Here is an 84,620-nt window from a genome sequence, read left to right as displayed (position 1 = left end):
GCGGGCGCGCAGCCCGGCGTCGGCGCCGAGCGCGGCGGTCGGGTCGTCGTCGCGGCGCAGGCGCCGGGCCTCGGCGGTGGCGGCGGCGATGATCGGGGGGACCCGCCGCTCTTCCGGCGTGACCAAGAGGCCGGCCATCCGCGCCCAGCGTCCGAACACCGGCGAGGCCGTCCAGCGCGAGATGGCCGGCGCGAGGATCAGCCCCGCGAGGATCGGCGACAGCCAGATGAGTTGGCCGGGCGACAGCATCGCCACCACGATCAGGATCGCCAGCCCCGAGGCGACGTGGATGCCATGCCGCCTGAGCACCAGCCGCCACGGCGGCATCGAGCCCTTGCGGACCTGGCTTTCCCAGCCCGAGTTGCGGCCCGAGAGGATCTCGGCGATCTGGCGGGTCTGGATCAGCATCTGGACCGGGGCGATCAGCGCCGAGAGCAGGATCTCGAACAGCGCCGAGGCGAGGGTCCGCGACCGCCCGCCCGCGTTGGCGGCCAGCGGGCGGCGCCAGGCGCGGCCGACGGCCACGAACTTGGGCAGCAGCAGCAGCGCCATCGCGGCCGCGAACAGCCACGTCATGCGGACGGAATCGAAGGTCGGCCAGTCGGGGAAGAGCTGGTAGGTGCGCGGGAAATACTCGGGCCGCGACAGGATCACCTTGGCGGTCAGGGCCAGCCCGACGAGGATCATGGCAAGCCAGATCGGGCTCATCAGGAACCCGAGGATGCCGATGGTGAAATGCACCCGGCTGATGGCCGAGAACCCCCGCGCCCCGATCAGCCGCAGGTGCTGCAGGTTGCCCTGCGCCCAGCGCCGCTCGCGCACCGCCATGTCGAGCAGCGTCGGCGGGCTGCCCTCGTAGCTCGCCCGCAGGTCCCAGTCGAGCCGCACCTTCCAGCCCGCGCGCCGCAAGAGCGCGGCCTCGACGAAGTCATGCGAGAGGATGGTGCCGCCGAAGGGCGGCTCGCCCGGCAGTTCGGGCAGGCCGCAGCAGGCGGCGAAGGCGTGGACGCGGATCATCGCGTTGTGGCCCCAGAAATTGCCGTTGTCGCCCGACCAGGCGGCGACGCCGCGGGCGATGGGCGGGCCGTAGACACGGCCGGCGAACTGGATCACCCGGGCGAAGAGCGTCTGCCCGCCGACCAGCATCGGGATGGTCTGGATCAGCGCCAGCGCCGGATCGGCGGCCATCCGGGCGCTCATCTCGGCCACCACCCTGCCCGACACCACGCTGTCGGCGTCGAGCACCACCATCTGGTCGTAGCGCCCGCCCCAGCGGCGCACGAACTCGGCGATGTTGCCGGCCTTGCGCCCGGTGTTGTCGGTGCGGCGGCGGTACCAGACCGGCAGCGGGCAGGTCTCGCGCAGGGTGGCGACGGCGAGCGTCTCGGCGGCGAAGAACGCCGGGTCGCGGCTGTCCGAGAGGATGAAGATCTCGGCCCGCCCGGCGAGGCCCGCGGCGGCCATCTCGTCGGCGAGCGCGCCGAGCAGCCCGAGGCTTTCGGCGGGGTCCTCGTGATAGACCGGCATCACCACGGCGACGCGGGCGGTGCCCGGGTCGGCGGGGGTGGCGGGGGCGCGGGCGACGAGGCCCGCGAGCATCGAGCAGAAGCTGAACCCGACCCAGCCGAAGGTCAGGGTGAAGAACCCGAGCAGCGCCCATTGCAGCGGCTGGATGCGGTCGCCGAAGACGAGCAGCATCTGCCAGAAGCCCAGCGCCACGATCAGCGCCGCGCCGCCGAAGGCGATGACGCGCGCCAGCACCACCTCGGGGGCCGGGGGCAGGCGCGGCGGGCCGGGGGGCGGGGCGGCGCGGAAATCCTGCGCCGGCATCGCCAGCGGTGCTTCGGGCGGGGTGGCGGGCGGGTGCCCGGACGACTGCCCGGACAGGTGCGCGGCCGCATCCGCCGGGGCGTCTGCGGCAAGGGGCTGGGGCACGCCGGCCGCCGGGGCGCCGGTTTCCAGCACCCCGGTCAGCCCCGCGTCCAGCGGTAAAGCCAGGTCTCGCTCATCCGCAGCTGGGCGCTGTCGAGCCGCGCGGAGAGCTCGGCCAGGTCGGCGCCGCCGGGCACGAACTCGAACGAGAGCCGCAGCACCCCCTCGGCCGGCAGGCGGACGACATAGGGGTGGCGGACCTCGCCGGCCGAGGTGGTGACCACCGGCTCGGGGTCGGGCTGGCCCTCGAACGGGGCGAGGTCGAAGTCGATGACGAAGCTGCGCGCGCCCTTGCCGTTGATCGAGGCCCCCGACCGCGACTGGCGCACCTGCGCCGCCGGGTCGTTGTCGCCGGGCGCGAAACCGAGGCTCAGCTCATAGGCGAAGTCGTGGCGCACGCCGGGGGCGAGCGGCTGGCCGGGCTGCCAGAACGCGACGATGTTGTCGTGGAACTCGCTCTCGACCGGGATCTCGACCAGCACCACGCGGCCCTCGCCCCAGCCGCCCTGCGGGGCGACCCAGGCCGAGGGGCGGCGCTCATAGGCGGCCTCAGCATCCTGGAAGGCGGTGAAGTCGCGGGTGCGCTGCATCAGCCCGAAGCCCTGCGGGTCGCGGTCGGCGAAGGCCGAGATCTGCAGCGCGGCCGGGTTGGCCAGCGCCCGCCACAGCCGCTCGCCGTTGCCGGTCACCATCTGCAGCCCGTCGCTGTCATGGACCGCGGGGCGGTAGTCGTCGAAGCTGCCGAGGTCGGCGGGCCCGAACCAGAACATCGAGGTGAGCGGCGCGATCCCCACGTCGGTCAGCTCGCGCCGCGGGAACAGCGCCGCGCGGGTGGCGACGGCGGTATCGGCGCCGGGGGTCAGGACGAACTCATAGGCGCCCGCGACCGACGGGCTGTCGAGCAGCGCGAGCACGGTGACCGAGGCGGCCCCCGGCTCGGGCGTGCGGATCCAGAACTCGCGGAAGGCCGGGAACTCCTCGCCCGCGGCGCTGCCGGTGCCGAGCGCGAGGCCGCGCGCCGAGAGGCCATAGACGTTGCCGCGGCCGATGGCGCGGAAGTAGCTCGCGCCCTGGAACACCGCCATCTCGTCCAGCACGCCGGGCCGGTTCAGCACCGTCCGCAGGCGGAAGCCGGACCAGCCCATGTCGCCGGGCGGGGCCGAGGCCGCGTCGGGCGGGAAGCCCTCGGGCGAGAACTCGAACACCGCCGGGTCGAAGGGCAGGTTCCGCGCCACCCCGTTCTCGATCAGGTTGATCCGCACCGGGTCGGTGAACAGCATCCCCGGCGGCAGCAGGTCCAGCCCGAACCCGCCGAGGTCGCGCCAGGGGTCGGCCTCACGCCGGAATCGGATGCCGCGGTAGGCGTCATAGCCGAGATCGGCGAAGGGCGGGGTTAGCTTGGCTTGGAGGCGGACGTAATCGGCGCGCACGAGGTCGGCGGCGATTCGGGCCACATCCTCGAACCCGAAGGGGGCGGGGGGGGCCGCGACGGCCTCGGCCTCGGGCGGGGCGGCCATCTGCGCCCGCGCGCCGGTCGCTGCGACCGACAGGGCGGCGGTCATCGCCCCCAGAAAAACCCGGCGTTCCACTGACGATGCCCCGCAAATCCGACTAGGGTCGCTGCTTAGTGAAACTCGGGCGGCCCCGCAAGGATCGCCGCTGCGGCGCAGCGGAGCCCCGCGTATGGGGTGGGGTCGGAGGGTGGGGGAAAACTTCCCGGGCTGACCCAAGGATAAATTGACCAACCAGACAAATTGGACGTTTATCCGATGCGTGTTTGTTGTATGTTGGTAGGTGCAGCCGACAGGGTCGCGCCGCGCCTTGCGAGACTCGGGTTTGAAGGTCCGCTGTTAACGATCGCCCTTGCAACGCGACGAGCCATCGTTCGTCTGCCGGATTGTTCTTGAGGCGGAGGCGGCAGCGATGCCCCCGAGGCCTCAGGGACAATCCGTCAGTCGCCCGCCTCTCGGTCCCCTATTATGAGCCCCCCGGGACGCGGCGGCATCCCGGGCAACGCTCAGTAATCCCGCTCGTAGAACACCCCGATCGTGCTTTCCCCGTCGCTCGCCACCGAGCCGCGGGCGGTCACCGCATCGTTCACGTCGAGGTTCAGGTTGATCCGCGAGCGCCCGTCCGCATCCACCGCCACGTCAGTATAGACGTTGCGGGTCAGGTACTTGCCGGCCCGGACCGTCACGTTCCCCTCGTCGTCGGTGGCGAGGTCGAGGTCGTCCAGCCCGACCGAGTCGCGCAGGTTCGACACGATCCCCTCGCTGCCCCGCCCGGCCAGCACCGCGACCGCGTTGGCGAGTTGCGCGGCCTGCAGGGGCGAGATGGTGTCCAGCCCGCGGCCGAAGAGCAGATGCGAGAGCACCTCCTCTTCCGGCAGTTCGGGGACCGATTCGAAGGTGATCTCGGGCTCGCGGATGTCGCCGTCGACGACGATGCGCGTCAGGATCTCGTCCTGCTGGGTCTCGGCGACCAGCCGCAGGACGGGGATCATGCTGCCCTGCAACTCGATCAGCCCCTCGGTCATGTCGAAGCGCTTGCCCAGCAGGTCGATGCGGCCGCGGATCAGCTCGAGCTGGCCGACCGGGATCATGTTCCGCGCGGTGCCGGTCAGCCGCAGGCTGCCGCCGAGTTCGGCGTCGATCCCGCGGCCGCGCACGAACACCTGATTCGGCGCGTTGATGGTCAGGTCTAGCCGCGCCGGGTTGGCGGGTGGCGTGGCGGGCGGCGCGGTCATCCCCGCGATGCGACTGTCGGCGGAGGGGAAGGGAAGGAGGCCCGCCTTGGCCCGCGTGCCGCGCACCGGGGGGCGGTCGCGCAGGTGGACGATCTCGGGGATCGCGCGCGCCCCGCCGAGCCCGGTCGAGGGGATGCGGATCTCGGTCTCGCCCAGGTTCACGGTCCCGGTCACCAGCGGCCCGTCCGCCGGGTTGCCCGAGATGCGCACGGTCCCGTCCACCCGGGTCTCGTAGAGGTTCGGGTCGCGCAGCACCACGCCGTCGAGCTGCGCCGTCAGGTCCAGCGCGGTCCCCCCGCGCAGGTCCACCGGCCCGCTCACCGTCACCCGCCCGCCGGCCGAGACGTTGCCGGTCGCGTTGACCTGGATCAGCCCGCCGTTCAGGTCGGCGGTGCCGCTGAGATTGTCCACCCGCAGCCCCAGCTTCGGGTCCGACAGCCGCGCGTTCGGCAGGCTCACCCGCCCGCTCAGGTTCTCGAGCGCGGGGCGCCCGGCCAGCCGCAGGTCGAAGTCCACCGGCCCCTCGATCGAGCGCACCCGCAGAAGCGGGTTCACCAGCGCCGCATCGCTGACCCCCGACGCCCGGATGTCGGCGGTCGAGAAATCCTGCGCCGCGCTGCCCGCGATGGTGGCGCGGGTGCCGCCCGGCGCGGTGGCGTTCAGGTTGATGTCATAGCGCCCCGCGGTCTGGCGCACCGTCCCGGCGACCGTCGCCGGTCCCGGTAGCCCCGGCACCACCAGCGCGAGGTCCGAAAGCGCCGCATCGACGTTCAGCCCCGCCTGCGGGCTGCCGTCGGCGCTGAGCCGCAGCTGGCCGTTGCGGGCGTTCAGCCGCTCGATGCTCAGCGCGCCGCCCGGCGACTGGGTCGCGGCGAGGTCGAAGGTCGTCTGCCCGCCGAGCAGCGGATCGACCCGTTCGTTGCCGATCCGCAGGCCGCTTGCGGTGCCCTCGGCGGTGACGCGCCGGCCGCGGCCCTGGTCCACCAGCCGGGCGGTGGCGTTCAGCGCCCCGTCGATGCCGCCGCCGAGAAAGGCGAGGCTCGCCGCGCGCACGTCCGCGCTCACGTCGGTGCGTCCGGCGCCGATGGTGCCGCGGGCGGTGGCGTTCAGACGGGCGCTGGCCACCACGGCCTCCTCGAGGGTCAGGACGCCGTCGCGCTCGGCCCCGCGGACCGTCAGGCGGGTCGGCCCGGCCAGCGCCGCGTCGGCCTGGGCCTGGCCCAGCGACAGGTTGTTGCCGGTGCCGTCCACGACCAGCCGGCGCACGCCGCTGCCGTCGTCGGCAAAGCTGCCGGTGGCGGCAAAGCTGCCCCGCCAGCCAAGCCCCAGCGCCGAGAGATCGGCAAGGTTCACACGCCCCTGCACGTTGGTCTGCCCGCCGCCGATGGTGCCAGAGATGTCGGCATTGGTGCGCGGGTTGTCGATCACCGCCTGCTCGATGGTCAGCACGCCGTTCTGTTCGGTCCCGCGCAGGGTCACGCGGGTCTCGCCGCCCAGCACGCCGTCAGCCTGCGCCTGCCCCAGCGACAGGTCGTGGCCGGTGCCGTCGAGCACCAGCCGGCGCAGCCCGCCCGGCTCTTCGTTCACCCGCCCCGTGGCGGCGAAGCTGCCGCGCCAGCCGAGGCCCAGCGCCGACAGATCGGCGAGGTTCACGCGCCCCGACAGGTCCGTCTGCCCGCCGCCCACGGTGCCCTTTACATCCGCCTGCGCGCGGGGGTTGTCGATCACCGCCTGCGTCAGGGTCAGCACCCCGTCGCGCTCGGTCCCGCGCACGGTCAGCCGCGTCTCGCCCGCCAGCACCCCGTCCACGGATTTCTGCCCCAGCGCGAGGTCGGTGCCAGTGCCGTCCACCGCCAGCACCCGCGCGCCGGTCCCGTCATCCTTCAGCGACCCGTCGAGCCGCAGCGCCCCACGCCAGCCCCGGCCGAAGGCTGCGAGCGAGCGGATGTCGGCGGTCGCGGTCAGGTCGGTGCCGGTGTCGGCCAGCACGCCCTCGACATTCGCGGTCATCTGGTCGTTGGTCAGTTGCAGGTCGCGCACCGTGACCGTCTGCCCCGCCTGCTCGGCCGACAGGCGGAACTGGGTCGTCCCCGACAGCGCGCCGTCGACGTCCTGCTGGCCCAGCCGCAGGTCCTGCCCGGTGCCCGTGGCCTCGATGCTGCGCACGCCGTTCGCCTCGCGCGCGGTGGCGGTGGCCTTGAGCGACCCGGCGAAGCCCGGTTGCAGCGCGCCGAGGTCCGGCACGTCCAGATCCAGCGCCGCGTCGAGCGCGCCCTGCGCAAAGCTGCCGCGCCCGTCGGCGGTGAGCTGCGGGTTGGCAAGGCGCAGCGTCTCGACCTCGAAGCGGCCGTCCTTTTCCTGCGCGATGGCGGTGAGGTTGGTGCGGCCCTTGAGCGCCGCGTCCAGTTCGTTGATGCCGAGCTCGAGGTCGGTCGCCTCGCCCGAGACGGTGACGCGCCGCGCGCCGGGGGCGCCGGTGACGGCGGCCTGCGCGGTCAGCGCGCCGGCCATCGCCGGATCGGCGGCAGTCAGGCTCGACAGCCGCAGGTCGGCCTTGAGGTCGGTCGAGCTGCTGGTGATCAGCCCCTGCGCCGCGGCGGTCAGGCGCTGCCCGTCCACCCGCAGGTCGCGGATCTCGATCCCCTGCTCGTCGCGGCGGGCGCTGGCAAAGATCGACGCCTCGCCCGCCATCAACCGGTCGAGCTGCGGCTGGTTCACCGTGATGTCGGTGCCGGTGATCTCGGCCTCGGCGTCGAAGCCGTGGGTCAGCACGGTGTAGAGCCCGCGGATGTTGGCGTTGGCCTGCCCGGTCAGCGGCCGGCCCGCCAGCGTCGAGAGATGCTCGAGCCGCTCATAGGCCGCGTCGAGGTCGCCCGAGACGGTGATCCCCGAGCGCAGGCCGTCGGCGAGGATGGTGCCCGCGATGCCGAAATCCTGCCCGCTGAGGGTAAAGTCCGACAGTTCCAGCGCGTTGCCCGGGGTCAGGTCAAAGCCGGATTCGCCGGTGATCGACGTGCCGAGCGCCTGTTGCAGCCCGGCGTCGGCCAGCGCCAGCCCCTCGACCCCGAAGGCGAGCTTGCCCAGCACCTGCTGCAGGTCGCCGTTCTCGAGCGCCACGGTGCCGTCGCCGTTCAGCGTCAGCGCCCCGATCCGGTTGCCGTTCTGGGTGATGTCGCCGATCCGCCCGACGACGCGCCAGGCATCCGACTGGGTGGCGTCATAGCTGATCTGCAGGCTGCCCGAGCGCACGTCGGTCGGCTCTCCGCCGAAGGGCAGGCGGACGGGCAGGGTGGTGGCGCCGGCATCCTCGCCCAGCGTCATCAGCAGCACGAGCGACTGCGGCGCGCCCTTGTCGTTGGTGGTGACCGAGCCGGTGAGGTTCAGCGCCTCGGTGTCCACCATCAGCACCGGCAGCGCCATGCGCCCGTTCTCGCCCCGCCAGCCCTCGGCCAAGAGGCGCGAGCTGGTGCCGAAGAACGGCCGGTTGTCGGGCGGCAAGAGGCTGGCCACGTCGCCGGTCAGTTCGGCCCGGAAGCCGGTGCCGGGGGTGCCGTCCTCGCCCGCCTGGGCGTGGGCCGAGACGCGCCCGGTGACGCGGTCGGTGCCGTCGGTGGCCAGCCGGATGTCGGCGGCGAATTCCTTGAGCGGCCCCTCACCCTTGATCTCGGCGGTGACCGCGGGCTTGTCGTAGAGACCGACGAGGTTGGCGAACAGCCCCTCGCGGTCCTCGTCCAGCGTCACGTCCAGCCTGAGGTTCGTGGTGGCGTTGGAGTAGGCGGCATCGACGGCAAAGACGCCGCGCTTGCCGTCCACCCGGTTGATCGCCAGCTTGGCCGCGCCCTCGCCGCCCGCCAGGTTCATCGAGCCGTCGAGCGAGACGACCGCGGCCTCGCCAATGACCGGCTCGCCGATCTCGACCCGGCCCGCGGCGATGCGGGCGATGTTGACCGACACCGGCAGGGTCGGAAGGGCGAAGTCGCGGACCTCGGCCTTGCGCCCGCCCTCGCCGCCGCCGGGCAGGCGGGGCAGCAGGATTTCCTGCGCGGAAAGCTCGTTGATCTCGATCCGCCGGCCGAACAGCGCCGAGCGGTCCCACTGGATGGCGCCGTTCCTGAGCGTGATCCAGACGCCCTCGGCGTCGGCGATGGTCATCTCGGTGAAGGTCGCGCGCGACGAGAGCGCGCCCTGGAAGCCGCGGATGACCACCTGCCGGCCGGCGCCCGACAGGTTGCGTTCAAGAAAGCGGGTGATGAAGCCGCGGTCGTCCTCGACCTCGGCGGAGATCTCGGCGGCGCTGGCGGCCATGTCCTGATCGGCGGCGCTCGCAGCGGGGGCGGGCGCCTCGGCCGGCGGGGGGGCGGCGTCCTGCGCGGCCGCGGGCGGCAGCGGCGCGGCCAGCAGCACCAGCGCGGCCAGCGCCGGCGTCAGGCGACGCAGGGGCCGGGTCAGGCGGGCGGGAAGGGTCGAGAGATACCGCATTAGAACGCCTGCCCCAGACCCAGATAGAACTGCACGCCTTCGCCGGTGTCGCCGCCGACGGGCCCGGCCACGTCAAGGCGGATCGGCCCGATCGGCGTCGTGTAGCGGATGCCCACGCCCGCGCCCGCGTGCCAGTCGCTCGCGCCGCCGAAGCTGCTCTCCTCCCACACCTGGCCGGCGTCGGCGAAGGCCGCGAAGCCGATGCGCTCTCGCACCAGCACCCGCATCTCGCCGGTGATGTTCAGCACGCTGAGGCCGCCGGTCTTGACCGGCCCCTCGGGCCCCTGGATGACCTCGACGCCGAGCGACTCGAACGGCTGGCCACGGACCGAGCCGCCGCCGCCCGAGTAGAACAGATAGTCGCGCGGCGTCTCGGCCAGGTCCGAACCGAAGATCGTCCCGGCCCGCGCCCGGCCGGCGAGGGTGAAGCGGTCCTCGGCACCGAAGCTGCGGTAGGCGCGGCCCTCGCCCACCAGCCGCAGGCCCGAGCCGGTGTCCTGCATCCCGTAGAAGGGCGTCGCGGTGGTGGACAGCCAGTAGCCGCGCCTTGCGTCGTTCGGCTCATCCTCGCGGCGGTCGAGCGTCACCGTCGTCGGCAGCGCCAGCACCCGGAAATCGGTCGTGCCGCTGGCGTCGGTGACGCGCGAGCGGCGGTATTCGAGCCGCGTCTCGCCGGTCAGCCGATCCGAAGGCAGCCAGACGAGGCCCATCCCGAGGACGCCGAGGTCGAGGTCGTAGTCCTCTTCCCTGAGCCGCTCGGCCCGGGCCTCGACGAAGGCGGTGATGTCGGGGCGGATCGTCGCCGGGCGGTCGAGGCGCAGCCCCAGCTTGTAGTCGCGCCCCGAGGTGCCCGAGCCGATGTCCTTGATCTCGCCGTCGACGCGCAGCCGCTCGCCCCCGCCCAGCAGGTTGCGGTGCAGCCAGTAGCCGGTGACCTTGGCCCCGTCGATGCTGGAGATTTCGAAGCCGCCGCCGATCCGGCGCAGCTTCTGCTCGATCACCGTCAGCCCCACGTCGAGCGTGTTGCCGGGCCCGAGCGCTTCGGCTTCCTCGAGCGTGATGGCCGAGAAGATGCCCGAGCGGCGCAGGCGCTTGCGCACCTGCTCGAGCTTCTCGGGGTCGAAGCGCTCGCCCTCGGGGAAGCCCGCGATCTTGAGCAGCCGCCGGGTCGAGAGCCGCTCGTTGCCCGAGGGCAGCAGCCGGCCGAAGCGGACCAGCGGACCGGGGGCGAGGACGATGCGGCTGTCCACGGCGTGCAGCTCGTGGTCGGCGACGATGTCGGTCGAGGTCACGTCGGCCTTGGCGTGGCCATAGTCGCGCCAGCCGGTCACCCCGGCGCGGGCGGCGGATTTCATGTCCGAGGTGCGGGCGACCGCGCCGGTGCGGTAGTCGCGCGGCAGGTCGGTGCCGGGCGCGACCGGGGCGATCTCGGCCCGGCTGTAGCGGAAGCGGCTGCCCGGATCGACCGAGACCACCACCTGCCGGACGAACTGCGGCGCGTCGAGCGGCGCGATCCCCGCCGCCTCGACCCCGTCGAGCCGGATGTCGATGACCGCGTCATACAGCCCCTCGTCATAGAGGGTGCCGAGGAACCTTGCGTAATCGGCGCGGGCGGCGGCGAGCACGTCCTGCCCCGAGGTGCGGCCCTCGGCCAGCGCCCCGGTGATGAGCGAGCTTTGCCGCAGCTTGCGTTCCAGCGCCGGGTCGCTGCCCTCGACGCGGACGATGAACTCGACGGGCGAATTGGCGACCCGGTCGCCGCCCCCGAACCAGCGCGCGAAGGGCGAGGAGGCCGACGACGGCGAGGACGAGGCCGAGCCGGTGCCCGCGGGCTTGGTCTCGGCCGGTGCGGGCGATGGCGCTGGGGCGGGGGCCGCGCTTTGGGGCCAGGCCGGGCCCGCGATCAGGCACCCTGCCGCGGCCGCTGCTGCGACCCTTCTCGCCCACGCTGTCGCCATGTCGCTGCCCGCCTCGTTGCGCCGCCGTTGTCCGCGTCGTCGTTATGGTCCCGATCCCGACCATTCTTGACGCACTCGGGTCAGGAAATCCATCCGCCGAGGCCGCAGACGGGCAGATTTGTGCCGGGCGTGTCCTCTCGCGGCCTGCGCGGCAAGCCCTTGAACGCGCAGCATTGCGAACCTGCAGGGGGGGCGGGTGCGAGAAGGGTCACGGGAATGTCAAGCCCGGCGTGAACGCGCCCGATGGAACCCGCAGGCAGCCCCGCCGTTGTCCCGTCGTGCAGCAATTGCTGCGCCGTCGCCTGTCAACCCCTTTTTTGTACCCAAGGTCCAGATGTCCCGTCGTATCGCCACCGCCCGCCCGTCCGTCGCCCGCCTCTCCATCGCTGCGGCGCTGATCGCCGCGTTCTCGGTGACGGCCGCGCAGTCGGCGGTCGAACCCGCCCCGCACGACGCCGGGCCGGTCAAGGGCTGGACCGCGGTTGCGGGCCTGTCGGGGCCGGCGGTGCTGGAACTGGCCCGCACCCTGCCGGTGGCCAGCGAGGCCGACGGCGACCAGCCGTGGTGCGACCGTTCGGCGACGGTCCGCGACGCGCTGCGCACCGAGTTTGAAGAGCAGATGGTCACCCGCCACTCGGACGGCACTCAGCTTTGGGGGTCGGACGTGATGGGGACGTGGACCGTGGTGCTCTCGCGCCCCGATGACACCCAGTGCGTGATCGCCTCGGGGATCGGCTACGCGGCGGGCGAGAACCCCGCGACCTATCTCGCCAAGGTCGGCCTCGGCTGAGGCCGCAGGCCGGATTTCGGCCCTCACGCCCCGTCTCTCGTTGCGTTCCAGCGCCGTCTGTGAGAAGGCCGCGCAGGAACGCCTGTCGATTCCGGCACCGCCATCACACGCAAGCAAGGGGCCTCCATGACCCTCTCCTCCGACAGCCGCCCGGGCGACTATCTCGTCCGTGACCTCGCGCTCGCCGATTACGGCCGCAAGGAACTCGACATCGCCGAGACCGAGATGCCGGGCCTGATGGCGCTGCGCGCCGAATACGGCGAGGCCCAGCCGCTGAAGGGCGCCCGGATAGCCGGCTCGCTGCACATGACCATCCAGACCGCGGTGCTGATCGAGACGCTGGTGGCGCTGGGCGCCGAGGTCCGCTGGGCGTCGTGCAACATCTACTCGACCCAGGACCACGCCGCCGCGGCGATCGCCGCCGCCGGCATCCCGGTCTTCGCCGTCAAGGGCGAGACGCTGCCGGACTACTGGGCCTACACCGACCGGATCTTCCAGTTCCCGGAAGGCACGGCGAACATGATCCTAGACGACGGCGGGGACGCCACGCTCTACATCCTGATGGGCGCGCGGGTCGAGGCGGGCGAAACCGACCTCATCGCCACCCCGCAGTCGGAAGAGGAAGAGGCGCTCTTCGCCCAGATCCGCAAGCGCATCGCCGAGACCCCCGGCTGGTTCGCCCGCCAGCGCGACGCCATCCGCGGCGTCAGCGAAGAGACGACGACCGGCGTCCACCGGCTCTATGACCTGCACAAGCAGGGGCAGTTGCCGTTCCCGGCGATCAACGTGAACGACAGCGTCACCAAGTCGAAGTTCGACAACAAGTACGGCTGCAAGGAATCGCTCGTGGACGGCATCCGCCGCGCCACCGACACGATGATGGCCGGCAAGGTCGCCGTCGTCTGCGGCTACGGCGACGTGGGCAAGGGCTCGGCAGCGTCGCTGCGCGGCGCGGGCGCGCGGGTGAAGGTGACCGAGATCGACCCGATCTGCGCGCTGCAGGCCGCGATGGACGGGTTCGAGGTCGTCACGCTCGAGGATGTGGCGGGCTCCGCCGACATCTTCGTGACCACCACCGGCAACAAGGACGTGATCCGGCTCGAGCACATGCGCGAGATGAAGGACATGGCCATCGTCGGCAACATCGGCCACTTCGACAACGAGATCCAGGTCGCCGCGCTGCGCAACCACAAGTGGACCAACATCAAGGACCAGGTGGACATGATCGAGATGCCGTCGGGCAACCGGATCATCCTGCTGTCCCAGGGCCGCCTGCTGAACCTCGGCAACGCCACCGGGCACCCGTCCTTCGTCATGTCGGCCAGCTTCACCAACCAGGTGCTGGCGCAGATCGAGCTGTGGACCAAGGGCGACGAATATCAGCCCGGCGTCTACATCCTGCCCAAGGCGCTGGATGAGAAGGTCGCGCGGCTGCATCTCGAGAAGATCGGCGTCAGGCTGACCGAGCTGCGCAAGGACCAGGCCGACTACATCGGCGTCCCGGTCGAGGGGCCCTTCAAGTCGGAGCACTACCGCTACTGACATGCGGGAAATGCGGGCATGGTTCTGGTGGGTGGTCGGCTTTGCCGGACTGGGGCTGGCGCTCGTCGGCACCGTCCTGCCGATCATGCCCACCGTGCCGTTCCTGCTGGTCGCGGCCTACGGCTTCAACCGCTCGTCGCCGCGGTTCCACGCGATGATCGTGAACCACAAGGTGTTCGGCCCGCAGATCCGCGAATGGCACGAGCACCGGGCCATCGCGCCGGCGGTCAAGATCTTCGTCGTGGTGTCGATGGCCGTGGGGCTCGCGGTCAGTTTTCACCTGCTGCCGCTGGCGTGGTGGGCCGCGCAGTTCGCGGTGCTCGCGGCGGTGGCGATCTACATCGTCACCCGCGCCAACCCGCCCAAGAAGCACTGAGCCGGCGGTCCCGCCCGCTCGGCGCGCATCGTCCCGTCCAAGTCGCCGTCAGCGCGCCCCGGCGATCAGCCGCTTGATCCCCGCGACATGGGCGACGTCGGCCGCCAGTGCGTCGGCGGCGAGCGCCGCGGCCGTCTCGGCCAGCGCATCTGGTTCCACGATCCGGTCGATCAGCCCCCAGGCCAGCGCCTCGTCGGCGGTGATCTTCTGCCCCGCCATCAGGATCATCGCCGCGCGCGACGGCCCCGCCAGCGCCGCGAGCCGGCGCGGGTCCGACGGCTGCGGCAGGAACCCCAGCTGCATCACCGGATAGAAGATTTTCGCCGCCGGCACCGCGATCCGCAGGTCGCAGGCCAGCACCATCCCCAGCGCGCCCCCCGCCGCGGTCCCGTTCAGCGCCGCGATCGTCAGCGCGGGCGCGGCGGCGATGGCGCCGGACAGCGCCTCCCACAGCGGCGAGACGGCAAGCCCCGCGCGAGCCGCGTCAAGGTCGGCGCCGGCGGAGAAGACCTTGCCCGTGCCGGTCAGAACCAGCGCCCGTGCGCCCGCGGTCGTGGCCGCCTCGACCGCCGCGATCAGCGCCTCGAGCATCCCGGGCGTCAGCGCGTTCGCCTTGTCCGGGCGGTCCAACGAAATCGTGACCAGCCCCTCGGACGAAGTTTCCGACCGAACCATCTTGCCTCCTTGGCCGTTGCGTCGCGGTATGGCACGACACGTCGCGTCTGAACCGAATGTGATCCGTCAGCAGCGGAAAGGTATCGTCAATGTTTCTCAGGACCACAAGCTCGGCCCTCGCCGTCATCGCCCTGACGGCCCCGGCCTTCGCCGAGGTCACGCCCGCGCAGGTGTGGCAGAACTGGGTCGATTACTACAAGGCCAACGGCTACACCGTCACCGAGGGTTCGCGTGAAGAGGCCGGCGAGACCCTGACCCTCAAGAACGTGGTCATGGCGGCGTCGGCGCCCGACAACGAGGGCGGGGTCGAGTTCACCATGCCCGAGGTCACGCTGACCGGCACCGGCGACGGCAAGGTGCGCACGGTCGTGGCCGAGACCTCGCCCCTCAAGCTGACGTTCAAGAACGAGGAGGACGAGCCCGTCACCCTCGACGGGAACGTGACGCTGAAGGACGCCGAGATCGTCTCGAGCGGCGCGCCCGAGGACATGACCCACGAGAGCCGCGCGGCGCAGATGGTGTTCGCGCTGAACACGATCACCACGCCCGACGGCCAGAAGCCGATGCCGATCAGCGTGACGATGGTGAACGCCACCTCGTCGCAGCGGGTCGTGGACGGCCCGGTCCAGACCGTCGACGCCCGGATGGGCGCCGACCGCGCCGACTTCTCCGGCACGGTCGAGGGGATGGACAAGGAAGACCCGACCGCCAAGGCCTCGTTCACCGGCAGCATCGACGCGCTGGCCGGCGAGGGCCGCTTCATGATGCCCAAGGGCGTCGACGTGACCAAGGACCTGAACGCCGCCCTCAAGGCCGGCATGGACATGAGCGCCAGCTTCTCGATCGGCGCCGGCAAGGTCGAGGGGCAGTTCAGCGGCAAGGGCGAAGAGGACAAGGACGTCAGCGGCCAGATGGCCACCGACGTGAAGGGGGTCGAGCTGACCGTCGGGATGTCGACCGCCGGCCTCAAGTACCAGGGCAGCGCCGACGCCTCGAACGTCAGCCTGACCTCGTCGGACCTGCCGTTCCCGATCAACTACGCGGTCGGCGGCTCGACCGTCGACGTGCAGATCCCGGTGATGAAGTCCGACGCCCCGGTGCCGTTCAAGATCGCCTATTCGCTGACCGGCCTCACGGTCGGGGACGAGCTGTGGAACCTGTTCGACCAGGGCAAGGTGCTGCCGCGCGAGCCGGCGAGCCTTGACGTGGACGTGACGGGCCTGGCCAAGATCGCCATGGACCTGTTCGACCCGGCCAACGTCAAGGCGATGGAGGATGCCGCCGAAGGCACCGACGCCGAGGCGCCCGACGCCGCCGGCCCGGACGCCACGGCGACCGAGCCGAGCGCGACCGACGCGCCTGCGACCGACGCGCCCGCCGCCGATGCGCCCGGGACCGATGCGCCCGCCACCGACACCGCGACCGACACCACGAGCTCGGCGGATGCCGGTGCGGCCGACGGCGCGCCCGAGGCCGCCGATGACGCGGCCGACACGCCCGAGCCGTTCGTGCTGACCGAGCTGAACGTCAACAAGCTCGCGCTCGATGCCATCGGCACCAAGGTGGACGTGACTGGGGCGCTGACCGTGCCCGAGGGTGGCTCGATCGACGCGCCGGTGGGCACGACGCACGCCCGGCTCGAGGGGGTGAACGCGCTGATCGACAACCTCGTGAAGCTCGGCATCCTCAGCCAGGACGAGGTCAGCGGCTACCGCATGATGCTGGCCATGTTCGCCAAGCCCGCGCCCGAGGGCGGGGACGCGCTGGTGGGCGAGTACGAGTTCAAGGAAGGCGGGCAGGTCTTTGCCAACGGCCAGCAGGTGAAGTAACACCCGTGCTGACGACACCCGCGGAAAGGGCCGGCCCGTCCGGCCCTTTTTGCATCGCGAGGAACCGCAGCCGATGACCCGAGGCGACCACGCGCCCCCCGATCTGGCCGGGCTGACCGACGCGCTGCTGGCCGCCGCCCGGGCCGCCGGCGCGACAGAGGCGGACGCCGTCGCGGTCTCGGGCGATTCGATCTCGGTCGATGTGCGCGCCGGCGCGCTGGAGCAGGCGACCCGCGCGCAGGGGGTCGAGATCGGCCTCCGCGTGCTGATCGGCGGCCGGCAGGCCTGCGTCTCGGCCAGCGACCTCAACCCCCGCACCATTGCCGAGATGGCCGAGCGCGCCGTGGCGATGGCCCGCGAGGCGCCGGTCGACGACATGATCGGCCTCGCCGATCCGGGCGCGCTGTCTGAGGTGCGTGACGGCGGCGGGCTGGCGCTCGACGACGGCCAACCGCAGCCCGCGCCCGAGGCGCTGCTGGATCTCGCGCTCAGGGCCGAGGCGGCGGCGCTGGCCGTCCCCGGCGTGCGGATGGCCGAGCAGGCCAGCGCCTCGTCGCTGCACCGGCAGTTCTGGCTGGCCGGCACCAACGGCTTTTCCGGCGGCTATGCGCGCTCGAGCCACGGCATCTCGGCGGTGGCGATCACCGGCGAGGGCACGGGGATGGAGCGTGACTGGGCCTCGGAATCCCGCGTCTGGGCCGAGGACCTGCCCGCCCCGGAAGAGATCGGTCGCCGCGCGGGCGAGCGCACCGTGGCCCGCAAGGGTGCCCGCAAGCCCCCCACCGGCGCCTTTCCGATCCTCTATGACGAGCGCGTGGCCGCCACGTTGATCGGACACCTGCTCTCGGCGGTGAACGGCAGCGCCGTCGCCCGCGGCGCGAGCTGGCTCAGGACCGCGCTGGGTGAGGCGGTGCTGCCCCCCGGCTTCGATCTGGTCGAGGACCCGCGCCTGCCCCGCAGCGGCGCCTCGCGCCCCTTCGACGGCGAGGGGCTGCCCACCGCCGCCCGCAACATCGTCGCGGACGGGGTGCTGGGCGGCTGGACGCTGGACCTCGCCACCGGGCGCAAGCTGGGGATGCCGTCCACGGCCAGCGCGGTGCGCGGCACCTCGGCGCCGCCGTCGCCCGGCGTCTCGAACGTGACGCTGACCCCGGGGACGGTGCCGCCCGCGGCGCTGATCCGCGACATGGGGCGGGGGCTCGTCGTGACCTCGATGCTCGGTGCCTCGGTCAACCCAACGACCGGCGACTATTCGCGCGGCGCGGCGGGGTTCTGGGTCGAGGGGGGCGAGATCGCGTTTCCGGTCAACGAATGCACCATCGCCGGCAACCTGCGCGAGATGCTGATGCGGATCACCGCCGCCGACGACCTGCCCGACTGGCGCAGCCACCGGGTGCCGAGCCTCATGGTCGAGGGGATGACCGTTGCCGGCGCCTGAGCCTCTGCGGGACGAGACCCGGCGCGACCCGGCGTCGGCGGCCCCGGACCCGGCGCTGACCGACCTCGCGCTCATCGAGGCGGCGGCGGTCGAGGCCGGGCACATCGCGCTAGATTACTGGCGCGGCAGCTTCCGCTCGTGGGACAAGGACGCAGGCGCCGGGCCGGTCAGCGAGGCCGACCTGGCCGTGAACACCGCGCTCGAGACGCGCCTGCGGGCAGCGCGCCCCGGCTACGGCTGGCTCAGCGAGGAAAGCCCCGACGATCCGGCGCGGCTCGCGGCCGCCCGGACCTTCATCGTCGATCCGATCGACGGCACCCGCGCCTTCATCGACGGGCAGGAGGGGTTCTCGGTCTGCGTCGCCGTGGTCGAGGACGGCCGCCCGGTCGCGGGCGTCGTCCACCTGCCCGCCCGCGGGGCGACCTATGCGGCCGACCTGGACGGCCCCGCCACGCTGAACGGCGCCCCGATCCGCCCCGCCGCGCGAACCTCGGCCGAGGGGGCGACGATGCTGGGCGCGCGGACCGTGCTCGACCCCCAGCACTGGCGCGGGGGGCGGGTGCCGGGGCTCACCCGGAAGTTCCGCAGCTCGCTCGCCTGGCGGCTCTGCCTCGTGGCCGAGGGGCGGTTCGATGCGGCGCTGTCGGTGCGGCCGGTCTGGGACTGGGACATCGCGGCGGCGAGCGTGATCGCCGCGCAGGCCGGCTGCGGTGTCACCGACCGGCAGGGACGGGCCTTCCGCTTCAACGGCGCGGTCCCGCAGTCGGACGGGCTGATCGTGGCCGGGCCGGCGCTGCACGGGCTGCTGGCCGAGGGGCTGGCCACGGGGGCGGACCTGCGCGCGGCGGGGCAGGGGCGATGACCCGGCTGCCGCCCGAGACGCTCGACCGGCTCGCCGACGCGATCAGCTTTCACCCCGAGAGCGAGCCGGGGCGGGTGTTCCGCGATGCCCTCGGCCGGTTCGCCACCGGCGTTACCATCGTGACCGCCGAGGGGCCCGCGGGCCCGGTGGGGATGACGGTCAACAGCTTCACCAGCGTGTCGCTCGACCCGCCGCTGGTGCTGTGGTGCCCGGCCCGCGCGTCGAGCCGCCACGCCATCTTCGCCGCGGCGCCCGCCTGGTCGGTCCATGTGCTCGGCGCCGAGCAGCTCGACGTCTGCCTGCGGTTTGCCCGCGGCGGGGCGGGCTTCGCGGGGCTGCCGCCGAGCGTCTCGGACCTCGGCACCCCGGTGATCCCCGGCGTCGCGGCCCGCTTCGACTGCCGCGCCGAGGCCTGCCATGCGGCGGGCGACCACAGCGTTCTGCTCGGCCGGGTGGCGCAGGTGACGATCGGCGGTCCCGACGATCACCCGCTTGTCTTTGCCGCCGGTCGCTTCGGCCGCTTCCTGCCGGATGACGGCACGGGCGGCACGGGCTAGCTCAGCTCAAGGGCTCGACGCTGATCTCGGGCAGCGGCTCGAGCGGCGGCAGCGGCTCCAAGGGGGTCGAGAAGATCGGGTCGAGCCGCGGAGTCTGCGTCTTGACCGTCCGGCCCGGCCCGCCCAAAACCGCGATCTGCGCCGCAAGCTGCGAGATCGCCGCGTTCTGCGCCGCCGCGATGGCCGAGGGCGAGGCGACCGACTGCCCGCCGCCGCCCAGCAGCCCGCCCAGCCCGCCGCCGCCCGATGCCGCCGCCTGCGGCAGCGGCACGGCGATGTCGAACCCGCGGGCGTGGTTGGTGCCCCCCGAGCTGTCGTTCGAGACGTAATACTGCCCCTTGAGCCGGTAGACGCCGTCCAGCTGCGCCAGCGCCTTTTCCACCCGCACCTCGATCCGGCGCCGCGGCGGCTCGGCCAGCGGCCACGGCTCGGCGATCACGGTCGCCCCCGACATGTCCGAAATCGCCCGCGCCAGCGTCAGGGTGAACGCCCGCTGCGGCTTGTCGGCCCACAGGTTCTTCGGGTTCGACCGCACCGCGCCGTCCGGGGTCTGCCACGAGACCTCGCCCGCCGCCGCGTATTCCGGCAGCGTCACGTCGCGCAGCTCGGCGGTGCCGAGCGCGTTGCCGACCCGCGCCGCGGGCGTCGGCGGGTCGATCAGGTAGCGGCCGGTCTTTTCCGGGTTGGAACAGCCCGCCAGCGCCACGGCGGCGGTCAGGGCAAGAAGTGCAGGGCGCAGCATGATCTATCGTCCCAGGATGAAGGCGCGGGGGTTGCGCTCGATGGTGGCGGCAAGGCTGCCGAAGTTCTCGGCCGCACGGCGAAGCGCGCGCATGGTGTTGATCGACTCGGTGTTGAACCCGCCGCGGTCGCCATAGGCCGCGATCACCGCCTCGGCCCGGCTGGCGAGCTGCTGGAAGCGGGTCGAGAGCTGCGGCAGCGTGTTGGCCGCCTGCGCGACCTCGTCCATCGCCCGGCGGGCCGAGGCGAGGGCGGCATTGAGGCTGCCGGCCGCGTTCCCGTCCCGCAGGTCGGTGAGCAGCCCCGAGGCCGCCTTGAGCGTGTCCGACAGGTTGCGCGGCAGCTGCGCGGCATCCTCGGTCCCGAGCATCGCGCGCAGGTCGTCGACCAGCCCCTTGCCCGAGGCGCTGATCCCCGACCAGTCGAACTCGTCGACCGAGGTGGCGGCGGCGTCGATCTTTTCCACCATCCCGGGGATATCGACCGCCGCCTCGCGGATCGAGGCCGCGGTGGCGCTCGCATCGTCCACGAACTTGCCGATCTTCGGCCCGATCTGGTTGGCCTTGAGGTCGCTGGCGATGGCGCCGATGTCGCCGGCGGCGGTCCCCACGCGGTCCATCGCCGCCGAGAGGTTGCCGGGCAGGGCGCGGGCGGCCTCGGTGCCGACCACGGCGCGGATGTCGGCGACCGCGCCGCGCGCCTCGGTGGCGAGGCCCGCGAAGTCCACGTCACGCACCGAGGCCGCAGCCTTGTCGAGGCTGTCGACGATCCCCGGCACCTTGTCGGCCGCGCCGTTGAGCTTGGTCGCCAGCTCGCTCGCCTGCGTCGCCGCGCCCGAGATGTTGGCGACGACGCCCGCGCCGCGCAGCTCCTCGACGGCGCCGCGCAGCTCGGCGGCGGTCGCCTGGGCCTCGTCGATGGTCTTGCGCAGCCCGGCGGGGATGGCGCGGGTGTCCTGCGACGAGGCGATGGCGGTGACGCTGTTCATCATGTCGGTCGCGGACTTCAGCAGCTCCTCGATCTTGAGGTTGCCGATGCGGGTCATGAATCCCTGCGCGGTGGCCGCGATGTCCGAGCTGTCGGTCGGCGCCGAGGGGACGACCGGGAAGGGCTGGGCGTCCACCGCGATCCGCGCCGGGGGCTGGTCGGGCAGCTCGACCAGCTCGACCATCAGCGAGGTGCCGAGGAACCCGGCCCCGGTCACCCGCGCCCGCAGCCCCTGTTCGACCCGGCCCGAGAGGAAGGCCAGCGCATCCGCCGGCGTCGCGGTGTCGGGCAGGCCGAGCCGCTGGGGCGAGAGCGCGATGGTGATGTCCTGCAGCACCTGCCCCGGCTGGCCGTCCGCCGGCGGGGCGACCCGCACCGAAAGCGCCGTGACCCGGCCCACGGTCAGGCCCTGGAACTGCACGTCGGCCCCTTCCGAGAGGCCGCGCACCGCCTCGGGCAGCAGCACGGTCAGGCGCAGCTCATCCTCGGGCGAGGCGGCGAACAGGCTGTTCTGCGCCGCCTGCTGGTCGGGTTGCAGGATGAAGACGTGCCCCGGCTGGACCGGCTGGCCGCCCGAGCTGAGCGTGGCGAACTCGGCCCCGCCCTGCAGCAGCGACGAGACGGAGCTCACGTTGAGCTGCACCCCCTGCGGGCCCAGCGAGACGTTGAACCCGGAGGTGTCCCAGAACACCGTCGCCGTGGTCAGGCGCTGGTCGTGTGGGGCGGCGACGAACACGTCGGCCATCACCGTCTCGTCGCGCTCGGCCAGCCGCAGGTTCTGCATCCGGCCGACCTGCAGCCCGCGGAAGAAGATCGGCGCCCCCTCGGCCATGCCCTTGGCGCTGGTCGAGGCGAGCGTCACCCACGTCCCGCGCTCGTTCGAGCGGGTGAGCGGGGCCTTGTCGAGCCCCTCGTGGACGTCGAGGTCGGCCGCCCCGGGCTTGTCGTCCCAGTAGCCTTCGATGAAGGCGCCGGTCAGCACCGTGTCGAGGCGCGAGATGCCCTGCGCCGAGACCTGCGGCCGGACGATCCAGAACTCGGCGTCATCGTCGATGAAGCTGGCGATGTCCTTGTCCACGCGGATGTCCACCACCACCCGCTGCAGGTCGCGGGTGAAGCGCACCGCCTCGACCTTGCCGACGGTGATCTCGCGGAACTTGAGCGCGGTCTCGCCCGGGGTAATGCCGGTCGCGTCGCTGAAGGCGACCGAGACCAGCGTGCCGCGGCCGGTATAGGCGTTCCAGGCCAGCGCCATGGTGACCAGAAGGGCGATGATCGGCACCGCCCAGATGACCGAGACGCCGGCCCGCGCCGCCCGCGCGGCGGTGCGGCGCACCGGGCTGGCCGGGCGCATGGCGGACGGCTCGGCGGGGCCGGCGGGGGCCGAAGGGGCCGTCGGGCGCCTGTCGGGCGGGGGAATGTCGGTCATGCGCTGGTCCTGTCCCGGCGGCTTCGCAACGGCAGGCCGCGCCAGATCAGCCGCGGGTCGAAGCTTTGCGCCGAAAGCATGGTGAACGCAACCGACAGCGCAAAGCTGACCGCGGCCGGTCCCGGGTGGATGGTGGCGACGAAGCCGAGTTGCACGAGCGCCGAGAGGATCGCCACCACGAACACGTCGATCATCGACCAGCGGCCGATGAACTCGACCGCCTCGAGGGCGCGCAGGCGGGTGTGGGCGGATTCGGTCGTGGCCGGGCGCCCGGCCACCCGGGCGAGCCAGGCGATCACCGCGAACTTGCCGATCGGCACGATCACCGAGGCCACGAACACGATCCCCGCGACCCCGTAGTTGCCGTAGTGCATGAGCTCGATCACCCCGCCGATGATCGTCGCCTCGCTGTTGCCCGCGAGGCCCGCGAAGGTCTGGGTCTTGAGCATCGGCAGCAGGTTCGCCGGGACGTAGAAGATCAGGCCGGCCAGCCACCAGGCCCAGACGGCGGCGAGGCTCGACCGGTCGGGGCTGTGCAGCGGCGCGCCGCAGCGGCCGCAGACCGCGCTGCCCTCGGGCCAGACCCGGCCGCAGCCTCGGCAGCCGACGAGATGGGCGCGGTGCGCGGTCAGGATCGGCGCGTCCTCGCGCGGAGCGGTAACCGGACCGGGACGCCGCGGCGGGCGGCTGGCGGCGGCGCCGGTGGCGACGGGGGACGCGGGCGGCGCGGCCATCACGCGGCGCCTTCGCTGCCGGCGGGCGGGCCGGGCGGTGCAGCGCTGGGGCCGGGCGCGGGGTCGCCGTGCGGATCGGGCTCGACCTGCACCACGCGCACGGCGGTGCCCTCGACCGCGGCGCGGTCGGCGGCGGTCTCGACCGGGTCGGCCACCACCTCGCGCCCGTCGGTGAAGGCGCCGCGGTCCTCGAGCGTGTCCCAGATCGTCGTCGAGCAGGTGAACACGTCGCTCGCCGCGCCGACGATGATGAGCGCGCAGAAGGCCCAGAAGGCCGGGCCGAGGTTCACCGTCGCCAGCCCTGCCACCTTGACCAGCGCGACCGAGGTGCCGATCACGAAGATCTCGGCCATCGACCACGGCCTGAGCAGTTCCGACAGCCGGAACGCCGCCCCCGCCTGCGGCGCCGGCCGCCCCTCGCCCCGCATCGGCAGCAGCACATAGACGAGCAGCGCCGCCCGCAGCACCGGCAGCCCGACGATGAACCCCAGCACCGCGACGGTCAGCGGCATCAGCCAGCCTTGCGAGAACGCCAGCGCCACCCCGAAGAGCGACGTGGCGTTGCCGATCCCCATGCGCGAGATCTCGAGGAACGGAAAGAACACCGCCGCGAACATCAGCACCATCGAGGTGAAGGACAGCGCGACGATCTGGGTGAAGGCCCCCTCGCGCGGGCGGGCGAGGATCGAGTGGCAGCGGATGCAGCGCGCGGTCTCGCCCGGCGCCAGTTCGGCCTCGACGTGCAGCGCATCGCAGCGCGGGCAGGCGATCAGCCCCGCCCCGGTGGTGATGTCGTACTGGCCTGCCTCGATCATGGGGGGAAGATAAGCCGCCCGCACCGCGGCGCAAGCGCGCCGTGGGGGAAGGGCGGCGATGGCGGCGCGGGCGACGGGCGCCGCAGGGGGCGCTGCCCCCCGCCGCTGGCGCGGCGTCCCCCGGGATATTTGGCCAAGGGAGAGGGAGGGGCGGGTGCGGCGGTGGCCCGTACCGGAGCTCGAAGCCCGGCGCGGCGCCCACTTGCCCCCGCCCGCCCCGGTGCTAACGTCCCCGTCCCGGGGGGAGGGACCCGCATGGATTACGACATCGTCATCGCCGGGGCCGGCAGCGCCGGCTGCGTTCTGGCCGCGCGGCTGTCCGAGGACCCGCGGCTGCGCGTCGCGCTGATCGAGGCCGGCGGGCGCGACGATTATCCCTGGATCCACATCCCGATCGGCTATCTCTACTGCATCGGCAACCCCCGCACCGACTGGATGTACAAGACCGCCCCCGACCCGGGGCTGCACGGGCGCAGCCTGCTCTATCCCCGCGGGCGGGTGCTCGGCGGGTGCAGCTCGATCAACGGGATGCTGTATCTGCGCGGCCAGGCCGAGGACTACGACCAGTGGCGGCAAGCCGGCTGCACCGGCTGGGGCTGGGACGACGTGCTGCCGCTGTTTCGCAAGTCCGAGGACTATTTCGCGGGCCCGTCGGAGCATCACGGCGCCGGCGGCCCGTGGCGGATCGAGCGCCAGCGGCTGCGCTGGGACATCCTCGACGACTGGTCGCGCGCCGCCGAGGCCGAGGGCATCCCCTGCGTCGACGACTTCAACACCGGCGACAATGAGGGGGTGGGCTACTTCAAGGTCAGCCAGAAGAACGGCTGGCGCGTCTCGGCCGCCCGCGCCTTCCTGCGCCCGGCGATGCGGCGCCCGAACCTCACCGTCCTGACCCACCGCCAGGTGCGCCGGGTGATCTTCGAGGGCACGCGTGCCGCGGGCGTCGAGGTGGCGCTCGACGGCGGGGTCGAGGTGATCCGCGGCCGCGAGATCGTGCTCAGCGCGGGCGCCATCAACACCCCGCAGATCCTGCAGCTTTCCGGCATCGGCCCCGGCGCGCTTCTGCAGCAGATGGGGATCGAGGTCCGGCGCGAGGCTGCCGTGGGCGAGAACCTGCAGGACCACCTGCAACTGCGCTGCGCGTGGAAGGTCTCGGGCGGGCGGACGCTCAACCAGCTCGCCCGGCGCTGGTGGGGCAGGGGGATGATCGGGGCCGAATATCTGCTGCGCCGCACCGGCCCGATGAGCATGGCGCCCAGCCAGCTCGGCGCCTTTGCGCGGTCCTCGGGCGAGGTCGAGACGCCGGACCTCGAATGGCACGTCCAGCCGCTGAGCCTCGAGGCGTTCGGCCAGCCGCTGCATGATTTTCCGGCGATCACCGCCAGCGTCTGCCACTTGCGGCCAGAGAGCCGTGGCACGGTGCGGATCGGCTCGCCCGACCCGATGCGGGCGCCGGTGATCGCGCCGAACTACCTCTCGACCCCCGGCGACCGGCTGGTCGCGGCCCGCGCGATCCGGCGGACGCGGGCGATCATGGCCAACCCCGCGATGGCGAAATACCGCCCCGAAGAGTTCAAGCCCGGCCCCGCCTTCCAGACCGACGCCGAGCTGGCCGATGCGGCGGGCATGGTCGGCTCGACCATCTTCCACCCGGTCGGGACGGCGCGGATGGGCGCGGACGCGGGGGCGGTTGTCGATCCGCGCCTGCGGGTGCGCGGGGTCGAGGGCCTGCGCGTGGTCGATGCCTCGGTGATGCCGACGATCACCTCGGGCAACACCAACGCCCCCACGATCATGATCGCCGAGAAGGCCGCCGTGATGATGGCCGAGGATCTGCGCGGCATTTGAGCGGTTAACCGCGCCGTAACCGGGCCTCTGCTAAAGCTGTCCCTCGACGTGGTGACGGGGGCGATCATGGCAGGCAAGTCGGGCAAGGGCGCATCCCCGATCATCATCAAGCGGATCGAGGGCGGGGGTGAGGCCGGCCACCACGGCGGTGCGTGGAAGGTCGCCTACGCCGACTTCGTGACCGCGATGATGGCGTTCTTCCTGCTGATGTGGCTGCTCAATGCGACCACCGAAAAGCAGCGCCAGGGGCTCGCCGACTATTTCGACCCGACGATCGTGCAGTCCGATTCGGGCGGCTCGCAGGGGCTCGAGGGCGGCGACGCCGCCAGCCCGGCCTCGGATCAGGGCGCCGCGCCCGAGCGCAGCAGCGATGCGGAACTCGAGAAGCTCGCGCAGCATCTGCAGGACCAGCTGACCGGCAGCGGCGCCGAATCGATGCAGCGGGTGAACCTGCTGCGGCACGTCGTGACGCGGATGACCGACGAGGGCCTGGTGATCGAGCTTGGCGACATCGTGGACGAGCCGCTGTTCGTCGGCGACAGCGCCGAGCCGTCGCCGGTGATGCGCGAGCTGACGGGGATCCTCGCGACGGTGCTGGGGCGGACCCGCAACCGGCTGGCGATCGCCGGCCATGTGCGGGGCTTCCCCGAGATGATGATCGAGAATCCCGTCTGGCCGCTTTCGGACCAGCGCGCCCACGCCACCCGCAAGCTGCTGGCCGAGGGCGGGCTCGATGAGCGCCGGGTCCAGCGGGTGACCGCCTTTGGCGACAAGAAGCCTCGCAATTCCAATGCGATGGACCCGGCCAACAACCGGATCGAGGTCATTTTACTCAGATAATGTTGGCGCGCGGGCCGGCGTTAGCCGGAAATTAAGGTCTCGCGTGGACAGTGACGGCAACAGCGCAACAACCAGGGTGATCCCATGTCGATTTCCTCGTCCCTCAATGCCGGAGTCGCCGGGCTGGCGGCCAACGCCACGCGGCTGGCCACCATCTCGGACAACATCGCAAACTCGGGGACCTACGGCTACAAGCGGGTGAACACCGAGTTCGAGAGCATGGTGATCAACCAGGCCCGCGGCGCGGGGGTGTACTCTGCCGGCGGGGTCCGCGCGACCACCTCGCGGATCATCGACGAAAAGGGGGCGCTGGTCTCCTCGAAGAACCCGCTCGACCTCGCGATCTCGGGGCGCGGCTTCCTGCCGGTGATCCAGTCGGTGGACCTCGCCAACCGCGGCGGCGGCGACAAGCCGATGACGATGACCTCGACCGGCGCCTTCCGCCCGGACGCCGAGGGGGTGCTGCGCACCGATTCGGGGTTGGTGCTGATGGGCTGGCCGGCGAACCAGGACGGCAACATCCCGGTCATGTCGCGCGATTCGGTGGCCGGTCTGCAGCCGGTGGTGCTGAACGCCAACCAGACCTCGGCCGACCCGACCACCGCCATGACCATCGGCATCAACCTGCCCGCGCTCGAGACCAAGGCCGGCGCCAGCGGCGATCCGTGGACCCGCAGCATCGAGTATTTCGGCAACCTCGGGACCTCCGAATCGCTCAATGTGACCTTCACCCCCACGGTGGCGGCCGGCTCGGGCCTCTCGAACACCTGGACGATGGAGATCCGGGATTCCGCCAGCGACCCCGCCTCGAACCTGATCGGCAGCTACGAGCTGGTCTTCGACGACAGCCAGACGATGGGTGGGACGCTCGCTTCGGTCACTACGCTGTCGGGCGGCGCCTATGATCCGGCGACCGGGCAGCTGGCGCTGAACGTGGCGGGCGGGCCAATGACCGTCTCGATCGGCCGGCTCGGCGACCCGAATGGGCTGACCCAGCTCGACGACGACTTCGCCACCACCAACATCACCAAGGACGGCTCTCCGGTCGGCAACCTGACCGCGGTCGAGGTGGACGAGAACGGGATGATGCGGGCGACCTACGACACCGGTTTCATCCGCACCCTCTACCAGATCCCGCTGGTCGATGTGCCGAACCCGAACGGGTTGATCGCCCTGAACAACCAGACCTATCAGGTGTCGCCGAACTCGGGCTCGTTCTTCCTGTGGGATGCGGGCGACGGGCCCACCGGCGCGGTCGTGGGGTATGCCCGCGAAGGCTCGACCACCGACGTTGCGGCCGAGTTGACCGACCTCATTCAGACCCAGCGCGCCTATTCGTCCAACGCCAAGGTCATCCAGACCGTGGACGAGATGCTGCAGGAAACCACCAACATCAAGCGCTGACGCGCGCGGAGGCCGCGGCCCTGAGGCCGCGGGTTGAGCCATGAGCCTGTCGAACGCCCTCTCGAATGCCGTCTCGGGGATCGTCGCGGCGTCGCGCGGCACCGAGGTGGTGGCCTCGAACCTCGCGAACGCGATGACCCCCGGCTTTGCCCGGCGCGAAGTCCAGCTGTCCGCACGACCGTGGATCGGCGGGGGCGGCGGCGTCCACATCGAGGGGGTCGAGCGTGTCGTGCGCACCGCCATCCTCGGCCAGAGCCGCACCGCCGGGGCCGAGACTACGCGCGCCCAGACGCTCGCCAGCTTTCACAAGGGCATGGCCGAGGCGATCGGCGTCCCCGGCGAGGCGGGTGCGCTGGGCACGCTGCTCGCGAGCTTCGACGCGGCGCTGATCAGCGCCGCCGCGCGGCCGGAGAGTGAGACGGCGCTCAACCGCGTCCTCACCACCGCTCAGGCGCTCGCGGGCGGCTACGGCACGCTCGGCGACCGCATCCAGGATGCGCGGACCGAGGCTGATCGGGCCATCGCCGACGATGTGCGCAAACTCAACGAGGGGCTGGGACGGGTCGTCGCGCTGAACCGCCAGATCGTCCAGCAGACGGCTTCGGGCGGCGACGTCGCTTCGCTTGAGGACGAGCGGCAAAAGGTGATCGACGGTCTCTCGAAGATCATGCCGATTCAGGAACTTCCCCGCGAGAACGGCCGAGTGGCGCTCTTCACCTCCGGGGGGGGCGTGCTCCTCGACGGCTTTACTCCGGTGACGTTCGGCTTCACGCCCGCCGGGGCCTTCCGGCCCGACATGGCGACGGGCGCGCCGCCCGTCAGCGGTCTGACGGTGGATGGGCTGGCCCTCTCGCCGGGGCAGATGCGCAGCTTCTCTGGCGGTCGGCTGGGCGCGAATTTCCAGATCCGCGATGTCGACGCCCCGGCCGCCCAAGCCCGCGTCGATGGCGCGGCGCGCGACCTGATCGAACGCTTCGCCGACCCCGCGATCGACCCGACGGCCCCCCCGGGCGGCGGTCTCTACACCGATGGCGGGGCGCCCTTCACTGCCGCCAACGAGCGGGGGATCGCCCAACGGCTGGCCGTCGCCGACGCCATTATCCCCGCAGCCGGCGGTGGTCTCTGGCGCTTGCGCGACGGTCTCGGGGCCGCCACGCCGGGACCGGTCGGTCAGTCCGCGCTGCTCGACCGGATGCGTGGCGCGCTGACGGCATCCCGGCCGACGGCGTCACCCGCGGTCGCGGCGATGAGTCGCTCGGCCACGACGCTGGCCGCCGAGATCAGCTCGACCGCCGCGGTGGGACGGTTGGATGCCGAGGGCGTTCTGGCCGGCGCGGCCGCCCAGTCGAACAGCTACGAGACAATGCTGCGCCAGGATGGCGTGGACAGCGACCGCGAGATGGAGGCGCTGCTCGCGCTAGAGCGCGCTTACGCCGCCAACGCCAAGGTTCTGCAAACGGTGGATGACATGCTCCAGACCATCCTGAGGCTGACATGACGGGGTTCACATCGGTCGGCGACCTGTCCCGCTTTGTTCTGCTGCGGCAATCGAACGCGCAGCTCAAGACCCGGTTGAGCGTGCTCTCACAAGAGATGACCATCGGCCTCAAGGCCGATGTGCCCGCCGCGACCGGTGGCAATCTGGGTCGGCTGGCTCAGGTGCAAGGCCGCCTTGCCACGCTCGAGAGCTTCAATCGCAACGCCAGCCTGGCGCAGTCCGAGACGAGCGCTCTGCAGGCGGCCCTCGAAGGGATTGCCGGGTTGGCCAACCGCGGCCCCGAGTTGCAGGCGGCCGCAGCGATGGAGGATGAAGCGGCGCTCGACATGCGCGCGGCCCAGGCGACGCAGGATTTCCGCACGGCGGTTCGCCTAATCAACACCGAGGCGGGGGGCCGGTTTGCCCTATCCGGCACCGAGGTCGGGACGGCGCCGTTGGCGCCCGCCGAAGATATTCTCGCGCTGGCCCGGACGCAGGTTGCGGGGATGACGGACCCCGTCGCGATCTCGGGCGCGCTGGATGCGTGGTTCAGTTCGGACGCGGCCGGCGGGTTTCTGGATCAGGCCTTCCGGGGAAATACCGAGGCGACCTCGACAGGTGTCTCGCCCGACACCACAATCCAGCGTGACCTGAACGCCAGCGCCCCGGAGTTCCGCACTTTGCTCAAGGGACTGGCGATGGTCGCCCTCGCCGGAGAGCCCGCCGCGGCCTTGCCCCATGGCGCCAAGTCGATCCTGATCCGCGCCGCAGGCCGCGAACTTTCAGAGGCCAGTCTCGGCATCGTCCGGGCCCGTGCCACCCTCGGGATGCAACAGGAGTTGATCGATCGGGCCCTTGCCCGCAACGCGGCCGAAGGCAGCGCGCTGTCCATCGCGCGCTCGGACATTCTCGCCGCCGACCCGTATCAGACCGCGTCGGAGTTGACCCAGACCGAGGCGAACCTGCAGAATCTCTACGCGCTCACCGCGCGGCTGACGAAGCTGAGCCTGACGGATTACATCCGATGAGGTGGTGGCGGCTCGTTCTCACCCTCGTCCTGCTTCCCGCAATGGCGTGGGCGGCTCCGGTGCGCATCAAGGATCTGGCCACCGTCGACGGGGTCAGGGGCAACGATCTCGTGGGTTACGGGCTCGTGGTGGGGCTGAACGGCACGGGCGACAGCCTGCGCAACGCTCCCTACACCGAAGAGATGCTGGGCGGGCTGCTCGAGCGGCTAGGCGTCAACGTCACCGGCGAGAGCTTCCGGCCCAAGAACGTCGCTGCCGTGCTGGTGACCGCGACCCTGCCGCCCTTTGCGCGGGCGGGCAGCCAGACGGACGTGAGCGTGGCCGCGATCGGCGATGCCAAGAGCCTGCTGGGCGGGACGCTGATCATGACTCCGCTCAACGCGGCGGACGGCGAGGTCTACGCCGTCGCGCAGGGGTCCATCATCGCCGGTGGCGTGTCCGCCGAGGGCGAGGGCGCTTCGGTCGTCCAGGGCGTCCCTACGTCCGGCACCATCCCGTCCGGCGCGAGGGTCGAGCGCGAGGTCGACTTCGACTTCTCGCAGATGAGCAGCTTCCGGCTGGCGTTGCGAACGGCGGATTTCACCACCGCGGCGCGGATCGAGAAAGCGATCAACGACGATCTGGGCGACGGGGTGGCGACGCTGATGGACGCGGCGACGATCTCGATCGACTCAACGCCGATGGGACGGGTGAACCCGGCGCGATTGGTCGGCCGGATCGAGAACATCGCCGTCGAGCCCGAGACCCGCGCCCGCGTCGTGGTCGATCACCGATCCGGCACGATCGTGATGGGGGAGGACGTGCGGATCTCGCGCGTGGCGGTCTCGCAGGGCAACCTGACGTTGCGGGTGCGGGAGACTCCGGTCGTATCGCAGCCGAATCCCTTTGCGCCGGGGCAGACGGTGGTCGTCCCGCGGACGGATGCGCAGATCACGCAAGAGCCGGGGATCGGCTTTGCCGAGGTGAGTGGCGAATCCTCGCTGTCGGACGTCGTCGCCGGGCTGAACGCACTCGGGGTCCGGCCGCGCGAATTGATCGACATCCTCAAGGCAGTCCACGCGGCGGGGGCGCTTCATGCCGAGTTCATCGTGAATTGAGGAGGCCGGGGTTCGCTAATCTCGAAAGTTGATCTGCGCACAAAGCTAGAGGGTGTGGGACACCGGGACGGGCGGAGACGGTGCCGGTCAAATGTTCAGGCCTCCGTGCGAGATAGTCTCTTAATGTGCGCCGCCTGCCGTGCTTGTTCCAAGGTGCGCTACGTGCCGGGCTTGTTGAGGCCAGCGTAGGGTATCATTTGGCATCGCTCAGATCACTGGAAAGTATTTGGGCCGAGATTGCGGGCCCTTACCAAGAAATGCGTCGAGCATACGCGGAGAACGCGGGAGGCCCTCCGCGAGGTGGGCAAGGCCTCGACTTTGCCCGCCCGGCGAGCACCTTCCCGCTCAGCGCAGTCTTGCGAACCGCTTTGACGCACCGCCGTTCAAATCCCGCGGCCCCGGTGCGCATGAGTTGCCGCTCTGGCGACGACCGGCTGGGCCGCCGCGGTCGGCCGTCACCCGAGGGCGGGTGATCCGACCCAGGATCGATGCGTCGCGCTGTTCCTGAACGATGGGGTCTATGGCGGGCTGAACGAGTTGCCGGTGATCGGCAACCTCGAACTGCTCGACACCAACCGCAATCCCTCGGCTCAACCGCAACACTTCGTCCCGGTAGATGAGCTAACCGTTGACCCAAACCAAGCGCCGCCCCAACGAGGCGGATCAACAACATCGGCTCCCCTACCGGGCGCGCAGTCGCGGCGAGGACTCCCGTTTTCGGCAGCCTGGAGCCCCGCGTCACACCCCGATGGCGGACTAGGCGCCGCGCCGCACCGCGCCCGGCTCACCCGAACCGCAACACCTCGTCCGCTGCGACGATCTAGCCGTTCTCCGTCACCTCGAGCCCCGAGGCGGCGCGGCGGACTATGCGCCGCGCCGCACCGGACCTGCTCATCCGAACCGCAACACCTCGTTCGCCCCCACGGGATCGCCGTTCGCCGTCACCTCAAGGCCCGAGCCCGCGCGGCGGACCTCGATGCGGATCGGCTCGCCATTTTCGCGGCGCAGGGTGGCGGAGAGGCTGGACCAGCTGTCGGGCAGGCCCGGGGTCAGCGTCACGCCCTCGGGGTGGCGGGCGATGCCGAGCAGACCCTCGACCGCAGCGCGGTAGACCCAGCCGGCCGAGCCGGTGTACCACGTCCAGCCGCCGCGCCCGATCTTGTCGCGCCCGGCGTAGACGTCGGCGGCGACGACGTAGGGCTCGACCCGGTAGATCTCGGCCGAGCGCGCGTCGAGCGCGTGGTTGATCGGGTTCAGCGCCGTCAGCAGCCAGTGGGCCCGGGTGCGGTCGCCGCTGCGGGCCAGCGCATAGACCATCCACGCCGCGGCGTGGGTGTACTGGCCGCCATTTTCGCGCACGCCCGGCGGGTAGGACTTGATGTAGCCCGGCTCGGCGTCGGTGTTCTGGAACGCGGGCGTGAACAGCCGCAAGAGCTGCCCGTCCCGGTCGAAGAGCTGCCCAAGCGCCGCGTTCACGGCGTCGAGCGCCCGGTCGGCGCGGCCCGCGCCCGAGATCAGCGCCCAGCTTTGGGCGATCGAGTCGATCCGGCACTCGGCGCTCGCCGCCGACCCCAGCGGGGTGCCATCGTCGAAATAGCCGCGCCGATACCACGCGCCGTCCCAGCCCGCATCGTCCAATGCGGCGGCGACGCGGGTGGCGTGCGCCTCCCACGCGGCGGCGCGGGCGGCGTCGCCGCGGGCGCGGGCGAGCGGCGCGAAGCTCGAGATGGTGTCGCAGAGGAACCAGCCGAGCCACACGCTTTCGCCGCGCCCTGCCTCGCCCACGCGGTTCATCCCGTCGTTCCAGTCGCCGCCGAGGATCAAAGGCAGACCGTGCGGGCCGGTCCGCTCGACCGCGAGGTCCAGCGCCCGGGCGCAGTGGTCATAGAGCGGCGCCTCGCCCGCCGGCTGGGGCACGAAGAACCGGTCGTGCTCGCCCGGCTCGAGCGCGGGCCCGGCGACGAACGGCACCGGCTCGTCAAGGATCGCCGCGTCCCCGGTCGCCGCGACGTAGAGCGCGGTGATATGGCCCAGCCACACCACGTCGTCCGAGATCATCGTCCGCACGCCCGCGCCGGTCCGCGGCAGCCACCAGTGCTGGACGTCGCCCTCGGGGAACTGCCGGGCGGCGGCGTTGAGGATCTGGCGGCGGCAGAGCGAGGGGTCCTGCAGCAGCAGGGCGCTCGTATCCTGCAACTGGTCGCGGAAGCCGAAGGCGCCCGAGGCTTGGTAGAAGGCGGTGCGCGCCCGCACCCGGCAGGTGATTGCCTGATAGGGCAGCCAGGTGTTGACCATCAGGTTCAGCTGCTCGTCCGGCGTCTCGATCTGCAGCGTGCCGAGCACCCGGTCCCACTCGTCGCACTGGGCGGAGAGGGCGCGGTCCACGGCGCCCTCGGTGCGGGTCTCGGCCAGCACCTGGGGCAGGGCGTCGGCCGGCGCGTTGGCCAGCACCAGCGTGGCGGTCTCGGACTGGCCCGGCGCCAGCGTGATCCCCCAGCGCAGCGCAAGACACGGGTCGCCCGCCGCCTCGGCCTCGGTCCAGCGCGCCAGCGCCTGCGGGCGGCGCAGCCCGCCGCCGCGGCCGAGGAACGCGGTGCGGTCGCCGCAGAACCCGTCCACCGGCCGGTCGAGCGCCAGCGCGGTCAGCCGCTCGGCGAAGTCGGTCGAGAAGTTGTTGCGCGCCACGTGGGCGCCGGTCTCGGGGTCGAAGCCGGTCTGCACCATCGGCGCGGTCCGGGCGCGGTCGGTCCCGAGCACCAGCTCGGCATAGGCCACCCCGTGCAGGCTCAGCGGGCGGTCGGTGCGGTTCGTCACCGTCAGCCGGGTCAGCCGGGCCGGGTGGCGCGGGTCGAGCGTCATCGTCGCCTCGACCCGGACCCAGCCGTAATCGCCCGAGAAGCGCGAATAGCCCAGCCCGTGCGCCGTCTCGTGCACCGCGTCCCGGTCGTCGGAGAGGCCAAGAAACGGGGTCGCCGTGCGCCCGGTCTCGGGGTCGTGGATCAGGATCGCCTCGCCCGGGCGGTTGGTCACCGGGTCGTTCGACCACGGCGTGATCTGGTAGTCGCGCGAGTTGACCGCCCAGGTGTAGGGCGCCCCTTCGGCCGAGACGTGGAAGCCGAAATCCTCGCGCGCGATGACGTTGATCCAGGGGTGCGGGGTGTGCCGGTCATGGGCCAGCCGCAGCACGTATTCCCGCCCGTCGGGCGAGAAGCCCCCGAAGCCGTTCCAGAACTTGAGCGGCGAGGTTGGGGGATCGTCGGGCCGGGGGCCGGGGCCGCGGATCTCGTCCAGCAGCGCGAGGCGGCGGCGGGTGGGCACCCGCTCGGGTGCGGGCGCGCCCTCGCGCAGCCGGTCGAGCTGCTCGGCCAGCTTGCCGTTGCGGGTGTGCAGCATGATCCGCGCCGCCGAGACCAGCGTGTCGAAGCTCGCCTTGCTGATCTGGTCGCGCCGGACCGCATGGACCCGGCGCGGGGCCGAGGGGCCGGCCGCCTGCCATGCCGCATCCACGAGCTGCTGGATCGCGTGCTGCAGGTCCTGCACATAGCTCGAGGCGCGCTCGTTCAGGATCACCACGTCGTGGGCGACCCCGCGGTGGCGCAGGAACTCGTGCATCCGCAGCGCCTCGCGGATCATCGGCAGGTCGGCCTCGTCGTCGGTCCTGAGCAGCAGGATCGGGTCGTCGCCCGAGATGCCCATCGGCCAGAGGTCGGCCTGCGGCCCCAGCTCGGTCCGCCGCTTGGGCGTCGCCGCCAGCCGCAGGTCGGGCCAGATCAGCAGGCTGGCGTAGCTGCGGAACAGCTTGGCCTCGTCCAGCGTGACGTTGAGGTGGCGCAGCTGGACCTGCGAATAGGTCCAGGCGAGCCGCAGCTCGTGCTCGAACACCGCCGGGCGGGCGTAGTGGGCGGCCATGCGGTCGCGGTCGGCCTCGGTCTCGGCGATCAGCGTCCAGAAGGTCAGCGAGACGGTCTTGCCGGCCGGCACCCGGACCCGGCGGCGGATGGCGAAGATCGGGTCGAGGGTGTGGCCCTGCGAGCCGCCGAGCGACGCGCCCGCGTCGAAGGCCGCGGCGTCGGCCAGCGTCCGGCCGCGGCCGATGAAGGCGCGCCGGTCGGTCTCGGCCTCGGCCGAGGGGGTGATCGCCCCGTCCGGCCCGGCGACGAGATGGGCAAGGTGCACCGCCGCGCCGCGCGGGTCGCGCGGCCGCCGGGTCGCCACGATCAGCGCCCCGCCGTCGCGGATCTCGGTCTTGACGAACATCTTGGAAAACGCCGGGTGCGCCCGGTCCGAGGCGGGGTCGTCCAGCACGATCTCGCCGTACGAGGTGACCTCGATGGTCTTGTCGGACCCCGAGCGGTTGCGCAGCGTCAGGCGGCGGCCGTCGGCGTTGCCCTCGGTCGCGGCGATGACCTCCATCCGGCTTTCGATGGCGTTGGCGGTCTTGAAGAACTCGGCCTTGTGGTCCGAGAACACCACCGAGGACCGCTCGTCGCGCCCCGAGCAGGGGGCGTGGCTGGCCGACCACCACTCGCCCGACTGCACGTCGCGCATGAAGAGGAAGATGCCGCCGTCATCCAGCGTCGGGTCGGGCGACCAGCGGTTCAGCGCCCGCTTGCCCAGCATGGCGCGCCCAGCGCCGGTCGAGCTGATGATGGTCGAGAACTGCCCGTTGGTGATCAGCGCCACCTCGCGCTCGGCCCGGCCGGGCTCGGTCACGGCGGTCTGGGTGTCGCCCGCGGCCAGCATCGAGCCGCGCCCCAGCCCCTCGGCCGAGGGCGCGCGGGTGACCGGGGTGATGTCGCGCGGCGATTTCTCCTGCAGCAGCAGCTCGGAGGCGCGCACGACGGGGTCGGCGTGGAAACGCTCGCGGTGGATGCCGTCCATCACCGTGTTGGCGATGGCCATGATCGACATCCCGTGGTGGTGGGCCATGACGTTGCGCACCACCGCATGGCGCTGCCGGTCGCGCAGCCGGGTCGGGGCAAAGTCCACCGCGTCGTAGAAGCCATAGGGCCCCTCGGCCCCCAGCGCCTGCAGGGCGCGCAGGTTCTTGACCGCCGCCTCGGGCTGGACCTGCGCCGCCATCAGCGAGGCATAGGGCGCCACCACGTAGTCGCCGCCCGACCGCTTCAGCGCCAGCGTCGGCACGCCGAAGGCATAGTACTGGTAGTTCATGTCCCGGTCGCGGGCGTTGAAGGCGCTCTCCGAGATCCCCCAGGGCAGCCCGTGCGAGCGCCCCCACTCCATCTGCACTTCGACCGCCATGCGGCTCGAGTGGTTGAGGATGCCGCCCTGCCGTTCCTTGAGCAGCAGCGGCGGCATCAGGTATTCGAACATGCAGCCCGACCACGACAGCAGCACCCCCTGGTGCCCGACCGTGGCGAAGGGGCGGCCGAGCCGCGCCCAGTGCTCCTTGCGGATGTCGCCCTTGGCGATGGCGAGGAAGCTGGTCAGCCGCGCCTCCGAGGCGAGCAGGTCGTAGGAGCTTTCGTCAAGCTGGTCGTCCTGCGGCCGGTAGCCGATCGAGAGCAGCATCTTGTCGCGCTGCACGAAGAGCCCGAAGTCCATCTGGAACGCCAGCAGCCGCGCCCGCTCGGCCAAGAGCCGGGTGCGCAGCACGAAGCTGTCGATGGACTCGCGCCCTTCCGAGGCGGGCACCATCACGTCGCCCGCGTCGCGCGCCAGTGCCCGCGCCCAGGCCAGCACCTCGGCCCCGGCCTCGTCGGCCATCGCCGCGTCGAGATCGGCGGCGAGCCGGGCGATCTCGGTCGCGCGGGTCGTCAGCTGCGCCGCGGCGAGCGGGTCGGCCAGCGGCCCGCCGGCGGTCTGCGCCAGCACCCCCTCGAACCCCGCGATGGCACCGTCGAGCGCGGCGCGCAGGTCGTGCAGGCTCTTGCGGTCGTCGGGCAGGGCGTCGAGCTCCATCCGCAGGTTGGCGAGCGTGTCGGCGAGCCCGACGGTCCGCCGGCGGCGCACCGAGGGGGCGTTGTCGGCCCAGCCGCGCAGGCCCGCGGCCAGCGCGATCAGCAGCCCCGACAGGTTGCCGCTGTCCACCGCCGAGACATAGGGCGCGGGCAGCACGGCGAGGCTGCGGGTGTCGTACCAGTTGAAGAAATGCCCGCGGAAGCGGGGCATCCGCTCCATCGTGGCCAGCGTCGCGTCGATCCGGGCCAGCGCGTTGTCGAGCCCGATCCAGCCGAAGTCATGCGCCGACATGACCGACATGAGATACAGGCCCATGTTGGTGGGCGAGGTGCGCTCGGCCAGTTTCGGGCTGGGCGTCGCCTGCCAGTTGTCGGGCGGCAGGTGGTTCGTCTCGGCGCTGACGAAGGTCTCAAAGTAGCGCCAGGTGCGGCGGGCGATGCGGCGCAGCTCGGCCTCGTCGCCGGGGGCGAGGGCCAGCCGGTCCTCGGTCCCGAGCGGGCGCGAGGCACGCTCCATGATCCAGGGCGCGGCGATCCAGACCCCGCCGACGAAGAGCGCCACGGGCAGGGCGGTCGGGTTCAGCACCGCGGTGGCCAGGATCGCCGCCGTGCCGATCAAGGGCGAGGCGATCATCCGCCGGTATTCGGCCCGCGGCCCGCCGCCGGCACGGCCCGCGTCGCGGGCGGTCGTCCACTCCAGCAGGTGCTGGCGGCTGACGGTCATCCGCCACAGCGTCCGGGTGATGGCGTCGAGCGAGGCCCAGGCCCGGTGCGCCGCCGTCGCCAGCCGCAGCCCGAGCTGGGTGACATAGGCGGCCGCGTCGCGCAGGACGTGGCGCAGGTGATAGTCCCACGAGACGCCGTACTGCGGGCTGAAGATCCGCAGATCGACCTGCAGGATATGGACGAGCGCCGCCAGCCCGATCAGCGCCGCCTGCCAGCCGAGCGCCCATTCGCCGGGCAGAAGTAGCCATCCCGCGATGGAGGCCCCGACCCAGGCGGGCGTCACCAGCGCGCGGCGCAGGTTGTCGATCATCTTGAACCGCGCCAGCCCCGACAGGCCATTGCCCGGCGCCACGATCATCGGCAGCAGCTGCCAGTCGCCGCGGGTCCAGCGGTGCTGGCGGCTCGCCTCGGTCGCGTAGCGGATCGGGAAATCCTCGACCACCTCGACGTCCGTCACCAGCGCCGCGCGGGCGAGGCTGCCCTCGAGCAGGTCGTGCGACAGGATCGCGTTCTCGGCCAGGCGGTCGTCGATGGCGGCCTCGAAGGCGTCCACGTCGTAGATGCCCTTGCCGGTGAAGCTGCCCTCGCCCAGCAGGTCCTGATAGAGGTCCGAGACGGTGAAGACGTAGGGATCGAGGCCCCGGTTGGCCGAGAAGATGCGCTGGAACACCGACGCCTCGGCGCCCGTGGTCAGCGAGGGCGTGACCCGCGGCTGCATGATCGCGTGGCCGCGGATCACCACCCCGTCGGCGCGCGCCACCGGCCGGTTGACCGGGTGCGCCATCTTGCCCGCCAAACCCGAGACGGTGTCGCGCGGCAGGCGGGTGTCGCTGTCCAGCGTCACCACGTAGCGGATGCCCTCGGGCGGGGTCGGGCCGGTCGGCACGAAGCTGGTGCCGGCGTGGCCGCGCAAGAGCTTGTTCAGCTCGGTCAGCTTGCCGCGCTTGCGCTCCCACCCCATCCAGGCGCCTTCGGAGGGGTTCCACAGCCGCCGCCGATGCAGCAGGAAGAAGCGCCGCACGCCGCCGTGGTCATACTGCTCGGCCAGCGCGTCGATGCGCGCCTGCGCGTGGTCCAGCAGGCGCTGGTCCTCGGGCAGGGTCTCGGTCGGGGCATCCTTCCAGTCGGTGAGCAGCGCGAAGGTCACGTCGCCCAGCGGGTTGGCGAGGTAGTGCGACTCGAGCATCTCGGCCAGCTCGTCGATGGCGTCGATCGAGGTGATCATGCCGGGGATCACGACCAGAGTGCGCGCCTCGGGCGGAACGCCGGCGCGGAAATCGTAGCTCGGCAGGCGCTGCGGGGTCAGCACCTTGGCGGCGAGCCAGCCGATCGCCTGCATCGCCGTGTCCGAGGCCGGCAGCACCGCGAGCGTCAGCAGCAGCGCCAGTTGCCAGCGCGGCAGCCCGGCCGGCAGCGCGCCCGAGAGTGCCGCGACCAGCACCGCGGTCAGCGCCGCGAGGGTCAGGACCAGCGTCCACCAGCCGACCATCCGCCGGGGCAGGGCGATGCGCTCGCGCCAGCCGGGGCGATAGCCGCAGCTCTTGCGGAAGGCCGCCTGCGCCTCGCCCACCAGCAGGTGCCCGACCTCGGTGCGGCCCGGCGCGGGGGCGCGGGCGGGGTCCAGGGCGGGCGACAGCGGCGCCAGCGCGGCCCCCCCGTCGGCGCGGTCCTGCGTGGCATCGGCGCGGCCCTGGTCGATGGCGCGCTGCGCCACCTGCGTCTCGGTCAGGTCGCAGCGGCGCGCGATGCGCTCGATCGCGGCGCGGTAGCTGGCGCGGGTGCCCTGGTCCACGCGGTCGAACTCGGTCGCCTGGGTCAGCAGCGCGTCGACGTGGCTCACCCCCTCGAACCAGTCGAGCCAGTCGATCTCGCCGGTGCGCCGCAGGCTGCGGATGATGTTGCCGACCGTCACGTTGCCCGAGGACTGGCGCGCGTATTCGGTCTGCACCGCCCGCTCGCCCGCTTGCGGCCCGCCGAGCCGCCGCTCGAGCGCCATCAGCGCCGCCTGGCTGTCCGGCCCCCCGTCCCGCAGCCGGTAGAGGAGCTGCGCGGCCACCGTGTCGTCCACGACGAGCGCGGCGTTGCGGTCGATCACCGCGGCGCAGGCGGCCGAGCCCTCGGCATCGGCCAGCGCATCGGCGATCCGGTTCGCCGCGCTGCGCCGCTCGCGCGCCAGCGACACCCGGTCGGACAGGCGGCGCAGGTTTTCGACCAGCACATAGCGCAGGAAAGTCGGCACCGCCCACAGCTCGGCGATGGTCAGGGTCTGCACCGACTGGTAGCCGCGCAGGAAGCTGGTCAGGTCGTCGGCGGTGATTTCCGAGTTGGTCAGCGCGACGAAATACCACGCCAGCAGCAGCGCCCGCGGCGCCGTCCCGCCGCCCGACAGCGCCACCCGCGGCAGCCGGTCCAGGAAGTTCGGACCGAAGGCCTGGCGCAGCTGGCGCAGGTTTTCCTCGACCATGTGGTGGTTGTCGATCAGCCACTCGGCCGCCGGGGTGATCGCCTGCCCGTCATCCTCGGCCGCCACCCCGTCGAGGTAGTTGCGCCGGATCGCGTCCTGGTTCTCGCGCAGCCGCCGCACCGGACGCGCGGGGGCGTCGGGCAGGTCGGGGCGCGGCGTCGCCGCCAGCTCGCGCCCCGCGTCGTAGAGCGAGCGCCCGGTCCAGACGTCGAAGCGGATCGGGTTCGGCGCGTCCTGCCAGTCGCGCGGCAGATCGCTGCGCCCCCGTCCCGCGCGCCGGTGCAGGCGCAGCGCCTCGGCAAGGCTCGAGCGGGCGGACCGGCGGCGGCGGCTGCGCGCGGGGGGGCTGGGCATCGTCATGGCGGATCCTGCTGGCTTGAGCGGCAAACCTGTGCCGGTGCTGCGGAAAGCACAAGCCCGCACCGGGACCGGGCGGGCGTTCCGCTGGGTTCCGGGGCCCGGCGGCGCCGGCCCGTGCCGGGTGGCTGGGCAAACTGTCGCACCCGCGGTCGCCTTCGACCTTGACCCCGCCGCAGGCCCGCGCGGCCGCCCCTGTCGCGCCCCGCCCGACTGCGCTATGGCGACCCCGACATGACCGACAGGAGCTGCCCGCCATGACCGCCCCCTCTGCCCGGACCGTGCCCACCCGTCCCATTGCGGGGCAGAAGCCCGGCACCTCGGGCCTGCGCAAGAAGACCCGCGAGTTCATGCAGCCCGGCTATCTCGAGAACTTCACCCAGTCGCTGTTCGACTCGCTCGGCGGGGTGGCGGGGCTGACGCTGGTCCTCGGCGGCGACGGCCGCTTCGGCAACGCCGCGGCGGTGCAGACCATCCTGCGGATGGCGGCGGCCAACGGCGTCGCGCGGATGATCGTCGGGCAGGGCGGGCTGCTCTCGACCCCCGCGGCCTCGCATCTGATCCGCCTCAACGGCGCGGACGGCGGGATCATTCTGTCGGCGAGCCACAACCCCGGCGGCCCGGACGAGGACTTCGGGATGAAGTTCAACGGTCCGAACGGCGGCCCCGCGCCCGAGTCGGTCACCGACGCGATCTTCGCCCGCACCGCGACCATCGACGCCTACCACACGCTCGACACCCCCGACCTCGATCTGGGCGCGGTGGGCGAGGCGCGGCTGGGCGAGATGGTGGTCGAGATCGTCGACCCCGTCGCCGACTACGCCGCGCTGATGGAGCGGCTGTTCGACTTTCCCGCCATCCGCGCGCTCTTCGCGGGCGGCTTCACCATGCGCTTCGACGCCATGCACGCCGTCACCGGCCCCTATGCGACCGAGATCCTCGAGCGCCGGCTGGGCGCGGCCCCGGGCACCGTCGTCAACGCCGTCCCGCGGCCCGATTTCGGCGGCGGCCACCCGGACCCGAACCCGGTCTGGGCGCGGGACCTGGTCGAGCTGATGCTCGCCGCGGACGCCCCCGACTTCGCCGCCGCCTCGGACGGGGACGGGGACCGCAACATGATCCTCGGCCGCGGGGTCTATGTCACGCCCTCGGACAGCCTCGCCGTGCTGGCCGCCAACGCGACCGCCGCCCCGGCCTGCGCCGGCGGGCTCAAGGGCATCGCCCGGTCGATGCCGACCAGCCGCGCCGCCGACCGGGTGGCCGAGGCGCTGGGGATCGCGCTCTACGAGACGCCGACCGGGTGGAAGTTCTTCGGCAACCTGCTCGACGCCGGCCGGGTGACGATCTGCGGCGAGGAGAGCGCGGGCACCGGCTCGGACCACGTGCGCGAGAAGGACGGTCTTTGGGCCGTGCTGTTGTGGCTGAACATCCTCGCCGCGCGGCAGCAGCCGGTGGCCGCGGTGATGGCTGATCACTGGGCGCGCTACGGTCGCGACTACTACAGCCGCCACGACTACGAGGGCGTGGACGCCGCCCGCGCGAGCGCGCTGATCGAGCGGCTGCGCGGCATGGTGGCCTCGCTGCCGGGGCAGTCCTTCGCCGGCCTGACGGTGACCGAGGCAGACGATTTCGCCTATTCCGACCCGGTGGACGGCTCGACCTCGGCCCGGCAGGGCATCCGGGTGCTGTTCGCGGACGGCAGCCGCGCGGTGTTCCGCCTGTCCGGCACCGGGACCGAGGGCGCCACGCTGCGCGTCTACCTCGAGCGGCACGAGGGCCCGGGCGGCCGCCACGACCTCGACCCCGCCGAGGCGCTCTCCCCCGTGATCGCCGCCGCCGACGCGCTGGCGCTGATCCGCGAACACACCGGCCGCGACGCGCCGGACGTGACGACCTGAGGGGGGCATAGCCCCCCACGCTGGCAACCGGCGCGCCCTTGCCGCGTTGTCGTGAAACCGTCACGCTGTCGCCATAAGTGGGGCGGCAGCGCGCACCCGGCCTGGGGCCGCCCTGCGCACCCGATGAAGAAGGATGACCTCAATGCGGATCGCGGTTCTCGGTGGCGATGGGTTCGTGGGCTGGCCCACCTCGCTGCACCTCTCCAACCTCGGGCACGAGGTCCACATCGTCGACAACCTCAGCCGCCGCTGGATCGACACCGAACTGGGCGTGCAGTCGCTGACCCCGATGGATTCGATCCAGGAGCGCTGCCGGATCTGGAAGCAGGAGAGCGGCAACACCATCCACTTCCACCTGCTGAACCTCGCCACCGAATACGAGCGGCTCAAGGCGTGGCTCGCGGACCACAAGCCTGACGCGCTGATCCATTTCGCCGAACAGCGCGCCGCGCCCTATTCGATGAAGACCGACCGCCACAAGGTCTACACCGTCGACAACAACGTCAACGCGACCCACAACGTGCTGGCGGCGCTGGTGGAAACCGGCATCGACGCGCATCTCGTGCATCTCGGGACGATGGGGGTCTATGGCTATTCCTCGGTCGGGGCGCCGATCCCCGAGGGCTATCTCGACATCGAGATCGATACGCCGACCGGCAAGAAACCCCAGCAGATCCTGTATCCGACGCGCCCCGGCTCGGTCTATCACATGACCAAGTCGCTCGATCAGATCCTGTTCCAGTTCTACGCCCAGAACGACGGGCTCAGGATCACCGACCTGCATCAGGGGATCGTCTGGGGCACCCATACCGACCAGACGCGCCGGCATGAGCAGCTGATCAACCGCTTCGACTATGACGGCGACTACGGCACGGTGCTCAACCGCTTCCTGATCCAGGCGGCGATCGGCTACCCGTTGACGGTGCACGGCACCGGCGGGCAGACCCGCGCCTTCATTCACCTGCAGGACTGCGTGCGCTGCATCGAGCTGGCGCTGTCGGACGCCCCCAAGGCAGGCGAGCGCGTCCGCATCTTCAACCAGATGACCGAGACGCACCGGGTCCGCGACCTCGCGCAGCTGGTGGCGCGGCTGACCGGCGCCGAGGTGAAGTTCCTGCCCAACCCCCGCAAGGAGGCGGACGAGAACGACCTTCTGGTCAAGAACGACCAGTTCCTGTCGCTCGGCCTCAACCCGATCACCCTGCAGGAGGGGCTGCTGGCCGAGGTGGTGGACGTGGCGCGCAAATATGCCCACCGCATCGACCGGACCCGGGTGCCCGCGGTCAGCGCCTGGACGCGCGACATCGCCCAGCGGGTCGACCACGACCCCGAGGGCAAGCGGCTCAAGGCGGTCTGAGTGCTGCCCGAGGGGCTCGACGCGGCGCGCGACCGGGGCGCGCGCAACGCCTATGTGACGCTCGTTACCAACGATGATTTTGCGCGGGGCGCGCGGGCGCTGCTGCGCTCGCTGCGCCTGACCGGAACGGGCGCCGATCTCTGCGTGATGCACACCGGCGGCGTGTCCGAGGCGGCGCTGGCGCCCCTAAGGGCCTTCGATCCGCGGCTGGTCCGGGTCGAGCTGCTGCCGACCTCGGACGCGTTCAACGCCGCCCATGCGCGCGACCGCATTCACGGCCTCGCACCCTTTACCAAGGGCGAGAAGCCCGCCTTCCACACCCCGCTCGACAACTTCGCCAAGCTGCGGCTGTGGCAGCTGGACTACGAGCGAGTGGTGTTTCTCGACGCCGACACGCTGGTGCTGCAACCGATCGACCGGCTGTTCGACTACCCCGAGTTCTGCGCCGCGCCCAACGTCTACGAGGGGTTGGGCGATTTTCACCGGATGAACTCGGGCGTCTTCACCGCCCGGCCCGATCCCGCCACCTTCGCCCGGCTGATGGCACAGCTCGACGTGCCCGGCGCGTTCTGGCGGCGCACCGACCAGACCTTCCTGCAGGCTGCCTTCCCCGCCTGGCACGGGCTGCCGGTGTTCGACAACATGCTGCAATACGTGTGGTTCAACCTGCCGGCGCTGTGGTCGTGGGCGGACATCCGGGTGCTGCATTTCCAGTATGAAAAGCCGTGGCAGGACCACGCCAAGGCCGACCGGCTGGCGCCGCTGATCGACCTCTGGCGCGCCTATGCCGGCGACGGGCCGGTGCCCGACAGCCGCAGCCTGCCCAAGCCCGCCGTGCCCGATCCCGCATGAGGGTCGCGCTGACCGGCGCCAGTGGCCTCGTCGGGCGCTTCCTCGCCCGCGGGCTGGCGGCGGCGGGGCATGAGGTGGACCCGCTGCCCGGCTGGCGGCTCGGCCAGCCGGCCCCGCTCGAGGGCTGCGCGGCGCTGGTCCACGCCGGCTTTGCCCATGTCCCGGGGAAATACCGGGGCGGCGAGGGCGACGACCCCGACCGCTTCGTGGCGCTGAACCGCGACGCCTCGCTGCGGCTCTTTGCCGAGGCGAGGGCGGCGGGGGTGGGGCAGGTGGTGTTCCTGTCATCCCGCGCCGTCCATGACGGCCGACCCGAGGGCACCCCGCTGCCCGACGGCACCCCGCCCCTCCCCGCGAGCCTCTACGGCCGCGTCAAGGCCGAGGCCGAGGCGGGCCTCGCCGCCCTCGACGGCCCCGGCTTCGCCACCGCCAGCCTGCGCGCCACCGGCGTCTATGGCCCCGGCGCGGGGCATAAATGGCAAGGCCTGTTCGCCGACTACCGCGCCGGCCGCCCCGTCGCCCCGCGCCGGGGCACCGAGGTGCACGCCGACGACCTCGCCGCCGCGCTGACGCTGGTGCTCGAGGCGCAGGACAGGGGCGCGTTCCACGTCTCGGACCTGCTCGTCGACCGCCACGACCTGCTCTCCGAGGTGCAGCGCCTCACCGGCTGCCCCCACGCCCCCCCGCCGCGGGCAGAGACGCCCGTCTCGCAGATGGGCTGCGCGCGGCTCACCGCCCTGGGCTGGCGCACGCGCGGCTGGCCCGGCCTCGTCGCAGCCCTGCCGGGGATGCTCGCCCCGCCCCCCTCGGGCTGGACCTAAATATCCCGGGGGTCCGGGGGCAGCGCCCCCGGCCCGCCTGTGCCCGGCTGCGGCCGCTTGACCCCGAACACGACGCAGTAAAGCGCCGGCACGAACAGCAGCGTGATCAGCGTCCCGGCGATGATCCCGCCCATCATCGCAAACGCCATCGGCCCCCAGAACACCTGCCGTGAGATCGGGATCAGCGCGAGGCTCGCCGCCGCCGCAGTCAGCAGGATCGGGCGGGCGCGGCTGTCCGACGCCTCGAACACCGCGTCCCACTTGGACCGCCCGCGCGCCAGCAGCGCCTGGATCTCGTGCACGAGGATGATCGAGTTGCGGATCAGGATGCCGATCAGCGCGAGGATGCCGAGGATCGCCACGAACCCCATCGGCACCCGGAACGGCACCAGCGCCGCGACCACGCCGATCAGCCCCAGCGGGGCGGCGGCAAAGACGATCAGCGACAGGCGGAAGCTCTGCATCTGGATCATCACGAGCGTCGCCATGATCAGCAGCATCACCGGCACCACTGCCGCGATCGGCGCCTGGCTCTGGCCCGAGCTTTCCACCGTCCCGCCGATCACGATCTGGACCGAGGCAGGCAGGGTTGCGGCATAGGCCTCGACCGCCGGCGTGAGGGCCGTGACCAGCGTCGCGGGCTGGTCCTTGGTCGCCACCGCCGCCTTGACGGTCACCGTCGGGCGGCCGTCGCGCTGCATGATCAGCGGCTGCTCGGTCTCATAGCTCAGCCGCGCCAGCGCCGCGAGCGGGATGGGCGTGCCTGTGGTCGTCGCCAGCTCGAGGTTCTGGATCGAATCGAGCGACTGCCGGTCGGTTTCGGCCCCCCGCGCCACCACGTCGATCAGGAAGATCCCGTCGCGCAGCTGCGTCACCCCCTTGCCGGAATAAAGCGCCGCCAGCGCTCCCGCGATGTCGGTCGACGAGAGGCCGAGCTGCCGGGCGCGGTCCTGATCGACCTCGACCCGGACCACGCGGGCCGGCTCGTTCCAGTCGAGCGAGATGTCGCGCAGCCGCGGCTCGGCCGCCATCACCGCGGCAAGGCCGCGGGCCGCGTCGCGCGCCTCGTTCAGGTCGTTCGAGCTGACCCGGTACTGCACCGGCTTGCCGACCGGCGGACCGATCTCGAGGTTCTTCACATAGACGTCGGTGCCGACCATCTCGGTCGCGGCCCAGGCGTTCAGCCGCGCCTTGAGCGCGTCGCGGTCCACGAGGTTCGCGGTCTGGATCACCACTTGCCCCATGAACGGCCCCGGGGTGGGCACATCCATCGCCAGCACGAAGCGTGGCGCCCCGCGGCCGACGTAGCTGGTCCAGAACTTCGCCTCGGGCTGCTCTTTCAGGAAGGCGTCGATCCGGGCGATCGAGGCGTCGGTGCGGGCGATGGAGGCGTTGTGGCGCTCGGTCACGTCGATGATGATCTCGGTGCGGTCCGAGGTCGGGAAGAACTGCTGCTCGACGAAGCGCATCCCCCAGACAGAGCCCACGAAGATCAGCGCCGTGGCGATCACGGTCGCCCAGCGGAACCGCATCGCGGCGCGCAGCATGACGTGGAACGCCCGCCGCAGCGGCCCGGCGCGGCCGGCGTGATGGGCCATCTTCGCCGGCAGCAGCGTCACCCCCAGAAGCGGCGCGAAGAGCACCGCGACGATCCACGACACCGGCAGCGACACGGCGATGACGACGAAGAGCGAAAAGGTGAACTCGCCCGCCGCCGAGCTGTTCAGGCCGATGGGGATGAAGCCCGCGACCGTGACCAGCGTGCCCGACAGCATCGGGAAGGCGATCGAGGTCCAGGCATAGCTCGCCGCCTCGCTGCGGCTTTCGCCCAGCTCGAGGCGCGAGATCATCGTCTCGATGGCGATCATCGCGTCATCGACCAGCAGCCCCAGCGCGATGATCAGCGCGCCGAGCGAGATGCGCTGCAGCGTGATCCCCCAGATGTCGAGGATCACGAAGGTGATCGCCAGCACCAGCGGGATGGTCAGCGTCACGACGAACCCGGCCCGGAACCCGAGGCTCACGAAGCTGACCAGCAGCACGATCCCCACCGCCTCGGCGAGCGCCTTGACGAAATGGCCGACCGCCTCGGTCACCACATGGGGCTGGTCGGCGAACTTGTGCATCTCGATGCCGATGGGCAGGTCGGCGGCGATGGTCTGCATCATCGCGTCCAGCTGGGCGCCGTAGGTCTGGATGTTCTCGCCCTGCCGCATGGCGACCTCGAGGCCGATGGCCTCCTGCCCGTTGTAGCGGAAGAGCGCGGCCGGCGGGTCGGCGGTGCCGCGGGTGACGGTTGCCACGTCGCCCACGTTGAAGAACCGGTCGCCGATCCGCAGGTTCACGGCGGCGATGGACTCGGCTGTGTCGAACTGGCCGCCGACGCGGACCAGCACCCGCTCGGGCCCCGCCTGCACGATCCCCGACTGGGCGATGGCGTTCTGCGCGGCGAGCGTCTGGACCACCTGCTCCTGCCGCAGCCCCAGCGCGGCGAGGCGGGTCGAGGAGAACTCGAGGTAGATCTGTTCCTCGCGCACGCCCAGAAGGCTGGTCTTGCCGGCGGCGGGCAGGCCCTGGACCTGCTTGCGGATCGCCTCGACCCGGTCGCGCAGCTCGCGCTGGGTGAAGCCGTCGGCGGTGAAGGCGTAGATGTTGCCGAACACGTCGCCGAAGTTGTCGTTGAACTGGAAGCCCGCGAACTCGGCCGGGAACTCGGGTCGCAGGTCGCCCATCATGTTGCGCACCCGCTGCCACGTCCGCGCAACGTCGCCGCCGCGCACGGTGTCGAGCAGCTCGACATAGACGACCGCCTGCCCGGGCATGGTGACCGAGCGGGTGAACTTGAGCTCGTCCAGCTCCTCGAGCTTGGTCTCGATCCGGTCGGTGACCTGGTCCAGCGTTTCGCCGATGGTGGCGCCGGGCATGGCGGCAGAGATCACCATGACCTTGATGGTGAAGTTGGGGTCCTCTTCGCGGCCGAGGCTGCGATACGAGATGATCCCCGCGACCATCGACACGATGAGCAGGAACCACACCAGCGAGCGGTGGTGCAGCGCCCAGTCCGACAGGTTGAAACTGCGGCGGCGGATCATGGCGCCACCCTCGGCCCGACGGCCTGTCCTTGGGTGAGCGAGTGGACCCCGCGCACCACCACCTCGGCCCCGGGGGTAAGGCCGCCGGTGACCTCGGTCCGGCCGCCCTCGGTCGCGCCGAGCGTCACCGGCGTCAGCGCCACGGTCCCGCCGTCGCCCTGACGCGTCACGGTCCAGACGCCCGCGCCGCCCTCCGGCCCCACGACCACGGCGGCGGCGGGGACGGTCAGGCGCAGCGCGTCGGCGCCGGCGCGCCGGGCGCGGATCAGGCTGCCGATCCTGAGCCCCGAGGTCTCGCCCACGGCCATCGGCAGGGCGAGGTGGACCCGCCGCAGCCGGGTCTGGGCGTCGGCGACGGGGGCGATGCGGCTGACGATGCCCTCGACCGGCGGGCTGGTCTGGGCGGCCGCGGCCGACGCGGCCTGCGCCGGGTCGGGCACTTCGGCGCCCTCGCCCTCGGCCTCGGCGCGGCCCGCCTCGGTCGCCGGGTCGCGCCAGATGGTGAAGGGGTCGCCGGGCGCGAGGCCGCGCAGCTGCGTCTCGGTCAGGTCGATCCGCGCCTCGAGCCGGTCTTCGGATGAAAGTGTCATGATCGGGTCCCCTGCCGCGACCACCGCCCCCGGCGCCGCCTGCACGTCCGAGATCACCCCAGCGATGGGCGCGGTCATCACCGCGAACCCCTCGGCATTGCGGGCGCTCTCGAGCTGGGCGCGGGTCTGGGCCACCGCGGATTGCGCGGCGGCGAGCCCCTGTTCGGCCTGCTCGAGCTGCGCGGTCGAGGCGACGTTGCGGCTGGCCAGCGCGCGGGCGCGCTCGGCGGTGTTCTCGGCGGTCGTCAGGTTCACCTCGGCGGCGGCGACGGCGGCCTCGGCCGCGCGGACGCCGCCCTCGAGGTCCTCGGGCGCCAGCCGCGCCAGCAGGTCGCCCTGCGCCACCCGGTCGCCCACGTCGACGGGCCGGGCGGTCATCCGCCCGAGGGTCTGAAACGCCATGCGCACCTCGGTCACCGCCGCCACCACCCCGGGAATCGAGCGGTTGAAGGCGGCGGTATCGGCCGCGAACTCGGTCACCACCGGGCGCGGCGGGGCGGGCGGCGGCGCCTCGGCCTCGCCGCGGCCGAAAAACGGCAGCTCGAGCGCGCCCGCCGGCCCCGCGGCGGCTGCAAGCAGCGCCGCGCAGAGAACCCACGCCGCCCTCATGGCCGGGGTGTCCCGCGGCGGACCTGGCGGCCCGGATACATGAGCTGCGAGCCCTCGCCGACGACGACCTCGCCCGAGGTCACGCCGGCGCGGACCACGACCACGCCGGTCTCGTAGCGCTCGACCTCGACCGGGGCGATGGCCACGCGGTCGTCGGCGCCGATCCGCCACACGGCGGGCAAGGTGCCGCTGACGGTCAGCACCGTCCAGGGCAGCTCGATCCCCTCGCCGGCCGGCACCTCGGCGGTGCCCACCACCGCCGCGCCGAGCAGCGCGGGGTCAAGCGGGCCGTCGATCGCAACCCGCACCGCGACCGATCCGGTGGCCGGATCGACCAGCGGCGCGATCTCGCTGACCGTGCCGTTGAGGCGCCGGTCGGGGTGGTCGATGGGGCTGAGACTCACCTGCGCCCCTTTCCACGCGTCCAGCCGGGGCGAATCGGGCAGCCGGAACACCGCCTCGAGCCCGGTCAGCGCGGCGAGCGACAGGATCGGCTGCGCGGCGCCGACGACCTGCCCGGGCTCGGCGGTGCGGGCGGTGACCACGGCCTCCTCGGGCGCCTTGAGCACCGCGTCGTCCAGCGCCCGGCGCGCCTGATCGGCACGGGTGCGGGCGCTTTCAAGCTGGCCCTCGGCCGCCGACAGCGCCTGCTGGGCGGCGTCGCGGGCGGCGCGGGTGCCCACCCCCCGGCGCAGCATCTCGTCGGCGCGCTCGGCGGCCTGCCCGGCCTGCCGCGCGGCGGCCTCGGCGGCGGTGACCCCGGCCTCGGCCTGGTTCAGCGCCTGCTGCTGCTGGACCGCGTCGGTCCGCGCCAGCGGCATCCCGGCGCTGACCCGATTTCCGGCCTCGACGAGGATCTCGGTGATCCGGCCGCCGTTCGGGAAGGACAGGTCGATGCTGTCCTGCGCGCCGATGGTGCCGGTGAGCCGCACCCCGAGGGTCAGCGGCCGGGTCTCGACCGGGACATATTCGACGGCGAGCAGCGGTCCCCCGGCGGGCGCCTGCGGCGCAGCCTCGGCGACCGGCGGGGAGGGGGCGGAGGGGGTCTCGGCCGCAAGCGGCCCCCCGGCCGCGAGCAACAGCGGCAGCAGCAAAAATCCGAATCGCATGAAATGCGCCTTTCAATCTCCGCATTCCTATGCCGCGCCTGCCGCTCAAAGGGAACCCGGCAATTGGGAAGAGGGTGAACCGAGCGTGAACGGCGGGTGCCCGGCGCGGGGGCGCCCCGGTCAGGTGACGGCGGCCCGGCGGTGGTACTCGGGCCGGTCCCAGCTGCCGGTGCGCAGGATGTCGGACAGGGCGGCCACGGCGCGCGCCACATCCTCCATCCCGTTGTAGAGCGGGGCAAATCCGAAGCGCAGCACGTCGGGGGCGCGGAAGTCGCCGATCACGCCGTGGGCGATCAGCGCCTGCATCACCGCATAGGCCTGGGGGTGGCGGAACCCGACCTGGCTGCCCCGCGCCGCGGGGTCGCGCGGAGAGTGCAGGGTGACGCCCGGGCATTCGGCCTCGACCCCCGCGATGAACGCCTCGGTCAGCGCCACCGAGCGGGCGCGCAGGTCGGCCATGTCGACCCCGTCCCAGACCTCGAGCGCCGTCTCGAGCGCGGCGAGCGCGATGACCGGCGGCGTGCCGACCCGCATCCGCTCGATCCCCGGCGCGGGGGTGTAGTCGGGGTCGAAGGCGAAGGGCGCGGCGTGGCCCATCCAGCCCTGCAGGCAGGGCCGCGCGGCCTCGGCGTGGCGCGGGTGGACCCAGATGAACGCCGGCGCGCCCGGCCCGCCGTTGAGGTACTTGTAGGTGCACCCCACGGCGAAATCCGCGTCGGCGCCGCGCAGGTCCACGTCGATGGCCCCGGCCGAGTGCGCGAGGTCCCAGACCGTCAGCGCGCCCGCCGCGTGCGCCTGCGCGGTCAGCGCCGCCATGTCGTGCCGCCGCCCGGTGCGGTAGTCCACCTCGGTCAGCATCAGCACCGCCAGATCGGCGTCGATCGCCCCCGCCACCGCCTCGGGCGCCACGACCCGCAGCTCGGCCCCCACGGCGCGCGCCAGCCCCTCGGCCACGTAGAGGTCCGAGGGGAAGTTGCCGCTGTCCGACAGGATCACCCGCCGGCCGGGGTTCAGCGTCAGCGCCGCGCTGAGCGCCTGGAAGACCTTGATCGACAGCGTGTCGCCCATGACGACCTCGCCCGCGCCGGCCCCGATCAGCCGGGCGATGCGGTCGCCCACCCGGCGCGGCTGCGCGTACCAGCCGGCGCGGTTCCAGCCGGTGATGAGCATCTCGGCCCACTCGTCGCGCATCATCGCCGCGACCCGCTCGGCCGCGCGCACCGGCATCGGCCCCAGCGAGTTGCCGTCGAGGTAGGTGACCCCCTCGGGCAGGTGGAACGCGGCGCGGGTGGCGGCAAAGTCGGTCATGGCGGCTCCTGTCGTGCCCGGGGACGGGGGGCTGTCTGCCCCCCGGTCCCTGCGGGACTCCCCCCGAGGATATTTGAGAACCGCCTGAGGGGAAGCCGGGATCAGCCCTCGATGCGGCCGAAATCGGCGATCCGGCGGCCGATCTCGCGGATCCGGTGCAGCAGGTTCAGGCGGTTGCGGCGCAGCACCGCGTTGTCGGCGTTGACCTGCACCGCCTCGAAGAAGCCGTCGATGGGGGCGCGCAGCGCGGCGATGGCGGCCATGGCGGCGGGGTAGTCCTCGGCCCGGACGGCGGCGGCGATCTGCGGCTCGGCGGCGTCGAGGGCGGAGAAGAGGGCGCGTTCGGCCTCCGTCTCGGCGAACTTCGGGTCGGCGCCGAAGCTGTATTCCACCCCGTCCTGCGCCTCGGCCTGGGCGAGGATGTTGGCGGCGCGCTTGAGCCCCTGCAGGAGGTTCGTCCCGTCCTCGGTCGCCAGCATCGCATTGAGCGCCGTGGCCCGGGCGACGACGAGGGTCAGGTCGTCGTTCCCCGGCATGGCGCGGACCGCGTCGATCACGTCATGGCGGATGCCCTGGTCCCGCAGGTGGACCTTGAGGCGGTCGTGGAGGAAGGACAGCAGGTCGTGGTGACGGTTCGTCAAGGATTGGGCGCTAGGCTCGGCGGCATGAGCCTGATTCTGCGCCTCATCGCCCTGTTGCTGCGCCGCATCGCCGGCGGCGATCCACGCCGTGAGTGGGGCGCGCACCCCGTTCCCCAGCACCAGCCGGATCACCCCCAGCGCCGCGCGGCGCAGCGCAAAGGGGTCCTTGGAGCCGGTGGGCTTCTCGTCGATGGCCCAGAACCCGGTCAGCGTGTCGAGCTTGTCAGCCAGCGCCACCGCCACCGACACCGGCGCCGAGGGCACTGCGTCCGACGGCCCGAGCGGGGCGTAGTGGTCGCGGGCGGCGTCGGCCACGGCCTCGCCCAGCCCCGCGGCCTGCGCGTAATAGCGGCCCATCGTGCCCTGCAACTCGGGGAACTCGCCCACCATCGCCGAGCGCAGGTCGAGCTTGGCGATCTCGGCAGCCCGCGCCGCCTGATCGGGGTCGGCCCCCACCGCGGGCGCGATCTCGCGGGCCAGCGCGGCGATGCGCGCCACCCGGTCGGCCTGGCTGCCGAGCTTCGCGTGGAACGTCACGGCCTTCAGCCCCTCGGCCCAGCCCGCCATCCCGCCCTTCGCCTCGCGCAGGTCGTTGCTCCAGAAGAACGCCGCATCCGACAGCCGCGCGGCCAGCACCCGCTGGTTGCCGGCGAGGATCGTCGCGCCGTGGTCGGGGGTCTCGATGTTGGCGACGGTGACGTAGCCCTCGATCCGCCCGGAGGCGGGGTTGCGGGCCGACAGGAACTTCTGGTGCTCCTTCATCGAGGTCTGCAGCACCTCGGGCGGCAGGTCGAGGAAGCGCGCCTCGATTACCCCCATCAGCGGCACCGGCCATTCGACCAGCCCGGCAAGCTCGGTCATCAGCCCGTCGTCGGGCACGATCTCCCACCCGCGGGCAAAGGCGAGGTTCGCGGCCTCCTGCCGGATCGCGGCCTCGCGTTCGGCGGGGTCGAGCATGACCCGCGCGCGGCGCAGCTTGGCGGCGTAGTCGTCGAAGCCGGTCACCGCAAAGGCGTCAGGCGCCATGAAGCGGTGGCCGCGGGTGGAGTTCCCGGCGGCGATCCCGTCCACCTCAAGCGGCACGACCTGCGCGCCGGCCTCGTCGCTGAGCAGGCAGAGGATCGAGTGCAGCGGCCGCACCCAGCGCAGGTTGCCCGAGCCCCAGCGCATCGACTTGGGCCAGGGAAAGTCGCGGATCGTGCGGGACAGCACCTCGGCCACGATCTCGGCGGCCGGGCGGCCGGGGTGCTCGACCACGGCATAGAACGCCTCGCCCTTCTTCTCGGCGCGGCGCTCGAGCTGGTCGAGCGTCAGGCCCGTCGCGCGCAGGAAGCCCTGGATCGCGGCCTCGGGGGCGTCGGTGCGCGGGCCCTTGCGCTCGTCGCGCACGGGCTTGGATTGCGCGTCCAGGCCCTCGACCGCCAGCGCCAGCCGCCGCGGGGTCGAGAAGGCCCCGGCGCTACGATAGGTGAGCCCGGCCTCGACCAGCTCCTCGGTCACGAGGCGGCGCAGGTCGTCGCGGGCGCGCGGCTGCATCCGGGCCGGGATTTCTTCCGAGAACAGCTCGATCAGCAGGTCCATCAGTCCATCACTCCGCGGGCGGGCGTCTTGTCGTTCAGCTGGTGCCAGGCAAAGGCGCGGCCGTCGGGATAGACGATCAGCACCCGGTCCACGTCGGGGCGGACCTCGGACTGGCCGAGGATGGCGCGGGCGTGGCCGGCCTCGAGGTCGAGGGTCAGGGCCTTGGCCGAATAGCACTGGAACCACCCCGGCCCGTTCAGCGGCGTCGCGGCGGGGTAGGGGGCGGCGTCGGCGACCTCGGCCGGGTCGAGCGTCATGCAGGCGCGGTAGCGGATGGGCGAGCTCGTCGCGTCGATGGCGCGGAAGCCCTCGACCGCCACGGGATGGGTCGTGCCGTCGGGCCGGGTCACCACGATGTCGGCGGCGCCGGTGATCTCGTCCACCTCGTCATAGAAGCCGTAGACCTGCAGATACCAGGCCGCCACGCCGGCGAGCAGCGCGACCAGCACCAGCATCGAGGCCATGATCTTGCCGGAGGTCATGGGGTCGTCCCGCGTGGGGCGGGGTCGGCGTCGCTCGGGCCGGGGGCCGCGGGGGTGTGGTCGGCGGACGGGGCACCGGTGGACGGGGCGCCGGTGGCCGGCTCTTGGGCCGCCACAGCCGCGGGCGTCGCGGCATCCGGCCCGGCATCACCTGCCGACGGCGCCACCGTCGCTGCGCCGTCCGCTCCGGCGGCGCGGGCGTCACCGGCCACGCCGGTCGCCGCCTCGGTCGTCACGAACAGGTCGGCGCAGCGCTTGGCCAGCGCCCGGACCCGGCCGATATAGGCCTGCCGCTCGGTGACCGAGATCACGCCACGGGCGTCGAGCAGGTTGAAGAGGTGGCTCGCCTTGATCGCCTGGTCATAGGCCGGGTGGGCCATCGGGATGCGGCGGCCGGCGGCGTCGGCCTCGGGGGCGGTCAGGATGCGGTCGCACTCGGCCTCGGCGTCCTTGAAGTGCTGGAACAGCATCGCCGTGTCGGCCTGCTCGAAGTTCCAGCGCGAATACTCGCGCTCGGTCTGCCGGAAGATGTCGCCGTAGGTCAGCGGGATCGGCGCGTCGGGGTCGTTGAACGGCATCTCCATGACGTGCTGCACGCCCAGCACATACATCGCCAGCCGCTCGAGCCCGTAGGTCAGCTCACCCGACACCGGGCGGCAGTCGTGGCCGCCGACCTGCTGGAAATAGGTGAACTGCGACACCTCCATCCCGTCGCACCACACCTCCCACCCGAGGCCCCAGGCGCCGAGGGTCGGGCTTTCCCAGTCGTCCTCGACGAAGCGCACGTCATGAACCAGCGGGTCGAGCCCGATGGCGCGCAGGCTGCCGAGGTAGAGGTCCTGCAGGTCCGGCGGCGAGGGTTTGATGATGACCTGGTACTGGTAGTAGTGCTGCAGCCGGTTCGGGTTCTCGCCGTAGCGCCCGTCCGTGGGGCGGCGCGAGGGCTGGACGTAGGCCGCGGCCCAGGGGCGCGACCCGAGGCTGCGCAGCGTGGTCGCCGGGTGGAAGGTGCCGGCGCCGACCTCCATGTCGTAGGGCTGCAGGATCGCGCAGCCGGTTGCCGCCCAATAGCTCTGCAGCCGCAGGATCACGTCCTGAAAGCAGCGCGGCCGGTTCGCTTCGGCGGGCGAGGGGGGACGCGGTTGTGAAGCGGCCGCAGCGGGCTGGGGGCTGGTCATGGCGGCGTCCTTTCGCATAACTGGCGCGAATGCAGGCCGCTCATAGGATGCGGCCGGGGGCGGGTCAATCTGCCCGCACCTGATGGGGACGCCCGATGCGCACGCTTGCCAGACTGATGACCGCCACCCTGCCCGTCGTCGTGGCGCTGTCGGTCGCGGCACCCGCGCTGGCCGAGCCGGTGGTGCTCAGGATCGAGGCCAAGCGCGGCGTCGAGAGCGAGGCGGCGATCGCCGCCTGGGCGGGCCGGTTCCCGAATGTCGTGGCGTTTCAACTGCCTGGCGGCTGGACCGGCATCGGCCTCGGCCCGATGGAGCGTGCCGCCGCCGAGGCCGAGATGGCGCGGCTGAAGGCGGCGGGCGAGATCCCGGGCGACAGTTTCATCGCCCCTGCGCCGGCCGAGGTCGTGGCCGCGGCCGCGCCCGACGCGGGTACGGCGCCGGCCGAGTCCGGGGCGGCCGAGGGGATGGCGGCGGGGAACCCGGCGGCGGGTGCCTCGACCTTCGTGGCGCCGGGTGCGCCTGAGGCGGGCGCGGCGAGCCCGGAGGCCGCCGCCGACAGTCCGGCCCAGCCGCCCGCGAGCGAGGAGGCGGCGACCGAGGCCGCCGCGAGCGAGGCCGCCGCGCCCGACGCGGCGGCGAACGCTCCCGAGGCGACCGATCCGACCACGGACGCGCCGCCCTCGGACAGCGTGGCGGCCACCCCGGCCGACGGCGCGGGAACGGCGGTCACCCCCACCGCTCCGGCCCCCGGCGACTACCTCCGCCTCCAGCGCTTCGACACGCGCGAGGCCGCTGACACCGCCTTGCAGACCTGGCGCAGCGATTTTCCCGAGGCCGGGCTCTACCAGCAGCCGGACGGCGGCTATGCGATCACCCTCGGCCCGCTGGCGCCCGAGGCGGCGGCGGCATGGCTGACGGCGTTCCGCAATGCGGAACGGGTGGGCCGCCCCGGCGCGGTGCTGCCGGCGGCCGAACTGGGCACCGCGATCGACGCCGGGCAGCCCATCTACCTGCCCGGGCCCGGCACGGCCGAGATGCCGGCGCTGATCGAGATCCAGCGCGCGCTGCGCTGGGCGGGGCACTATGAGGGCCGCATCGACGGCAAGGACGGCCCGCAGACCCAGGCCGCCATCGCCGCCGAAGTGCTCGGCCTGCGCGCCGCCCCCGATGCCGCCAGCGCCATGCAGGCGCTGATCGACCGGCGCGTGGCGTGGAACGCGCAGATGGGGCTGACGCGGCTGGACGATCCGCAGACCGGGCTGTCGGTCATGGCGCCGATGGACCGGCTGCAGTTCGACCGCAACGAGCAGGGGATGTCGATCTATGGGCCGAAGGACGGCTCGGGCGCGGCGCTGATCCTCTATGCCGCGCCGGGCGGGCAGCAGGAGATGCTGGACTTCACCGGCCTCGTCACCGCGCTGGGCTGGGTGCCCGCGCCCGAGCGCAAGATCGATCCCGGCCACGCCCGCCTCAAGGGCGAGAACGAGACCCACATCGGCCAGGCCGAGGCGCGGGTCGAAAACGGCCGGGTCGAGGGCGTGGTGCTGATCTGGCCGAAGATGGACGCCGCCGACCAGCCGCGGGTGGCGGGCGAGATGCTCGACAGCCTCGGCGCGACTCCGGTCCCCGAAGCGGCCGAGCCGGCCGCGGCAGAGGCCTCGGGCGCGGCGACGGATGCTGCCGCCGCGGGCGAGGCCCCTGCGGAGGACACCCCGCCGGCCCCGGCGAACTGACTACTGCCGCCAGAACCGCGGCATCAGCACCACGAAGACGGTGATCAGCTCGAGCCGGCCGAGATACATCCCCACGATCATCAGCCACTTGGCGGTCGTGGGGAAATTCGCCACGCTGCCGTTGCCGCTGACCTCGGGGCCCCAGGCCGGGCCGACGTTGGCGATGGCGGTCCAGGCCGCGGTTAGCGCGGTGCGCGGGTGCAGGCCGGTCAGCGCCAGCCCGACGATCAGCACCCCGAAGGTCAGCACGAACAGCGTGAACAGCGCCATGACCGAGTTGACCACCTCGGGGTCGAGCCGCCGCCCCTGTAGGCTCAAGAGCCGCACCCGGTTGGGCGACTGCATCTGCGCGAGTTGCGCCCTGAGCGCCTGGAACAGCACCTGATAGCGGAACACCTTGACCGAGCAGCAGGTGGACCCGGTGCAGCCGCCGATCAGCCCCACGGTGATCAGCAGCACGAAGGGCAGGTGCCCCCACTGGGTCACGTCGACCGAGGCATAGCCGGTCCCGGTCATGATCGTGACCACGTTGAAGGCCACCTCGCGCAGCAGGCCCAGCGACGGCGGCACGTCCAGCCACAGCGACTGGTAGATCACGATCAGCGTGCAGACCACGGCGATGATGGCGAGGAAGGTCCAGATCTGGCTGTCCCGCCACAGCGGGGCGAAGTCGCCGTGCATCGCCTGCACCATCCGCACGAAGGGCAGCGAGGCGAGGATCATGAACACCGTCGCGGCGACCTCGGGCGCGCCGATGAAGGCGCCGAAGCTTGCGTCGAGGTTGCTGAACCCGCCGGTCGAGCAGGTGGTGAGCGCGTGCATCACCGCGTCGAACCCGCTCATCCCCAGCCCGGCGTAGATCATCGCGCAGAGGATGGTGATGCCGAGGTAGAGCTCGGTCATCTCGGCCGCGATCGAGCCCGCGCGCGGCATGACCTTGCCCATCGTGTCGAACCCTTCCGAGCGGAAGAACTGCATCCCCCCGACCCGCATCACCGGCAGGAATACCATCGCCACGACGACGATCCCGAGCCCGCCCGACCATTGCAGCAGCCCGCGCCAGAGATGCACCCCGTCGCTCAGCGCCCCGAGCTCGGGGAAGGCAGTGGCGCCGGTGGTGCTGAGGCCGGACATCGCCTCGAACATGGCGTCGGTGAAGCCGGCGCCGGCGACCGCGGCGCGGATCGGCATCGCCCCGATGACCGGCAGCACCAGCCACAGCCCCGAGGTCAGCAGGAACGCCTGTTCGAGCGTCAGCGTGCGGCCCTCGTGCCGTGTGGCGAGCATCACCATCCAGGCGACGAGCGCCGTGCCCGCGCCGGTCGCGGCGAAGATCCGCCAGCTTGCCGCGCCTGCCGACCAGTCCACCGCCGCGGGCGCGGCCATCATCACGCCCATGACGATGGCGAGCTTGGAAATCGCGTGGATCACGGGGCGGACGTCGATCATGGCGCCCTGACTGCCCGCAGCCATGCGAGCGGTCAAGCGCGCCGACCTCGGTTGCGCGGGTGAGAGCCTGGGCGACGCGCCGCACGCCGCCCGGGTTGCGCCGCAGGCCGGGTTGCGCCGCAGGCGGGGCTGCGCTAGTCCGGGCGGGCGCGGGTGTAGCTCAATGGTAGAGCAGCAGCCTTCCAAGCTGAATACGTGGGTTCGATTCCCATCACCCGCTCCAAGCACACACCGATCGCAGGATTCCCCGGTGTCCGGTCGAGTGCCCGCGGATCCGCATCACGCCAGCGCCATCACCCCCAGCACCCCTGCCAGCGCCAGCATACCCCGCCGCCAGACCCCGAGCCCACGGTTGATGTCGGAGGCGCCGGGATCGGGGGCCTGCGCGTTCACCCACGGTTCGTCATGGATGCCGCCTGCGTAGACGCGCGGGCCTGACAGGCGGATGCCCAGCCCACCGGCCATCGCGGCTTCGGGCCAGCCGGCGTTGGGCGACCGGTGCCGCCGGGCGTCCCGTCGCACCGTCGCCAGCGCGGCGCGGGGGCGGGGCGATGCGAGGGCGAGGGTCAGGGCCGTCACTCGCGCCGGGATCAGGTTCACGGCATCGTCCAGCCGCGCCGCGACCCAGCCGAAGGCCTCGTGCCGCGGGGTGCGGTGGCCAATCATCGAATCGAGCGTGTTGATCGCCTTGTAGGCGGCGATCCCCGGCAGGCCCAGCAACAGGCCCCAGAACAGCGGGGCGACCACCCCGTCCGAGGCGTTCTCGGCCAGGCTCTCGAGCGCTGCGCGCGCCACGCCGGCCTCATCCAGCCGCGCGGGGTCGCGCCCCACGATCCGGGCGACGGCGATCCGGGCGGCGGGAAGGTCGCCCTGCGCCAGCGGCCGGGCGACGGCCGCCACATGCTCGTCGAGCGAGCGCAACGCCAGCAGCGGCCACGCGAGCAGCCCGGTCAGTACCATCCCCACCCAGCCGCCGGGCATCAGCGCCTGCAATGCGAGGGCCGGTAGCGCCGCCGCCCCGACCGTCGCCAGCACGCAGAGCACCCCGGCGGCGCGGCGGCGGGCCGGGCGGTCCTCCTCGCGGTTCCATTGTCGGTCGAGAGCGGCGATGAGCGCCCCGATCCAGGTCACCGGATGGCCGATCCGGGTGAACAGCCGGTCGGGCCAGCCGAGGGCGGCATCCACCGCCATCGCCACCAGCATCGGGCCCGCGAACATCACCGAGCGTTCCGGCAGGTTCGCTTCGGCGCGGCCGAAATGACACGACCGGCAAGGGCGACCGGGGCCGTATGGCCCCCAACTTGGTCCGGACCGCTGCGGCGCGCGACACCACGCCGCGATCCCACAACCCTGCGCGACACACGCGCGCCCGCCAGCATCGACGCGGTCACGGGATCAGAACTCCACCCCGGCCTGCGCCCGGATCCCCGCCCGGAACGGGTGCTTCACCGCCTGCATCTCGGTGACCAGATCGGCGATCTCGAGCAGTTCGGGTTTCGCGTTGCGGCCGGTCAGCACGACATGGGTCATCGGCGGCTTCTCGTCGCGCAGGAAAACCGTCACCTCGGTCACGTCCAGATAGTCGTAGCGCAGCGCGATGTTGATCTCGTCCAGCAGCACCATGCGGTTGGCGGGGTCGCGGATCAGGGCCTTCGTCGTGTCCCACGCTCGTGCCGCCGCCGCTCTGTCGCGGGCCAGATCCTGCGTCTCCCACGTGAAACCCTCACCCATCGTGTGAAACTGGCAGAGGTCGCCGAAGCGTCCGACCAGCAACTCGCGCTCACCGGTGGCCATGGCCCCCTTGATGAACTGCACCACCGCGCAGGGCATCCCGTGGGCGATGCAGCGCAGGATCATGCCGAAGGCCGAGGACGACTTGCCCTTGCCCGGCCCGGTCAGGACGATGACCAGCCCCTTCTCGTCCGTCCGGTGCTGCATCATGCGGTCGCGTGCGGTCTTGATCCGTGCCTTTTTCGCGGCATGAGCGGCGGCATCCTGCGGCGTCACGTCGATGTCCGTCATCTGCCCTCTTCTTGACTTCCCAGGCGCGAGGTGGCTTGGGTCACCGCATCGCTGGTTCCTGCCTTACGGCAGGCGAAGAGGGAATGCGACAGCCTGCCGTCCATCCAAGGGACACGGGTCAAGCGCAGCCGCCCCCGCGACCGTGACCGGAGAGGTCGCCCACCGCCACTGGGAAACCGGGAAGGCAGGGCGCCCGCCGGGGTGCTGCCAGGCCCCCGACATCCGCAAGCCGGGAGACCTGCCAGCGTCGGCCCTCGAAGGGGGCTGTCCGAAGCCGTGGCCGGGGTGAGCCGCAGACCGGAGTTGTTCGCGGCCCATGGCCCGGCACCCCGTTCATTTCCCCGTCCGCCCTGACTCGTATGGCCGGAGGGGCCGATGGGTGATGAGACGAGAGGCTGGGCCGAGCTGGTGGTCTGTACCACCTGCCGCCGACCCGGCGCCGACCCCGATGCGCCGCGCGACGGGAGCCGGCTGTCAGCCGCGCTTGCCGCGCGCGGCATTCCCCACCGGAGGCAGGAATGCCTGTCGGCCTGCGCGGGCGGCTGCGCAGTCGTGTTCCGCGGCCCGGGCAAGTGGACCTATGTGCAGGGCGCGCTCGACCCCGACCGCGACCTTGCCGACCTCATCGCCATGATCGACGCCTACGCGGCCGCGCCGGATGGCGTGGTGCCGTGGCGCCAGCGTCCCGAGGTCATCCGCAAGAACACCATCGCCCGTATCCCACCAGCCGAGGCCCCTGATGCCCCTTGAAAAAACCCCCGTCACCATCATCACCGGCTTCCTCGGGGCCGGAAAGACCACGCTCATCCGACACCTGCTGCAGAACCCCGGCGGGCGGCGGCTGGCGGTGCTCGTCAACGAGTTCGGCGACGTGGGCGTGGACGGCGACCTGATCCGCGCCTGCGCCAACGCCGATTGCCCCGAGGCCAACATCCTCGAACTGACCAACGGCTGCATCTGCTGCACGGTGGCCGACGAGTTCATCCCGGCGATCGAGCGGCTGATGGCGCTGGATCCGCGGCCGGACAACATCGTGATCGAGACTTCCGGGCTGGCGCTGCCCAAGCCCCTGCTCAAGGCGTTCGACTGGCCCGAGCTGCGGTCGCGGATCTCCATCGACGGGGTGGTGGCGGTCGCCGATGCCGAGGCGGTGGCGGCGGGCATCTTTGCCCCCGACCCCGCCCATCCCGGCACCGAGGCCGACCACGAGACGCCGCTGTCGGAAGTGTTCGAGGACCAGATCGCCTGCGCCGACCTCGTGCTGCTGTCCAAGGCCGATCTGGCCGGGCCCGAGGGGCTCGAGGCGGCGCGGAAGATCATCGCCGCCGAGGCCCCGCGTGCCTTGCCGATGCTGCCGCTGTCCGACGGGGTGATCGACGCGCGCGTCGTGCTGGGGATCGGCGCCGCGGTCGAGGACGGGATCGACGCCCGCCCGTCGCATCACGACGGCGAGGCGGATCACGACCACGACGATTTCGACACCGTGGTCATCGATCTGCCCGAGGTTGACGACCCGCAGGCACTCGCCGCGAAGGTGGCGGACCTGGCGGCCGCACAGCGGATACTGAGGGTCAAGGGCCATGTGGCCGTCTCGGGCAAGCCGATGCGGCTGCTGGTGCAGGCCGTGGGCGCACGGGTGCGCCACCAGTTCGACCGGCCCTGGGGCGCGCAGCCCCGGCAGGGGCGGCTGGTGGTGATCGCAGAGAAGGGCGACCTCGACGCCGATGCGGTGAAGGCCGCGCTGATCTGATGCACGTCCTGTTCCGCGAAAGCCACGGGCTGGACGAGGCGGACGCGCCCCGCGATCTCGGGCAGGCGCCCGCGGATCTGGTGGTGCTGTCCTTCTCGGACAGCGACCTCGGCGCTTTCGCGGCTGGCTGGCGGCGTGCCGGCGGGGGGCTGCCGGCGCTGCGGCTCGCCAATCTGGCCGCGCTGACGCATCCGCTGTCGGTCGACACCTACCTCGACCGCACGCTGTCCCATGCGCGCGGGGTGCTGATCCGCCTGATCGGCGGCGCGTCGTGGTGGACCTACGGGGTCGAGCAGGTCGCCCGGCTGGCGCGCGACAAGGGGATCGCGCTGGCGTTTCTGCCTGCGGATGGCCGGCCCGATCCGGCGCTGGACGCCGCCTCGACGCTGCCGATCCCGACCCTGCGCCGCCTGTCGGCGCTGTGCGAGGCGGGGGGCGAGATCGCCGCTCAGGCTGCACTGTCCGAGCTGGCGCGGACCGCCGGGCTGGCCGCGGGGGCCGGACCTCAGGGCGAGAGCCTGCCACCCTTCGGGCTGTGGCATCCCGCAGGTGGGGTCCTGCCGGACGTTCCTGCGGGCGACGCCCCCCTTGTGGCTGTCCCGTTCTACCGGGCGTGGGCCGCTGCCGCCGATACGGCGGGCGTGGCCGGGCTGATCCGCGGGCTCGAGGCGGCGGGGTTCCGCGCCGTCGGGCTGTTCGTGCCGAGCCTCAAGGCGCCGGACGCCGCCGCGTGGCTGCGCGAGATGCTGGTCCGGCTTGCTCCGGCGGCGGTGGTGAACACGACCGCGTTCTCGGCCCGCGCCGCTGACGACTCGCCCCTCGATGCCGCGGGCGTGCCAGTGTTCCAGGCGATCCACGCGACCGCAACGCGCGCCCAATGGGCCGCATCGGATCGCGGCCTCTCGCCCGCGGACCTTGCCATGCACGTCGCGCTGCCCGAGGTGGACGGGCGCATCGGCGCGGGCGTGATCTCGTTCAAGGGCATCGCGGCACCCGATCCCGCGCTGCAGTTCGCCCGCACTGCGCACGCACCCGATGCCGAGCGCATCGCCGCCCTAGTCGCGCGGGTGGCCGCCTGGCACCGCCTCGCCTGCCTGTCCGCGGGTCAGCGAAGGGTGGCGCTGGTACTGTCGACCTATCCCGGCAAGGCGCACCGGATGGCCCATGCGGTGGGCCTCGACGCGCTCGCCTCGGCCGAGGCGATGTTGGCGGATCTCGCCGCCGCGGGCCATGCCGTCGTCCCCGGCCCGGCGCTGGACGAGGCGCTGACCGAGCGCATCCTCTGGCCGCTCGCCGACTATCGCGCGGCGCTGGCGACACTGCCCCCGGTGCTGCGCGAGAGCCTGCTGGCCACCCACGGCCGCCCCGAGGAGGACGCGGCCGTGACCGGGGGCGCCTTTGCCTTCGCCGCCACCCGCCGGGGAAATGCGATCGTCGCGCTGCAACCCGAACGCAGCCCCGGCCCCGGCCGTGAGGATGAATACCACGACATGGGCCGAGTGCCCTGCCACGCCTATGTTGCGCTCTACCTGTGGTTGCAGGCGCAAGCGGACGCGCTGGTTCATGTCGGCGCGCATGGGACGCTCGAATGGCTGCCGGGCAAGTCTGCGGCGCTGTCGGCCGGGTGCTGGCCAGCCGCGCTGACCGGCGCCATGCCGGCGATCTATCCCTTCATCGTCAACGACCCGGGTGAGGCCGCGCAGGCCCGCCGCCGGCTTGGGGCCGTGACCCTCGGGCATCTCACGCCGCCGCTGGCCGAGGCCGGGATGCCGCCGGCCCTTCACCGGCTGGAACGGCTGCTCGACGAATACTCCACCGCCGACGGCCTCGACCCCGGCCGCCGGACCCGCCTGATCGCGGCCATCCGCGCCGAGGCTCAGCACGCGGGGATCGAGGACGACCTGGACCTGCCGGCCGACGCGGGGCCGGCCGAAGCGATCCCCCGCATCGACCGCTTCGTCTGTGACCTGAAGGAGAGCCAGTTTGGCGAGGGCCTGCACGTCTGGGGCCGCGGCACGCCGCGGGCGGATGGGGGATGGGCGGGCGATGCCGCCTCGATCGCCGCCGAACGGCGGGCCCTGATCGACGCACTCTGCGGCAAGCCGGTCGCGCCCGGCCCCTCGGGTTCGCCCTTCCGGGGCCGGGTGGACGTGCTGCCGACCGGTCGTAACCTCTATGGCACCGACCCCCGCGCCGTGCCGTCGCGCGCTGCCCATGCCCAGGGGGTGAAGTTGGCGGAAGAGCTGGTCCGCCGCCATCTGCAGGATCAGGGCGAGTATCCGCGCGGACTGGTGGTCAACCTCTGGGGCAGCGCCACGATGCGCACGGCGGGCGAGGAGTTCGCCATGGCGATGCATCTGGCCGGGGTCAGGCCGGTCTGGGACGAGGGATCGGACCGGGTCACGGGCTACGAGATCCTGCCGCTGGCGCTGATGGACCGGCCGCGGATCGAGGTCACGCTGCGCGTCTCGGGGCTGTTCCGGGACGTCTTCTCCGACCTTGCGCGGCTGTTCGAGGCGGCGACAACGGCGCTCGCGCAGCGCGACGAGGCGGCCGACATGAACCCGTATGTCGCGGCAATCCCCGGCCCCCGTGTGTTCGCCCCTGCGCCGGGGCTCTATGGCCTCGGGCTATCCACCGGGGCGCTGACCGACGAAGCGCGGCGGGCCGCCGGCGAGGCGTGGCTTGCAGCCTCGGCCCACTCTGCGGCCGGCGTACCGGCCCGCGGCACCCTCGAATCCCGCCTGCGCGCGGCCGAAGGCTTCGTCCACGTCCAGGACCTGCCCGAGACCGACCTGCTGCTGGCCGAGGATTATGCCGCGCACGAGGCCGGCTTCGCGGCTGCGATGGCCCGGCTCGGGGCGCCCGCGCCCGCGCTCTATCACCTTGATGCGACCCGGCCCGAGGCGCCGAAGGCCCGGCCGCTGGCCGAGGAGATCGCCCGCGTCACCCGCGCTCGCGCCGCCAATCCGCGCTGGATCGCCGGCATGATGCGCCACGGCTTCCGCGGCGCAGCCGAGATCGCGGCCACGCTGGACCATCTGGCGGCCTTCGCGCATCTGGCCGGCGTGGTTCCGGGGCATCTCTTCGACCTCTATCACGACGCGACGCTCGGGACGGCCGACGTTCACACGTTCCTCGCGGCCGAAAACCCGGGTGCGCTGGCGGCCATGCAGGCCCGCTTCGCCGCACTGGCCGAGGCCGGGGTGTGGCAGACGCGCTCGAACAGTCGCGCGATGGGGGTGTCATGAGCGGCACGGTGAAAGGCTGGTGCCCCGGTGCCCTGCGGCCGATGGCAAGCGGTGACGGACTCGTGGTCCGCATCCGCCCGCACGGGGGGCGTCTGACGGTGGCGCAGGTGCAGGCCATCGCCGATCTGGCCGAGGTCCACGGCAACGGTCTGATCGACCTTGGCAGTCGGGCGCATCTGCAACTGCGCGGGGTGCGGGCGGATACCCTTTCCGCGTTGCAGGGGGCGCTCGCAGGGCTGGGGCTGCTCGATCCGGATCCGGCGGCCGAGGCACGGCGCAATATCCTGACCACGCCGGTCTGGACCGGGGGGGAGACGCCGGCGCTCGTTGCGGAACTCGAGGCAGCGCTGGCCGCGGCGCCCGTCCTGCCGGCCAAGTTCGGCTTCGCCGTCGATACCGGCGCACAGGCGGTGCTGGGGGACGCCTCGGCCGACATCCGGATCGAGCGGGCCGTGGGGGGCGGGCTGATCCTGCGCGCCGACGGCATGGCGATAGGAGAGCCGGTGACACCTCAGGCCGCGCCCGGCCGCGCGGTGGAGCTGGCCCGGTGGTTCGCCGCCTGCCGCGGGTCCGCGACTCGCATGGCGCGCCTGGTTGCAGAGGGTACTCGCCCGCCGCTCGTCGCCACGACACCGCCGGGGCAGGGCAGGGCGGTGAAGCCCGGCCCGACGCCCTTCGGCGCCTGCTGCGCCGTGCCCTTCGGGCAGATGCGGGCCGGTGTTCTGCGCCATCTGTCGGTGGCGCCCCTGCGGCTCACCCCTTGGCGTTCGGTAGTGCTCGAGGGGCTCTCCGACCTGCCCGCGCACCCCGGCCTGATCGCCGATCCCGACGACCCCCGCCTGCGCGTCGCTGCCTGTACCGGCGCGCCCGGCTGCACCTCGGCCGAGGTCGAGACGCGGGGGCTGGCCGCCCGGCTTGCACCCCTCGTGCCGCCGGGGGGCGTGCTGCACGTCTCGGGCTGCGCCAAGGGCTGCGCGCATCCCGGCCCGGCGACCGCCACCCTGACCGGGCGCGACGGGCGCTTCGACCTGATCCTCAACGGTCCCGCAGGCGGCAATCCCGTCGCACGGGGCCTGACCGAAACCGACATCCCCGACCGCTTGCGAGGCCATCTTGCGCCATGACTACGAAACGAACGGCGCCGCGATCTATCGCGCGTCCTTCGCCACCATCCGCGCCGAGGCCGCCCTCGCCCGCTTCTCCCCCGATGAGGAGGTGGTGGCCGTCCGCATGATCCATGCCAGCGGCATGGTCGCCCTGGCGCCCCACATCCGCTTTGCCCCAGGCTTCGCCGTGGCCGCCCGGCGCGCGCTCGAGGGCGGCGCGCCGATCCTCTGTGACGCGCGGATGGTCAGCGAGGGGATCACGCGCGCGCGTCTGCCGGCCGGGAACGAGGTGATCTGCACGCTGCACGACCCGCGGGTGCCGGCGCTGGCCGCCCGAATCGGCAACACCCGCAGCGCCGCGGCGGTCGAATTGTGGCGCCCTCACCTTGCTGGCGCCGTGGTGGCTATCGGCAACGCGCCGACGGCGCTTTTTCACCTGCTGAACCTGATGCATGAAGACCCTGCGTTCCCGCGCCCCGCGGCGATCATCGGCTGCCCGGTCGGCTTCATCGGCGCGGCGGAATCCAAGGCGGCGCTGGCAGCGGACAACCCGGTGCCCTGGTGCGTGGTGGACGGCCGGCTCGGCGGGTCGGCGATCGCCGTCGCTGCCGTCAACGCCCTCGCGGGCGGGCGGGAATGACCGTGCCCGGCAAGGTGATCTGCATCGGCCTCGGCCCCGGCGATCCCGAGCTGATGAGCGTCAAGGCCCATCGGCTGCTGACCAGTGCGAGCGTGGTGGCGTATTTCCGAAAGGCCGGCCGGCCCGGACAGGCGCGGCGGCTCGTCGAGGGGCTGATCCCGGCCGGTGTCGAGGAATGGGCAATGGAGTATCCCGTCACGACCGAGATCCCGCTTGACGATCCCGGCTACAAGGCCGCGCTGGCGCCGTTCTACGACCACTGGACGGCGCGGCTGGCCGCGCGGGCGGGGTCGGGCGACGTGGTGGTGCTGTGCGAGGGTGACCCGTTCTTCTACGGCAGCTTCATGCACCTGCACGCCCGCCTGCCGCGGGACCTGGTCGAGGTGGTGCCGGGCATCCCGGGCATGGCCGGCTGCTGGACCGCAACCGGGGCGCCGATCACCTGGGGCGACGACGTGCTGACGGTCCTGCCCGCAACCCTGCCGCAAGCCGAGCTCGCCCGCCGCGCCGCCGACACCGATGCGTTGGTGGTGATGAAGATCGGCCGCAATCTGGCCAAGCTCAAGACTGCGCTGACCACGGCGGGCCGGATCGGCGATGCATGGCTCGTCGAGCATGGCACCATGCCGGCCGAGCGGGTGCGGCGGCTCGACGAGGTGGGCGGGACCGTTCCCTATTTCTCGATCGTGCTGGTCCACGGCCGGGGGCGGCGGCCATGAGCGCAGGGTGGGTGGTGGTCGCGGGTCTCGGACCGGGGGCCGAGGCCATGGTGACGCCTGAGGTGTCGGCGGCGCTGGCCGAGGCGACCGACGTGGTGGGCTATGTTCCCTATGTCGCCCGCGTCGCGCCGCGCGCGGGGCTGGTGCTGCATCCCTCCGACAACCGGGTCGAACTGGATCGCGGCCGCGCTGCGCTCGAGATGGCAGCAAGCGGGCGGCGGGTGGTGGTGGTGTCCTCTGGCGATCCGGGGGTGTTTGCCATGGCCGCCGCGCTCTTCGAGGCGCTCGAGGCGCGGGCGGACTGGCAGGGGATCGAGCTGCGCGTGCTGCCCGGGATCACCGCGATGCTCGCGGCGGCGGCGGCGGCCGGTGCGCCGCTCGGACATGATTTTTGCGCGATCAACCTGTCGGACAATCTCAAGCCTTTCGACATGGTGCTGAATCGGGTGCGGCTGGCGGTCGAGGGGGATTTCGCCATGGCGTTCTACAACCCTCGCTCGAAGGCGCGGCCGGGGCAGTTCGGCGAGGTGCTAGACCTTCTGCGGCGGCTCTGCGAGCCCGCGCGGCTGGTGATCTTCGCCCGCGCCGTCTCGACCCCCGACCAGCAGATCCACACCGTCCCGCTGGGCGACGCGACGCCTGAGATGGCCGACATGCGGACGGTGGTGCTGGTCGGCTCGTCCCTCACCCGCAAGGTCGGCCGGTTCGTCTACACGCCGAGGTCGGCATGACACCAGTCCAGGGCCTCGGCGACGCTGGCGGTTACCGGCCGGGCTGGGATCGCGGGCCGGTCGATCAGGATCACCGGCAGCGACAGGTCGCGCGCGGCGCTCAGCTTGGCCTCGGCCCCGCTGCCCCCGGCGTTCTTCGCCACGATCAGGGTGATGCCGTGCTGCTGCATCAGCGCCCGGTCGCCGGCTGTGTCGAATGGGCCGCGGGCAATCTCGACCGCGCAATCGGGCAGGGGCAGCGGCCCCTCTGGCGGATCGACGAGCCGCAGCAGGTAATGATGCTGCGGCTGGCCCGCGAAGGCGGCGAGGTGCTGGCGGCCGATCGCCAGAAACACCCGCTGCGGTGGACCCGACAGCAGGGCTGCGGCGGCCGGAAGATCGGGAACCGTGATCCAGCGGTCGCCGGGACGGGGGCGCCAGGCCAGACGCTCGAGCGCCAGCAGCGGGATGCCGGTCGCAGCGCAGGCGATCACCGCGTTGCCGCTGATCCGCGCGGCGAAGGGATGGGTGGCATCGATCACCCGTCGGATCCCGCGTTCGCGCAGAAAGGCCGCCAGGCCTTCGGCCCCGCCGAAGCCGCCGGTGCGGGTCGGCACCGGCTGCGGACGGGGTCGTTCGGTGCGTCCGGCATAGGACAGGATGGCAGGCAGACCGGCCTCGGACAGTGCGGCGGCCAGTTGGCTGGCCTCGGTGGTTCCGCCGAGGATGAGGGTCGTCATGGCTGAGTGGCTTTCGATCGTCGGCATCGGCGAAGATGGCGCGGCGGGCCTGCCAAAGGCAAGCCGCGCCGCGCTGGACGCGGCCGAGGTGGTGTTCGGCGGCCCGCGGCATCTGGCGATGATCGACCACCCGGACGGGCGCGCGTGGCCGGTGCCGTTCTCGGTTGCGCCGGTGCTGGCGCTGCGCGGCCGGCGGGTGGCGGTGCTCGCCTCGGGTGACCCGTTCTGGCACGGCGCGGGCGGGTCGCTGGCCGCGGCTCTGCCGGCGGACGAGTGGCGGGCGTTCCTGGCCCCCTCAGTCTTCTCGCTCGCTGCCGCGCGGCTGGGATGGCGGCTCGAAGAGGTCACCTGCCTCGGGCTTCACGCCGCGCCAGTCCAGCGGCTGCGCCCGCACCTGGCGCCGGGCGCCCGGCTGATCGTGACCCTGCGCGATGGTGCGGCGGTGGCGCGGATGGCCGCGTGGCTGGTGGCCGAGGGGTTCGGCGCTACCCGGCTCACCGTGATGGAGCGGCTCGGCGGTCCCGCCGAACGCCTGCGTGCGGCGCAGGCGGAGGGGTTTGCGCTGGACAAGATCGACCCTCTGGTCGCGGCGTCGCTCGAGGTGGACGGCGCGGGCCGGGTGGTGCCCTGCACTGCAGGTGTCCCGGACGGGTTCTTCGATCACGATGGCCAGATCACCAAGCGTCCGGTCCGCGCGCTGGCGCTGTCGGCGCTGGCACCCCGTCCGGGTGAACTGCTGTGGGACATCGGCGCAGGGTCGGGCTCGATCGGGATCGAATGGCTGCTGGCCCATCCCCGCAACCGGGCGATCGGAATCGAGGCCGATCCCGCCCGGGCTGCACGCGCGCAGGCGAATGCGGCAAGGCTGGGCGTGGACTGGCTTGAGGTCCGTCAGGGCCAGGCGCTCGATCATCTCGACGGCCTGCCCGACCCGCAGGCGGTCTTCGTCGGCGGCGGCTGCAACGTTTCGCTGATTGATGCGCTGTGGGACCGGCTGGCGCCGGGCACGCGGCTGGTTGTCCACGCCGTGACGCTTGAAACCGAAGCGCTGCTGACGAGCCGGCATGGCGAACGGGGCGGCAGCCTGCTGCGCATCGAATTGGCCGAAGCCGCCCCCCTGGGCCGCAAGCGCGGCTGGAAAACCGCCTATCCGATCGTCCAGTGGAGCGTGATGCGATGAGGTCCGTGGCGGTGAAGCCCCTGACGATGAAACTCGCCGGGATTGGGTTTCGGGACAGGGCGGGCCTCGCCTCGGTCCTCGATGCGTTGGACCGGGCCGGGGCGGCTGGAGTCACAAGGCTCGCCCTGCCGGCGCGCAAGGCCGGGCATCCGCTGTCGCTGATGCTGACCCGACAGGGATACGAGCTGGTCTGGATCGCCGACCGCGCGCTGGCAGAGGTCGAGACGCCGACCCAAAGCACCGCGTCGATGGAACGCTTTTCCACCGGCAGCGTCTGCGAGGCGGCGGCGCTGGCTGCTCTCGGACCCGGCGCTCGCCTTGCGGCCGGCCGGTCGGTCTCGGCCGACCGCCTCGCCACCGCTGCCCTTGCGTTCACCGGAGAACCCGCATGACCGTCCATTTCATCGGCGCCGGCCCCGGCGCGCCTGACCTGCTGACCCTGCGCGGGCGTGACCTGATCGCCGCATGCCCGGTCTGCCTTTACGCAGGTTCGCTGATCCCCGAGGCCATTCTGGCCCATTGCCCGGCCGGCGCGCACATCGTGAACACGGCACCGATGGACCTCGACGCGATCATGGCCGAAATCGCCGCGGCCCACATGGCGGGGCAGGACGTGGCGCGGCTGCACTCGGGCGATGTCTCGGTGTGGTCGGCGATGGGCGAGCAGGCGCGGCGGCTGCGCGCCATGGGCATCCCGTATACCGTGACCCCCGGCGTTCCGTCCTTCGCCGCGAGCGCTGCGGCGCTCGGGGCCGAACTGACGCTGCCGGGACTGGCGCAGAGCGTGGTGCTGACCCGCACCGGCGGGCGGGCCTCGCCCGTGCCCGAAGGCGAGGCGCTGGGACGTTTTGCCGCCACCGGGGCGACGCTGGCGATTCACCTGTCGATCCACCGGCTGGACGAGGTGGCCGCCGAACTGGCCCGCCACTACGGCCCCGACGGACCGGTCGCCGTGGTCTGGCGGGCCAGTTGGCCGGACGAGCGGGTGGTGTGCGGCACGCTTTCGACCATAGCCGCGCAGGTCGGAGCAACGATGGAGCGCACGGCGCTGATCCTCGTCGGCCCGGCCTTGGCGCAGGAGGGATTCGAGGACAGCCGCCTCTATGCCGCCGACTATGACCGCCGCTTCAGGGCCGGGCGGGCGGATGCGGTGAAGGGATGAGCCCCCTTGCGCCCACCCCTGGCCTGATCGTGTCCGCCCCGTCATCGGGGGCGGGCAAGACCACGGTGATGCTCGGCCTTCTGCGCTGCCTTGCCGAAGACGGCGTCGCCGTTCAGCCCTACAAATGCGGCCCGGACTATATCGACCCCGCCTTCCACCGGGCCGCCTGCGGGCGCGAGAGCTTCAACCTCGACAGCTGGGCCATGCCGCGCGAACTTCTCGCCGCGCAACTCGCGCAGGGCGGCGAGATGGCGCTGGCGGAGGGGTCGATGGGGCTGTTCGACGGCGTGGCCCGCACGGGCGAGTGCGGGACCGGCGCCAGCGCCGACCTGGCCGCGCTGACGGGCTGGCCCGTGATCGCGGTGCTGGACGCCTCGGGCGCGGCGCAGACGGTGGCGGCCCTCGCCATGGGTCTGGCGCGTTTTCGCCGCGACGTGCGGGTGGCAGGGGTGATCCTGAACCGCGTCGCTTCGCCCCGCCACGAGCGTCTGTGCCGACTGGGGATGGAGGCGGTCGGCCTGCCGGTGCTCGGGGTGCTGCCGAGGCGCGGCGACCTGACCATACCCGAACGCCACCTCGGCCTCGTGCAGGCGGTCGAGCATCCCGGCCTGCAGGCCGCCGTCGCCCGGTATGCCGCGTTTCTGCGGCAGCACGTGGACCTGGCGGCGATCAAGGCGGCCGCTGCGGGCGGGGTTGCCCCGGGCAGACCCGCCCTTTCGCCCCCGCCCGGCCAGCGTATCGCGCTGGCCCGGGACGCGGCGTTTTCCTTTGCCTATCCGCATCTGCTGGACGCGTGGCACCGGCAGGGGGCCGAGGTGCTGCCCTTCTCGCCCCTCGCTGACGAGCCGCCGCCCGCAGCCGACGTGTGCTGGCTGCCGGGCGGCTACCCCGAGCTTCACGCCGGGGCGTTGGCCGCGGCCGGCCGCTTCCTTGCCGGGCTGCGCGCGTTTCCGGGACCGGTGCATGGTGAGTGCGGCGGCTACATGGTGCTGGGCGAGGCGCTGGTGGACGCCGGGGGCACGCGGCACCGGATGGCAGGCCTGCTGGGCCTCGTCACCAGCTATGAGACGAGGCGGATGCATCTCGGCTACCGGCTTGTCGAGTTGGCTGCGCCGATCCCGGGCCATGACGCCGGCACCTGCCTGCGCGGGCACGAGTTCCACTACTCAACGATCCTGTCGCAGCCTGACGCGCCGCTCGCCCGCGTCACCGATGCCGAGGGCGTCGAGGTGGCCGAGACCGGATCGCGGCGTGGCCGCGTGACGGGCACGTTTTTCCACCTGATCGCGCGCGCGTCGGCGCTGGGCCAACAGGTGCGGAGGACCGATCCTCTCGGGGCGGTTCAGGCATGACCCCGGCGCAGCAGATAGATGTCCATGATCCAGCCATGCGCCGCCTGCGCCGCCGCGCGCCCGGCGACGATCCGTGGCCCGGCCTCGGCCAGCGGACCATGGTCGATGATCTGCTGGGTCATGCCGACGTAGGCGCCCCACCAGATGGTCACGTCGCCCGGGTCGAGCGTCTGGAACGCGCAGTCGCCGTCCAGCATCACCACCAGCGTGTCGATGCCGGCGGGCCAGCCCGTGTCGCGCAGCCGGCGGCCCGTGGTCACGAGAAACGGTGCGCCCAGATCGTTCAACGGGATGCCGTGCGCGGCGGCGAGCACCTGCGGCGACATCAGCCCGGGGACGACGGTGACGTCGCAGCCCGGAAGCCGCGCCGCGATCCGCAGCGTGCTGTCGTAGAGCGACGGGTCGCCCCAGACCAGCAGCGCCACGGTGGCCGCGCCCGGATGCTCGGCGATGGCCTCCGCCCACCGGGCGGCGATGGCATCGTGCCAGTCGTTCACGCGCGCAAGATACGAGGGGTTGTCGGGATCCCGCACGGGCATGTCGAATTCGGCGATGGTCGTGGCGGGGTTCGTCACCACCTCGGCCACGATCGCGCGACGCAGTTCGGCAAGATCGGCCTTGTCCGCGCCCTTGCGCGGGACCAGCACAAGGTCGGCCCGGTTCAGCGCCCGGATCGCCTGCAGCGTCAGGTGCTCGGGATTGCCGGTGCCGATGCCGACGAGCAGAAGTTCCATGGCTGACCTCGTGTTGCCCCCGGCGCAGAAGCCACAGCACCCGGCCGAGGGAAACCCCCGAGTGGTGCGGGTGGCAGGGCACATGGGCGAGTTGGTTCAGGGCCGGCTGGGGCCCGCGGGCCCGGTCGTGCTGATCACCCTGCCGTGTCCACCGCTGGCCGTGACGGCGCAGCGCCGGACGGGCGCCTTCGCGCTTGAATGCAGTGGCCTCGTCGCGCTGGACCGCGCGCGGGCCGCGGCGCTGCTGCGGGCGCTGGACCTGCCGGTCACCGGGCGGTTCCTGCTGCGCGGAGAGTTGCCACCGGGCGGCGGGGCCGGCGCCTCGACGGCGGCGCTGGTGGCACTGGCCCGCGCGGCGGGCGCGGATGAGGCGCGCCTTGCCGCCGCCTGCGTGGCGATCGAGGGGGCGAGCGATCCGTTGATGGACGCGGCCCCCGAACGGCTGGTCTGGGCCTCGCGCCGGGGCGTGGCGGTCGGCCGCCTGCCGGCGCTCCCCCCGCTCGAGGTGGTGGCGGGCTTTCTCGGTCCGCCCCAGCGGACGGATCCGGCAGACGTGCGGTTTGCCGATGTTGCGGACCTGCTGGCCCGCTGGCCGCTGGCCTGTACCGATGCGGACAGCATCGCCCGCGTGGCGGCGGAGTCGGCACGTCGGACCCTGGCCCTGCGTGGTCCGCAGGACGATCCAACCGAGGCGCTGGCACGGCGCCTCGGTGCAGCCGGGTTCGCCATTGGCCATACCGGTCCGGCGCGGGCGCTGTTGTTTCGGCCGGGCACACCGCCTGCGGGGGCCGAAGCGGAACTCCGCACCGCGGGTTTTCGCGGCGTGCTGAGCTATCGGATCGGAGGCGGGAATGCGTGACCACGGCGGCGACCTTGATGCGGCGCGGGCGCGATGGGGTGGCGCGGACTGGATCGACCTGTCGACCGGTATCAACCGCGTTCCTTGGCCCGTGCCGGCGCTGCCCGCCCGGGCATGGACCGACCTTCCCACGCGGGCCGACATGAACCGTCTGGCCGAGGCGGCCCGCACCGCATGGGGCGTGTCCGGGGCGATCGTGCCGCTTTCGGGTGCCCAGCAAGCGATCCAGCTGATTCCGCGCCTCGGCCCGCCGGGCCGCGCCCGGGTGCTGTCGCCCACCTACAACGAACACGCCGCCGCACTTGGGGCCGCAGGCTGGCGGGTCGAGGCCGTGACCGATCCCGAGGCGCTGGCCGGCGCCAATCTGGCGGTCGTGGTCAATCCCAACAACCCCGACGGCCGGATCCTGCTGCCCACCGTGCTGCGAGCCCTTCTGCCACAACTCGGCGCGCTGGTCGTGGACGAGAGTTTCGCCGATCCGGTCCCCGAGCTGTCGCTGGCGGGCGAGACGGGGCAGCCGGGCCTGTGGGTGCTGCGGTCGTTCGGCAAGTTCTACGGTCTTGCCGGGCTGCGACTGGGCTTCGCGCTGGGCGCGCCGGAAGCGGCCGGGCGACTGGCCGCGCTGGCGGGGCCATGGCCGGTGTCCGGCGCGGCGGTCGAGATCGGGGCGCAGGCGCTGGGCGACCGCGACTGGCAGCGCGCGACCGCCGAGCGGCTGGCGCAGGACGCGCTGCGGCTGGACCGGCTGTCCCCTTGGCCCCGTGTCGGAGGCACAGCGCTCTTTCGCCTCTATGAGACGCCCGACGCGGCGGCGGCGCAGGCCCGGCTGGCGCGCCATCGCATCCACAGCCGCATCTTTCCGTGGTCGCCGCGGCTGATCCGTCTCGGCCTTCCCGCACCGGACGAGTGGGACCGCGTGGCGAGAGCGCTGGCGTGACGCTGCGGGCGATGCTGGCGGCCCCGGATCACGTCTGGAGCGTGGGCTCTCCGGTCGGCGTGGCGGCGTTCCTGCCGTCCGGGACGGTCGAGGGCACCCCGCCGGTCGCCCGTAACGGCCCGGCCAGCCTGCGGCTGGACGGGGCGCCGCGTCTGCTGGCGTTCGAGACGATCAGCGCCGACCCCTTCGGCTGGAACCATGGCGTGGCGCTGTGCGTGACCGGACGCCAGCCCGAAGGCGGCGGCCGCATTGCACCCGGCGGTCCCGATCGTGGCGCGATCGTGCCGGCCGACCGCGACCGGCTGGCCTGGGATCTGGGGGTCGGGGACGGTGTGACGCGGGTGCTGGTCCGCCCCGACGATCCCACGGCGATGGCCCGGCGCGAGGGGCTGACGTGGGACGAGGCCTCGGATGTCGCCGCGCTGCCGGCCGTCTGGATCGTTGAGACGGCCATCGCCCGGATCGAACAGCGGCACGTCGCCGGAACCTTGCCCGTGCACCGGCTGGGCACGACCCCGCCCGCGACCACGCCGATGCCCTCGGGGTGGAGCGCTGCCGCCCATGTCTTTCCCCCGCATCCCGCCCGGGCGCGCCTCGGCCTTCCGGCGGAGTTCGACCCCGGTCGCCATGCGGCCTTTCAGGCCCTCCTGGCAAAGCACGGCCGACCCGACCTGTGGCGGCTCAAGCAGCGGGTGCAGGCGCTGCTGGCCCGCGGCAGGTTCGAGGCGATGCCTGTCGACCGCCACGGCATGGCGGTGATCCGCGTCGCCCTGCGGCAGGCGATGGCGCAGGACGGGGCGCCGCCGCCCGAGCGCTGGCTTCGGCACTACGACCCGGCGCTGCTGCGCGCCCTCGGGGGTGCAACGAATTGACAGGGTCGCGGGCGGGCCGTATCGCTGACCCTGCCAAGGATTGGAGAAGCCGGTGAAATTCCGGCACGGTCGCGCCACTGTGACCGGGGGAAACCTCCCGGGAGTCAGACCTTTGATCCTGGCCATAACTTCAACGGGACGCGCAATCCCAGGAGGGCTTTCCATGTCTGACATGACGTATTCCTATCCGCAGCCGGTCGCGATACCGGCGCGCGAGATCCTGCCGTGGGCGATTTTCGCCGGGCTGATGCTGATCCTCGGCATCTATTTCGTGACCGCCGAGGAAGGCGCGCTCTCGATCCTTGGCGGCGACGGCATGGTGCACGAGTTCGTGCACGACGCCCGTCACCTCCTCGGCTTCCCCTGCCACTGAGGCTGGCCGACATGGTGGGACAACTCTTGCTGCGCGGCATGATTGCCGGGCTGATCGCGGCGGTGCTGGCATTTGGCGTCGCATATGTCTTCGGCGAACCCGAGGTGAACTACGCCATCGGGTTCGAGGAACGGGCGGCTATCGCGGCGGGCGAGGACCCGGGCGCCGAGCCTGAGCTGGTCAGCCGGGCGGTGCAGTCGACCATCGGTCTTGCCACCGGCATCCTCGCCTATGGCACGGCCGTCGGCGGGCTATTCGCGCTTGTCTTTGCCTTCGTCTACGGGCGGGCGACGGGTCTGGCTGCGCGCGCGACCGCAGCGGTGCTGGCGGTCGTCGCGTGGATCACGATCGTCCTCGTCCCGCAGGTGAAATACGGGCCGAACCCGCCCGCCGTCGGCAGCGCCGAGACCATTGGCGCGCGGACCGCGCTGTTCTTCCTGATGCTCGTGATCTCGATCGCGCTGACGGTGCTGGCAGTCCAGCTGGCTCGCCGGCTCTGGGCCGAGCGTGGAGGCTGGACTGCGGGGCTCGTCGCGGGCTTCGCCTGGCTCGCTGCCGTCGTGGCGGTGCTGCTGGCACTGCCGGCGATCAACGAGGTGCCTGCGGGGTTCGCCGCCGACTCGCTCTGGCGGTTCCGGATGATCTCGCTGGGCATCCACGCGGTACTGTGGGCAGGCATCGGGCTGATCTTCGGCGCGCTGGCCGAGCCGTTGGTCGAAGGTCCGTCCCTGCGCCGTCGCGCCCTGGCGTGAGACACCTCATCGCAGCCGCGCTGGGTGCGAGTCTCCTCTCGCCCGGCGCGGCGCTGGCACACAGGGCCGGGGGGCCGCCGCCCGAGGGAATCGGTATCCCGAGCCTGACCCACGGGCAGATGGCCGTGATCGCTCGGCACCGTGGCGAGATCCTGCGCCTGACGGCCCGGCATTATCCGCCGGACGACACCCTGCGCCGCCTGACCAACTTCGCCGAGATCCAGTCGGCCACCTGCCTGTGGGGGCTGGTCCCGGGTACGGTGACCGACGAGTCGAGCCCCTTCAACCTCTGCGCCCACGCCTATCTGGCCGCCACCCGCGACGCGCTGCTGCGGGTTCGGGCGCTTCGGCCCGAGGATGCGGTGGTGGAGCGCCTGGTCTACGCGATCGAGGGCGAGATGATGGCCGAGGGGGCCGCGCTGAGCCTCTGCGCCTACAGCGGCGCCGCGTTCAGCACCGCCGAGGTCATCCGGCCGGACTGGGTCGCGGTTCTGGGCCACTGGCCGAGCCTTGCGGCGTTCGCGGTTGCAGGCGCTGTGGTGGCGGGCGGGGGATGGGCGATGCGGCGGCCGGCGGGCAGGGTGGCCGGCCGTTCCACCTGATCGCGCCCGAACCAGGAGGGGGTCGTCCCATCCGCGCCGGGTACGCCCGGTACGCCAATTCCCTACAGCGCCCCGCGCGGCATCGGCAGCTCGCCCTGCGCGTAGGGTTTCCAGTCCGCGATGTCGGGATAGAACTGCCGCCGCCAGGCCCGGACCCGCGGGTTCATCCGCCGCCGCCACCACGGTGGGACCATCGCCACGAAGGTCATCGCCGGGTAGCCGTAGGGCAGCTGCGGGGCCTCGTCGGGGGTGTAGGTCTGCAAGAGCGGAAAGCGCCGGTCGGGCTTGTAGTGGTGGTCCGAGTGCCGCTGGAGGTTGATGAGCAGCCAGTTCGACGCCGTGTGCGCCGCATTCCAGCTGTGGCGCGGGCGCACCGGCTCGTAGCGCCCCTCGCCCATGTGGCGGCGGGTGAGGCCGTAGTGCTCGACGTAGTTCGTCAGCTCGAGCTGCCAGACGGCGACGAAGGCCTGCCAGAGGAACAGCGCCAGCCCCTCCCACCCGCCGAGCGCGGCGGCGAGCGCCAGCATCGCGCCCTGCAGGGCGGCGTAGCGCCAGAAGGGGTTGCGCCGGTCCCACCAGGGCCGCCCGGCCCGGGCCAGCAGCCGCCGCTCGGCGCGCCAGGCCGAGCGCGGGCAGTCGCTGAGCACGCGGGCGAAGAAGCGATAGAACCCCTCGTTGTAGCGCGCGGAGACGGCGTCGCGGGGGGTGGCGACCCAGGCGTGATGGACGAGCAGATGCTCGCTGCGGAAATGGGAATACAGCGTCATGGCGAGCAGCAGGTCGCCCAACGCCCGCTCCCACGCGGGTTTCTGGTGCAGAAGCTCGTGGGCGTAGACCATGCCGATTGTGCCGGTCATCACACCGAGGCCGAAGAACAGGCCCAGCTTCTCGCCGGTGCCGAGATGGGCGCCGTGGGTGGCGACCCAGATCGCGGTGAACAGCACCACCGCCTGCACCGGCGGCCAGATCACCGTGATGGCGCGGTGCCAGACCAGCCGCGCGGTCGGGGTCTCGGGGTCCGGGTTCTCGGTGTTCAGCCCCAGAAGCGCGTCGAGCCCGGTGACGAGATACCACGCGTAGGCCGGGATCAGCGCCCACCACCAGCCGCCCCGCGCCATCGCCAGCCCGGCGAGCGGCACCAGCGCCAGCGACATCCAGAACGGCAGGGCGGAGCGGAGCGGGCTCATGCCGAGGGTTCTAGCGCGCCGGGGCCGCCGGCGGAACGGGGGACCGCGGCGGGATGGGTGATTTGGGCCAGAAAGACGCCGGATTGCGGCGGCTGACGGTCGCGCGGCTCGGGTTCAGGGCGCGGCGGCCGGTGCGGCCGCCCGTAGCGTGGGCGCGTGCGCGTCGCAGGCGGACCCCCTTGCAGCATCGCCCGTCCGCGCTTACCCCGATCCGCGTGCGGGCGTGGCGGAATGGTAGACGCATGGGACTTAAACTCCCTGGGCCCAACGGCCGTGCGGGTTCAAGTCCCGCCGCCCGCACCATTTCTCCACAAAACCCATGATTTGGGCCTGTGATGCTCCCTAACACCTTGAAATGGAACGAAGTTTCCAGAGTTCCATACCCGTTGACTCGGCAGTATTTCGGAGGCTCAGCGAAGGCCAGTTTGAGCACCGTTTGTTTCACCGCATAACTGCCATTTTTGTAAATACTCCAAGGACTTGACAGGAACTTAAGTGCGAGTTCCATACATTCCTCCAGCCTCGCCCGTGTAGGCATCGGCTTTGAGGCCTTCTCAGCCAAGACAAACTTCTGCCGCTCCAGCCTGTCGATACGCTCTTCAAGCTTCTTCGCAACGGTTCTGGTGTCGGTATCAACCCACATTTCCCAAGTAAGGCGCTGATTTCGCTGTCCTGACCATTATATTTCCTATATAAAACATGGTGTTGAAGGCTGCGAGGGGCGCGTTTCATGGATCACCCAGAGGGTGCGGGCTTGCAACGGGCAGATCGGGTGGATTTCGACCCTCGCGTGCGGCTGGAATTTCGCGGCACGCAGCTCAGTTCCGACGGCGGCCTTCTGGTGATGCGCGAGCTTGATGACGCGCTCGGGTTGTCCGATTTGGCGTCAGCGGCGCTGCGCGATACTCGCTCTGGCAAGAACACGGTCCATCGGCTCGACGGCCTGTTCCGGCAATCAGTCTTTGGGCGGCTGGCCGGATACGAGGATGTCAACGACGCCAACCGTCTCGCCTGCGATCCGGTCATGCGCCAAGTTGTCGGCGGCAGAGCGGTCGATGCACAAGCGGCCTCGGCATCGCAGATGGGACGGTTCGAGACCGAGACGCTGGCTCTGGCCGGGAACCGTGCCGCGCTGGCCGACCTGAACGGGCAATGGATCGACCGGTTCCATGACCGTAACGGGCTGAAGTACATCGTTCTGGACATGGACAGCTCGGTCAGCCCGACCCATGGCGACCAGGAAGGGTCCGCCTGGAATGGCCATTTCGACTGTAGCTGCTATCACCCCAACTTTCTGTTCAACCAGTTCGGGATGCTGGAACGCTGCGCCCTGCGCCATGGCAACGTCCACAGCGCCGATGGCTGGCGTGATGTTCTCGACCCCGTAATTGCGCGCTACGCGGAGCGCGACCTTGGTGGCAGGTTCTTCCGGGCCGATGCTGCCTACGCGATCCCGGCGATCTATGAGCGATTGGAAGAAGCGCGGTTCTTCTACGCCATCCGGCTGCCCGCAAACGCGGTCCTCAAGGACAAGATCGCGCATCGGCTAACGCGCCCTGTCGGGCGGCCGTCACTGACCAAGGTCAAGCGGTTCTTCGAGGAATTCGAGTATCAGGCGGCGTCCTGGGACAAGGAACGCCGGGTGATCGCCAAGATCGAATGGCATCCGGGCGAACTGTTCCCGCGTGTCGGCTTCATCGTCACCAACCTGCCGATGGAGCCGGACTGGGTGGTGCGGTTCTACAACCAGCGCGGCACCGCCGAGCAGCACATCAAAGAGGGCAAATACGCCTTTCGCTGGACGCGGCTGTCGTGCCGGAAGTTCCGCGACAATGAGGTGCGGCTGCAACTGCACGCCCTGGCGTACAACCTGGCCACCTTCTTGCGCTGCATCGAGCTGCCCGAGGCCATGGCCGACTGGTCGTTGACCAGCCTGCAACTGAAGCTGATCAAGATCGGGGCACGTGTGGTCCGTCACGCCCGCACCATCACCTTCCAGCTGGCCGAGGTCGCTGTCACCGGCACGATGGTACGCGCCATCCTCGCCGCTATCCGCCGATTGCGAGCGCCACCGCTATGCGCATGATCGCGATCCACGCTCAAACTGAACGAAAGCGGCTGGACAGATCTGTCCGCTGCGCTGAAAAACGCCGCCCCTGGGCAAGGAAACAGCGGCTTCGCGGTCTGATCCGTCCAGATCCAGCAGTCTGCGCGACCGCAGGTGCCGCTTGCGGCAGAAAATCCTTGTCTAGCGCTCGGATACAGGCGATCTTCACCTCAAACGACACGCCACTTGGGGAATGCAGGATAAAGACGGTCGAATTCATCATCGAGGCTGGCGAGCGCGTCATTCACGACCTGTCGGATCTTGCGCAAAGGGTGCCGCGCAGGGATGCGGTCCTCAAGATCAGCATAGCTGAACAGCGACCCGCTCGTCTCGTCCGCTCCGCGCATGATCACTCCCACTGTCTTCCTGCCAGCGATGAATCATGTTCTGCAAACTACGTCGAGAGCCGACTATTTCAGCGGCCTGATAAGTGAGGGGACAGTGCGGCGAGCCAAGTACTATATTTTGATATCCGGGGCGATGGTGCCGAAGGTGACTTGGTCCGGACGGCCATCCGTCGGGTGCAGGTTACGTCTTGCGTTCTGTTGCTACCGCAGAAATTTCACTTCATACGTACCTGCTTGGTGCCGCAAACCACCATTTCCTCCTAGCTCCGAGACAAGAATGATCAGACCTTCGCTGCTTCTGTTCTGCTGCGCACTGGCTGGCTGTGCAGCGCGACCGGACACGCGCACGATCTGGCCGGTCGGTGCGGCAGCGCCTCAGGGCGAGACCGAGCGGATATTCGTGGCGACGACCCGAGAGACAGCTCCGGTTCCGGCAGATGGCTTTACGAGCGTCCGCTCGCCGCAGCCCCACTTCGCGGAGTTCGTCGTTTCCATTCCGCCCAACCACGTTCCGGGCGAGATCGAATGGCCGGAGGGCCCGACAGATCCGCAGACGGATTTCGCCGTCGCCTCCCACAAGCGTCTTGACGGAAAGGCCTTCATCCGAGGGGTGAATGCCGCCAGTCCGAATGGCGCGGGCGTTTTCGTCCATGGCTATAACTACAATTTCCCCGAGTCCCTGTTCCGCACGGCGCAGATGGCGGCCGATGCGCAGATCTCCGACGCGCCGGTCCTGTTCTCCTGGCCTTCCGCCGCAACGCCGCTGGGTTACGCCAGCGACCGGGAGTCGGTGACCTATTCACGCGATGCGCTGGCCGAGCTTCTGACGCGGCTTGCCGAGACCTCGGGTGGAAAGCCGGTCACGGTCTTTGGCCACTCCATGGGCGGATGGCTCGTGATGGAGACGTTGCGCCAGATGAGGATTGCCGGTGAGGACGAGGCGCTGTCCCGTCTGGAGGTCCTGCTGGCGGCCCCCGATATCGATGTGGACGTGTTCCGCCAGCAGCTTGCGGTGATCGGGAAGATGGACACCCCGATCGTGATCATGGTTTCGCCGGATGATCGTGCGCTTGGACTTTCCGGTTTTGCGGGTCAGCGCACGCGCGTGGGCGCCCTTGATATCACTGATCCTGCCGTTCAGGCCGCGGCGCAGCAGGGCGACGTGGTCCTGATCGACATATCCGCCGTGGGCGCCAGCAGCGGCCTCAATCATGACCGGTACATCAAGCTGGCAACCGCCTATCCCGCACTGGGCCGCGAGACGCGACAGGGCCGGACATTCACCGAGGCAGGCGCCTTTGTCCTGAGCTCGACCGGTCAACTCCTTTCGGCGCCTCTGCGGATCGTGGACGCGGCTCTGGGGCAGTAGAATGCGGCGCAAGATCGGAGCCGTGCTTTTCGGCGTCGCGCTGATATTTCTCCTGGCCTGGTCTCTCGCGGCCATCACGTTCCAGTTCGAGCGTTTC

General features: G+C 71.9%; 59 protein-coding genes, 2 tRNA genes, 2 pseudogenes and 2 riboswitches. Of the genes and pseudogenes, 39 read left to right on the top strand and 24 right to left on the bottom strand.

The window, feature by feature from the left end; all coding sequences use genetic code 11:
• The 4 genes from mdoH to ACFHYO_RS02295 all read right to left on the bottom strand — a co-directional run.
• Nucleotides 1-1,935: glucans biosynthesis glucosyltransferase MdoH (mdoH, locus tag ACFHYO_RS02310; RefSeq protein ID WP_394318094.1), on the bottom strand; the 1,935-nt coding region annotated here is incomplete at its 3' end.
• 35 nt (nt 1,936-1,970) lie between these two features.
• Entirely contained in the window at nt 1,971-3,521 is a 1,551-nt protein-coding gene (locus ACFHYO_RS02305; RefSeq protein WP_394318092.1) for an OpgD/OpgG family glucan biosynthesis protein, read from the bottom strand.
• A 428-nt stretch (nt 3,522-3,949) separates the two neighbouring features.
• Nucleotides 3,950-9,157, bottom strand: coding sequence for a translocation/assembly module TamB domain-containing protein (locus ACFHYO_RS02300; RefSeq protein ID WP_394318090.1), 5,208 nt, complete (start codon nt 9,155-9,157; stop codon nt 3,950-3,952).
• Nucleotides 9,157-11,115, bottom strand: a complete 1,959-nt coding sequence (locus ACFHYO_RS02295) for an autotransporter assembly complex protein TamA (RefSeq protein ID WP_394318088.1) — start codon at nt 11,113-11,115, stop codon at nt 9,157-9,159. Before ACFHYO_RS02295 ends, ACFHYO_RS02300 begins: the two co-directional genes overlap by 1 nt.
• Nucleotides 11,116-11,449: 334 nt before the next feature.
• On the opposite strand from ACFHYO_RS02295, the gene ACFHYO_RS02290 reads away from it, so the two are divergent.
• From ACFHYO_RS02290 to ACFHYO_RS02280, 3 genes are all read left to right on the top strand, one after another.
• A complete protein-coding gene (locus ACFHYO_RS02290) occupies nt 11,450-11,905 on the top strand; it encodes a hypothetical protein (protein WP_394318086.1) in 456 nt (151 codons plus the stop codon).
• 126 nt (nt 11,906-12,031) lie between these two features.
• Nucleotides 12,032-13,447, top strand: coding sequence for an adenosylhomocysteinase (gene ahcY, locus ACFHYO_RS02285; protein WP_394318084.1), 1,416 nt, complete (start codon nt 12,032-12,034; stop codon nt 13,445-13,447).
• Nucleotides 13,448-13,457: 10 nt separating this feature from the next.
• Nucleotides 13,458-13,823, top strand: a complete 366-nt coding sequence (locus ACFHYO_RS02280) for a YbaN family protein (protein ID WP_211096345.1) — start codon at nt 13,458-13,460, stop codon at nt 13,821-13,823.
• 48 nt (nt 13,824-13,871) lie between these two features.
• Here the strand turns inward: ACFHYO_RS02280 and ACFHYO_RS02275 are convergent, their stop codons facing one another.
• The gene (locus tag ACFHYO_RS02275) at nt 13,872-14,498 is read right to left on the bottom strand and encodes an enoyl-CoA hydratase/isomerase family protein (protein WP_394318082.1); all 627 of its coding nucleotides are present in this window, start codon (nt 14,496-14,498) and stop codon (nt 13,872-13,874) included.
• An 89-nt stretch (nt 14,499-14,587) separates the two neighbouring features.
• Here ACFHYO_RS02275 and ACFHYO_RS02270 point away from each other — a divergent pair, with 89 nt between their 5' ends.
• From ACFHYO_RS02270 to ferA, 4 genes are all read left to right on the top strand, one after another.
• Nucleotides 14,588-16,327, top strand: coding sequence for a DUF2125 domain-containing protein (locus ACFHYO_RS02270; protein ID WP_394318080.1), 1,740 nt, complete (start codon nt 14,588-14,590; stop codon nt 16,325-16,327).
• A gap of 73 nt (nt 16,328-16,400) precedes the next feature.
• Nucleotides 16,401-17,765, top strand: a complete 1,365-nt coding sequence (locus tag ACFHYO_RS02265) for a TldD/PmbA family protein (protein WP_394318078.1) — start codon at nt 16,401-16,403, stop codon at nt 17,763-17,765.
• The gene (locus ACFHYO_RS02260; RefSeq protein ID WP_394318076.1) at nt 17,752-18,627 is read left to right on the top strand and encodes a 3'(2'),5'-bisphosphate nucleotidase CysQ; all 876 of its coding nucleotides are present in this window, start codon (nt 17,752-17,754) and stop codon (nt 18,625-18,627) included. The genes ACFHYO_RS02265 and ACFHYO_RS02260 overlap by 14 nt, the downstream gene beginning before the upstream one ends.
• Nucleotides 18,624-19,184, top strand: a complete 561-nt coding sequence (gene ferA / locus ACFHYO_RS02255) for a flavin reductase FerA (RefSeq protein WP_036734003.1) — start codon at nt 18,624-18,626, stop codon at nt 19,182-19,184. Before ACFHYO_RS02260 ends, ferA begins: the two co-directional genes overlap by 4 nt.
• A 1-nt stretch (nt 19,185) precedes the next feature.
• Here ferA and ACFHYO_RS02250 read toward each other — a convergent pair whose 3' ends face one another.
• The 4 genes from ACFHYO_RS02250 to ACFHYO_RS02235 are packed head-to-tail and all read right to left on the bottom strand — an operon-like array spanning nt 19,186 to nt 23,890.
• On the bottom strand, nt 19,186-19,926 hold the full coding sequence (locus tag ACFHYO_RS02250) for a PqiC family protein (protein WP_394318074.1): 741 nt from the start codon (nt 19,924-19,926) through the stop codon (nt 19,186-19,188).
• A gap of 3 nt (nt 19,927-19,929) precedes the next feature.
• The gene (locus ACFHYO_RS02245; protein WP_394318072.1) at nt 19,930-22,341 is read right to left on the bottom strand and encodes an MlaD family protein; all 2,412 of its coding nucleotides are present in this window, start codon (nt 22,339-22,341) and stop codon (nt 19,930-19,932) included.
• Nucleotides 22,338-23,075, bottom strand: a complete 738-nt coding sequence (locus tag ACFHYO_RS02240) for a paraquat-inducible protein A (RefSeq protein WP_394318070.1) — start codon at nt 23,073-23,075, stop codon at nt 22,338-22,340. Before ACFHYO_RS02240 ends, ACFHYO_RS02245 begins: the two co-directional genes overlap by 4 nt.
• Nucleotides 23,075-23,890, bottom strand: coding sequence for a paraquat-inducible protein A (locus ACFHYO_RS02235; protein WP_394318068.1), 816 nt, complete (start codon nt 23,888-23,890; stop codon nt 23,075-23,077). Before ACFHYO_RS02235 ends, ACFHYO_RS02240 begins: the two co-directional genes overlap by 1 nt.
• A gap of 255 nt (nt 23,891-24,145) precedes the next feature.
• Between ACFHYO_RS02235 and ACFHYO_RS02230 the strand changes: the two genes are divergently transcribed.
• From ACFHYO_RS02230 to ACFHYO_RS02205, 6 genes are all read left to right on the top strand, one after another.
• On the top strand, nt 24,146-25,738 hold the full coding sequence (locus ACFHYO_RS02230; protein ID WP_394318066.1) for a GMC family oxidoreductase: 1,593 nt from the start codon (nt 24,146-24,148) through the stop codon (nt 25,736-25,738).
• Between the two features lie 66 nt (nt 25,739-25,804).
• Nucleotides 25,805-26,578 (top strand): flagellar motor protein MotB, encoded by a 774-nt coding sequence (locus tag ACFHYO_RS02225; protein ID WP_036708957.1) that lies wholly within the window; start codon nt 25,805-25,807, stop codon nt 26,576-26,578.
• Nucleotides 26,579-26,662: 84 nt separating this feature from the next.
• Nucleotides 26,663-27,982 carry a flagellar hook protein FlgE gene (locus ACFHYO_RS02220; RefSeq protein WP_036703467.1) on the top strand — a complete coding sequence of 440 codons (1,320 nt, stop codon included), beginning with the start codon at nt 26,663-26,665 and terminating at the stop codon, nt 27,980-27,982.
• 40 nt (nt 27,983-28,022) lie between these two features.
• Nucleotides 28,023-29,480, top strand: coding sequence for a flagellar hook-associated protein FlgK (gene flgK, locus ACFHYO_RS02215; protein ID WP_394318063.1), 1,458 nt, complete (start codon nt 28,023-28,025; stop codon nt 29,478-29,480).
• A complete protein-coding gene (locus tag ACFHYO_RS02210) occupies nt 29,477-30,487 on the top strand; it encodes a flagellin family protein (protein ID WP_394318061.1) in 1,011 nt (336 codons plus the stop codon). Before flgK ends, ACFHYO_RS02210 begins: the two co-directional genes overlap by 4 nt.
• A complete protein-coding gene (locus ACFHYO_RS02205; RefSeq protein ID WP_394318059.1) occupies nt 30,484-31,584 on the top strand; it encodes a flagellar basal body P-ring protein FlgI in 1,101 nt (366 codons plus the stop codon). The genes ACFHYO_RS02210 and ACFHYO_RS02205 overlap by 4 nt, the downstream gene beginning before the upstream one ends.
• Before the next feature lie 891 nt (nt 31,585-32,475).
• Here ACFHYO_RS02205 and ACFHYO_RS02200 read toward each other — a convergent pair.
• Entirely contained in the window at nt 32,476-41,055 is an 8,580-nt protein-coding gene (locus ACFHYO_RS02200; protein WP_394318057.1) for a glycoside hydrolase family 94 protein, read from the bottom strand.
• A gap of 254 nt (nt 41,056-41,309) precedes the next feature.
• Between ACFHYO_RS02200 and ACFHYO_RS02195 the strand changes: the two genes are divergently transcribed.
• From ACFHYO_RS02195 to ACFHYO_RS02180, 4 genes are all read left to right on the top strand, one after another.
• Entirely contained in the window at nt 41,310-42,950 is a 1,641-nt protein-coding gene (locus ACFHYO_RS02195) for an alpha-D-glucose phosphate-specific phosphoglucomutase (protein WP_394318055.1), read from the top strand.
• A gap of 142 nt (nt 42,951-43,092) precedes the next feature.
• Nucleotides 43,093-44,307: an NAD-dependent epimerase/dehydratase family protein gene (locus ACFHYO_RS02190; protein ID WP_036703662.1), complete on the top strand. Its 1,215-nt coding sequence runs from the start codon at nt 43,093-43,095 to the stop codon at nt 44,305-44,307.
• 3 nt (nt 44,308-44,310) lie between these two features.
• Nucleotides 44,311-45,159, top strand: a complete 849-nt coding sequence (locus ACFHYO_RS02185; RefSeq protein ID WP_394318104.1) for a glycosyltransferase — start codon at nt 44,311-44,313, stop codon at nt 45,157-45,159.
• A complete protein-coding gene (locus ACFHYO_RS02180) occupies nt 45,156-45,980 on the top strand; it encodes an NAD-dependent epimerase/dehydratase family protein (protein WP_394318053.1) in 825 nt (274 codons plus the stop codon). Before ACFHYO_RS02185 ends, ACFHYO_RS02180 begins: the two co-directional genes overlap by 4 nt.
• On the opposite strand, the gene ACFHYO_RS02175 is transcribed toward ACFHYO_RS02180, so the two are convergent.
• From ACFHYO_RS02175 to ACFHYO_RS02145, 7 genes and pseudogenes are all read right to left on the bottom strand, one after another.
• Complete coding sequence (locus ACFHYO_RS02175; protein WP_394318051.1) at nt 45,977-49,072, bottom strand: efflux RND transporter permease subunit; 3,096 nt, start codon at nt 49,070-49,072, stop codon at nt 45,977-45,979. The genes ACFHYO_RS02180 and ACFHYO_RS02175 overlap by 4 nt on opposite strands.
• Nucleotides 49,069-50,271, bottom strand: a complete 1,203-nt coding sequence (locus ACFHYO_RS02170; protein WP_036734957.1) for an efflux RND transporter periplasmic adaptor subunit — start codon at nt 50,269-50,271, stop codon at nt 49,069-49,071. Before ACFHYO_RS02170 ends, ACFHYO_RS02175 begins: the two co-directional genes overlap by 4 nt.
• Entirely contained in the window at nt 50,268-51,380 is a 1,113-nt protein-coding gene (locus tag ACFHYO_RS02165; RefSeq protein WP_394318049.1) for an efflux RND transporter periplasmic adaptor subunit, read from the bottom strand. Before ACFHYO_RS02165 ends, ACFHYO_RS02170 begins: the two co-directional genes overlap by 4 nt.
• Nucleotides 51,381-51,500: 120 nt before the next feature.
• Nucleotides 51,501-52,688, bottom strand: a complete 1,188-nt coding sequence (kynU, locus tag ACFHYO_RS02160; protein ID WP_394318047.1) for a kynureninase — start codon at nt 52,686-52,688, stop codon at nt 51,501-51,503.
• A 101-nt stretch (nt 52,689-52,789) separates the two neighbouring features.
• On the bottom strand, nt 52,790-54,913 hold the full coding sequence (glyS, locus tag ACFHYO_RS02155; RefSeq protein WP_394318102.1) for a glycine--tRNA ligase subunit beta: 2,124 nt from the start codon (nt 54,911-54,913) through the stop codon (nt 52,790-52,792).
• Complete coding sequence (locus tag ACFHYO_RS02150) at nt 54,910-55,392, bottom strand: DUF6446 family protein (protein WP_394318045.1); 483 nt, start codon at nt 55,390-55,392, stop codon at nt 54,910-54,912. The genes glyS and ACFHYO_RS02150 overlap by 4 nt, the downstream gene beginning before the upstream one ends.
• Nucleotides 55,393-55,613: 221 nt before the next feature.
• A pseudogene (locus tag ACFHYO_RS02145) lies at nt 55,614-56,570 on the bottom strand (glycine--tRNA ligase subunit alpha); the annotation flags it as partial.
• Between the two features lie 95 nt (nt 56,571-56,665).
• On the opposite strand from ACFHYO_RS02145, the gene ACFHYO_RS02140 reads away from it, so the two are divergent.
• Nucleotides 56,666-58,303, top strand: a complete 1,638-nt coding sequence (locus ACFHYO_RS02140) for a peptidoglycan-binding domain-containing protein (protein ID WP_394318043.1) — start codon at nt 56,666-56,668, stop codon at nt 58,301-58,303.
• Here the strand turns inward: ACFHYO_RS02140 and ACFHYO_RS02135 are convergent, their stop codons facing one another.
• Complete coding sequence (locus ACFHYO_RS02135; protein WP_036703248.1) at nt 58,304-59,752, bottom strand: TrkH family potassium uptake protein; 1,449 nt, start codon at nt 59,750-59,752, stop codon at nt 58,304-58,306.
• A gap of 149 nt (nt 59,753-59,901) precedes the next feature.
• Here ACFHYO_RS02135 and ACFHYO_RS02130 point away from each other — a divergent pair.
• Nucleotides 59,902-59,975 (top strand) — tRNA-Gly (locus ACFHYO_RS02130).
• Between the two features lie 56 nt (nt 59,976-60,031).
• Here ACFHYO_RS02130 and cbiB read toward each other — a convergent pair.
• Complete coding sequence (cbiB, locus tag ACFHYO_RS02125) at nt 60,032-60,973, bottom strand: adenosylcobinamide-phosphate synthase CbiB (protein WP_156127470.1); 942 nt, start codon at nt 60,971-60,973, stop codon at nt 60,032-60,034.
• A 174-nt stretch (nt 60,974-61,147) separates the two neighbouring features.
• Nucleotides 61,148-61,774 carry a cob(I)yrinic acid a,c-diamide adenosyltransferase gene (gene cobO, locus ACFHYO_RS02120; protein ID WP_036709635.1) on the bottom strand — a complete coding sequence of 209 codons (627 nt, stop codon included), beginning with the start codon at nt 61,772-61,774 and terminating at the stop codon, nt 61,148-61,150.
• Nucleotides 61,775-61,809: 35 nt separating this feature from the next.
• Nucleotides 61,810-62,034, top strand: a riboswitch (cobalamin riboswitch).
• A 115-nt stretch (nt 62,035-62,149) separates the two neighbouring features.
• On the opposite strand from cobO, the gene ACFHYO_RS02115 reads away from it, so the two are divergent.
• Genes ACFHYO_RS02115 through cobJ form a run of 7 tightly spaced genes read left to right on the top strand, consistent with a single transcriptional unit; the run spans nt 62,150 to nt 69,971 of the window.
• A complete protein-coding gene (locus ACFHYO_RS02115) occupies nt 62,150-62,524 on the top strand; it encodes a DUF1636 domain-containing protein (RefSeq protein WP_394318040.1) in 375 nt (124 codons plus the stop codon).
• Nucleotides 62,511-63,524 carry a cobalamin biosynthesis protein CobW gene (cobW, locus tag ACFHYO_RS02110; RefSeq protein WP_394318100.1) on the top strand — a complete coding sequence of 338 codons (1,014 nt, stop codon included), beginning with the start codon at nt 62,511-62,513 and terminating at the stop codon, nt 63,522-63,524. The genes ACFHYO_RS02115 and cobW overlap by 14 nt, the downstream gene beginning before the upstream one ends.
• Entirely contained in the window at nt 63,524-66,775 is a 3,252-nt protein-coding gene (gene cobN / locus ACFHYO_RS02105) for a cobaltochelatase subunit CobN (RefSeq protein ID WP_394318038.1), read from the top strand. Before cobW ends, cobN begins: the two co-directional genes overlap by 1 nt.
• Nucleotides 66,772-67,899, top strand: coding sequence for a ferredoxin-like domain-containing protein (locus ACFHYO_RS02100; RefSeq protein WP_394318037.1), 1,128 nt, complete (start codon nt 66,772-66,774; stop codon nt 67,897-67,899). Before cobN ends, ACFHYO_RS02100 begins: the two co-directional genes overlap by 4 nt.
• Nucleotides 67,889-68,521, top strand: coding sequence for a precorrin-8X methylmutase (locus ACFHYO_RS02095; RefSeq protein WP_394318035.1), 633 nt, complete (start codon nt 67,889-67,891; stop codon nt 68,519-68,521). Before ACFHYO_RS02100 ends, ACFHYO_RS02095 begins: the two co-directional genes overlap by 11 nt.
• The gene (gene cobI, locus ACFHYO_RS02090) at nt 68,518-69,240 is read left to right on the top strand and encodes a precorrin-2 C(20)-methyltransferase (protein WP_394318033.1); all 723 of its coding nucleotides are present in this window, start codon (nt 68,518-68,520) and stop codon (nt 69,238-69,240) included. The genes ACFHYO_RS02095 and cobI overlap by 4 nt, the downstream gene beginning before the upstream one ends.
• Nucleotides 69,237-69,971, top strand: coding sequence for a precorrin-3B C(17)-methyltransferase (cobJ, locus tag ACFHYO_RS02085; RefSeq protein ID WP_394318031.1), 735 nt, complete (start codon nt 69,237-69,239; stop codon nt 69,969-69,971). Before cobI ends, cobJ begins: the two co-directional genes overlap by 4 nt.
• On the opposite strand, the gene ACFHYO_RS02080 is transcribed toward cobJ, so the two are convergent.
• Nucleotides 69,950-70,690 (bottom strand): cobalt-precorrin-6A reductase, encoded by a 741-nt coding sequence (locus tag ACFHYO_RS02080; protein ID WP_394318029.1) that lies wholly within the window; start codon nt 70,688-70,690, stop codon nt 69,950-69,952. The genes cobJ and ACFHYO_RS02080 overlap by 22 nt on opposite strands.
• On the opposite strand from ACFHYO_RS02080, the gene cbiE reads away from it, so the two are divergent.
• From cbiE to ACFHYO_RS02060, 4 genes are read left to right on the top strand one after another with little or no spacing between them, the layout of a single operon-like run.
• Entirely contained in the window at nt 70,689-71,870 is a 1,182-nt protein-coding gene (gene cbiE / locus ACFHYO_RS02075; RefSeq protein ID WP_394318027.1) for a precorrin-6y C5,15-methyltransferase (decarboxylating) subunit CbiE, read from the top strand. The genes ACFHYO_RS02080 and cbiE overlap by 2 nt on opposite strands.
• A gap of 5 nt (nt 71,871-71,875) precedes the next feature.
• Entirely contained in the window at nt 71,876-72,262 is a 387-nt protein-coding gene (locus ACFHYO_RS02070; RefSeq protein WP_394318025.1) for a cobalamin biosynthesis protein, read from the top strand.
• Nucleotides 72,259-73,032: a precorrin-4 C(11)-methyltransferase gene (gene cobM, locus ACFHYO_RS02065; protein WP_394318023.1), complete on the top strand. Its 774-nt coding sequence runs from the start codon at nt 72,259-72,261 to the stop codon at nt 73,030-73,032. The genes ACFHYO_RS02070 and cobM overlap by 4 nt, the downstream gene beginning before the upstream one ends.
• Entirely contained in the window at nt 73,029-74,384 is a 1,356-nt protein-coding gene (locus ACFHYO_RS02060) for a cobyrinic acid a,c-diamide synthase CobB (protein WP_394318021.1), read from the top strand. The genes cobM and ACFHYO_RS02060 overlap by 4 nt, the downstream gene beginning before the upstream one ends.
• On the opposite strand, the gene cobF is transcribed toward ACFHYO_RS02060, so the two are convergent.
• Nucleotides 74,375-75,118, bottom strand: coding sequence for a precorrin-6A synthase (deacetylating) (gene cobF / locus ACFHYO_RS02055; RefSeq protein ID WP_394318019.1), 744 nt, complete (start codon nt 75,116-75,118; stop codon nt 74,375-74,377). The genes ACFHYO_RS02060 and cobF overlap by 10 nt on opposite strands.
• Here cobF and ACFHYO_RS02050 point away from each other — a divergent pair.
• The 6 genes from ACFHYO_RS02050 (at nt 75,117) to ACFHYO_RS02025 (ending at nt 79,513) form a co-directional block, all read left to right on the top strand.
• Nucleotides 75,117-75,977: a propanediol utilization protein gene (locus ACFHYO_RS02050; protein ID WP_394318017.1), complete on the top strand. Its 861-nt coding sequence runs from the start codon at nt 75,117-75,119 to the stop codon at nt 75,975-75,977. The genes cobF and ACFHYO_RS02050 overlap by 2 nt on opposite strands.
• A complete protein-coding gene (cobD, locus tag ACFHYO_RS02045; protein ID WP_394318015.1) occupies nt 75,970-76,914 on the top strand; it encodes a threonine-phosphate decarboxylase CobD in 945 nt (314 codons plus the stop codon). The genes ACFHYO_RS02050 and cobD overlap by 8 nt, the downstream gene beginning before the upstream one ends.
• A complete protein-coding gene (locus ACFHYO_RS02040; RefSeq protein WP_394318013.1) occupies nt 76,911-77,786 on the top strand; it encodes a DUF6925 family protein in 876 nt (291 codons plus the stop codon). The genes cobD and ACFHYO_RS02040 overlap by 4 nt, the downstream gene beginning before the upstream one ends.
• A 19-nt stretch (nt 77,787-77,805) precedes the next feature.
• Nucleotides 77,806-77,946: riboswitch (adenosylcobalamin (AdoCbl) riboswitch) on the top strand.
• 3 nt (nt 77,947-77,949) lie between these two features.
• Nucleotides 77,950-78,159 (top strand): CbtB domain-containing protein, encoded by a 210-nt coding sequence (locus ACFHYO_RS02035; RefSeq protein ID WP_394318011.1) that lies wholly within the window; start codon nt 77,950-77,952, stop codon nt 78,157-78,159.
• 11 nt (nt 78,160-78,170) lie between these two features.
• Nucleotides 78,171-78,911: a CbtA family protein gene (locus tag ACFHYO_RS02030; protein WP_394318009.1), complete on the top strand. Its 741-nt coding sequence runs from the start codon at nt 78,171-78,173 to the stop codon at nt 78,909-78,911.
• Nucleotides 78,912-79,030: 119 nt separating this feature from the next.
• Nucleotides 79,031-79,513, top strand: a complete 483-nt coding sequence (locus tag ACFHYO_RS02025; RefSeq protein ID WP_052512858.1) for a hypothetical protein — start codon at nt 79,031-79,033, stop codon at nt 79,511-79,513.
• A 62-nt stretch (nt 79,514-79,575) separates the two neighbouring features.
• Here ACFHYO_RS02025 and ACFHYO_RS02020 read toward each other — a convergent pair whose 3' ends face one another.
• Nucleotides 79,576-80,700, bottom strand: coding sequence for an alkane 1-monooxygenase (locus ACFHYO_RS02020; RefSeq protein WP_394318007.1), 1,125 nt, complete (start codon nt 80,698-80,700; stop codon nt 79,576-79,578).
• 217 nt (nt 80,701-80,917) lie between these two features.
• Here ACFHYO_RS02020 and ACFHYO_RS02015 point away from each other — a divergent pair.
• A tRNA-Leu gene (locus tag ACFHYO_RS02015) sits at nt 80,918-81,003 on the top strand.
• 427 nt (nt 81,004-81,430) lie between these two features.
• A complete protein-coding gene (locus tag ACFHYO_RS02010) occupies nt 81,431-82,786 on the top strand; it encodes an IS1380-like element IS1247 family transposase (protein WP_006473457.1) in 1,356 nt (451 codons plus the stop codon).
• Nucleotides 82,787-82,998: 212 nt separating this feature from the next.
• On the opposite strand, the pseudogene ACFHYO_RS02005 reads toward ACFHYO_RS02010, so the two are convergent.
• Nucleotides 82,999-83,154 (bottom strand): annotated as a pseudogene (locus ACFHYO_RS02005) (IS5/IS1182 family transposase); the annotation flags it as partial.
• A 277-nt stretch (nt 83,155-83,431) separates the two neighbouring features.
• Between ACFHYO_RS02005 and ACFHYO_RS02000 the strand changes: the two are divergent.
• Nucleotides 83,432-84,523 (top strand): alpha/beta hydrolase, encoded by a 1,092-nt coding sequence (locus tag ACFHYO_RS02000; protein ID WP_394318004.1) that lies wholly within the window; start codon nt 83,432-83,434, stop codon nt 84,521-84,523.
• Nucleotides 84,524-84,620 lie beyond the last annotated feature (97 nt).

It is taken from the genome of Paracoccus panacisoli, assembly GCF_042435015.1.
GTDB classification, from domain to species: Bacteria; Pseudomonadota; Alphaproteobacteria; order Rhodobacterales; family Rhodobacteraceae; genus Paracoccus; species Paracoccus panacisoli.
The sequence above is the reverse complement of the archived record's forward strand: the minus strand, read 5'-3'. Positions and strand labels throughout refer to the sequence as shown.

Bases quoted from the DNA above. Each gene is read 5' to 3' on its own strand.
- cobO (WP_036709635.1), bottom strand. From the start codon at position 61,774: ATGACGGACATCGACGTGACGCCGCAGGATGCCGCCGCTCATGCCGCG.
- ACFHYO_RS02060 (WP_394318021.1), top strand. From the start codon at position 73,029: ATGAGCCCCCTTGCGCCCACCCCTGGCCTGATCGTGTCCGCCCCGTCA.
- ACFHYO_RS02135 (WP_036703248.1), bottom strand. From the start codon at position 59,752: ATGATCGACGTCCGCCCCGTGATCCACGCGATTTCCAAGCTCGCCATC.
- ACFHYO_RS02170 (WP_036734957.1), bottom strand. From the start codon at position 50,271: ATGAGGGCGGCGTGGGTTCTCTGCGCGGCGCTGCTTGCAGCCGCCGCG.
- ACFHYO_RS02230 (WP_394318066.1), top strand. From the start codon at position 24,146: ATGGATTACGACATCGTCATCGCCGGGGCCGGCAGCGCCGGCTGCGTT.
- ACFHYO_RS02265 (WP_394318078.1), top strand. From the start codon at position 16,401: ATGACCCGAGGCGACCACGCGCCCCCCGATCTGGCCGGGCTGACCGAC.
- ACFHYO_RS02225 (WP_036708957.1), top strand. From the start codon at position 25,805: ATGGCAGGCAAGTCGGGCAAGGGCGCATCCCCGATCATCATCAAGCGG.
- ACFHYO_RS02275 (WP_394318082.1), bottom strand. From the start codon at position 14,498: ATGGTTCGGTCGGAAACTTCGTCCGAGGGGCTGGTCACGATTTCGTTG.
- kynU (WP_394318047.1), bottom strand. From the start codon at position 52,688: ATGACCGACTTTGCCGCCACCCGCGCCGCGTTCCACCTGCCCGAGGGG.
- cobJ (WP_394318031.1), top strand. From the start codon at position 69,237: ATGAGCGCAGGGTGGGTGGTGGTCGCGGGTCTCGGACCGGGGGCCGAG.
- ACFHYO_RS02200 (WP_394318057.1), bottom strand. From the start codon at position 41,055: ATGACGATGCCCAGCCCCCCCGCGCGCAGCCGCCGCCGCCGGTCCGCC.
- ACFHYO_RS02140 (WP_394318043.1), top strand. From the start codon at position 56,666: ATGCGCACGCTTGCCAGACTGATGACCGCCACCCTGCCCGTCGTCGTG.
- cbiE (WP_394318027.1), top strand. From the start codon at position 70,689: ATGGCTGAGTGGCTTTCGATCGTCGGCATCGGCGAAGATGGCGCGGCG.
- ACFHYO_RS02195 (WP_394318055.1), top strand. From the start codon at position 41,310: ATGACCGCCCCCTCTGCCCGGACCGTGCCCACCCGTCCCATTGCGGGG.
- ACFHYO_RS02165 (WP_394318049.1), bottom strand. From the start codon at position 51,380: ATGCGATTCGGATTTTTGCTGCTGCCGCTGTTGCTCGCGGCCGGGGGG.
- ACFHYO_RS02295 (WP_394318088.1), bottom strand. From the start codon at position 11,115: ATGGCGACAGCGTGGGCGAGAAGGGTCGCAGCAGCGGCCGCGGCAGGG.
- ACFHYO_RS02180 (WP_394318053.1), top strand. From the start codon at position 45,156: ATGAGGGTCGCGCTGACCGGCGCCAGTGGCCTCGTCGGGCGCTTCCTC.
- ACFHYO_RS02250 (WP_394318074.1), bottom strand. From the start codon at position 19,926: ATGCTGCGCCCTGCACTTCTTGCCCTGACCGCCGCCGTGGCGCTGGCG.
- ACFHYO_RS02080 (WP_394318029.1), bottom strand. From the start codon at position 70,690: ATGACGACCCTCATCCTCGGCGGAACCACCGAGGCCAGCCAACTGGCC.
- cobN (WP_394318038.1), top strand. From the start codon at position 63,524: ATGCACGTCCTGTTCCGCGAAAGCCACGGGCTGGACGAGGCGGACGCG.
- ACFHYO_RS02115 (WP_394318040.1), top strand. From the start codon at position 62,150: ATGGGTGATGAGACGAGAGGCTGGGCCGAGCTGGTGGTCTGTACCACC.
- flgK (WP_394318063.1), top strand. From the start codon at position 28,023: ATGAGCCTGTCGAACGCCCTCTCGAATGCCGTCTCGGGGATCGTCGCG.
- ACFHYO_RS02050 (WP_394318017.1), top strand. From the start codon at position 75,117: ATGGCTGACCTCGTGTTGCCCCCGGCGCAGAAGCCACAGCACCCGGCC.
- ACFHYO_RS02220 (WP_036703467.1), top strand. From the start codon at position 26,663: ATGTCGATTTCCTCGTCCCTCAATGCCGGAGTCGCCGGGCTGGCGGCC.
- ACFHYO_RS02280 (WP_211096345.1), top strand. From the start codon at position 13,458: ATGCGGGCATGGTTCTGGTGGGTGGTCGGCTTTGCCGGACTGGGGCTG.
- ACFHYO_RS02290 (WP_394318086.1), top strand. From the start codon at position 11,450: ATGTCCCGTCGTATCGCCACCGCCCGCCCGTCCGTCGCCCGCCTCTCC.
- ACFHYO_RS02245 (WP_394318072.1), bottom strand. From the start codon at position 22,341: ATGACCGACATTCCCCCGCCCGACAGGCGCCCGACGGCCCCTTCGGCC.
- cobM (WP_394318023.1), top strand. From the start codon at position 72,259: ATGACCGTCCATTTCATCGGCGCCGGCCCCGGCGCGCCTGACCTGCTG.
- ACFHYO_RS02020 (WP_394318007.1), bottom strand. From the start codon at position 80,700: ATGAGCCCGCTCCGCTCCGCCCTGCCGTTCTGGATGTCGCTGGCGCTG.
- ferA (WP_036734003.1), top strand. From the start codon at position 18,624: ATGACCCGGCTGCCGCCCGAGACGCTCGACCGGCTCGCCGACGCGATC.
- ACFHYO_RS02025 (WP_052512858.1), top strand. From the start codon at position 79,031: ATGGCCGTGATCGCTCGGCACCGTGGCGAGATCCTGCGCCTGACGGCC.
- ACFHYO_RS02210 (WP_394318061.1), top strand. From the start codon at position 29,477: ATGACGGGGTTCACATCGGTCGGCGACCTGTCCCGCTTTGTTCTGCTG.
- ACFHYO_RS02035 (WP_394318011.1), top strand. From the start codon at position 77,950: ATGTCTGACATGACGTATTCCTATCCGCAGCCGGTCGCGATACCGGCG.
- ACFHYO_RS02240 (WP_394318070.1), bottom strand. From the start codon at position 23,075: ATGGCCGCGCCGCCCGCGTCCCCCGTCGCCACCGGCGCCGCCGCCAGC.
- ACFHYO_RS02190 (WP_036703662.1), top strand. From the start codon at position 43,093: ATGCGGATCGCGGTTCTCGGTGGCGATGGGTTCGTGGGCTGGCCCACC.
- ACFHYO_RS02235 (WP_394318068.1), bottom strand. From the start codon at position 23,890: ATGATCGAGGCAGGCCAGTACGACATCACCACCGGGGCGGGGCTGATC.
- ahcY (WP_394318084.1), top strand. From the start codon at position 12,032: ATGACCCTCTCCTCCGACAGCCGCCCGGGCGACTATCTCGTCCGTGAC.
- ACFHYO_RS02150 (WP_394318045.1), bottom strand. From the start codon at position 55,392: ATGACCTCCGGCAAGATCATGGCCTCGATGCTGGTGCTGGTCGCGCTG.
- ACFHYO_RS02175 (WP_394318051.1), bottom strand. From the start codon at position 49,072: ATGATCCGCCGCCGCAGTTTCAACCTGTCGGACTGGGCGCTGCACCAC.
- cobF (WP_394318019.1), bottom strand. From the start codon at position 75,118: ATGGAACTTCTGCTCGTCGGCATCGGCACCGGCAATCCCGAGCACCTG.
- cobD (WP_394318015.1), top strand. From the start codon at position 75,970: ATGCGTGACCACGGCGGCGACCTTGATGCGGCGCGGGCGCGATGGGGT.
- ACFHYO_RS02000 (WP_394318004.1), top strand. From the start codon at position 83,432: ATGATCAGACCTTCGCTGCTTCTGTTCTGCTGCGCACTGGCTGGCTGT.
- ACFHYO_RS02300 (WP_394318090.1), bottom strand. From the start codon at position 9,157: ATGCGGTATCTCTCGACCCTTCCCGCCCGCCTGACCCGGCCCCTGCGT.
- ACFHYO_RS02270 (WP_394318080.1), top strand. From the start codon at position 14,588: ATGTTTCTCAGGACCACAAGCTCGGCCCTCGCCGTCATCGCCCTGACG.
- ACFHYO_RS02100 (WP_394318037.1), top strand. From the start codon at position 66,772: ATGAGCGGCACGGTGAAAGGCTGGTGCCCCGGTGCCCTGCGGCCGATG.
- ACFHYO_RS02205 (WP_394318059.1), top strand. From the start codon at position 30,484: ATGAGGTGGTGGCGGCTCGTTCTCACCCTCGTCCTGCTTCCCGCAATG.
- ACFHYO_RS02010 (WP_006473457.1), top strand. From the start codon at position 81,431: ATGGATCACCCAGAGGGTGCGGGCTTGCAACGGGCAGATCGGGTGGAT.
- cobI (WP_394318033.1), top strand. From the start codon at position 68,518: ATGACCGTGCCCGGCAAGGTGATCTGCATCGGCCTCGGCCCCGGCGAT.
- ACFHYO_RS02030 (WP_394318009.1), top strand. From the start codon at position 78,171: ATGGTGGGACAACTCTTGCTGCGCGGCATGATTGCCGGGCTGATCGCG.